The sequence below is a fragment of the Aquimarina algiphila genome (genome assembly GCF_947494415.1).
In the GTDB taxonomy this organism is placed as follows: Bacteria; Bacteroidota; Bacteroidia; order Flavobacteriales; family Flavobacteriaceae; genus Aquimarina; species Aquimarina algiphila.
Window position 1 is genome coordinate 57,672 of the sequence record NZ_CANLVC010000012.1, and the last position, 105,616, is coordinate 163,287.

Annotated in this window: 85 protein-coding genes and 1 tRNA gene (1 of these 86 running past the window's edge); 48 read left to right on the top strand and 38 right to left on the bottom strand. The window is 32.8% G+C overall.

The window, feature by feature from the left end; translation table 11 throughout:
* The 4 genes from PQF96_RS26535 to PQF96_RS26550 all read right to left on the bottom strand — a co-directional run.
* Positions 1–83, bottom strand: the 5' portion of a protein-coding gene (locus tag PQF96_RS26535) for a collagen-like triple helix repeat-containing protein (RefSeq protein WP_271769958.1). The gene continues 529 nt to the left of window position 1, outside the view; only the first 83 of its 612 coding nucleotides appear in the window; the start codon lies at positions 81–83; its stop codon lies off the left edge, out of view.
* Between the two features lie 351 nt (positions 84–434).
* Entirely contained in the window at positions 435–1,826 is a 1,392-nt protein-coding gene (locus tag PQF96_RS26540; RefSeq protein ID WP_271769960.1) for a tetratricopeptide repeat protein, read from the bottom strand.
* A 149-nt stretch (positions 1,827–1,975) separates the two neighbouring features.
* Complete coding sequence (locus tag PQF96_RS26545; RefSeq protein WP_271769962.1) at positions 1,976–3,601, bottom strand: fibronectin type III domain-containing protein; 1,626 nt, start codon at positions 3,599–3,601, stop codon at positions 1,976–1,978.
* Positions 3,602–3,755: 154 nt separating this feature from the next.
* A complete protein-coding gene (locus tag PQF96_RS26550; RefSeq protein WP_271769964.1) occupies positions 3,756–5,030 on the bottom strand; it encodes a helix-turn-helix domain-containing protein in 1,275 nt (424 codons plus the stop codon).
* Positions 5,031–5,217: 187 nt separating this feature from the next.
* Between PQF96_RS26550 and PQF96_RS26555 the strand changes: the two genes are divergently transcribed.
* Positions 5,218–6,969 carry an AraC family transcriptional regulator gene (locus PQF96_RS26555; protein WP_271769966.1) on the top strand — a complete coding sequence of 584 codons (1,752 nt, stop codon included), beginning with the start codon at positions 5,218–5,220 and terminating at the stop codon, positions 6,967–6,969.
* 119 nt (positions 6,970–7,088) lie between these two features.
* Positions 7,089–7,289 carry a hypothetical protein gene (locus PQF96_RS26560; RefSeq protein ID WP_271769968.1) on the top strand — a complete coding sequence of 67 codons (201 nt, stop codon included), beginning with the start codon at positions 7,089–7,091 and terminating at the stop codon, positions 7,287–7,289.
* Positions 7,290–7,379: 90 nt separating this feature from the next.
* Here PQF96_RS26560 and PQF96_RS26565 read toward each other — a convergent pair whose 3' ends face one another.
* Both PQF96_RS26565 and PQF96_RS26570 read right to left on the bottom strand, forming a co-directional pair.
* A complete protein-coding gene (locus PQF96_RS26565; protein WP_271769970.1) occupies positions 7,380–7,550 on the bottom strand; it encodes a hypothetical protein in 171 nt (56 codons plus the stop codon).
* A 109-nt stretch (positions 7,551–7,659) separates the two neighbouring features.
* Positions 7,660–10,512, bottom strand: coding sequence for a VPS10 domain-containing protein (locus tag PQF96_RS26570; RefSeq protein ID WP_271769971.1), 2,853 nt, complete (start codon positions 10,510–10,512; stop codon positions 7,660–7,662).
* A gap of 137 nt (positions 10,513–10,649) precedes the next feature.
* On the opposite strand from PQF96_RS26570, the gene PQF96_RS26575 reads away from it, so the two are divergent.
* The gene (locus PQF96_RS26575) at positions 10,650–11,945 is read left to right on the top strand and encodes an aminopeptidase P family protein (RefSeq protein ID WP_271769973.1); all 1,296 of its coding nucleotides are present in this window, start codon (positions 10,650–10,652) and stop codon (positions 11,943–11,945) included.
* A gap of 65 nt (positions 11,946–12,010) precedes the next feature.
* On the opposite strand, the gene PQF96_RS26580 is transcribed toward PQF96_RS26575, so the two are convergent.
* A complete protein-coding gene (locus PQF96_RS26580; protein WP_271769975.1) occupies positions 12,011–12,514 on the bottom strand; it encodes a DinB family protein in 504 nt (167 codons plus the stop codon).
* A gap of 334 nt (positions 12,515–12,848) precedes the next feature.
* Between PQF96_RS26580 and PQF96_RS26585 the strand changes: the two genes are divergently transcribed.
* Together PQF96_RS26585 and PQF96_RS26590 are read left to right on the top strand one after the other, a co-directional pair.
* A complete protein-coding gene (locus tag PQF96_RS26585) occupies positions 12,849–14,342 on the top strand; it encodes a serine hydrolase domain-containing protein (protein WP_271769976.1) in 1,494 nt (497 codons plus the stop codon).
* 114 nt (positions 14,343–14,456) lie between these two features.
* The gene (locus tag PQF96_RS26590) at positions 14,457–14,840 is read left to right on the top strand and encodes a VOC family protein (RefSeq protein WP_143916191.1); all 384 of its coding nucleotides are present in this window, start codon (positions 14,457–14,459) and stop codon (positions 14,838–14,840) included.
* Here the strand turns inward: PQF96_RS26590 and PQF96_RS26595 are convergent.
* A complete protein-coding gene (locus PQF96_RS26595; RefSeq protein WP_271769978.1) occupies positions 14,837–16,216 on the bottom strand; it encodes a cytochrome-c peroxidase in 1,380 nt (459 codons plus the stop codon). The two genes, PQF96_RS26590 and PQF96_RS26595, sit on opposite strands and share 4 nt — an antisense overlap.
* Before the next feature lie 380 nt (positions 16,217–16,596).
* A complete protein-coding gene (gene brnQ, locus PQF96_RS26600; RefSeq protein ID WP_271769980.1) occupies positions 16,597–17,883 on the bottom strand; it encodes a branched-chain amino acid transport system II carrier protein in 1,287 nt (428 codons plus the stop codon).
* A 37-nt stretch (positions 17,884–17,920) separates the two neighbouring features.
* Here brnQ and PQF96_RS26605 point away from each other — a divergent pair, with 37 nt between their 5' ends.
* Together PQF96_RS26605 and PQF96_RS26610 are read left to right on the top strand one after the other, a co-directional pair.
* Positions 17,921–18,700, top strand: a complete 780-nt coding sequence (locus PQF96_RS26605) for an alpha/beta fold hydrolase (RefSeq protein ID WP_143916188.1) — start codon at positions 17,921–17,923, stop codon at positions 18,698–18,700.
* 232 nt (positions 18,701–18,932) lie between these two features.
* Positions 18,933–19,208: a hypothetical protein gene (locus PQF96_RS26610; RefSeq protein WP_333968281.1), complete on the top strand. Its 276-nt coding sequence runs from the start codon at positions 18,933–18,935 to the stop codon at positions 19,206–19,208.
* Positions 19,209–19,212: 4 nt separating this feature from the next.
* Here the strand turns inward: PQF96_RS26610 and thiL are convergent, their stop codons facing one another.
* Positions 19,213–20,259, bottom strand: a complete 1,047-nt coding sequence (thiL, locus tag PQF96_RS26615; RefSeq protein WP_109436294.1) for a thiamine-phosphate kinase — start codon at positions 20,257–20,259, stop codon at positions 19,213–19,215.
* Positions 20,260–20,430: 171 nt separating this feature from the next.
* On the opposite strand from thiL, the gene PQF96_RS26620 reads away from it, so the two are divergent.
* From PQF96_RS26620 to PQF96_RS26650, 7 genes are all read left to right on the top strand, one after another.
* Complete coding sequence (locus tag PQF96_RS26620; protein ID WP_109436293.1) at positions 20,431–20,760, top strand: HesB/IscA family protein; 330 nt, start codon at positions 20,431–20,433, stop codon at positions 20,758–20,760.
* 47 nt (positions 20,761–20,807) lie between these two features.
* Positions 20,808–22,253, top strand: a complete 1,446-nt coding sequence (gene sufB, locus PQF96_RS26625; protein WP_109436292.1) for a Fe-S cluster assembly protein SufB — start codon at positions 20,808–20,810, stop codon at positions 22,251–22,253.
* 25 nt (positions 22,254–22,278) lie between these two features.
* On the top strand, positions 22,279–22,683 hold the full coding sequence (locus PQF96_RS26630; protein WP_271769982.1) for a hypothetical protein: 405 nt from the start codon (positions 22,279–22,281) through the stop codon (positions 22,681–22,683).
* Positions 22,684–22,724: 41 nt separating this feature from the next.
* Positions 22,725–23,477, top strand: a complete 753-nt coding sequence (gene sufC, locus PQF96_RS26635) for a Fe-S cluster assembly ATPase SufC (RefSeq protein WP_109436465.1) — start codon at positions 22,725–22,727, stop codon at positions 23,475–23,477.
* A gap of 4 nt (positions 23,478–23,481) precedes the next feature.
* Entirely contained in the window at positions 23,482–24,795 is a 1,314-nt protein-coding gene (sufD, locus tag PQF96_RS26640; RefSeq protein WP_109436464.1) for a Fe-S cluster assembly protein SufD, read from the top strand.
* A gap of 131 nt (positions 24,796–24,926) precedes the next feature.
* A complete protein-coding gene (locus PQF96_RS26645) occupies positions 24,927–25,490 on the top strand; it encodes a DUF2306 domain-containing protein (protein ID WP_271769984.1) in 564 nt (187 codons plus the stop codon).
* Positions 25,487–26,470, top strand: coding sequence for a YARHG domain-containing protein (locus PQF96_RS26650; RefSeq protein ID WP_271769986.1), 984 nt, complete (start codon positions 25,487–25,489; stop codon positions 26,468–26,470). The genes PQF96_RS26645 and PQF96_RS26650 overlap by 4 nt, the downstream gene beginning before the upstream one ends.
* A 52-nt stretch (positions 26,471–26,522) precedes the next feature.
* Here the strand turns inward: PQF96_RS26650 and PQF96_RS26655 are convergent, their stop codons facing one another.
* On the bottom strand, positions 26,523–27,875 hold the full coding sequence (locus tag PQF96_RS26655) for a serine hydrolase domain-containing protein (RefSeq protein ID WP_271769988.1): 1,353 nt from the start codon (positions 27,873–27,875) through the stop codon (positions 26,523–26,525).
* A gap of 96 nt (positions 27,876–27,971) precedes the next feature.
* On the opposite strand from PQF96_RS26655, the gene PQF96_RS26660 reads away from it, so the two are divergent.
* From PQF96_RS26660 to PQF96_RS26700, 9 genes are all read left to right on the top strand, one after another.
* Positions 27,972–29,186 carry an aminotransferase class V-fold PLP-dependent enzyme gene (locus tag PQF96_RS26660; protein WP_271769990.1) on the top strand — a complete coding sequence of 405 codons (1,215 nt, stop codon included), beginning with the start codon at positions 27,972–27,974 and terminating at the stop codon, positions 29,184–29,186.
* 119 nt (positions 29,187–29,305) lie between these two features.
* On the top strand, positions 29,306–30,424 hold the full coding sequence (locus PQF96_RS26665; RefSeq protein WP_271769992.1) for a hypothetical protein: 1,119 nt from the start codon (positions 29,306–29,308) through the stop codon (positions 30,422–30,424).
* 195 nt (positions 30,425–30,619) lie between these two features.
* On the top strand, positions 30,620–31,633 hold the full coding sequence (locus tag PQF96_RS26670) for a zinc metalloprotease (protein ID WP_333968284.1): 1,014 nt from the start codon (positions 30,620–30,622) through the stop codon (positions 31,631–31,633).
* Between the two features lie 39 nt (positions 31,634–31,672).
* Positions 31,673–32,386 (top strand): DUF4377 domain-containing protein, encoded by a 714-nt coding sequence (locus tag PQF96_RS26675; RefSeq protein ID WP_271769994.1) that lies wholly within the window; start codon positions 31,673–31,675, stop codon positions 32,384–32,386.
* A gap of 39 nt (positions 32,387–32,425) precedes the next feature.
* Positions 32,426–32,848, top strand: a complete 423-nt coding sequence (locus PQF96_RS26680) for a SufE family protein (RefSeq protein ID WP_109436288.1) — start codon at positions 32,426–32,428, stop codon at positions 32,846–32,848.
* Positions 32,849–32,898: 50 nt separating this feature from the next.
* The gene (locus PQF96_RS26685; protein WP_109436460.1) at positions 32,899–33,225 is read left to right on the top strand and encodes an SUF system Fe-S cluster assembly protein; all 327 of its coding nucleotides are present in this window, start codon (positions 32,899–32,901) and stop codon (positions 33,223–33,225) included.
* A gap of 32 nt (positions 33,226–33,257) precedes the next feature.
* Entirely contained in the window at positions 33,258–33,695 is a 438-nt protein-coding gene (locus PQF96_RS26690) for a PaaI family thioesterase (RefSeq protein ID WP_109436287.1), read from the top strand.
* A 28-nt stretch (positions 33,696–33,723) separates the two neighbouring features.
* Positions 33,724–34,236, top strand: coding sequence for a DUF2480 family protein (locus PQF96_RS26695; protein ID WP_271769996.1), 513 nt, complete (start codon positions 33,724–33,726; stop codon positions 34,234–34,236).
* A gap of 188 nt (positions 34,237–34,424) precedes the next feature.
* The gene (locus tag PQF96_RS26700) at positions 34,425–35,378 is read left to right on the top strand and encodes a DUF3078 domain-containing protein (protein ID WP_271769998.1); all 954 of its coding nucleotides are present in this window, start codon (positions 34,425–34,427) and stop codon (positions 35,376–35,378) included.
* Between the two features lie 65 nt (positions 35,379–35,443).
* On the opposite strand, the gene PQF96_RS26705 is transcribed toward PQF96_RS26700, so the two are convergent.
* Both PQF96_RS26705 and PQF96_RS26710 read right to left on the bottom strand, forming a co-directional pair.
* Complete coding sequence (locus PQF96_RS26705; protein WP_271770000.1) at positions 35,444–35,878, bottom strand: GNAT family N-acetyltransferase; 435 nt, start codon at positions 35,876–35,878, stop codon at positions 35,444–35,446.
* Between the two features lie 104 nt (positions 35,879–35,982).
* Positions 35,983–39,252: a S41 family peptidase gene (locus PQF96_RS26710; protein WP_271770002.1), complete on the bottom strand. Its 3,270-nt coding sequence runs from the start codon at positions 39,250–39,252 to the stop codon at positions 35,983–35,985.
* 285 nt (positions 39,253–39,537) lie between these two features.
* On the opposite strand from PQF96_RS26710, the gene PQF96_RS26715 reads away from it, so the two are divergent.
* Positions 39,538–40,647: a DUF3078 domain-containing protein gene (locus tag PQF96_RS26715; RefSeq protein WP_235010953.1), complete on the top strand. Its 1,110-nt coding sequence runs from the start codon at positions 39,538–39,540 to the stop codon at positions 40,645–40,647.
* Between the two features lie 72 nt (positions 40,648–40,719).
* Here the strand turns inward: PQF96_RS26715 and hflX are convergent, their stop codons facing one another.
* Positions 40,720–41,928: a GTPase HflX gene (gene hflX / locus PQF96_RS26720; RefSeq protein WP_109436282.1), complete on the bottom strand. Its 1,209-nt coding sequence runs from the start codon at positions 41,926–41,928 to the stop codon at positions 40,720–40,722.
* 122 nt (positions 41,929–42,050) lie between these two features.
* Here hflX and PQF96_RS26725 point away from each other — a divergent pair, with 122 nt between their 5' ends.
* Positions 42,051–43,022, top strand: a complete 972-nt coding sequence (locus PQF96_RS26725; protein WP_109436281.1) for an endonuclease/exonuclease/phosphatase family protein — start codon at positions 42,051–42,053, stop codon at positions 43,020–43,022.
* Between the two features lie 201 nt (positions 43,023–43,223).
* On the opposite strand, the gene PQF96_RS26730 is transcribed toward PQF96_RS26725, so the two are convergent.
* Together PQF96_RS26730 and PQF96_RS26735 are read right to left on the bottom strand one after the other, a co-directional pair.
* On the bottom strand, positions 43,224–45,098 hold the full coding sequence (locus PQF96_RS26730) for an expansin EXLX1 family cellulose-binding protein (RefSeq protein ID WP_271770004.1): 1,875 nt from the start codon (positions 45,096–45,098) through the stop codon (positions 43,224–43,226).
* A 141-nt stretch (positions 45,099–45,239) separates the two neighbouring features.
* Positions 45,240–45,965, bottom strand: coding sequence for a hypothetical protein (locus PQF96_RS26735; RefSeq protein ID WP_271770006.1), 726 nt, complete (start codon positions 45,963–45,965; stop codon positions 45,240–45,242).
* A gap of 371 nt (positions 45,966–46,336) precedes the next feature.
* On the opposite strand from PQF96_RS26735, the gene PQF96_RS26740 reads away from it, so the two are divergent.
* Complete coding sequence (locus tag PQF96_RS26740) at positions 46,337–50,947, top strand: T9SS type A sorting domain-containing protein (protein WP_271770007.1); 4,611 nt, start codon at positions 46,337–46,339, stop codon at positions 50,945–50,947.
* 125 nt (positions 50,948–51,072) lie between these two features.
* Here the strand turns inward: PQF96_RS26740 and PQF96_RS26745 are convergent, their stop codons facing one another.
* The 5 genes from PQF96_RS26745 to PQF96_RS26765 all read right to left on the bottom strand — a co-directional run bounded on the left by PQF96_RS26745 (position 51,073) and on the right by PQF96_RS26765 (position 58,496).
* A complete protein-coding gene (locus PQF96_RS26745; protein ID WP_271770009.1) occupies positions 51,073–51,795 on the bottom strand; it encodes a suppressor of fused domain protein in 723 nt (240 codons plus the stop codon).
* 2 nt (positions 51,796–51,797) lie between these two features.
* Positions 51,798–52,304 carry an ankyrin repeat domain-containing protein gene (locus tag PQF96_RS26750; RefSeq protein ID WP_109436270.1) on the bottom strand — a complete coding sequence of 169 codons (507 nt, stop codon included), beginning with the start codon at positions 52,302–52,304 and terminating at the stop codon, positions 51,798–51,800.
* Between the two features lie 12 nt (positions 52,305–52,316).
* Positions 52,317–54,074 (bottom strand): hypothetical protein, encoded by a 1,758-nt coding sequence (locus PQF96_RS26755; protein WP_271770012.1) that lies wholly within the window; start codon positions 54,072–54,074, stop codon positions 52,317–52,319.
* A gap of 44 nt (positions 54,075–54,118) precedes the next feature.
* A complete protein-coding gene (locus PQF96_RS26760; RefSeq protein ID WP_271770014.1) occupies positions 54,119–55,522 on the bottom strand; it encodes a DUF5689 domain-containing protein in 1,404 nt (467 codons plus the stop codon).
* A gap of 88 nt (positions 55,523–55,610) precedes the next feature.
* The gene (locus PQF96_RS26765) at positions 55,611–58,496 is read right to left on the bottom strand and encodes a TonB-dependent receptor (RefSeq protein ID WP_271770016.1); all 2,886 of its coding nucleotides are present in this window, start codon (positions 58,494–58,496) and stop codon (positions 55,611–55,613) included.
* 107 nt (positions 58,497–58,603) lie between these two features.
* On the opposite strand from PQF96_RS26765, the gene PQF96_RS26770 reads away from it, so the two are divergent.
* Positions 58,604–59,662, top strand: a complete 1,059-nt coding sequence (locus tag PQF96_RS26770) for an endonuclease/exonuclease/phosphatase family protein (RefSeq protein ID WP_271770018.1) — start codon at positions 58,604–58,606, stop codon at positions 59,660–59,662.
* A gap of 31 nt (positions 59,663–59,693) precedes the next feature.
* Here PQF96_RS26770 and PQF96_RS26775 read toward each other — a convergent pair whose 3' ends face one another.
* The 3 genes from PQF96_RS26775 to PQF96_RS26785 all read right to left on the bottom strand — a co-directional run bounded on the left by PQF96_RS26775 (position 59,694) and on the right by PQF96_RS26785 (position 62,485).
* Positions 59,694–59,933 carry a hypothetical protein gene (locus PQF96_RS26775; RefSeq protein WP_109436265.1) on the bottom strand — a complete coding sequence of 80 codons (240 nt, stop codon included), beginning with the start codon at positions 59,931–59,933 and terminating at the stop codon, positions 59,694–59,696.
* 140 nt (positions 59,934–60,073) lie between these two features.
* Entirely contained in the window at positions 60,074–60,499 is a 426-nt protein-coding gene (locus PQF96_RS26780) for a hypothetical protein (protein ID WP_109436264.1), read from the bottom strand.
* A 150-nt stretch (positions 60,500–60,649) separates the two neighbouring features.
* Positions 60,650–62,485, bottom strand: coding sequence for a cation:proton antiporter (locus PQF96_RS26785; protein WP_109436263.1), 1,836 nt, complete (start codon positions 62,483–62,485; stop codon positions 60,650–60,652).
* Between the two features lie 135 nt (positions 62,486–62,620).
* Between PQF96_RS26785 and PQF96_RS26790 the strand changes: the two genes are divergently transcribed.
* The 7 genes from PQF96_RS26790 to PQF96_RS26820 all read left to right on the top strand — a co-directional run bounded on the left by PQF96_RS26790 (position 62,621) and on the right by PQF96_RS26820 (position 72,311).
* Positions 62,621–63,478: a universal stress protein gene (locus PQF96_RS26790; RefSeq protein ID WP_271770020.1), complete on the top strand. Its 858-nt coding sequence runs from the start codon at positions 62,621–62,623 to the stop codon at positions 63,476–63,478.
* Complete coding sequence (locus PQF96_RS26795; RefSeq protein ID WP_271770022.1) at positions 63,479–65,743, top strand: SulP family inorganic anion transporter; 2,265 nt, start codon at positions 63,479–63,481, stop codon at positions 65,741–65,743.
* A 42-nt stretch (positions 65,744–65,785) separates the two neighbouring features.
* The gene (locus PQF96_RS26800) at positions 65,786–66,646 is read left to right on the top strand and encodes an MBL fold metallo-hydrolase (RefSeq protein WP_109436261.1); all 861 of its coding nucleotides are present in this window, start codon (positions 65,786–65,788) and stop codon (positions 66,644–66,646) included.
* Between the two features lie 13 nt (positions 66,647–66,659).
* The gene (locus PQF96_RS26805) at positions 66,660–68,336 is read left to right on the top strand and encodes a S8 family serine peptidase (RefSeq protein ID WP_271770025.1); all 1,677 of its coding nucleotides are present in this window, start codon (positions 66,660–66,662) and stop codon (positions 68,334–68,336) included.
* Positions 68,337–68,344: 8 nt separating this feature from the next.
* Positions 68,345–70,177, top strand: a complete 1,833-nt coding sequence (locus tag PQF96_RS26810; protein WP_408629618.1) for a M1 family metallopeptidase — start codon at positions 68,345–68,347, stop codon at positions 70,175–70,177.
* 85 nt (positions 70,178–70,262) lie between these two features.
* Complete coding sequence (rnpA, locus tag PQF96_RS26815) at positions 70,263–70,640, top strand: ribonuclease P protein component (protein ID WP_109436259.1); 378 nt, start codon at positions 70,263–70,265, stop codon at positions 70,638–70,640.
* A 48-nt stretch (positions 70,641–70,688) separates the two neighbouring features.
* On the top strand, positions 70,689–72,311 hold the full coding sequence (locus PQF96_RS26820; RefSeq protein WP_271770027.1) for a S41 family peptidase: 1,623 nt from the start codon (positions 70,689–70,691) through the stop codon (positions 72,309–72,311).
* Positions 72,312–72,320: 9 nt separating this feature from the next.
* Here PQF96_RS26820 and PQF96_RS26825 read toward each other — a convergent pair whose 3' ends face one another.
* The 5 genes from PQF96_RS26825 to PQF96_RS26845 all read right to left on the bottom strand — a co-directional run bounded on the left by PQF96_RS26825 (position 72,321) and on the right by PQF96_RS26845 (position 75,956).
* Positions 72,321–73,268 (bottom strand): bifunctional helix-turn-helix transcriptional regulator/GNAT family N-acetyltransferase, encoded by a 948-nt coding sequence (locus tag PQF96_RS26825; RefSeq protein WP_271770029.1) that lies wholly within the window; start codon positions 73,266–73,268, stop codon positions 72,321–72,323.
* A gap of 78 nt (positions 73,269–73,346) precedes the next feature.
* Entirely contained in the window at positions 73,347–73,790 is a 444-nt protein-coding gene (locus PQF96_RS26830; protein WP_200825110.1) for a GNAT family N-acetyltransferase, read from the bottom strand.
* A 6-nt stretch (positions 73,791–73,796) separates the two neighbouring features.
* The gene (locus PQF96_RS26835; RefSeq protein WP_271770031.1) at positions 73,797–74,714 is read right to left on the bottom strand and encodes a cation diffusion facilitator family transporter; all 918 of its coding nucleotides are present in this window, start codon (positions 74,712–74,714) and stop codon (positions 73,797–73,799) included.
* A gap of 3 nt (positions 74,715–74,717) precedes the next feature.
* Positions 74,718–75,152: a ribose 5-phosphate isomerase B gene (gene rpiB / locus PQF96_RS26840; protein ID WP_143918214.1), complete on the bottom strand. Its 435-nt coding sequence runs from the start codon at positions 75,150–75,152 to the stop codon at positions 74,718–74,720.
* A gap of 564 nt (positions 75,153–75,716) precedes the next feature.
* The gene (locus tag PQF96_RS26845; protein WP_109436254.1) at positions 75,717–75,956 is read right to left on the bottom strand and encodes a hypothetical protein; all 240 of its coding nucleotides are present in this window, start codon (positions 75,954–75,956) and stop codon (positions 75,717–75,719) included.
* Between the two features lie 532 nt (positions 75,957–76,488).
* On the opposite strand from PQF96_RS26845, the gene rnr reads away from it, so the two are divergent.
* The 3 genes from rnr (at position 76,489) to PQF96_RS26860 (ending at position 80,159) form a co-directional block, all read left to right on the top strand.
* Positions 76,489–78,687: a ribonuclease R gene (rnr, locus tag PQF96_RS26850; RefSeq protein ID WP_271770033.1), complete on the top strand. Its 2,199-nt coding sequence runs from the start codon at positions 76,489–76,491 to the stop codon at positions 78,685–78,687.
* A gap of 64 nt (positions 78,688–78,751) precedes the next feature.
* Positions 78,752–79,426, top strand: a complete 675-nt coding sequence (locus tag PQF96_RS26855) for a head GIN domain-containing protein (RefSeq protein ID WP_271770035.1) — start codon at positions 78,752–78,754, stop codon at positions 79,424–79,426.
* A 37-nt stretch (positions 79,427–79,463) separates the two neighbouring features.
* Positions 79,464–80,159, top strand: coding sequence for a LysE family translocator (locus PQF96_RS26860; RefSeq protein ID WP_109436250.1), 696 nt, complete (start codon positions 79,464–79,466; stop codon positions 80,157–80,159).
* Positions 80,160–80,191: 32 nt separating this feature from the next.
* Here PQF96_RS26860 and PQF96_RS26865 read toward each other — a convergent pair.
* Both PQF96_RS26865 and folB read right to left on the bottom strand, forming a co-directional pair.
* Positions 80,192–80,262: transfer RNA gene (locus PQF96_RS26865), tRNA-Cys, on the bottom strand.
* Between the two features lie 97 nt (positions 80,263–80,359).
* Positions 80,360–80,716 (bottom strand): dihydroneopterin aldolase, encoded by a 357-nt coding sequence (gene folB, locus PQF96_RS26870; RefSeq protein ID WP_109436455.1) that lies wholly within the window; start codon positions 80,714–80,716, stop codon positions 80,360–80,362.
* A 162-nt stretch (positions 80,717–80,878) separates the two neighbouring features.
* Between folB and PQF96_RS26875 the strand changes: the two genes are divergently transcribed.
* Entirely contained in the window at positions 80,879–82,927 is a 2,049-nt protein-coding gene (locus PQF96_RS26875; RefSeq protein WP_271770037.1) for a glutamine--tRNA ligase/YqeY domain fusion protein, read from the top strand.
* A 68-nt stretch (positions 82,928–82,995) separates the two neighbouring features.
* Here the strand turns inward: PQF96_RS26875 and PQF96_RS26880 are convergent, their stop codons facing one another.
* The 7 genes from PQF96_RS26880 to PQF96_RS26910 all read right to left on the bottom strand — a co-directional run bounded on the left by PQF96_RS26880 (position 82,996) and on the right by PQF96_RS26910 (position 90,035).
* Positions 82,996–83,505 carry a hypothetical protein gene (locus tag PQF96_RS26880; RefSeq protein WP_109436248.1) on the bottom strand — a complete coding sequence of 170 codons (510 nt, stop codon included), beginning with the start codon at positions 83,503–83,505 and terminating at the stop codon, positions 82,996–82,998.
* Between the two features lie 188 nt (positions 83,506–83,693).
* On the bottom strand, positions 83,694–83,897 hold the full coding sequence (locus PQF96_RS26885; protein WP_271770039.1) for a T9SS type A sorting domain-containing protein: 204 nt from the start codon (positions 83,895–83,897) through the stop codon (positions 83,694–83,696).
* 47 nt (positions 83,898–83,944) lie between these two features.
* Positions 83,945–85,618, bottom strand: coding sequence for a carbohydrate binding domain-containing protein (locus PQF96_RS26890; RefSeq protein WP_271770041.1), 1,674 nt, complete (start codon positions 85,616–85,618; stop codon positions 83,945–83,947).
* A gap of 461 nt (positions 85,619–86,079) precedes the next feature.
* Positions 86,080–87,024, bottom strand: a complete 945-nt coding sequence (locus tag PQF96_RS26895) for an SPFH domain-containing protein (protein ID WP_109436246.1) — start codon at positions 87,022–87,024, stop codon at positions 86,080–86,082.
* 68 nt (positions 87,025–87,092) lie between these two features.
* Positions 87,093–87,260, bottom strand: coding sequence for a DUF4177 domain-containing protein (locus PQF96_RS26900; RefSeq protein WP_109436245.1), 168 nt, complete (start codon positions 87,258–87,260; stop codon positions 87,093–87,095).
* A gap of 130 nt (positions 87,261–87,390) precedes the next feature.
* Entirely contained in the window at positions 87,391–88,902 is a 1,512-nt protein-coding gene (gltX, locus tag PQF96_RS26905; protein ID WP_271770043.1) for a glutamate--tRNA ligase, read from the bottom strand.
* A gap of 86 nt (positions 88,903–88,988) precedes the next feature.
* Entirely contained in the window at positions 88,989–90,035 is a 1,047-nt protein-coding gene (locus tag PQF96_RS26910; protein WP_271770045.1) for an alkane 1-monooxygenase, read from the bottom strand.
* Between the two features lie 101 nt (positions 90,036–90,136).
* Here PQF96_RS26910 and PQF96_RS26915 point away from each other — a divergent pair, with 101 nt between their 5' ends.
* The 10 genes from PQF96_RS26915 to PQF96_RS26960 form a co-directional block, all read left to right on the top strand.
* A complete protein-coding gene (locus PQF96_RS26915; RefSeq protein ID WP_271770047.1) occupies positions 90,137–93,541 on the top strand; it encodes a DUF4175 family protein in 3,405 nt (1,134 codons plus the stop codon).
* A complete protein-coding gene (ybeY, locus tag PQF96_RS26920; protein WP_109436241.1) occupies positions 93,534–93,953 on the top strand; it encodes an rRNA maturation RNase YbeY in 420 nt (139 codons plus the stop codon). The genes PQF96_RS26915 and ybeY overlap by 8 nt, the downstream gene beginning before the upstream one ends.
* 96 nt (positions 93,954–94,049) lie before the next feature.
* Complete coding sequence (gene mnmG, locus PQF96_RS26925; protein WP_271770049.1) at positions 94,050–95,921, top strand: tRNA uridine-5-carboxymethylaminomethyl(34) synthesis enzyme MnmG; 1,872 nt, start codon at positions 94,050–94,052, stop codon at positions 95,919–95,921.
* Positions 95,921–96,400, top strand: a complete 480-nt coding sequence (locus PQF96_RS26930) for a hypothetical protein (protein WP_271770051.1) — start codon at positions 95,921–95,923, stop codon at positions 96,398–96,400. The genes mnmG and PQF96_RS26930 overlap by 1 nt, the downstream gene beginning before the upstream one ends.
* Positions 96,401–96,451: 51 nt before the next feature.
* Positions 96,452–96,916, top strand: coding sequence for a hypothetical protein (locus tag PQF96_RS26935; RefSeq protein WP_271770053.1), 465 nt, complete (start codon positions 96,452–96,454; stop codon positions 96,914–96,916).
* Positions 96,917–96,964: 48 nt separating this feature from the next.
* Positions 96,965–97,816, top strand: a complete 852-nt coding sequence (locus tag PQF96_RS26940) for a class I SAM-dependent methyltransferase (RefSeq protein WP_271770055.1) — start codon at positions 96,965–96,967, stop codon at positions 97,814–97,816.
* 229 nt (positions 97,817–98,045) lie between these two features.
* Positions 98,046–98,618, top strand: a complete 573-nt coding sequence (locus PQF96_RS26945) for an OmpH family outer membrane protein (RefSeq protein WP_271770057.1) — start codon at positions 98,046–98,048, stop codon at positions 98,616–98,618.
* 301 nt (positions 98,619–98,919) lie between these two features.
* A complete protein-coding gene (locus PQF96_RS26950; protein ID WP_271770059.1) occupies positions 98,920–101,007 on the top strand; it encodes a T9SS type B sorting domain-containing protein in 2,088 nt (695 codons plus the stop codon).
* 541 nt (positions 101,008–101,548) lie between these two features.
* On the top strand, positions 101,549–103,603 hold the full coding sequence (locus tag PQF96_RS26955) for a T9SS type B sorting domain-containing protein (protein WP_271770061.1): 2,055 nt from the start codon (positions 101,549–101,551) through the stop codon (positions 103,601–103,603).
* Between the two features lie 4 nt (positions 103,604–103,607).
* Positions 103,608–105,616, top strand: a 2,009-nt coding sequence (locus PQF96_RS26960; RefSeq protein ID WP_271770063.1) for a PorP/SprF family type IX secretion system membrane protein, incomplete at its 3' end; no start/stop codon positions are given.

A 105,616-nucleotide genomic window follows, 5' to 3' on the forward strand; every position in this document is an offset into this window, starting at 1 on the left:
TCTTCACCATCAGAACAAGAAAATATAGATACAGATAGTACAAGTATCAAACTCAATTTCACTAAATCTTTCATTGCTTTCATTTTTTGTTGTTTTTTAAAAGTTTAGAGTACAAACCTAGTGGGAGTGAGGATGTTGAATATCCGAAAAGATTGAATTTCAAAGAATTCGGACATATTTAGGGGGATTTACCAAGGAATATGAAAGTAAAACTCTAATACCAATTTTTAATACGCCAAAAAACGTTTAGTATCTACTTGAGAAAATGAAATATCTAGATTTAAGTAAAACTCTGATTTGCACTTTTAAACTGGAAAAGTTATCCTTTTTTGGCAATAATAATCAGGTCTTTTGTGGTAGTGTCTTTGTATTGAGGATGTGTTTTTCGTCTTTTATCCATAACTCTTGCAGCTTTCTATATCAATACTACGTTTTTATTTTTTCCTCCTCCCTAACACCCAAATTCCGATACCTAAAACTCCTATTGTCAATACTACGAAAACCCAATATTCTATTGTTTTTTCATTTTCCTTTTGGCCTTCACTATCAGTTTTCTGAGTTATATTTTCTTCTTTATCTGGTTTTTTATCAAACAAGCTATCAATATCTTTTTTATAGGTACTGTCCAGTAAAATATTTTGTTTCGGAACAGGTCTATAATCTATAATTTTTCCAATTGTAGTATCTCTGGCATATTTTCTATCGAGATGCATTTGTCCACCTTTTCCATGTTGAATTCTTACTCCTAGTTTAGGTTCTTTATAGTATTTTGTTGTAAACTCTTGTTCTGGATCCATTCCTGATCGTATCCATCTCATTTCATCATCACGTATTTTTTGATAAAACCTGTTTCCTTCGTTAATTTCTTCTATTAACAATTCTTCTAATTCATATAGTGTAAACTTTTTTCCACGCCGTTTTGTATACTGATGAAAAAGAGTAAATACGATTTTTTTCTTATACACTTCTTTTACAATATCATCTTCGATATTATAAGATGCTTTAAAATATGCTCGTGCAGCAAGTTGTCTTGCTCCTCCTTTCCTTCCTGTGCCCATTAATAGGTCTCCTAATACTTCTAATAAAACAGGAGAATCATAATTTCCAAATTTCATCATCCCCATAATACCGATAATGGCCTTTTCTAGCTCTGCATAAGGTAAGTTTCTTATTGGACCGAAAATACCATTTTCTACTTCATCTTTTTGGGACTTACTTGTTGATGTATTCTTTTTTTCCTCATACTTGTTTACAAGAAATGCATAAAAATTTTGTTCATGTTCTGGTTCGGGAAGGCAATCAAGACACCTTCTAAATTTTGAAGAAAGTGGTAGCGGAATCTTGCCATTTTTCATTTTACTGAGCACATACTCTGCAACGTGTCGTTGATATATTTCTCTACCAAAATGTGCCTCAGGGTTAATTTCTACCGCTTTATCGATGTATTCAATTCCTTTTTTAAATTGCCCATCATGCAGATAAAATGTACCCAAATTAGCATACGTCTTATACTCTCCTGGTTTAATCGCCTCTTTTTTAAGGATAATTTTGATAGCTTTTTTATCAGCTCCTATTTTTGAATATGAAACGGCGAGATCATCCAATAACGGAAGACTGTCTGGAAATTTTTGTAGTTTTTCTTCTCGATCTTTTATTCTCCAATAATGAAACTCTGGTGAATGTCTTAAGAATTTTCCCGAAATCAATTCGATCACACTAGGAAATTTTTGCCTTTCCATTTCAATAGTATCATAATCCCAAAAGCATGGAAAAACGGTAAAAAAACTTGCAAAAAAAACTATGGTTGTGAGTCTAGTACGTTTCATTTCTTAAATATAATTTTTATTTACCATATCATTATCAAAAAAAGGATCCTCATTACTGTTGTTAGGTTAGTTAATGAGGATCCCGGGTAATGAAAAGCAATTGGACAAAAAAATCTAATCATTACGTTACTATTGTTATGTAGATATATCTATTCTAATTTTACAATCCAGTAATCCCATTTGCCTTTCCCAGCTCCGCTAATATCTCCTCCAGGACCCCAGACATAACCTGCCACTATATAACCATCATTGGTTTGTTGAATAGCATTTGCATAATCTGGTTCTGGGCCTCCAAAGCTAATTTCCCATGACAATCCACCAAGAGGATTTAATTTTACCACCCAATAATCTGCATATCCTCCATTATTGGTACTCACATCAAAATCACTTGCTCCTGAGTTACCGGCAAAAATATAACCTTGATCTGTAGTCTGCTGAATCGAACGCGCAGCATCACTTTCTGAACTACCAAGGTTAACTTCCCACACTATTGCTCCCGAAGTATCTAATTTTACAATCCAACTATCTTTTTTTCCGTTGTTGTCACTTACATCAAAATCTGAGGATTCAGAATATCCAGCAACAATATAACCTTGATCTGTAGTTTGGTGAATATCATAGGCCAAATCATCAAGTGAGCCTCCAAGATTGGTTTCCCAAATCAAATTTCCTAAAGCATCTAACTTTACAATCCAATAATCTTTTTCCCCATAGTTACCTCCCACATCATCACCTAAAGATTCTGAATATCCTCCAACGATATATCCCCCATCACTAGTTTGCTCAACTGATTGTGCAATATCAAACTCACTACCGCCAAGATTGGTTTCCCATATTAAGGCTCCTTCAGCATCTAACTTTATTACCCAATAATCAATACCTCCATTATTACCTCCTACATCACCGTTTGAAGAACTGGTAAAACCAGCAACAATATACCCACCATCCAAAGTTTGATCTACAGAAGTTGCTTCCTCATTTCCACTTCCGCCATAGTTAGTTTCCCAAACCAAATTTCCAGACCCATCTAATTTTACAATCCAAAAATCAGCAAAAGAAGTATCTCCACTAATGTCTTGATCATTAGAGTCAGTAAACCCAACTACTATATATCCTCCATCTGTTGTTTGTTGTATACTATTTCCTGCTTCATCACTATTCCCTCCAATGTTAGTTTCCCATATCATATCTCCAGAATTGTTCAGTTTAATAACCCAATAATCTCCTCCTATATAACCATCTGCATCGTTATTACCCCCTACATCCCCATCATCAGAATTAGCTGTACCTGCGACTATATATCCACCATCTACTGTTAATTGTATAGCATTAGCCACATCAATTTGAGAGCCACCAAAGGATTTTTCCCATGCTATTGATACTTCTTCACTGATGATAACCTCACCTTCTTCTGTGGTAAAATCAAATGTATTCTCAGATGTATTTCCATTACCATCAGAAGCAGTTACTTTACCATTATAGTTAGTTTGGGCGATAAGACCTTCTAAAAGGAATTCTGTTGTTTCTAGATTTGTCTGTACTTCATTATCGCCCAGAATCACCGTATACGTTACTTTATCTTCATCAGGATCAACCGCAGCATCCCAACTCAATAATGCATTATTCTCGGTAATCTGAGTGATCTGTATTGTAAAATCTCCTGGTTTTTGATTTTGAGGTGTTGGTGTTGCCGTAAGATTTTCATCATCATTATTACACCCCAAAATCAAAATACATATGAAGATTAAATTTGGTAAAAAATATTTCTTTTTCATCAGTCTATATGTTTTTCTATTTATTTTGGATATACTCAACACCTTATATAAATCACGCTACGAGTCCATCATCTATATAAGGTGTGATAAAAGTAATTGAGAAGAAATAGGTCAATGTCCGGAAAGTTTGAATTTCAAAGAATTCGGACTTATTTTAAGGGGTTTTCCGGTATTCTTTTGGTGAAATACCCGTTAGCTTTTTAAAAGCACTATAAAAAGTAGATTTAGAATTAAACCCAGACTCTAATGCAATAGCGATAATAGTATAGTTTGTAAATTCTGGATTTCTAAGTTTTGATTTTGCATCTTCTATTCTAAATCCATTTACATAATCTGTAAAATTGCGACCGGTGACTTTATTTACTAACTGCGACAAATAGTTACCACTAATATTGAGTTGGGTAGACATACTATCTAATCCCAGATTAGCATCTCTGTATATTTTGGCTTCTTTCATTAAAAATTCAAGCTCTTTAAAATACACATTATCATCAGTAATATGACATGCATTTTTTGTCTGTAACTGTTTTAGCTTATTCTCGGTTAATCTGGCAATTAATTGAAATAAGAAGATATGATTTCCAGTAAAAAAATCTTTTTGTGAATGCTCAGAATCTAAAACTCCAACTACCTCATCGTCAACAAAAATAGGAATAGAGAGTTCTGACATTCTATTGGCATCATCTATAATATACTCTGCATCATTGGTAACATCAGATATATATTCGAATCTGCCTGTTTGCGCTACTCTACCTACAATACCTTTTCCTAACGGAATTTGAATTGGGCTTATCACTTTTCGTTCTCCATTATTCTTATGTCCAAATGCCGCTTTTTGGATTAACATTTTCTTTTCTGTATCCAACATATAGATTACACAATCCTCGAGCTGAAGTTGTGAAATGCAATTTTCTACAATATCCCAAAGTACATCTTCGAGTTTGTTTTTCTCGAATAGTGATGTTGCAAAATAACTAAGTACTGCAATTGTTTCTGGCGTTGTATTTTGTATCCTATGTTCTTCTTTATCAGAAAACAATTGACTCAAACCGGGGATATTAAAATTGGAAAATGTATTTCTTAGTCCACTTTTCTTATCCTTGTTGATCTCTGGCTCTTGTACTTCGACGCTTACTGTGCTAAAAATATGATCATAAACCGTTGTCACTGTTTTTTGAAACAATGTTGGGATGCTATAAAAACCTGAAAAGTTCTTTATAGTAATCAAAAGAAAATACCCTACTGTTAGAAGTAATGCAATGTTTAATACAATCAAAGAAGTAAACATATGAGTCATCTCAAACGAGGTGATATTAATCTTTAGTATTTTGAAAACTACTACACACGCAAAAAGAAATACAAATCCATATAGTAGTATACCAGATCTTTTTACGGCTATTTTATTCCCTATGTTTTTCTTGATATTCATCACAATTGATTTTTTTGTCTCAATCAAATATAGAATGACTACACTGCTAAAAACAAACGGAATTTCTCGAAATTCTAAGAATTTCGAGATTGATTTTTGAAAATAAATATTTGAATGTCAAGTATTTATGTTGATCTTGTAGTAAATCCCAATAACGACAGAAAATAGTATCTTTATAGTGATATAAATGGACAAAAACCCCTTGAAACTAAAAAAGACATATCTCTTTTTTACTTCCTTATGGATAAGGATGGTATGCATGTTTATGATTTTTGGTGCGCAAATCACTACGGCACAAGACAAAGATTTTGTTATCCCTGATTCTCTTAAAGGATTGGATTATGATGCAGTCTATAGAAAATATAGAAAAACCATAAGGGATACAACATTCTCTAAAGTTTATTTACAAACTTGTATTAAAAAAGCTATTGCTGAGAATAACAAGATAAAATTAGCGAAAGCGTATACAATGTTGTCATATTATACAATAGAAGAATCAGAAAAGCTAAAAATGCTTGATTATGCTATCACGATCAGTACAGATTTGGAAGATAAAACCTATCCTTTTATGGCATATTCATTTAAAGGGGGCTATTACTTAAGAAAGTCTAAGTATAGTATGGCTTTAGACACCTATCTAAAATTATTATCAGTAGCAGAAAAAACAAAGAATATCGAGTTTATTGCTATTACTAAGCATAATATTGCTTGTATCAAAACCGAAATCGGGAAACATCAGGAAGCCTTACCTCTTTTTAAAGAAAACTTTACCCATATTACTAATAATCATAGTGCTGATACTACTCGGTATTTGAACTCTATCATTAAGTTAGCAGAATCCTATAGATATAATAACTCTCTAGATTCTGCATCGATGTACAATTCTAAAGCAATCCCACGAGCATTAAAAACCAAACGCTATTATAATCGATACTACGGGAGAATTCTCGTCAATGAAGGAATTAATTTATTTTTCAAAGAAAAATTTGATCGCGCATCAGATAGTATTGTTAAAGGTATTTCTGTATTAAACAAAAATAATTCACAACATAAAAAAGCATACATTTTAGGAGAGTTTTATCTTGGGAAACTCCAACTATTACAACAAAATGTAATATCTGCTAAAAAACATTTCCTTATAGTAGATTCTATTATACGAATAGAAAAAATTACTCTTCCCGAAGTTAGGGAAAGCTATGAGTTTATGATTAATTTTTATAAGGCCAATGAGAAAAAAGAACGACAACTAGAATCCATTAATAAACTGCTCCAATTTGACAGTATCATTAATAAAGAAGCTTCCTTTGTCTCTTCTCGTTTATTTAAGGAATTTGATACTCCGTTATTGCTTAATGAAAAAGAGACACTGATCGAAGAATTAAAAGGCAATAATAAAAACCTAAACCTTCTGGTGGTTTTTCTCTCATCACTTACAATGATCACAGTAGTTTTTCTATACCTTCAATACAAAAAAAGGAAAACGTATCAGCAAAAATTTGAGCAACTTATCGATAAAGGAAAATCTATACCTAATGAAACACTACAGGAAAAACCAAAAGATAATATTGGAGTAGCAGATGATATTGTAGAAGAAATCTTAAATAAGCTTGCTCTATTTGAAACCAACAAACACTTCTTAAAAAAGAATATTAGTACGACCTCTTTGGCCAAAGATATCAAAACCAATACTAAATATTTATCCAAAGTAATCAACCATCATAAACATAAGAATTTTGCCAATTATATTAATGACCTTAGAATAGACCATGCGGTAACCCAACTTAAAGAAAATAAAACCCTTAAAAACTATACCATACAGGGCATTGCTGAAGAGATGGGATTTAATACTGCTGAGTCTTTTTCATCAGCTTTTAAAAAGAGTACAGGTATCAAAACTTCCTATTTTATTAAACGATTACATAGTCTAAACACTCAGTAGTTTTATCGAAATTCCGTGAATTTCGTCTAATAACCCCCTCATTTCTAGGCTATATCATCATTTTTACCCTATCTTTATTCTTGGAATACAAGAAAAGTAAAACTTAAAAATCAATGATTATGAAAAAAGCAACGGGAAAAAAGTTAACGCTTGAGAAATTAAATATTACAAAACTGGAGCAAATGACATCTATTAAAGGTGGACATGAAAAAACCAGAGAACCTGGAGATGGTCAAATTTTTTATTATCTACACACATATGTTCCTGGTGGTTGTCCTACCAAAACTCATACAGCTGGTAATACAATTCTAGGAAGATAATCAAATAAACAAAAAAATAAAAACCCTCAAATTATGCATAGGGAAAGCATAATTTGAGGGTTTTTGTTTTTAAGATTCCTTATTCTTAAGTCAATCGCAAGGAATTGTGTTTCGTAAACACGCACCCCACGCGGTACATTGTCTATATCCCGGAGGACAATCTCCCCAAGGACCATCAGGAGCATCTCCTCCATTAATATTTTTTTGGTGCTGTTTCTCTATTATCAAAGCACCTTCTACATTTTTAATATTTGTTAGCATACTATTTAATTTGGTTAATATATATCCTAAAACTATTAAGATTTACATTATCTATACTTCTCTTTAACAAAAGTTTACCCTATTATACTAACTAATTTTGATACCTACATTAATTCATCTCAAGACCAACTTTCTCAGTTTTCTTACCATCACTAATTACAATTTCGTAGCTTCCGATAGGTAAGTAGTATTTTCCATTCTTTCTTTTTACTACTTTATCATCAGGAAATTCTTTTTCGAGAATGTTTTTTGCTTTTTCTGTAATCGTTACATCATACTTTGTATAGTTTAGTCCTTTGTCTCCATCTACAGAAAACTGTTGAAGTATTTTTCCCGAGGCTGTAGTAATCTTAATTGTAAACTTCCCGGGAGCTGATGCATAAAATGTGATGGGTAATGATGGTTCTCTAGGTTCCATCCACTTGCTCCAGGAAACGCCCCATCGTTCTGACCATTTCATCCCCTCATTTTCAAAAACATGAAGTCCTTTATTTATAATCGTATCATCAAGTAATTGTATTGGCTCTATGTTGGTCTTGTAGATACTTCTACCGTGTGTCCCTAAAAGTAGATCTTTAGCATCTTCCTGGATAACAATATCATGCACTGCTACATTCGGGATTCCTTCAGAAAATGCTTGCCATGTTTTTCCTTTATCCAAAGTTACATAAGCACCATTGTCTGTTCCTAAATACAATACGTTTTCATTTTCAGGATCTTCCTTAATTACATTGATAGCCGATGCAGGTAAATTACTCCCTATCGCTGTCCAGATTTGTCCGTAGTTTTCACTTACATATACGTAAGGTGTAAAGTCATCCCATCGATACCCATTAAGCGTCACATATACCCTTTCTTTTTTATGAGAAGAAGCAAGTATTCTGGATACCCACAAATCTTTAGGTAACGTATTGGAGATTTTATTCCAACTTCCGCCAGAGTTTTTGGTTACATAAACCAATCCATCATCACTACCCGTATAGATTAATCCAAACTGAAAAGGAGATTCAGAAATAGTAGTTAATGTACCATAGGCTACATTTCCTTTTTTGCCTCCACCGGTTAGATCATTGGATATAGCAGTCCAGTCATCACCCTGATTCATAGATCGCATTAATTTATTTCCTCCTAAATACAGGATATCCTGATTGTGCGGAGATAATAAAATTGGTGTTTGCCAATTGAATCGATATGGTGATTCTCCTAACTCATGCTTTGGTTGGATATAGGTCTGCTTTTCCTTTGCTCTATCCAATCTAAAATAGTTTCCAAACTGAAATCCGGTATATACGATATTAGCATTCCGATTATCAATCTGGACCTGCATACCATCACCTCCCATAATACTTTCCCAGGGATAATGACCACTTTGGTGCCAAGAAACATCTTCTCTGGCATTATGCGCTCCTACCCAAACTCCGTTATCCTGTAGACCTCCATATACATTATAAGGTTTTTCATTATCTACATTAATATAGTAAAACTGTCCTACACTTGGCTGATTGGCTTTAATCCAATGCTCACCATCATCATAAGATATATTTACTCCCCCGTCATTACCATTGATCAAATGCATTGGGTTTTTAGGATTAATCCATAGGGAATGATGATCTGCATGAACATTTCTACCACTAATACTGGTAAAGGTCTTTCCTGCATCTTTAGACTTTAGGATAGGTACTCCAGATATATAAATATGATCTTTATTTGCTGGGTTTACCTGTATCTGAGCAAAATAATATCCATAGCTATAAAAAATATCATCTAGAAAATCCTCATGAGTTTTCTTCCAGGATTTACCTGCATCATCACTACGATATACTTCTGCTCCAACAACCGGCGTATCAAATAACATGGCATTTGCATCTTCAAGATATTTGGCAAGATCTATAGGTTGTACTGTGCCTCCACGGACCAGTTGTTTTAGATTATCAGCTCTGTATTTTTCCTGAAAACCATTTGTTTTTAGAAATGCATTTAGCTTTTTATCTTCTAGTTTTAAAAAAGCATCTTTTGAGATGGTTTTAAAATCTTCTTTAGTCAATCCTTCACCATCTTTTTTAGTATCGCTTTTATCTCTTCTAAACTGGCTATCATGTACAACATACACTGTGTTTTCATCAAAAACAGCAAGCCCAATTCTACCTACACCTTCTCCCGTAGGAAAACCACTCCCTTCTACAGAAATCTTGGTCCAGGTGTTCCCGGCATCTGTACTTTTATATACTCCAGATCCCGGTCCATTCCCCTCAAAATTCCATGCTTTACGGTCCTTATCCCATGCTGCTGCATACATAACATTAAAATTATTAGGAGCAGATGCCAGGTCGATAATACCCGTTTCATTATTAATAAATAAAGTTTTATTCCAAGTGGTTCCTCCGTCTTTAGTTTTATATACTCCACGTTCTTCATTAACAGAATATAAATGTCCTGTAACTCCCACAACAACCTCATCGGGATTATTAGGGTTAATAACAATTCTACCGATATGATGTGAATCGGGTAGTCCAACATTTTTCCAGGTTTTACCTTTATCAGTAGATTTTAAAATTCCTGTCCCGGCATAGGATGATCTCGATGAGTTATTCTCACCTGTTCCTACCCAGATGATATTGTTTTTCCAATCTACTGCAATATCGCCTACGTTAATGGTTTCTGCAGTATCCAAAACCGGCTCAAATGTGGTTCCGTTATTTACAGTATACCATAATCCTCCTGAAGCATATCCTACATAAAATTCTGCAGTATTTTCTGGGTTGACATCGACATCGACTACACGTCCACTCATTACGGTAGGGCCAATATTTTTAAAAGGAACATGTCGAACTAATGAAGAAGTTTCCATTTGCTTTTTGGCAGACAATCCTTTTTGTACGGCCTCTGCAGGTGTTGGAGATTGCTGAGCAAAAACTATGGTTGACAGCAATACGAATACTAATGACGATGTGAATATTTTCATTTTGATGGATATTTAGTGGGCTGAAAGTAGATATTGTGAAAATAACCTCAAAATTTTTAGATATTGTTTAACAATACATCCTTTTTGCTTTAGTATTTTTGGAAATCCGTAATGAGCATTTAATAAATTAGTATCAGATGAAATACCACCAAATAGATAGTAATCTTTTCATAAAGAATAGAAAGAACTTTACAGCGCAAATGAAACCTAATAGCATTGCCGTATTTAACAGTAATGATATCTATCCAATTAGTGCAGATAGCACTATGCCTTTTGAGCAACACAGGGATATCTTCTATTTAAGTGGTGTAGATCAGGAAGAAAGTGTTTTACTTCTTTTTCCTGATGCTCCGTTAGCAAAACATCGTGAGATCCTATTTTTAAAAGAAACCAGCGAGCATATTGCCATTTGGGAAGGTGAAAAACTCACCAAAGAACATGCTCTGGAAGTTTCTGGAATTAAAACTGTGTATTGGCTTCAGGATTTGGAAAAGATTTTTTTCGAGGTTATGACGCAATGTGAAACTGTATATGTCAATACGAATGAGCACTACCGATCAAATGTAGAAACCGAAACTCGAGAAGATCGTTTTACCAAATGGTGGAAAGCAAAATATCCCGCACATACGGTTGCCAAAAGCAATCCTATTTTACAACGATTACGTTCTGTAAAAGACGCTATAGAAATTGATCTGATGCAAACGGCATGTAATATTACTGAAAAAGGGTTTAGAAGACTTTTGGGATTTGTAAAACCCGGCGTTTGGGAATATAATATCGAAGCCGAATTACTACACGAATTTATCAATAACAGGTCCAAAGGATTTGCATATACTCCCATAATAGCAAGTGGAACTAATGCTAATGTTCTTCATTATATAGAAAACAATCAGCAGTGTAAGGCAGGAGATTTGATTTTGATGGATGTTGCTGCAGAATATGCTAACTATTCTAGTGACTTATCCCGTACAATTCCTGTGTCTGGAACCTATACCAAACGACAAAGAGCCGTGTACGATGCCGTACTGCGTGTTAAAAATGAAGCGACTAAAATGTTAGTACCAGGAACTATCTGGGCAGATTATCATGTAGAAGTAGGTAAGATTATGACTTCAGAATTATTAGGGCTGGGGTTATTAGATAAGGCCGATGTACAAAAAGAAGATCCTGAATGGCCTGCCTATAAAAAATATCTAATGCACGGTACTTCTCATCATATCGGATTAGATACTCATGACTACGGTATTTTAACCGAACCGATGCAAGCAAATATGGTATTTACAGTAGAACCAGGGATTTATATTCCTGATGAAGGTTTTGGAATACGACTAGAAGATGATGTTGTTATACAGGAAAAAGGAGACCCTTTTAATCTTATGGCCAATATCCCTATAGAAGCAGAAGAAATTGAAGAGCTTATGAACAAGTCCTAGGCTTAATGTATCATAAAAATTGATACTATCTTTAAAAAAAGAAAAGGCAATGACCACCTACTTATTTACCGATACTTAGGTGGCTCTATTCCTTTCATTCGTAAATACGTGACCATTTGTCCACGATGATGTGCATTATGATTCAATACATCTATAATTTTATCTGTTAACTTAGAGGTTTCTTCTGCTTTAAGAACAAAGTCAATAAATGCATTAAACTGTTCATTTGCATAAGTAATCAATTCTTTTTTACTTAAACCATCCTCATCACCAGGGTTCCATTTAATAGGAGTTCCCTTCATTACTTCAAGATTCCATTCTATGGAGTATATAATATGAGAAGCCAAAGCAGTATATGATCTAACATCTTTATTTGGTTTATATCCATATTCACTTTCTGGCATGGCTTCAATGACTTGTATGGTATATATTTTGGTATTCTTTAAACGTTCCTCCAGATAATTGTAATTTTTAATCAAATGATTATTTTCTTCATCTGTTATAAATCCCATAACAGTAAACAAGGCTGTACTTAAAAAGGTTAATATTAGTATTGCTTTAGTTTTCATAATAAAGAATATTTTTAATTCATAATATCGTCTTAATAACGAACTACTAGATTAAAGAATAATTAAAAATTTCACTATTTCAAATGTCTTATACCATAGAACTAATTCATTCTTTTTCAATTATTTAAATCTTAAATTATGTTTTATTCAAACCTCACCTACTTTTGTCTTAAGATTTGTTTGGTATGATATTAACCATATGTCTTATGCATCCTTTATTTTAGATATTGAATGGAACAATATTTGATGCTTTATATAGTCTAAAGGAAAATATTTTCATCCTTTCATTAGTTGAATACAAAAAAGATCATAAAACCATCAAAATCTTTAACTTATGATAATCTTAAAACCAATCTCTAATTTTAAAATCATATGTCTCCTTTTAGTATTTCCGTTCTTCGGTTATACCCAACAAGTAGCTAAAATTGATTATAAAGATGATTCTAACTTTCCCAAAGGAAAAATGGGACAAGTAATTCAAGAAGTGATAGATGTATTTAATGCAAATAATGCTCAGAAAATAAGTCAATTTATTACAAAACATCGCAGTGAAGATATCCTGAAGAAATTCTCTATGGAAGATATTCAGGAATATTTATTAGACAATTATAGAAAAACAGGAGGAGTTAATTTTCATAGTATAAGAACGTATACCCCTTCTCGCCCTGATAAAACAGTAGTCATTGTTAAAGGTAATAATTTTGATTCCTGGTATGCAATCACTTTAAGTTTTTTGAATACCACAGATTACATAGTTGATAGTCTTTGGTTTTCATCTGCAAATATACCTTCTAATGTAAAAGAATCTCAAATTTCTGAAACTGAACTTATCAATAAAACTTCTGCCTTACTTGATAAGATTTCTAAAAAAGATGTCTTCTCGGGTACTGTATTAATTGCTAAAGGAAGTGAAGTCTTATTTGAAAAAGCATATGGTGAAGCTTCTAAAAGATTTCATGTGCCAAATACAATAAATACCAAGTTTAATTTGGGGTCTATGAACAAAATGTTTACTACTACTGCGATTATGCAACTTGTAGAAAAACAAAAGGTAAAATTAAGTGATCCTATAAGCAAATATATTGATGAGAGCTGGCTTCCCAAACAAATTACAGATAAGGTCACTATCCACCACCTTCTATCTCACACTAGTGGATTAGGGAGTTATTTTAATAAAACATATTGGAATTCGTCTCGAGAATTATATAGAACGATTGAAGAATTTAAACCATTGGTCAAAGGAGAAACACTTGCTTTTACCCCCGGAGAAAAATTTAGATATAGCAATACCGGAATGTTACTTTTGGGAATAATTATCCAAAAATCATCAAGTCAGGACTATTTTGAGTATATCCAGAACAATATCTTTACCCCTTCTGGAATGATTAATTCTGACTCTTATGAAATGGATCAGCCTGTAGAAAACTTAGCTATAGGGTATATTCCTGTATCAAATAACGCATTAGGATGGAGGAATAATATATTCAAACATGTAATTAAAGGAGGGCCTGCCGGCGGAGGCTTTTCAACCGTAAGAGATTTACATAAGTTTGCATTGGCTTTAGTTGATAAAAAATTAGTTTCAGAATCTTCCTTAGAATTACTTTGGACTGATCATGCAAAATCAAGATACGGATATGGTTTTGAAGTAAAAACCAGTACTGCAGGAAAAGTAGTCGGTCATGATGGTGGTTTTCCTGGTCTTAATGCCCAACTTGATATTTTTTTAGATAACGGGTATATAGTCACGGTAATGTCTAATTATGATCGAGGTGCAAGTCCCGTATCAAAAAAGATTAATACATGGATTGAAAGATTAAAAAAGTAGTATCTCTACATATACTTATATAATTTAAGAACTCTTTTACTATATATTTTTACTCTTTTGTAGAATATTTCTATCAGTTCTTTCGTTGAGTATACAAACCCTCTTTTTTATTGTATGCAACGAATGAAAATTACTGCTGGCCACCAGCAAGCTATGCCGTATTTGGTAGTTGAAAAAGCCGAAGATTTTATTGATTTTATCAGAAAGATCTTTCAGGCTCAAGAGATGGTTAGAACTCTTGATGTTGATAATAGAATACAGCATTCTGAAATCAAAATAGGAGAGAGTACGATCCTTCTTACCGAAGCATCAAAACATTATCCCGCGCACCCAGGATCAATGTATGTATATGTAAAAGATACCGACCAGACGTATTTTGAAGCTATAGACGCAGGTGCAAAATCTCTAATGCCTCCTATGGATGAGGATTATGGTGCACGTGGTGCTGGCTTTAAAGATCCTTTTGGAAACGTCTGGTGGATCGCTACACTTAATTAATTACATCCCAAATCTACTTTGGATTCGGCATCATTATTTGGAATACAGAATCCTGATTGTACTAGATTAGGAACATACCTAGCCAGATTTGGATCTCTTAATCCATTCTCGATAAATAAGGTAAGATTATTGATCTGATTTTCTGTAAGTTCTTGTACGTTTACAAACTGTTTGGCCAATCTTTCTACAGGTACTTCAGGGTTTTGAGGAGTTCCGTTAATTTTATATTCAATGACATCTCTAACCGAAGTAAATGTTCCTCCATGACCAAAAAATCCATTATCGATTAAGTTATAAAGTGTTGGTGTTTTAAACTTATAATTGTCTTTTGTTTTCTTAGTAAATCCTCCTCTTCCTTTTTTTACATTCTCAAAACCTGGGGTATCCAAAACAATTGCTTTAGAAGAATTATCAAAATCATCCATTCCAAAAGCATAGAATTTTTTGTCATTTAATGCTGGACCTGTATGGCATTTAAAACATTTTCCTTTACCAAAAAACACTCTTGCTCCCTTTTTCTCCTTCTTAGTAAGTGCTTCAAAGTCTCCTTTTAACCATTTTTGCCATGGAGATTGATTGGGTAAGACCGTTCTTTCATAAACGGCAATAGCTAATGCAGCATTTTCTTTGGTATATCTTTCACTTTTTGGTACATCAGGAAAAGCTTTATTAAACAGTTTTTTGTAATTAAAATCTTTTACAAAATCTTTATCAATTAATAACCTATGTACATCTTGTCCCTTTATCGCCTGAATTTCTACTCCTTGAAATCCTAAAAAATTCTCAGGAATATTTGTCCAATTGGCTTCTGTGCCAGCATTTGTTCCTGTTCCTCCAAATTGTCCATTCCAAAGCATTACATCCTGATAAGCAACATTTAATATCGTTGGGGACCTAATGGGTTGTATATCAACAAGGTTTAATGGAATACTGGGATCTATAATTCTGCCATTGCCATTGATCCCAAATCCCGAACCAGCTTCTCCTATACCTTGTCTAATTGCTGCACTAAATCCTGCAGCTGCATGATGGCAGGAAGCACAAGAATACATCGCTTTATTAGACGCTACCTTAGGATTTCCTCCTGTTGCTGTTTCATGAAAAAGAAGTTTTCCCAATTCAACTTTCTTTGCTGTAATTAAATTTAACGGATCTTGAGGAATATTAACATAATCATCACTATCCGGCAGAATAAAAAAAGAAACTCCAATACCTTCGGTTACACTATCCAATCTTTGTAATAATTTTTGATCTTGTTCTGTCGGGTTTGAAGTATTTGAATACGTTTTTGAGACGTCAGAATCTATCTCAACATAATCATCATTATTACAAGATATTAAGACAAGAATCAGGATAAGAAAATAGTTTTTTTTCATGGAAATAAATTTAAATTAAACACTAAATTTTTCACTGAAAGGACTATTTGCAAAACCAACGGTTGAACAATTTTTTGACTGATAACATGTTAAATATATATTAAAAAATCGACAAAATACACACTTAAAGGGCAACCCGTATATATTTTGTGTAAAAACGGTTGTGCTCCCGGTATCAACTGAAAAATAATTTATTTGATGTTTTGTATAAAATTGATGTATCAAAACTCAGCTAAAAAACATATTTAACCTTATCATATCAAGATTTTTTAAACAAATTAATGTTCTTCGTGAGAAAAATATCAAAAACCATTATGCTTCATTCAAAGCATTTTTACTTGTAAGAAATAGATTACTATAAATTAGAATGTTGTCACTTTTTATAAGGTCACCTTGTTTTTTTTAGGTACAAATACATTCATGATTACCAAAGTAATTAGTGCCGGCAGGAGCCAAGCCAAACTATAAATCCCTAAAGGAAGGGTTTTTAAAATCGGAGTAACAATATCACTCAATCCTATAGAGCCCAGAAAATCTGGAATGCTAAACAAAATGGTTACGATTACTACTGTTCTAAAAACTAATGAAGATGTAAATCTATCTGGCAAAACATTTAATACTATTAGAATTATCGTGATAGGATATATAAACATGAGAGCAGGCACAGCTACATTAATAATATAATGTACGTCAAACTGCCCCATAAGCACCCCAAGAATACAGCCTATAATTGCAGTAATTAAATATATTTTTTGAGAGCCTCCAAATAGTCCTTTCATAAAATCCGCAGTACCTGTTACAATACCCACTGCCGTAGTAAAACATGCCAGTCCTACCAAAATACTTAGAAAGATTTCACCAACACTTCCAAGGGTTTTGAGGCTTAAGCCTGATAATAAATCTGTTCTTGTGATATTTTCATCAAAATCAGATCCAAATAACGCTCCGCTATAAATCATTCCTGCATAAATGATAAAAAGACCGATCCCTGCCAAAATACCAGATCGTATAATAAGACCTCGGTTTTTTTCAAAGTTATTTTCTCCTTTAATCTTTAGTGAAACAATAATCACTCCACCTACTACAACTGCACCTATAGCATCAAAAGTCTGATACCCCTCAAGTAATCCACTGACTATAGGGGTTTGAAATTCTGAAGGACCAATCTCTGGGGTTAGTACAGAAAAAATACCTATACAGATAATACTTAACACAACAATAAAGATAATAGGAGAAAGAAATTTACCTAGTATACTTAAAATCTTAGAGCGATTAAGTACAAAAAGCAAGACTAATGCAAAGTATATTGTACTAGTCATCCAGGCACTGGTTCCAAAAAAAGGTTGAATTGCCATTTCATGAGTTACCGAGGCCGTTCTGGGAGAAGGTAACGCGATCGAAATCAAATATACTAACACACAATATATAAGACTAAACGTAGGTGATACTTTCTTAGCAAAATCCAACATTGTTCCCTGAAGTCTTGCATGTGCAAAAATTCCTAGTAACGGAATGATCACAGCAGAAATAACAAACCCCATAATGACCATTAGCCATGCATCACCAGCCTTAAATCCCAGAAGTGGAGGGAGCATTAGATTACCGGCACCAAAAAACATCGAAAATAATGCAAATCCTGCAACGAAAGTTTCTTTATTAAATCTCATTTAATTACGTTTATGTGCCTAAAAATAAACTTTCATAATGATATTAGCATATAAAGGAATTAAAATAAATTATTCTGTCTTTGGAAAAGGTACTCCTGTGGTTTTTCTACATGGTTTCTTAGAGAATTCTACCATGTGGAAAGAAACTACTATTCACTTATCCAAAAGTTATTATTGCATCACTATTGACCTATTAGGTCATGGCGATACCGAATGTTTAGGATATATTCATACTATGGAAGACATGGCACAAGCAGTCAAAGCAGTTTTGGATTCTTTGAATATTGTAAAAGCAATTTTTATAGGGCATTCTATGGGAGGCTATGTCGCATTAGCATCTGTTGATCTCTTTCCTGATGTAGTTTCTGGATTAGTCTTGCTTAACTCGACATCATTTCCTGACAGCCCAGAAAGAAAAACAAATCGAAGCAGAGCTATTGATATTGTAAAAAATAATCCAAATGCATTTACCAGTATGGCAATTGCAAATCTTTTTGCAGAAGAAAATAGATTGGTATTTGCAGAAAAAATCAAATCAATTAAAAACCAAGCTTCCAGAATGCCATTGCAAGGAATCATTTCGGCTTTAGAAGGGATGAAGATTCGAAAAAATCGCACTTCTGTTTTATCAAATTTTAATAAGCCCAAAGTAATACTTGCAGGTATTAAAGACCCAGTTTTACCCTACTCACAAAATCTTAAAGAAGCAGAACAATTTAAAATCGATCTTGTGCCTTTTAATGGTGGACATATGTCTTACCTAGAAAATGAAGAAGAATATATCAATACGCTTCTTAAATTCTTAAGTTTGTTTTAACGTATACGTTTAGAAGGAATTTCCTAAAAGTATTCGGGGAATATAGCAAAAATACCAGATGAAATACACTTTTACAGGTCAAAAATCACTGTAAAAGCCTTGGTTTAGTTAAAAATCAATGTTTTAAGGCAAGTTTTTCTTACAAAAAGACTATTAATACGAAAAAAAATATTATTATTGTATTGATAATGAACCTCTAATCTATTTCTATGAATTTTTAACCCCCCTAAAAATGATGAAAAAATCTACCCCAACCCCCACATTTTCCTTTTCTAAAATCTATTGTTCTTTATTTGGTCATGATTATGTACTTTCAAAAAATGTAACACATCATATCAAAGAATATACCTGTTCCCATTGTAATGAACAAGCAACTACAAATAGTAGAGGAAGATTAGAAGTAATGACTCCTAAATTAAAAGAAATTAACAACGCTTTGGCTTCTGTACATGCTAAAAAACTAGCAAGAACTAATACTACAGATACTTCGTTTCAGGCAGCTTCATAATATGCTATCCTTCTATCGGATTCCATCCCTGAGCTTTTATTTCTATTTTTTCATTAGCTCTGGTTACTAATCCTATTCCACTTTTCTCATCTGTTATGTGACCAATAACTGTAAGACTAGGGTTTGCTTTAATTTTGGGGAAATCTTGTTGTTTTATCGTAAAAAGCAATTCATAATCTTCTCCTCCATTTAATGCCACTGTCGTGCTATTTAGTTGAAATTCCTCACAGGTAGAAATTACCGTAGGGTCTAATGGTATTTTTTCCTCATAGAGATTTACTCCAACCTTAGACTGTGTGCATAAATGTATAACTTCAGACGATAGTCCATCGCTTATATCAATCATACTCGTTGGTTTTACATCCAATGCGCTAAGAAGTTCTGAAATATCTTTACGTGCTTCTGGTTTAAGTTGTCTCTCGATGAGATATGTATATTGATCCAGATCTGGTTGCGAATTAGGATTAACTTCATATACTTTTTTCTCTCTTTCCAATACTTGAAGTCCCAAATATGCAGCTCCTAAATCACCTGTAACTACTAAAAGATCATTTTCCTGAGCTCCACTACGATACACCAATTCTTTTTCTTCAGCATATCCAACTGCTGTAATACTAATTAACAACCCTGTTGTCGACGAAGTCGTATCTCCTCCAACCACATCAATATTATAAATTTTTGCAGCAGTTTCAATTCCCGCATATAATTCTTCTAAAGCTTCCAAAGGAAATCTATTAGAAACTGCAATAGAAACCGTAATCTGAGTTGCAACTGCATTCATCGCATACACATCAGAAAGATTTACAACTACAGCTTTATACCCTAAATGTTTTAAAGGAACATATGATAAATCAAAATGTACTCCTTCAATTAATAAATCTGTCGTTAAAACGCATTTTTTATTATCAAAATCCAAAACCGCAGCATCATCACCAATACCAAGAGAGGTTGTTTTTTGCTTAATCGTAAAGTTCTTGGTCAGGTGGTTAATAAGTCCAAATTCTCCTAATTCAGATAACTGCGTCCTTGATGTATTTTTATCTTCAATCATTTTGCAAAGATAATCTATCGCTATTAATTGGCATTATTTTCAAGTATCATAATCTTCTACTATAGCTTTTACTTATTGTAATATTGTTAGATAAATGTTAGGTTTCGTGTATAAAATCTACTTAAGTAGTATATTTGCATTCAATTTAGAATTAATCTATTATACAGTAATATGATCAAAGTATCTGATATAGCAAAAAATAAGGTCATCGAATTGATGAATGATGATGGATATGATGCTTCGACCGATTATGTTCGCGTAGGTGTAAAAAGCGGCGGGTGTTCTGGATTATCTTATGATTTAAAATTTGATAAAAGCCAGGAAGAAGGAGATAAAGTTTTTGAAGACAACAATATAAAAATCATTGTTGATAAAAAAAGTTTCCTTTACCTTATCGGAACAACTCTAGAATATTCTGGAGGCCTTAATGGTACCGGTTTTGTATTTAACAACCCCAATGCCAGTAGAACCTGCGGTTGCGGAGAAAGTTTTTCATTATAGTTTTTAAACTTTAAAACAAGATCCTGAATAAACTCAGGACACAAAAGATGGCGTATACTGAAGACGACTTAAAAAAAGAATTAGAAACCAAAGAATATGAGTATGGATTCTACACTGATATAGAATCTGATACTTTTCCTGTGGGTCTTAATGAAGATATAGTTCGTGCAATCTCTAAGAAAAAAGAAGAGCCCGAATGGATGACCGAATGGCGACTTGAAGCTTTTCGTGTATGGGAGAAAATGGAAGAGCCCGAATGGGCAAATGTTAGATATGAAAAACCAGATTTTCAAAGTATTTCATATTATTCTGCTCCAAATAAAAAACCAAAATACAATAGTATTGATGAAGTAGATCCAGAGTTATTAGAGACCTTTAAAAAACTTGGTATTTCTTTAGATGAGCAAAAGAAACTTGCCGGCGTTGCTGTAGATATCGTAATGGATTCGGTATCTGTTGCAACTACTTTTAAAGAAACTCTTGCCGAGAAAGGAATTATATTCTGCTCTATTTCTGAAGCTATACAAGAACATCCAGAATTAGTTAAAAAATATATTGGTTCTGTAGTTCCTCAAAAAGATAATTTTTATGCTGCCCTAAACTCTGCTGTTTTTAGTGATGGTTCTTTCTGTTATATCCCAAAGGGAGTTCGTTGTCCTATGGAGTTATCGACTTATTTCAGAATTAATCAAGCAGGAACGGGTCAGTTTGAACGCACCCTTGTTGTTGCAGATCAAGGGAGTTATGTAAGTTATCTGGAAGGCTGTACAGCTCCATCTCGTGATGAAAATCAGTTACACGCTGCCGTAGTAGAATTAATCGCATTAGATGATGCAGAAATAAAATATTCTACCGTGCAGAATTGGTATCCTGGTAATGCAGATGGAAAAGGAGGAGTTTATAATTTTGTAACCAAAAGAGGGATTTGTGAAACTAATGCAAAAATCTCCTGGACACAAGTTGAAACAGGATCTGCAGTAACCTGGAAATATCCTTCTTGTGTATTAAAAGGAAATAATTCTGTTGGAGAATTTTATTCTATAGCAGTAACAAACAATTATCAACAAGCAGATACTGGTACAAAAATGATTCATCTTGGTAAAAACACCAAAAGTACTATCATTTCTAAAGGTATTTCTGCAGGAAAATCGCAAAATAGTTATCGAGGACTAGTGCAAATTAATAGCAGAGCGACCAATGCACGTAATTTTTCACAATGTGATTCATTATTGATGGGCAATGAATGTGGCGCACATACGTTTCCTTATATAGAAGCAAAAAATAAAACTGCTCAAATAGAACATGAAGCTACTACTAGTAAGATAGGTGAAGATCAAATTTTTTACTGCAATCAACGAGGAATTGATACTGAGAAAGCAATCGCTTTAATAGTTAATGGTTTTAGTAAAGAGGTATTGAATAAATTACCTATGGAATTTGCTGTAGAGGCTCAAAAACTTCTGGAAATTTCTCTAGAGGGTTCTGTAGGATAATTGTGAAACCATCAAATCTGCATTAATGAAAAAATTATTTATTCTATTTACTCTAAGCCTTGCCCTTTTTTCTTGTAAATCTAAAAATGAAGAACCCACTTTAATACGAGGTGAGTTTATTCTTATTGATGATGCTGCCGTCATTATGGGTAATGGCTTTATTTATGGTGTAATAATTAATGATATTACACATGAACTGGCCAAAAAAGTCGCTCCACTACAAAGAGAAGAATATGATATGGTTCCTGTAGTGATTAAAGGACTTATAAAACCTAATGAAGGAAATGGATTAGAAGAATGGAAAGAGATAGTAGAAATAACTGAAATCATAGGAGTAAGTGCACCAACCTCTGAGTTGCCAACGAAGATTAAGTCTTCTCCGCAAGACCACACTTCTTCCTCTGATGCAGATCAAGAAAAAGAAAATTAAATAAATTGCCAAAAGCACCTAAATATTCAAATTAAGAGATGATGCTGAAAATTAAAGATTTACACGCAAGTGTCGAAGGAAAAGAAATTTTAAAAGGTCTTAACCTGGATGTAAAAGCAGGAGAGATACATGCTATTATGGGACCTAATGGTGCGGGAAAAAGTACCTTGGCTAATATCGTTGCAGGGAAAGAAGAATATGAAGTTACCGGAGGAGAAATCCTTCTAGAAGGAGAGGATATAGATGAATTAGCAGCAGAAGAACGAGCACATAATGGTGTTTTTCTATCTTTTCAATACCCTGTAGAAATCCCTGGAGTTACCGTTACTAATTTCATGAAAACCGCTATTAATGAAACTAGAAAAGCACAAGGACTGGAAGAAATGCCAGCAAAAGATATGCTTAAAAAAATTCGGGAAAAATCTGAATTATTAGAGATCGACCGTAAGTTTTTATCTCGTTCACTTAATGAAGGGTTCTCTGGTGGAGAAAAAAAGAGAAATGAGATCTTTCAAATGGCTATGATGGAACCTAAGTTAGCTATCCTTGACGAAACAGATTCTGGACTTGATATCGATGCATTGCGTATCGTAGCAAATGGAGTTAACAAACTAAAAAGCCCAGAGAATGCTATTGTTGTTATTACACACTATCAACGTTTACTAGACTATATCGTTCCTGATTTTGTTCATGTATTATATGATGGAAAAATCGTAAAATCTGGCACCAAAGAATTAGCTCTGGAATTAGAAGAAAAAGGATACGACTGGATTAAGGAAGAAATAAATGCATAAGGCTATGGAGTTAAAAGAAAAATTAGTGTCTTCCTTTTTAGCTTTTGAAAACACAGTAGATGTCGATGCTCCTATACATGATATTAGAAGCCAGGCTATCAAAGTTTTTGAAGAAAAAGGGTTTCCTACCAAAAAAGAGGAAGCTTGGAAATACACTTCGTTAAATTCTATTTTAAAACATGATTATAGTATTTTTCCAAAGGAAGAAAATGCCTTAGATTTTAAGGATATAAAAAAGTACTTTATTCACGATATAGATACCTACAAGATTGTATTTATAGATGGTAAATATTCTTCTCATTTATCAGAAACTACTCATGAAAAAATTGATGTATGTTTGATGTCTTCGGCATTAACACATGAGAAATATAAGCCTATTGTTGACAATTACTTCAACAAAATAGCTCGCCAAGATGGACTTACTTCTTTAAACACTGCGTTTTCAAGAGAAGGAGCTTATATCTACATCCCTAAAAACAAATTAGCAGACAAACCTATACAGATTATACATTTCTCTACAGGAAAAGAATCTGCACAAATGCTGCAACCACGTAATCTTATTATTGTTGAAGAAAACTCTCATGTACAGATTATTGAGCGTCATCAAAGCTTAACAGATAATCCAGTACTTACAAATTCTGTAACCGAGATTTTTGTAGATAAAAGAGCTGTGGTTGATTATTATAAAATCCAGAATGATAATCAAAATGCATCTTTAATCGACAATACCTATATCGATCAGCAATCACAAAGTCTTGCGTCGGTGCATACTTTTGCTTTCGGAGGAAATATAACAAGGAATAACCTTAATTTCTATCAAAAAGGAGAAGGTATTGATTCTGTGCTTAATGGTATAACCATTGTTGAGGGTAAACAACATGTAGATCATAATACATTGGTTCATCATACCCAACCTAATTGTGAGAGTCATCAAGATTATAAAGGTATTTTTGATGAAAAAGCTACAGGTGTTTTTAACGGAAAAATCATCGTAAACAAAGAGGCTCAAAAAACAAATGCTTTTCAGTCAAACAATAATATCTTGTTAAGTGATAAAGCTACAATCAATTCTAAGCCTCAATTAGAAATTTTTGCAGATGATGTAAAATGTTCTCATGGATGTACTATTGGTCAGTTAGACGATAATGCATTGTTTTATATGAGATCTAGAGGTATCGGAGAAAAAGAAGCAAAAGCCTTACTCATGTATGCTTTTGCAAATAATGTTTTAGAAAGTGTAAAAATACCTCAGCTCAAAAGTAGAATTAACAAGCTAATTGCCAATAAATTAAACGTTAATATCGGTTTTGATTTGTAAAAATAACTAAAGTACTATCTATCTTATACTAAACCTCTTCATATATTTGTTGAGGTTTTTTTAGTTCTATGAAGAAAATAAACGCATACCATTTAATCCTTTTTTCAATATATGCGTTTTTTTGTGTTTTGATGCTTCAAATTACCTTGCAATATTTTCCAATCAATTTTGATGTTGCCTTTTTGCGTATCAAACAACAATATATTCATTTAACTCATTATAAAATTGCTTTTTATATTCATGTTACTTTTTCTATTTTTTCACTCTTTGCAGGGTTTACGCAATTTTCAAAAAAAATAAGAACAAAACTCCCAAAAATTCATAAGTCTATAGGTTGGATATATTTGGTATCTGTTCTGATATTTGCCGCTCCATCAGGATTGATACTAGGATATTATGCAAATGGTGGGTTTTGGTCTCAATTGGCGTTTTGTATATTAGCAATCGGTTGGTTTTGGTTTAGTTTACAGGCTTTTTTATCAATAAAACAAAAAAATTATAGAAAACATCAAATTTTTATGATTAGAAGTTTTGCCTTAACACTATCTGCAATAACTTTACGATCATGGAAATATATAATAGTTTTGGCTTTTCAACCAAGACCTATGGATGTATATCAAATTGTAGCATGGTTAGGCTGGGTATTAAATCTACTTGTTGCCGAAATTATAATATTAAAACATATCAAAAAATGAAAAATATATTCATTGTTTTATTCGTAGTTGCTTTCGTTTCCTGTAAACAAGAGGTGAAAAATAAAAAGATAGAAACTGCTCCAATTTCAGAAACTGAAATATCAAAAAATGAAAAAAGAGAGTCATCTAAATCAAATACAGAAAAAAGTAAATCAGAATCCTCGCAAACTAATGTTAAAAAAGAACCTATAATAAAACAATTTAAAAAGAGAGTTTTTGAAGAAGAATCTGATCATAAAAACTTAATCAGTTATTATGTTGGGGATTTTTCTGCAGCACAATTTAATGAGAATAATCCTTCTTATACTAATAGAATTAATATATCTATTAATCATATTAAAGATGATTCTATTTATGGGCATTCAGTTGTTGCGGGAAATATTAGACCTTTTAAAGGAAGATTTGACCCAAAAACTCTTTATGCTGAAGTTTCAGAACCCGGAGATGATAAATATGATGGTGTTTTTGAGTTTACCTTTTATCCTAAGAAGAAAACCCTCGAAGGAATTTGGATCGCTAATAATGAGAATTTAGCAGTTCCTAAAAGAGAATATAATCTTCAAATGAAAGATTTTAAATATACCCCTAAATTAAACTTGTTTTTTGGTCTTGAGGAAGATGACGACGATTACAATCTAGCTTTAAGTCGTTCTCAAGATCAGGAAACTGGAGAATTAGAAGCTATAAGTGTTAAAGTGATTAGAGAACTAAATGCTTCTACTCAAAAATTAACCAATCAAGACATAGAAAACCTTAATAAAGGAGAGTTAGAAGTACTGCGTAATCTTATCTACGCAAGGCATGGATATTCTTTTAAAAATCGAAAAATGAGATACTTTTTCGATTACTATATTGATTGGTATATTCCAGTTTCTACCGATATTAGAAATAAATTAACCGCTTTAGAAAAGAAAAATATCGATTTGATTAAGCGATATGAGCAACATGCAGAACGGTATTATGATTATTTTGGCAGGTAAGTTATAACAAAAGACTACATCTAAATAGATGTAGTCTTTTGTTATCAATATTTTATTCTACCGCATCTACCATATCCTTTAAAAAAGTATTAAAATCTACTCCGGCATCTCCAATAAGTCCAAATCGTACAATTACCAGGTCTTTGGAGGGAATAATAAATACCCGTTGTCCCTGGTATCCATTAGCAGAAAACATATCTCTAGGTGCATCTGGATAAAATCCACCAGCATTTAACCAAAAATGACCTCCATAATCCCCTTCGGATGTTGGACTTGGAGTAGTTACATAATCAACCCAGGATGGATCAAAAATCTTAGTTCCATTCCAATTTCCCTTATGAAGGTACAACAATCCAAACTTAGCCCAATCCCTTATTGTTGCCCAAGCATAAGAAGACGCTACAAAATTACCCGTCATATCCGTTTCTATAAGCATAGAATGCATTCCTATTTTATCAATAAACTCACGATAAGGGAAATCCAGATATTCTTGATGTGTCTTAAACTGTTTCCTAAGAATTCCTGATAACAAATTAGAAGTCCCAGAGGAATAATACCAGTTTTCATTGGGTTTGTATACTGCCTTTTTATGAATCTGAGCAACAGTCATGTCTCTATCCAGATATAACATTTTTGTAATGTCTGAGATAGAACCATAGTCTTCGTCCCATTCTAGACCGCTATTCATTTGTAGCAAATTATTTATGGTGATCTCTTTTCTTTCGTCATTTTGCCACTCGGTTACAGGAGCTTTGTCATTGATATCTATTTTACCTTGTGCTTGTAAAACTCCATACATTGTACTAAGCACACTTTTGGTCATAGACCAACCCAACACCATCGAATTTTTATCAAAACCATCTATATAACGCTCAGCAATGATTTTATCTTTATAAAGCACAAGAACTGCCCTCGTTTTTTTTATATTTTCTCCTTTCGTATCAAAAACTGATACTACGGTTCGCTGTACTTTATCATAATCTATGTTTTCAAATACAGTATCCTTTTGTGGCAGGTCTCCGTAAGGATATTCCAGGTTCGTTTTTACAACAGTTCTATTTGGGGTTAAAAATGGTTCATTTTCATCAAATTCGTCATCAATTAAAACACTCCCCAATCCCTCGCGATAAATTGCTTTTCGTTCTTTAAACCCATATACATTCGCTATGGCATACTTCTTATCTATATCAACCTCATCAGTCGCCAATCTTACATTAGGTACATCATGATCTGTTTTGTCAGTGTATTCAAGACTTCTATGTCCCAGAAAAATAGATGAGCTCATATTTTTTGCAGAAAATCCAGAAATGATTTCAAGCTTAGGATAATTCAGAATAACTACACCACAAATCCCTACAAATACAATAAGAAATACTATCCTAATAATTTTTTTAAATCGCTTCATATATAAAAGGGTTAAATCCATCTAAAAATAAACAATCCTACTTAGAAAACGCATATATAATAATTGGTATTAGTATTTTTGCAAAAACAAATTGCTATGCTAGATGTACAGAAGATACGACAAGATTTTCCAATACTTTCCAGACAGGTAAATGGAAAGCCTTTGGTGTATTTTGATAACGCTGCCACTTCTCAAACACCACAAGTGGTTATCGATGCTATTGTTGATTATTATAGCAACTATAATGCTAATATTCACCGTGGAGTTCATACTTTATCCCAGGAAGCGACAGATGCTTATGAGATTGCTCGTAAAAAAATACAAACACATTTTAATGCAAAACATACTCATGAGATTATTCTAACTTCTGGTACAACACACAGTATCAACATTATAGCAACTGGTTTTACTAATCTTCTTTCTAAAGGAGACGAAATTATTGTATCTGCTTTAGAACATCACTCTAATATTGTACCCTGGCAAATGCTTTGTGAACGAACCGGCGCTGTTCTTAAAGTAATTCCTATGAATGAAGAAGGAGAATTAGTAATGGATGTATACAATCAATTGATTTCTGACAAAACCAAACTTGTTTTCACTAATCATATTTCTAACGCTTTAGGAACAATAAATCCTATTGAAGAAATCATTAAAAAAGCACATGACGTAGGTGCGGCTGTATTGATCGATGGAGCACAATCTTGTCCCCATATCAAACCAGATGTTCTAGCGCTGGATGTAGATTTTTATGTTGCTTCTGCTCATAAACTTTGTGGACCAACCGGTGTAGGTTTATTATATGGAAAAGAAGAGTGGCTCAACAAGCTCCCTCCTTATCAAGGAGGCGGTGAGATGATAGACCAGGTGACCTTCGAGAAGACTACATACGCAGGACTTCCTCATAAATTTGAAGCTGGAACTCCAAATATCTGTGGCGGAATTGCATTTGGTGTAGCACTAGATTATATGAATAGTATTGGGTTTGAAAATATTGCAGCCTATGAAGAAGAATTATTGCACTACGGAACTCAAAAATTATTAGAAATCCAAGGATTAAAAATCTATGGAACATCCAAAAATAAAACATCTGTAATCTCTTTTAATCTAGAAAATATTCATCCTTATGATGTTGGTTCTATAGTTGACAAATTAGGAATTGCTGTTCGTACAGGACATCACTGTGCGCAACCTATTATGGATTTTTACAAAATCCCAGGAACAATAAGAGCCTCATTTTCATTCTATAACACCAAAGAAGAAATTGATGCTTTGGTAGAAGCTGTCAAGAAAGCCCAAATAATGCTTTCTTAAAAACAGCCTTGTTTAAAAATATAGAGGGTCTTGGGAATCAAATGTTATCTCGCTAAAAAAACAATAAACTATAGCTGTACTACGTTTTAAATTCTATAATTTAACCTACCCCAATGCCTATGAAACCTAATTTTCTTTTTCTAAAGTACTGTGTGTTTTTATTTTCAATAGTTCTTTTAGCCTCATGTAGTAGTGATGATTCTACAGAGACAGCAACTATTATTAACCCTCTTGATAATCCTTTTGATGGAATTCCTGCAGGAAACCCAAACGGAAATTCTCCTATCCCAGCTGAAGCATCCTTAGAAGATGTCTCTAATCCCACTACTATAGTTGGTGATGGTACTCCCGAAAGCTGTACAGGTCAGGTTTTTATTGATGCTGTGACCAAAGGAGGAAAAATCGTTTTTAATTGTGGCCCTGACCCTGTTACTATAACATTAAATCAACCTGCTAAAGTGTTTAACAATACAAGTCAAGAGATTGTTATTGATGGAGGAGGCTTAATTACTCTAAGTGGGAATAATCAGACTAGAATTCTGTACATGAATACTTGTGATCAAAATCAGGTATGGACTACAGATCACTGTCAAAATCAGGATCATCCCAGACTTACGGTTCAGAACATCACATTTGCCAATGGAAATTCTACCAATGAAACAGAATATGATGGAGGAGGTGCTATCTGGGTTCGTGGAGGGCGTTTTAAAGCTGTAAACTGTAGGTTCTTTAATAACACTTGTGCTTCTGTTGGACCAGATGTAGGAGGAGGAGCAATTAGAGTCTTTAGCCAATATAATAACCTACCTGTATTTATTGTTAACAGTACTTTTGGCGGAAAAGAAGGTTTTGGAAACTCTGGATCAAATGGCGGTGCAATTAGTAGTATTGGTGTCTCATGGACTATCATCAATAGTCTTTTTTCTCATAATTCTGCTATTGGAAATGGAGGAAACCCTAGCCAATCCGGAACACCCGGAGGAGGAAGTGGAGGAGCAATATACAATGATGGAAATACCATGACTCTCACGCTTCTTGGTTCTCATATAGAGGCAAATCAAGTTAATGATTTTGGTGCCGCTATATTTTTTGTTTCCAATGATCATTCTGGTAATGTTATCATCAATGAATCTACTATTCAAAATAATATTGGAGGTTCTTGGTATCCCTCTTATCCAGGAATTTCTGCACATGCAGATACCGATATAAGTGTTACAAATTCTACTATCACAGAATAAGAACACTATTCTTATACAATCTATTATACCATAAGGCAACATTAAATAATGTTGCCTTTATAATTTAACATTTTTGAATTACCATACTGTTAAACACCTATAATTTTTGTTAAAGATTAAAACAAACTATGTTTTTTTCTCGTTTTATGAGTAAATTGATGTAATGCCTTATAGTATTCTGATAAACAAATAATTATGATGCATAAAGTTCAAAATATAGTAGTTCTAATGATGCTTTTTATTCTTTTTGAGAGTTGTATAAATTCTAAGAAAGAAAACAAAGAAGAAGATCATCAAGAAAAAATAGAAACTCCTGATCAAACCCAAAATGAAACCATTACGAGATGCAGTACAATGGAGGTACTCGAGAAACATATGGTTAGAACTCCTGGGTTACGATCTAAAATGGAAGCTATTGAAAAACAATGCGAAGCCTTTATTAAACTTCGAAAGACAGGTCGAGTCAACGTTACTGATACAATAGCTATACCAGCTATAGTTCATGTTATTTACAATACAGAAGATGAAAATATAAGCGAAGAACAGATTCGCTCTCAAATCGATGTACTTAACAAGGATTTTACCAAAACCAATACCGATATATCGCAAGTACCAGAAGAATTTGCAGAAATAGCCTCTACAGTTAATATTCATTTTTCATTAGATAGTATTATAAGAGTCTCTTCAACAAGGCCTTCATGGGGTACCGATGATCAAATGAAATTTTCTTCAAATGGTGGTTCTGATGTAATCACTCCAGAAACACATCTTAATATATGGGTCTGTGCTATTGGAGGAGGTATATTGGGATATGCACAATTCCCCGGGGATAGTGCATCAACCGATGGTATTGTAATTTCGCCACAATTTTTTGGAACTAAAGGGTTTGTTTCACCTCCTTTTGACCAGGGAAGAACAACAACTCATGAAGTAGGACACTGGCTTAATTTAAGGCATATCTGGGGAGACGGAAACTGTACTCAAGATGACTTTGTTGAAGATACTCCTGCATCCGATGGCCCAAATTTTGGATGTCCGGTATATCCATCTGTCCGTTGTAACTCAAATGATATCACGATGAATTATATGGACTATACAGATGATGCGTGTATGTATATGTTTACAGAAGGTCAAAAAGATAGAATGAGAGCCGTTTTTGCAGAAGGAGGACCAAGAGAAAGTTTTGTAAAACCCTCTGTTGTTAATTAAATATCTAATTTGGTATTTTTAAATAAAAAAAGAATTTATATGAGTAAGTTCATGTTCTTTTTAAGCACCTTTTTTTTGTTTTCTTCATGCCAGGAAACGAAACGGGTATATATTGGCAGTACTTTGGTTGACTGTATAGGGGTAGCACCTCAAAAATGCATGTTATATAAAGAAAGTCTTGCCGATGAGTGGACTTATTTTTATGATGCTATTGATGGTTTTAAATATGAAGAAGGATATGATTATGAAATCGAAGTAAAAGTATCTAAAATAGAAAAACCTCCTGTCGATGGTTCTTCATTACAGTATACTTTTGTTAAAATGATATCAAAAGAAAAAAATCCAACTATAGCCCATAACGTGCCGGTAAAAACTATACCAAATCAAGGTGTTATCATTACAAACATTGAATATCAAGCACACTCAAGAGGTTCATTTTTTCAAGTCAAAATTAATAAAGATCGCATTGAGAAAACTTCAGATAGAACCTTAAAAAATAGTGCTTCAAAAAATTGCTCAAAAGAAGATTGGAATACTATTCTTTCCCTTCTGGAAACTATAAATATCGATCAGATTAATACGTTAAGCTCACCAACGGAAAAACGATTTGTAGATGGTGCACTACAAGCTCAACTAAAGATTATCTCTTCAACCAGGGCATATACTTCTAATAGCTTTGATCATGGCAGTCCTCCCAAAGAAATACAACAATTAGTTAATACTATACTATCATTGGCAGAAAGTATTGAATAGCAACAATTCTTGTCGTACTTTTGTTGAAAATTTGCAAGAATGACGATACAAGAAATTCAGGAAGAGATTGTGGATGAGTTCGGTATGTTTGAGGACTGGATGCAACGATATGAATACATGATCGAGCTGGGAAAATCACTTCCTCTTATTGAGGAAAAATACAAAACCGAAAATAATATCATTAAAGGATGTCAAAGTAAAGTATGGGTACATGCCGAAATGAAAGATGATAAAGTCGAATTCACTGCTGATAGTGATGCTATCATAACCAAAGGTATTATCGCCATACTAATTCGTGTTTTTTCTGGTCAGCATCCCTCTGCTATTATTAATGCAGATACAGATTTTATTGACGAAATTGGCTTAAAAGAACATTTGTCGCCAACACGAGCAAACGGTTTGGTAAGTATGATTAAGCAATTAAAAATGTATGCTATTGCATATCAAACACAACTAAATTAATCCTTTTTTGTCAGGCTTAGCCTGTCGAAGTCGACTAAAAAATAATGAAAATGAGCGAAATCACTATAGATACTAATGAACTAGGAGAAAAAATTGTAAGAGTACTAAAAACAATTTATGATCCAGAAATTCCTGTTGACATATATGAATTAGGACTAATTTATGATGTCTTTGTTAATGAAGATCATGATGTAAAAATCCTTATGACGCTTACATCTCCCAACTGTCCGGTTGCAGAATCTCTTCCTCAGGAAATACAGGAGAAAGTAAAATCTCTAGATGCGGTCAATGATGTAGAAATGGAATTAACTTTTGATCCACCGTGGTCTCAAGATCTTATGAGTGAAGAAGCAAAATTAGAATTAGGAATGCTTTGATTTGATTTTACGTAACTTTCTAAAATAGGAAAATGAGTCCTGAACACTATAATAAATTAGAAAGAATGTATCTACAAGCTAACATTAACACCGAATTGTATGATACTACCAAAGTCAAAATTTCTGAAGAAATAGCTCAAATAGAACTAGAAATTTCAGAACAATACTTCCATGCTCTGGGAGCTATACATGGATCTGTCTATTTTAAATTACTTGATGATGCTGCTTTTTTTGCTGTAAATTCGATTGTAACAGATGTTTTTGTTCTTACGACTTCGTTTAACATTAATTTGGTGAGACCTGTCAACAAAGGAATTATTACAGCTATAGGAAAAGTAAAATTTAAGTCTAGAGGTCTATTTGTTGCAGAATCTATATTATACAATGAAGATGGAAAAGAAATTGCATTTGGAACTGGAAATTTTGCAAAAAGCAAAATAGAATTATCAGAAAAAATAGGATATCAATAGCCCTATAAAAGAACAAAAAAATAATGCGATGGCTGAAGAGAAGATTGTAAATAGAGTTGCCAATAACAAAAACCTAATCACCTTTGATTTAGAAGATTACTATCCTGAAGGTAATCGAATACTTTTTGATATTAAAGATTGGCTTTTTGAAGGTCTACTTTTAAGAGAAAAAGAGTTTAGAAAACATATTGCAGAACATGATTGGAGTCAATACCAAGATACTTATGTTGCACTCTCATGTTCTACAGATGCAATTATACCTGGTTGGGCTTATCTGCTTTTGACTAGTGCTGTACTACCTTTTGCAAAAAAAGTTGTTGTTGGGTCTTTAGAGAATCTTGAAACCATACTTTATAATGAAATTATAAATACTCTTGATTTTTCAGAATATCAAGATAAACTTCTTATCATAAAAGGCTGTGCCAATAAACCTGTTCCTCAAGGCGCATATATTTCTTTAATACAAAAATTACAGCCTATTGCTAAAAGCATAATGTATGGAGAAGCATGTTCATCTGTTCCTCTCTACAAAAGGAAATAAGTCTTTTTATCTGTTAATTTAGTCTTTTATCGAAAAGTACTGGTAAGATATCTTTAACTCATGGCAAAAATCGTTACTTAAAATATATTTGCCAACATAAATTTTTATCCAGATTATTTATTTTGGTTAAGCCACCCCTCTTGACTAAAGTGATCATCTGATCAAAAATCTTAAAACTATCTTATCACATGAAAAAAACATTTTTAACAGTCGTACTATGTATTAGTGCTACAATGCTATTTGCACAAGAGGAAGAAAAAAAAGACGATGCTCCAAAAGATGGCTGGACCAAAAGCGGAAACATTAGTTTTTTGTTTAATCAATCTGCTTTTAATGCAGAATGGCTTGGAGGAGGTACCTCTAACATTGCAGGAAATTTATCTTTGTCCTATGATTTTAATTATCGTAAAGGAGACCTAACCTGGGATAATAAGGTCCTTGCAGATTATGGTCTAACAAAAATAAAAGACCAGGAATTTACCCGTAAAACCAATGATCGATTCGAATTTAACTCTTTGGTAGGTAAACAAATTAAAGAATCATTATGGTATTACTCTTTTTTCTTAAACTTTAGAACACAATTTGCTCCTGGATATGTATTTGGAGAAGAACCTGTACTGGATGCAACTACCGGAGATGTTATTGGTACAAGAGAAACCAGAACAGAAACAACACATATTTTCTCTCCTGCTTATTTACAATTAGGCCCTGGTATGTTATGGAAAAAAAGTGACAACCTAAAGGTAAATATCGCTCCTGCAACAGCTAGATTCATTTTTGTTGATGGGGATTTTACTGATGTAGGGAATGATCAAGCAGCAATTGATGCATTTAATGATGCCGGAGGATATTTTGGAGTTGACGCCAATGACTCTTTTCGTTTTGAGTTTGGAGCTGCACTTAATGGGTATGCTAAATTTGAAATTATGAAAAATGTATCAATGGAGAATATTTTAAATCTATATTCTAATTATCTTGAAGATCCACAAAATGTTGATATTGATTATACTGCAAATATTGTAATGACGATCAACAAGTATTTGTCGACAAACTTAACTTTTCAAGCCATCTATGATGATAATGCCATTGGAGCATTTCAGATTAGAGAGGTATTCGGACTGGGTGTAAATTACGGTTTCTAAAAATAAGAAACGATACAAATAAAAAAGTGCTTTTCTAGTATACTAGAAAAGCGCTTTTTCTTTATTCAAAAGGATAATTTCATATGGAACTCATACTCATCTTCCCCAATTATTTTAAACCCATTTCGTTCATATAAATATTTTGCTGGATTTTGTTTTAATACTTTTAATGTTAGATTCTTATGAGAAGTTTCAGCCTTTATGGCCAAATCTTTAATTAAGCGCTTTGCTATTCCTTGACCTTGATATTTAGGTAACACCTGTATTTGTAATATTTCTATTGTTTTTTCCGTTTCTATACACTTCAATAAACCAGCCATCTCAGTTGATTTTAAAATCAGGTAAGCACTATCGTAATGAAAGTTTATTCTAGATAAATGTTCTTCGTCAGACAAATAGATTCCGGCTTTTTCTAAATGTTCTACCATGGTCAATTTTCTCAAGTGAAGAAGAAAGTTTTTATCTTTCTCTTTTGCTTTTACTAATTTTAATTCTTTCATAAAAGATCGTATTACCAAACGAATATACTTCTATTCCTTAAAAAGCAAGAGCGAGGATAACAAAAGTACCTCGCTCCATTTCAATATATTATTTGTTTAGCGGTTTATTTTGAACGATCCTCTGCAGCAGGGATTCTTCTTTTAGGCTTTTTATCATTTTCTTTTAGCGTTTTCATAACCTCTCCTATTGCACTATCAAGCTGCACATCCATACCCTGAGCATCTTTACCTGGATCTTCTGGAATATGAATATCTGGTTCTACACCATGTCCTTCTGCAAACCATGTACCATCGGGATTATACATTCTAAAAGTTGGTACGGTGACATAGCCTCCGTCGATTAATTCTGGTGCTCCCGAAATCCCGATCAACCCTCCCCAGGTTCTTGTGCCAATAAGTGGTCCTATTTTTCTTTTCTTGAAATAATCAGGAAAAGCATCTCCTCCACTACCACTCCATCCATTGATAAGCATTGCTTTAGGTCCATAATGTCCTCTTGGGGGCCATGCCCAATCATTACCTTCTCTTACCTTATAATAGCTTAGTAATGGCCTGTTTAAAAGCTCTACAAATCGATCAGGAATTTGACCTCCATTATTAAATCTTTCATCGATAATTAATCCATCTTTATGATGTTGTGCATAGAACATTCTAACCAATTCTTCTTGTCCGTCTATTCCTGTACTAGGAACATAAATATAGCCTATTCGTCCTCCTGATTTTTCCTCAACATATTTTCGTTTTTTCTCGATCCAGGCAAGGTTTCTAAGCCTTGCTTCGCTTTTTATAGGACGAACAAGATAACGCTTAGCATTCTTGCCATCTGGTGTTTTACTAACCTCAATCTCTACGGTTTCATCTGCTTTTCCTTCTAATGCAACAAAAGGATCTGCATAATCTGTTAGTGCTATTCCGTTAACACGTAACACATAATCACCTTCCTCTACTATAACTCCAGGTTTTTTAAGTGGAGATTTTACCTCTGTATCCCAGGGAGCAGGTTCAATGATCTTTTTTATTCTGTATTTACCCTGATCCATTTCCCAGTCAACACCCAGATATCCAGTAGTTTTATTTGGGCTTCTTTTTACATCTCCACCACCTCTGTATGTATGGGAAGCATTCAATTCTGCAATTAGCGCGCCTGTTATTTTATTCAGATCATTTCGACTTGCTGCATATTCAATCAAAGGTTCATACTTTCTTTTCATCGCATTCCAATCCAGTCCGTGTAAGTTTTTATCGTAGAAAAAATCTCTTTCCAATCGCCATATATCTGTAAAGATTTGTTTCCATTCTTCTTTTGGGTTTACCGTCATTTCCATCTTAGAGGTATCTATTTTGTCCTCTAGTGACTGATCTTTAGCTACCTCTATGACACCCATTTTTCCTTCACTGGATACTAATATGTTATTTCTATCAAACGAGAGTTCGTAATCTTCTACATTCTCCATAATGGTCTTCTCCTCATCCTCTTTAAAATCATAATACTTTAATACAGATTTTTCTTCTTTAGATCCAGTTCGGGGATGTTTTAAGAAAATGATTTTATCTTCTGCCGCACTTATTCTTCCCGTATTTCCTAATTCTACCGGTAAGATTATCATTCTTGATTCTATTCCTTCAAAATCTATAACTACTGGTTTTTTATCTTTATCATCATCCTTCTCTTCTGTCTTCTTCTTTTTATCCTTGTTTCCTTCTTTTTTATTTTCTTCTTCCTGTATGGCAACCTCATCATTTTTAAGTTCGATAGGGTGTATCGCATCTTTGGTAAGTGGTATAATTCCTATTTTGGTTGCATTAGGATAGGTCCAGCTATTATCAAAATCACTATATACAGGGTCAAATACACGGTCTGTTGTACAATAGATATAGTTGTCGTCTGCAGAAAAAACAGGATTACTATCGTTATAAAAAGCAGAAGTTATAACATGTTTTTCCTTTTTTTCTACAGCATATATAACAATATGCTGATTTCCGTTTTCATGAGAATTTGCATAAGTCACGTATTGACTATCACTGGACCAGCTTACTGAGAATTCTGACAACCCTCCTTGAAATAATTGATTTTCCTGATCTATAGCCTCAATTGTTTTATTAGTAACGTTGGCTAACTTTATATGCATTTCCTGATCTATAAAAATCAGTTTTTTGCTATCTGGAGACCAGAATAACTGGTACCTAAAACCAGGACCTTGAGTGGCTATTTGTTTTTCTGAATTAGTTTTTAGGTCTCTGATCATTAACTCATATTCACCTGTTTTATCACTCCAATATGCAATGTATCTTCCGTCTGGAGACCAACTAGGATATCGCTCTGCAACACCACTGGTGCGTGTTAGGTTTTTGGTAACTCCATCTTTTCTTGGCACCGAAAAGATATCACCTCTAGCAGCTACAACGATCCTGTTACCATCAGGAGCAATTCGTATATTTTGTATGTATTTTTCTGCTTTTTTTACCTGAGGTTTTAATGCTGTAAAATCTCCAATAGCACTTATTGATATTTCTTTTGTCGCTTTTGTTGTTACGTCGAGAAGAAATAATTTACCTCCGGCTTCAAAAACGATTTCGGTTTTTCCTATTGAAGGTCTCTCGATATCAAATTCATCAAAAAAAGTGACTTGCTCATGTTGTTTTGATTGTAGATTATATTTCCAAATATTGAACTTTTTAGAAGCATCCTTATCCGAAAGATAATAGAGATCATCATTATTCCACATTGGTAATTCATCATTACTATCATTCTTAGTAATGTTTTCAGAAGTCAACGTTTTAAGATTAAAAAGATAAATATCAGAAGCCATTCCTCCTCGATATCGTTTCCAATTTCTGCTAAGCCTGGACTTATCAGTCATAGCAACAAGTTCTCCATTGGTATGTATATCCAATTCTTCAACTTTGCTTATAGGCATTGATATTGGTAATCCTCCTTGAATTGATATCTTGAATGCTTTAGCAAATCGCTGTTTTCCACTCTTCATTCTCGAAGTGTATATTAAAAACTTACCATCTTTGGTCCAACCTTTAATGTTGTCTGGCATTCCGTGAGTAGTTACTCGTTTTGGAATGCCTCCTGTGACAGGAATGGTATAGATGTCGGTATTACCATCATAGTTGGCGTTAAATGCAATAGTTTTACCGTCTGGAGAAAATTTCCCCATAGTTTCTCTTCCTTCTTTTGTAGTTAAGCGATGAGCTGTACCTCCTTGCTTAGTAACAATCCATAGATCATCAGCATATGTAAAACATATATGAATCCCAGATACATCTGGGTATTGTATCATTTTTGCAGGTAGCTGGCTATAGTTTACGTTTGAGAATAAGCATAATATGATAAATAATGCAATACTCTTCATGAGATTTTTCATAATATGAACGTTTTTGTGATTGATATGTGTTATTTGTTTAGACCTATAATTACTTAAAATGTTACATCAAATGAACTGATTATTAACTTGTTCTATTTGCCTGTCACAAGATCAAAAATATCCCAAAACATCTTCTCATTTTATAATATTTTGACACATTAACCTACCGTTAACGTTAATAGAGTGTACAATTACCAAATAATAAGGGGTTGATTTGTTAATGTTAATAGATAAGTGAACCAAGATAAATATTCTGGTATGACGTTAACATAAAAGCAATTTTCTATGGATTTTTTAATGAATATTTTTGATTTGAAAAAGCTTGGGACATACCGTATATTTGCACCAGCCCCTGCAATAGAAGAGCAAATGAGAGGATTTTTTTTAACTGTTTCAATTCTTTTTTTAATAACAGATACTTCTGGCCAGGAAAAAGAAAAAACAAAACGTCTGGACTCCATCCAGGTGGACTTAAAACGATCTCTGGATAGTATTTTAAAAAACACCACAAACGACCTGAATATCATTGTTTTAAAGCAAAAACTAAAAGAAATTACTCCTAAAAAACCAAAAGAAGAACATATTGGATGGAAAAATAAGGCAAACTTCTCTTTACTTTTTAATCAATCTGCCTTTAATTTTGATTGGCAGGGAGGAGGAACATCTAATATCGCTGGAAATGTTGCCTTAACCTATGAATTCAATTATAAGAAAAATAGCTTGACCTGGGACAACAAAATGATTTCGGACTATGGTCTTACTTTTTTAAGAGGAGAAGATTTTCCTAGAAAAACGAATGATAGGATAGAATTTAACTCAAGGCTTGGACAAAGAATTGGAAAAGGCTTTTGGAATTATTCGTTGTTTATTAATTTCAGATCTCAATTTGATAAAGGATATCGATTTACAAAAGATCCTGATACCGATGAAACTATTCGTATCGAAGAAACCCACTTCTTTTCTCCAGCATTTATACAAGTTGGTCCCGGTATATTATGGAAAAAAAGTGATAATCTAAATGTAAATATTGCTCCCGTGACATCTCGTATGATATTTGTGGATAAAGAATTTACTAATGTTGAAGGGTACGAAGATGGGGATTATTTTGGTGTTGATGGAGGTGAAAGTTCTCGTTTTGAATTTGGTGGTTCTTTAGCCGCTTATGCCAAATTTAAAATGTTGAAAAACGTAACTATGGAACAGCTTCTCAATCTCTACTCTAATTATATAGAAGATCCAGAAAACGTTGATTTGGATTATACTTTAAATCTTAATTTACAAGTCAATAAATACATCACCGGAAGTTTTGTCTTTCAATCCATTTATGATGATAATGCGGCCAGTGGATTTCAGATTCGAGAAGTAATTGGATTAGGTCTTAAATATGAATTTTAGACGTGTGCCATTTACATTTTGAATGTACCGAATAAAATACTCTTTCACAGTACGTTCAAAATATAACTGATATTATTCTTCCATAATCTCTGGATACAAAAAGTTATTATACGGGAAACGGGTGACATGAATATCTCTTACTTCTTTATATACCCGATTTCTAAAATCATCTATATTTTCTTTATGTATTGCAGAAATAAATAAAGCATTATCTCCTATTCTACTCATCCAAGTTTGTTTCCATTCTTCCAAAGTATAATGTGCTTTGGTTCTTTCGGTAGTTAGGTCATCATCATCTATCGTTTGATGTTGATAAGAATCGATTTTATTAAAAACCATGATAGTGGCCTTATCTCTGCAATCAATCTCACCAAGTATCTTATTCACAGATTCTATATGGTCTTCAAATTGAGGGTGAGAGATATCTACTACATGAAGTAATAAATCGGCTTCTCTAACTTCGTCTAAGGTACTTTTAAAACTTTCCACAAGTTGGGTTGGTAGCTTTCTTATAAACCCAACAGTATCACTAAGTAAAAATGGAAGGTTCCCGATAACTACTTTTCTAACCGTAGTATCTAATGTGGCAAACAATTTATTTTCTGCAAATACTTTACTTTTGGCTATAACATTCATCAAAGTAGATTTACCAACGTTGGTATATCCTACTAAAGCAACTCGAACCAATTTACCACGGTTTCCTCTTTGTGTAGCCATCTGTTTATCAATAGTTACTAATTTCTTTTTAAGTAAAGAAATTCTATCTCTAACAATCCTTCTATCAGTTTCTATTTCTGTTTCTCCAGGACCACGCATTCCAATACCTCCTCGTTGTCTTTCTAAGTGAGTCCATAGACCCGTAAGCCTGGGAAGTAAATATTGATATTGTGCCAACTCAACCTGAGTTCTTGCATAGCTTGTCTGTGCACGTTGTGCAAAAATATCAAGAATCAAGTTTGTTCGATCAATGATTTTGGCTTTCAGAATACGCTCTATATTGCGTAATTGACCTGGCGATAATTCATCATCAAAAACTACAGTTCCAATTTCATGCTGCTCAACATAAGCCTTTACATCTTCCATTTTACCACTACCTATAAAGGTTTTGGAATTGGGCATATCCATTTTTTGGGTAAATCGTTTTACCACTTCACCTCCGGCAGTATAGGTAAGAAATTCTAATTCATCCAAAAATTCTTCAAGCTTTTCCTCATCTTGGTTTTTGGTTACAATTCCTATTAAAACCGTTTTTTCGTATGCTATTTCCTTCCTTTCTAACATTAGCTACCTTATCTTCTATATCTTAATTTATTATATTGTGCTTTTAATCAAGTGTACAAAAGTACAATAATAATATACTCAGAAGTCTACAATCCAAAAGGTTTCTTAGAAAATTAAATCCTATGGCCAATACATATTATTTCAATAAAAAATCTACAAATCATTATACCGTAGCATTTTATAATCTTGAAAACTTATTTGATACTAAAGATGATCCACATACTCTGGATGAAGATTTCTTGCCAGATTCTGAAAAACAGTGGAATCGAAGTCGATATGAAAAAAAAATATTTAAACTTGGAACTGCTATTTCCAACATCGGATTTTCTAAAACGAGAAAAGCTCCTATCCTTGTTGGCGTAGCCGAAGTTGAAAATAAAAGTGTTCTCGAAGACCTGGTTAACTCTAAACATTTAAAAGGAAAAAACTACGGTATTGTTCATTATGATTCTCCCGATGAACGAGGTATTGATGTAGGTTTACTATATCAAAAACAATATTTTGAAGTTACTAATTCTGAAAGTGTTCAGGTTTTGGTTGACAATGAAAATGGGATGAGAGATTATACTCGAGATATTTTATGGATTACAGGAAATTTAAATAATGAACAGATTCATGTTTTAATAAATCATTGGCCCTCGCGAAGAGATGGTGCCGAAACTACTGCTTATAAACGAATCGTTGCTGCCGAAAGAAATCGTGAAATTATTGATCAGATCACTGCTGAGGATCCTAATGCAAAAATCATTATTATGGGAGATTTTAATGATGACCCATCTAGTCAAAGTGTAAAAAATCACTTGGTACAACATGATCTTTTTAATCCCATGGAGCAACTCCTTACTCGATATAGCGGTAGTACCAATTATAGGAATCAGTGGAATTTATTTGATCAAATTATTTTCAGTCATAATTTCCATAAATATGAAAAAGGAAAACACAGCTTCTCTGATGCAGCCATATTCGATGATGATTTTCTAAAAATCTATAAAGGCCGATATAAAGGAAACCCTTTTAGAACTTATATTGGACGAAAATACATAGGTGGATATAGTGATCATTTTCCTGTGTATATAAAACTAAGGCTCAACTAAAATTATAAAACAGGGGATTTTAACCCGCTGAAAATAGCCGAAAAAGAGTGTTAATATCATTCTAAATTATAATAGCCAAATTGTTTAAAAACGAGACACCTTGATCAAAATTGATCAAGGTGTCTTGATTATATAAAAAGGATTCTGTACTCCTTTCTACAAAATAATTTCATTGGTTTAAAACAAAATGTTTTTTTAGCATCAATTTCTAATTATTCTCAATGTCTTTTCTCTTTGCTCATAATTAATTTTAACAAAATACATCCCAGACTCAAGATTGGCCGTATTTAATTCTACCTCTTTTGAGTTGGATTGAACTTGAATAGTTTTTAATACTACTCCAGAAATGTTTATTAAACTAACGCTAGTACCTGTCAATATATCCTCTCCTTTAATGACTAGTTTATCCTGAACGGGATTATTAAATGTTTCTACACTAAAGGCTGTCAATGGTAGTGTGCCCTCACAATTAGGAGCAGCGGTCTCTTTACTAAAATAAATAGTAAAACCTCCTGTTTTAGAAACTAACACAAAATTACCTGTATCTACCGTTGTCCAATACGCACCATCCAATCCTGTAAATCCAGAATCTGTAATTGTAATTGATGGTTTCGTAGTATTAAAGTTTTGTGTGATTTTTGGTAAGAGATTAATATACCAATCGGGAATACCGTTATTGGTACCTAAAGAAAACTGGTATAATCCGTTATTCGCAAGATCCCAATTTATAGTAAAATTAGTAGCGTTATCTAGATTTGGGCCTCCATTACCTATAACATATATATTCTCGAATGCAGAATTAATAGCCGGTAACGCCTCAGTAGTTGGTGTTCCAAAAGCACAACTCACACCACCATTGCCATCGGTAACATTAATCGTTGTGGTCTTTGTTCCAGTTTTACTTCCATCACTTACTGTTAATATTACAGTATACTTTCCAACAGTAATATATTCATGTACTACAGTTATACCTGATCCGGTATTTCCATCTCCAAAATCCCAAGTATAGGTTAATGTATCTCCATTTGCATCTGAAGATGCAGAAGCATCAAAACTTACTGTCACAGGTGCAATGCCTAAAGTTGGTGTAGCTGTAAAATCAGCCACTGGTGCTATATTGTTATCAGATACTACAATATCTTGAGTAACAGGAACAGAAGTATTTGTACCATCACTCACCGTTAGGCTTACTGTATATGTTTTGATCTCTGTAAATGTTACTTTTGGAGTAGCTAATGTTGATGTTTCACCATTCCCGAAATCCCAGGCATAGGTAATTGAATCTCCATTTGGATCTGAAGAAGAAGTGCCATCAAAAGACACCTCTAATGGAGCAACACCCATTTCTGGAGTAGCTGTAAATGAAGCTATTGGTTCTTGTGATGGTTCTCCGCCACAATTTGGTGGTGTGCTAAATTGCATTTTGGTATCAAAATCTGTATTTGTATTGATCACAATATCTTTCAATATTAATTCTTCTCCTACAGACGATGTGATTCGTAACTGCATTGGAGATTCAATACCTGCTGGTTCTATAAAAAAGTTAAATAACTTACGTTCTACATTAACCCATGCATTATCTTTAAGATATTCCATTTTTGATACTGCATGTTTGAGATCACGAAACTGAATTGCAGTCCAATATTTTGTAGATCCTGATTTAAAATTAACTTTAATTGTTTTACTAGCTGCTAATGGACATGGAACGAATTTCCAGGTAATAGGTACTCGTCCATCTATTGGATTTGCAACTTCAGAAAATGCCTGCTGTGTTAAATCTACATCACCTGGTTTACATTCTGGACAACGATCTACAACTTTTACAATAGTTTTGCCGAGAGAACCGGTTATCTCTAGACAAGCTCCACAAGCATTACTACCATCATAATCTGTATTGTTTAATGCACAATGCATAAAATCATCTGCTGCTACTGGAAGCGAGCAATTTCCTCCTTCGCTTCCTGCTACACCTCCATAAAAAGTAGCTTCTCCAGATTTTATACTGTCATTACATTGCGCCACGCAATTTACATAGCATGATACATATGCTATAATAATTAAAAATTTAAGTTTCATAGTTAAGGTTTTAAAAGTGGGTTAATATCCTCTTAGGTTATTATAAAATATCCTATACCTTATACAACTATAAAACTGTATTCATATTTTACTTTAAGAATTCAATCCATACAATTAAACAATAATATATATTATCCTTGCTCAAAAATTTAACCTTCCTTCGCCTATGATTCCGGTAGAAAAAGTATCCCAGCAAAGATCACAAGTATTGTCCAACCAAACCTCGGCCTCTGAGACTATATCAGAAGCTCCTACAGCAAATTGTACCTGATCTGAGTCCAATATTATCAAATAGTATCTTTTTAGGTACCACCCATCTTGACCTTGTAGTTGAATAAATGCATTTCTTAATTCAACCCACGCTACATCTTCTTTAGGTAAATTAGTTTTTATAAGATAATAATCCCATCCGCCTTCTCGATCATCTCCTTCGTTATCCAAAATAACATTGATGTCGTAGTACTCTCCTTTATTGGTATTAAAACCTACATGAGCTTTCACTTTGCCACCAGTATCATTATCTTTTTTTGTCCCGGTATAGTTCCATATCCTGTACAACAATTCTGTACCCGAACCTTTATTATCACTCTTATTATTGGTTAAATACACCGCTACGGCTTCATTAAATTTTGTAGACGCTTGTTCCTCGCTTACATCTCCATCAAAGCTCATATGTAATAACGGACTTATTGTTTCTAATTCAGCTTCATCTATAATTTTATCACTGTTTCCTGTTGTGCTCATAAAACCTGCCTGGTCATTTGTATTTATAAACTCTGTAACCCCGTCGGGTTGTTCGCATGATACAATAAGCAAAACACCTAAACTAATCCAAACCATCTTTTTAAAACCCCCAAGCTTTTTCATTTATTCTGTGTATTTAATTCATAATATTTTCTGGATATGAATTAGTGTAAAACATGTTCCCCAACACGATAACTAAACTCCATACAAAAATCTACCTTATAAATATAAATTATTGATAATCAAATACAAAGGGTATAAAATCCTATTTCACCAGGGTGGTTTTACCCTTTTTAAAAACGTCTTTTTCGCCCTTTACTTTTTATTCTTCATTTGGCTTAATGTCTTCTATATGTTTAAATCTCTAGGTTTCAGATAAATTCAATAACAGAAAAATTACTTGTTAAAGTTTTTTTAACATAGTAAGAATGATCAAATCGATCTAATGCCATACCTTGCGTAACGCAAAAAATCACACAAACAAACTAATAGTCATGAAATTAAAATTACTTTTAATTCCATTTGTCATCTCTTGTTTTTTAGGGGCTCAAAATGGATTTACGCAGTCTGTATTTATTAATGAAATTCACTACGATAATGCAAGTACAGACGTAGAAGAAGCAATAGAAATCGCAGGGGTTGCAGGAACAGATCTTTCTGGTTGGAGCATTGTTTTGTATAATGGATCAAACAATTCTGTTTACAATACAATATCAATTTCTGGAATACTTCCTGACCAACAAAATGGTTTTGGAACCTTAGTAGAAATTCTTCCTGTGAATGGATTACAAAATGGTTCTCCTGACGGGATCGCCTTAGTAGATAATAATAATGCTGTAATTCAGTTTCTAAGTTATGAAGGCGTTATAACAGCAGTTGACGGTCCTGCAGCTGGGGTAACAAGTACAGATATTGGAGTATCAGAATCTAGTAGTACAAGTGTAGGTGCTTCTTTACAATTATCAGGAGCCGGTACAGTAGCATCAGAATTTATTTGGGAAACTACACCTACAAACACTTATGGAGCAGTAAACACAAATCAAACTTTTGGAACACCAGTTATCGTTCCTGTAATTAATGAGTTTTTATTTAACCATACAGGATCAGATACAGACGAATTTGTAGAGATATTGGCTGGATCAGAAACTGATCTAAGTGAATATTGGATATTAGAAATTGAAGGAGATAGTAATGCTTCTGGAACTATAGATGAGGTAATACAACTTGGGACTACCGATGTTAATGGATACTTCACTACTCCATTTGGCAGTAATACTTATGAAAACGGAACTGTAGCGCTACTTCTGGTAAAAAACTTCACAGGAAGCTTAGGACAAGATCTTGATACCAATGATGATGGTATTTTGGATATTACACCTTGGGAAGAACGTATAGATGACATCGGAGTTAATGATGGTGGTGCATCAGATCTTAATTATGCTACCGTTACATTATTGCAATCTTTTGATGGAAATTCATTTACTGTTGGTGGGGCTTCAAGGTTTCCAAACGGTCAAGATACCGATGTTGTAACTGAATGGACTAGAAATGATTTTGATGGGAGTGGACTACCTAGTTTTCCAACAGCTATTGCAGAACCGGGAGAAGCCGTTAACACTCCTAATCGCGAAAACGTTGTTATTGACAATGTTGATCCAACCGTATTAGTAATCAACGAAATTGACGCGGATACAGATGGATCTGACGTTCTGGAATTTGTTGAATTGTTTGACGGCGGAGCAGGAAATACTTCTTTGGACGGGCATATATTAGTATTCTTTAACGGTTCTAATAACCAAAGTTATGCTACCTATGACTTAACTGGTTCTACAACCAATGCTAATGGATATTTTGTTATCGGAAATGCTGATGTTGCCAATGTAAGTATAACATTTCCTGGTAATGGATTACAAAATGGAGCTGATGCGGTAGCGTTGTATAAGACAGAAGCTACTAATTTTCCTAACGGAAGTGCCGTAACTACTGAAAACTTAATTGATGCTATTGTATATGACACTAACGATAGTGATGATATAGAATTATTGGTCTTATTAAATACTGGAGAACCTCAGGTAAATGAGGATGAAAAAGGAGATAAGGATTTTCAATCTTTACAACGTTTTCCTAATGGAACGGGAGGATTAAGAAATACAACTTCATATACACAAGCTATTCCTACTCCAGGAGCAGCTAATACAAATGCAACAGAGGTTGTCAATCTTATTATTAACGAATTGGATGCAGATACTCAAGGTTCAGATGCATTGGAGTTTGTAGAATTATATGATGGTGGAACAGGAAATACTTCTCTTGACGGGTATGTATTGGTAAATTATAATGGAAGTAACAATACAAGTTATAATGCTATCGATCTGGATGGATTCTCTACAAATGCCGAAGGATATTTTGTAATTGGAAATGCAGATGTTGCCAATGTTGGACTAGTGGTACCAGGAAATTCTTTCCAAAACGGTGCTGATGCTGTAGTCTTATATTTTGGTGACGCTACCAGCTTTCCTAACGGAACAGCAGTTACCACAGAAAATATCATCGATGCCATTGTGTATGATACAGATGATAATGACGATGCAGAGTTGTTAGTATTACTAAATGCAGATCAACCACAAGTTAATGAGAACGCAAATGGAAGTAAAGATGGTGAATCCCTGCAGAGAGTACCCAACGGACAAGGAGGCGCTCGTAATACAGATTCTTATGTAGCAAAAGCTCCTACACCAGGTACTGATAATGATGGTGTTATTGTAACACCAGGTGAACCTGTAACTATTGCTGAAGCCAGAGCACTGGCAGAAGGCACTCCTGTAACTATTGCCGGAGTATTAACGGTTACCGATAGTTTTAATGGCCCTGCATTTATACAAGATGCTACAGGTGGTATTGCCGTTTTTGATGATCTGGTACAAGCAGACGCTAACATAAAAGTTGGAGATTCTGTTACAATAACAGGGGTCAGAGCTGCTTTTAATGATCAGATTCAGATCAGTTCTGTAGCAGAAGTAGTAAATAACGGTCTTCCGCAGAATCCTATTACCCCTTTAGACATTACGCTTACAGAACTTGCAAACCATCCAGGTGAACTTGTTCGTGTTCTTAATACCACCTTTCCAAATCCAGGTGATCTTTTGTTTGGAAACGCTAACTTCACGCTTACCGATGCTAGCGGAAATGGAGAATTACGTATCGACAATGACGTAGCTTCTGTGGTAGGAAAAGCACAGCCTGCTACTTGTTCAGAAATCACAGGAGTAGTGGGACGTTTTAGAGAATTCTTCCAATTGTTACCAAGGCAAGAATCTGATATTCCTTGTGCAGTAGAATTTATTCCACCTGGAGACACCGTAGGTTTCCCAAAAGAAGACACTTTTGATGTTGTAACATGGAATATCGAGTGGTTTGGTGATGAAAATAACTCACCAGTAGGCCAAAACCCTATGTCTGATGCTATCCAAAGAGATAGTACTGCTACTGTGTTAAGAAAATTAAATGCTGACGTATACGCAGTAGAAGAGATTGCTGATGACGCCTTGTTTGGTGAATTGGTAGCACAATTACCTGGTTATGATTATATTCTGTCTGATGCCGTCTCTGGGCCTGGCTCTGGTAGAGTATCTCAAAAAGTTGGGTTTATTTATAATACTGAAACTGTTTCTGTAGTAAAAACCAGAGCAATGTTTACTTCTATTCATCCATTATATAATGGTGGAGATGACTCTGCTTTGGTCAACTATCCAGATGAAACATCACGTTTTTATGCAAGCGGAAGGTTACCATTCTTAATGACAGCAGATGTTACTATTAATGGAGTAACAGAGCGTATAGATTTAATAGCATTACACGCCAGAGCAAACAATAGTAGTGATCCGCAAAATAGATATGATATGCGTAAGTATGATGTCGAAGTACTAAAAGATTCATTAGATGTAAATTTTGCTAATAATAAAGTTATTCTTCTGGGAGACTATAATGACGACGTAGATGAGACCGTAGCAGATATTCCATCCACTATTTCTAGTTTTCAGGAATACGTTGACGATACTGCTAATTATACCATTGTCTCTTCTGCATTAAGCGAAGCTGGATTTCGTTCTTTTATTTCAAGAGATAATATGATTGATCATATTGCTATCACCAATGAACTCGATGATGCGTATATACAAAATTCTGTAACTGTTCATTATGAAGTATATGATAATGATTATGCGTTTACCACTTCAGACCATTTACCTGTTTCTGCACGATTCTTACTAGAACCTGAATTTGTTGACAATGAATGTTCTGTTGGATCAGTTATCGCATTTGATCAAGGACCAAGAAAAGATGGAAGAAGAATATCTTATTTTAGAAGCAGACCTGAGCGTGTTATAGGAAATCCAAGAGAACGAAGATTTATTAATTTTGTAAGCTTAGGATTTGGTGGATCCATCACCGTAGAATTAAACAATGAGATTTTTGACAACAAAGATACTAATGAATTTGCGGTATTCGAATCTACAGGATTCTTTGATAATATTCCTTGTAACTATTATCCTGAGTCTGCAGAAGTCTTTGCTTCACAAGATGGTGTAAACTTCGTTTCTTTGGGAACGACATGTCAGGACGGAGAATTTGATCTTGCAACTGGTAATTTACGTTCTGCTAAATTTATTAAAGTTGTGGATATTAGTAATCGAGCTATTTTTCCTTGGTTTGCAGATGGATATGATCTAGATGCAATCGTATGTCTTGAAAACGGAGAACGTATTGCTGGTAAAAATGCAGTTGCTTATGCAGATAACCCAACAGCTATGGAAAGTGAAATGTTTAATGAAGAGTTTGGTATAGAAGAAGCAGAAGTAGCTGTCTCTCCTAACCCTGTTCTGGATCAATTATCTATAGAATTTAGTACATCAATTACTAAAGGAGATGTAGATATTATGATTACAGATGTAACCGGTAAAACGGTATATAACCAATCCGTTAGACTTAATAATGGACAGTCTAAAGTCTCTGTAAATATGAGTGATTATCCTAAAGGATTTTATGTGGTACGTGCTTCAAATGTAAACGGAACTCTTAATGTCACTAAAAAGATTATTAAAAAATAATTGAATTCATCTTTTAAAAATTGATGAAATATAAAATAAAAACCCTGCGAAAAAACTTCGCAGGGTTTTTTGTTTATTAAAGTTTTCCACTTTTAATATTGTAAATAAAGATTATAATTAAACTACTAAAACAATCCAAAGATCTTTTTTCTCTTAGCTGTATTAGGTCTATTAAGATCAAGAATGTCGGTTACTTTATGTTTATCAAATCCATCAAACAAACTATCTACTCCTTTTTTCATCTTAAGCGCTACTTCTTCTGTATACAATGGTATTAATGCAAAAAAGTTTACTGTTTTATTCTCTAGTTCCAAAGACATAAACTCCTCTCCTAGTGCAATCGAAGGAAGTAATAGCATGGTATTTAATCCTGTATTTTCTGTAAATGGTGCTGGAGGATCCCCATTAGGTATTGTATGTCCGAAACCTAACCAGGTATCATATTCATGAGGAAATCTTGCTAAAAATTTAAGCCAGTATATCGGCCAATAGTTACTATCATCTTCAAAATCTTCTTGTGATATTTTCCATTCCTCGGGTAAGCATATGCATAATTCTGCATATGCAGCATTGTCTACCCCTTCTGGTGTATTCATTGCTTTATCACTCATCCCCGAAGTAATTAAAGTATGAAATGGTTTTTCTTCTGTAGGTTGTACCCAATGTACATCTATATGAACCTTATCAGAGATAATTTCATGAAAAACCATATGTATCGGTCCGATATACTTTTCTATATGATTTGATATATCTTCAATAGTATCATCATCTCCAAATGCTGGCTCGAATTCTTTAGGGGTTTTATTCTCATATCTGTAGATCGGAGAACCTGATTCTGATTTTTCCATTCTTAGTTAACTTTTAATAATTGAACAAATGTATCACCGAGCATTAACTCTCCCATTTCTCTGGGAGATTTCTCGTTTTTATTTTTAGTGTCTATGTCTGCTCCAGTCTTTAATAGCAATTCTACAATATTATAGTCTCCTTTGGCATTAAAGATAGCTGTCCAAATAGGAGGATTACCATAATTGTCTTTACTATTTATATCAGCTCCGTGCTCTACTAGAGTTGAAGCAATTTCTATATTTTTATTTTGAGCCGCAAAATGTAAAGCTGTATATCCTATTTTATCCTGAAAATTAATATCTGCCTCCTTATCAATCAATAATTTTAAAATCTCAACATTTCCTTTTGCCGCTGCATTAATAAGCAACGTCCTTTTATACGTATCAAAGCAATCTACACCAAACTCGTTTATCAAATTTGTTATTCCTTGAATATCATTATCCTTAATATAATGATCTAAGTATTCAAGTTCTGGTGCAACTTTTATAGGCCTTCCTCCTTTTCCCATTTAACAATTGTGTTATAAATTGTACTTCTCTGCAAATTGTTTAACCTTCTTTTCTGGTCCAAACATAAATTGTGCTGTTTGATCCCCTGTATCTATAAAGACAAATCGTTCTTTATTCCCTGCATCATCCAAAACTTTATTAAGAAGTTGTAATACGACTTCCATATCATACCAATCACCTATATCCTCTGGCGTGGCAATATATATCTTATCATTTGCTATGAGTGTAATTTTATAATCAAGTGCATCATTCACAAAAGGTTTTTCAGACACATCCATCCAAACCATGGCATCTTTAAATTTTCCTCTAGCATTTTTGAAAAAATTGGTAATTAAAACATCATAATCTACAGGAATAAAACCAGTCTCTGTATCAAACCAAAGGAAAATACCTGAATTCATTAGAAAGCTATAAGTATACCCTGGATCCTCCATATAATCTTCAGACTCAGCATACTTTTTTGCTTTATCAAATGTCTTTTTTTCGAATGCATGATCTACAATTCCCATTTTATAAAGATCTTCAGCCATATCTTGCATGGTCACGGTAGTTAAGAAATGTGCTTTTTTGATTCTTTGTGCTAAATTTTTGTTTTTCATTGTCTTATCAAGCACATCCAAATACGAAGAACCTCCAATTTCATATAAGATTCTTGCGATTTCATCAATTTCAAATTTCTTAAAGTCCTCTTTCGCTTCAAAATGTGAAATTATATCCATAACAATATCTTCATCTTTGGTAGCTTCATACATTAAAACTGCATTTTGAAGTACTATGCTAAACTTTTCGGGATCTTTAAGGTATGTATAGAATAAAGGCTTGTGTTTTTCTCCTTCTAATTGAATTAATGTCCCAAAAGCTTGTTCTTCTGATATCCCTTTCTCTAAAAGTTCTCTCGCAAAAGGAACAGCACGATTGTCTCCCGATTCTAAAAGAATAGTTGTTAAATCAATTGCTGGATTTGAAGAAGACCACGAGTCCTTCATCTTATTAAAATTCTCTTGGCTAATGAGTTTTTGTCTATAAATATCAAAACATAAGTCAATTGCTGTTTTTTTGACATTCTCATTTCCATTTTCTACAAACCCTTCAACTCCAGACATAAGCCAATCTTCCTCATTTAGATCAAATTTTCTACTTAGAATCTTATTTTTTAAGTACCCAAGTGTCTTAAAACTAGAACCTTCTTGTCCTAGCCAATATATAAGTCGTTGTATATCTTTTGATTTTCCTGAAAATAAATGTTCCTCAAATTTCTTTACATAACCGGGTAATTTCATAATGCCTGCCAGCTGTATAACAGATTTTTCATCTTCTAGAGTATCAATATTATCCAAAATGATTTTTATAAGTTCAGGTTCTACCATCTTATATTCTGGAGTGTCGTAGGTGGTACCTAATTCATAATAAAGACTTCGTTTTGCTTTTGCATCTCCTTTTTGTAAAATTTCAATTAATTGAGGTATTACTGTTTTATCTCCTTTTTTATATCGCCCAGCAAAGTCTTTCTCAAAAATCTTCTGTTCTTCTTCTTGTTTTTGTTGAATATTTTTAGAAATTCTTAATTTTTCCTTCTCTACTTCTTTAGCATTAGATATAATCTTAATTTCTTTTGTATCTCCTCCATATTTTGCGCGATCTTCATTTTTCTTTTCCTGTTCATATAAAAGCTTCATTTCCTCTTCAAAGGACCGATTCTTTTCTTGTTTTTTACATGATGTGATAGCTAGTACACAAATACTTAAGAACACTAGTTTTCTATAATTCATAATGCTATGGAAGTTTTTAATAAAACTAAACAAAAATATTTTTCTTACTTACCGCTAACCTTAATATTATCAATATGATATCGTGTTGTAGCTCTTGGGTCCCCTCCTATGTATCTAAAACCTATTCTAACGACACCCTCAACACAAGATAGACGTATTGGTCCAGCTGAACCAAAATTGCCAAAAGCATTTAGAGGGCCTCTTGGTACTGTTGCGTCGAGTTTTGTCCATATTGTGGTTACTGGATCCCCTGTAAAATTATTAGTAGCAAAAACCTCCATAATGTTACCATTATCATATCCAGCTTGTATATCAAAATTTAAGAATTCGTTTGTTGATATGTCCAGATTAATATCTGGTGTAATGAGCCATACCTCGTATAGACTTTCTTTGGATCTAAATCCTGTTATCTGTGCATATTGATTGTTATCAAAATCTCCTATTTCATAATCCAACTTTCCATTATTTGTATTGATATTAATCCATCCAGAATTTACCAGATCTTTAATTTTAAGATCTGTAAAATCCTCTTCAAATAACACCGTAGTACTTTCTGAATCAATTGTACATTCTAAAACAGTTGGGTCACACCTCGTTTCTGTATCAAAAACTAATCCCATTGGATTATTAAGTACTAGATTATACCTGTTTCCTAAAAAATTCTTGGTTAAGATTCCTTCAAAACTCCCTTGACCTGATGGTAAGGTAAGACCTTTAAAGTCTGAAAATGTACTCGTGCTCAATACTGTTGTTCTTCCTGTTATACAGCTTTCGACGATACGTTCACCATCAAATTTGTCATTAGTTTCTGCTGCAAACGTAAAGGCATTATCTTTTAGAACGAGGTTTTTGTTAAACTGAATGTTACCAATTTTAATATACAGATTAAGCAATTTATCTGTAAAATCTTCTAAAGTAATTTCTAAAGGTATAATTGTTGCTATTTCTGCAGACCTAATAACAACTTTGTCTATAGAAAATGACGGAATCGCACTAATATCATTTCCTTCTGAAACTCCTAAAGTTGGAATCCCATTTTTGATACCCAGAGATAAACCATCCAATTTAATATAAACTTTACGGCCAAACTCATAGGTTGTAAATAATGGATTATCATCAATTAATACCCGTACGCCAGAAGATGGATTCGTGTGCGTATCCTGAAGTACTAATTCTTTAAAAAAATTACTGGCTTTGTCACTTGACACCACATAGCCTTCTATTATATTGTTTGTGTTTTCAAAAACGACTTTGGCATTTTCTCCTTCTTTTTCTAATTCCTGACCAAGAACTCCTAGTATCGCATCAATGGTAACTATAGTTCCTTCAATTTGGGGTTCATCAACTACCAATTCTGGAGTTTTAAACTCCTCTTCTGATGAACAAGTAGTAAAAATACAAGTCGAAATAAGGACGATAAAAATTTTCTTTATGTTGGTTATATACATTTTTAGATGTTTTTGTTAGCATGAAATTATTATTTACTCAATTATATGGATAGACCTCACAGGTCTTTAAGACCTGTGAGGTCTGGTTTTAAAATCTTACATATACGTTTAAATAGTACGAGGTTCCGTATCCAAAGAAATATTTAGAACCAAAAACGGGTGTATTGCGCTGAGATTCTTCTAGTGCTAATCGATAATTTGCATTTCTGGCTTGTTCAAATCCTCCTGTTCTATATTCCTGATTCAGAATATTATTAATCGATGCAAAAAAACCTATATAATACTTCTTGATTCTCCAGGATTTACCTCCAATCACATTTACTAGGAAGTAATCCTCAAATTGCTCCTGTTCTAAAAGAGTTTGAGCAATAGTTTCATCATAATTATTGAATGGCAAACCATCTGTATCCTGATAAAAATTTGAAGTTCTTGCAAAAGGGCTAATGTTTATATATGCATTAGAAAAATAATTCGTTGTCGCTCCAAACCACCAAAAATCGGGATCACGATATTCAAAACCCAATTGAGCCGCACGCTGTGGGCCTCCTGCAATATGATATCCTTCTAAAAAAGATTTTCCAAAATCCCGTGTTCCCTGAACTTCCAAAAAGGCATCACTCGTGCTGGTTAAAATCAAATCCGGGTTATTAACATATGTATAGCTTCCTAATGCAGCCGCACCTTTAAGTTTTATTGAAGGTGTGATTTGGTATTCGACCCCTAACTCACCTCCTATATGAAGCTTGTCAATATCAGTAAGAATCTCTTGCACAAAACCAACATTAGATCCAGATATCGCTTCAGTAAAAAAGAAAGAAATATTAGTTGCATCCTGTATACCTGTATAATATCCTGTTACTTTGGCTTTGATTTTTGGAGAACGAAATATATAACTTGCATCTGCAGATTGAATTTTTTCACTTTCCTGAGTTCCTCCAATCAATGTTGCTATAGTATTATTATTTTGTCTTGCATTCGCAAACGCATTACGAATTGTGGGCGCTTTATTAAAATATGCACCCTGAAACGTAATGAAATTATGTCCATTGATAGCAAAAGTTCCTCCTCCTTTTACTCCATAATTTGTAAAATCTATGGGTTCACTTTTTCCAAAAGATGCATTTCCCGGAAAATATCCATTTTCAAATATCCCATTTCTTTGATAAGATGTCTTTGAAACTGTACCTCCTAAAAAGAAATCTATTCTATTAAATTTGAATTGCCCTTGAATAAACCCATCAAGTATTGAAGCATCAATCTCATAGTTATAATCATAACGGTCACCGACTCCAACAATACGATTAGGGTTACGCAAATCACTTTGTGCTCTATTTACTAATTCCTGAGAAGTCAATCCGCTTGTTGATAAAGCAAATACATCTACATCCAAAAACCCTACTCCACCTAAAAGATCGGTTACCTCAGCAAAATTTTGACTTTTTAAACTTCTATAATTAATCACAGAGTTTAACGTGATATTTGAGCTGAGTTTACTGTTTACTATAACATTACTACTAAGTTGCATATCTTTGGTTTTATCCTCGTATAAAATATACGTAGCATTACCTCCTTGTTGTGTGTTTTGTTGATTGGTTCGAATTAAATCATCCCAAAGTAACTGACCACGATCAATTAAGTTTTGTTGTGCTAAAAAAGCATTTTGATAATCCAATGGACTAGGGTTTGGATTTTTCAAAAAAGAACTAGGTAAATTATCTGGATGCACTGGATTTGTGTCTGCACTCCTTCCTCCTCCGATATAAGTTTGTTGTCCATTTGGTCCTTGTATTAAATCACTCCCTCCATTATCAATTCTACTGTTTCCTATACTACCTGTTTGAAACGCAATATTTGTATTTATTAAGGTATTCGGAGTGATATTCCAATAATGGTTAAGCATCACAATAGGTTCTTCAATTTTTCGCTCCCTGGAGTTTCTTAATTTTCCATCTTGATATCCCCAATTAGGGTTATATGTATTTCCTTTTAGATTAAATACTTCTTCTGTAATTGCAGTCGATCTCCCTCTGCGATTTGGAGTATAAAACCCAGTTAGATTAAGGCTATGTGTTTTCCCTAGTTTTTTTTCAATTGAAATAAAGAATGAGTTTGCATCATATAATGTACCATCAACAAAACCTTCATTACCAAACCTTCTGGCTAGTGATACAGAAAAAGCCCATCCATTGGTCATCACACCAGAATTATACGTTCCCATTATTCTCCCTAGATACGTACGATTAGAGGAGGCATAAGAGATTCTTCCTCCCTTACGATATTTGGAAGCACGCATAATGATATTGGAAGTTCCTGAAAGACCTCCGAAAGTATAGTCGTTTTCTGAAATCCCTTGAGAAAACTCACGATTACGTTGCACATCATTTAATCCTCCCCAGTTACTCCACTGTGGTCTTCCATTAAAGAGTTTATTCATTTCTATGCCATTGATTAAAACCTTTCCGTTCTCATTTCCTAAACCTCTTGGGCGAAAAAATGTCGAACTAAAATCAAAAGCAGCCGCATTAAGAAATACATCTCTAGTAGACCGAAGTAAAGCTGCTGCATTAAAGGAGATGTCATTGTCTTCATCCAATTCATTATCAGAAAGGCTAATAGTTCCTATTTGCAGTTGCTCATCATTAAAATCATATTGTAAATCTATGTCACCCAGGTCCAGGGCTTTATTTTCATTAATAATAATAGGAAAACGCTTGGTTATAAATCCTTTTTTTGAAATGACAAGTATTTCCTCTCCTAAAGGAAGTACCACATGACCAAAATCAAACTCACCATTAGCATTTGTTAGTATAGAAACATTTGATTCTACAATTTCTATAGATACTTTTTCAAGACCTTTTCCTGATATTGCATCTATGATCTTTCCTTTTAACTCTGTTTGTTGAGCTTGTAAAAAAGAAATGCTACAAAAAATGATCAATACAATCTGTTTTGGATTAAAAAAGTGATACACCATAAATCTTGTTTGTGTTAATTAATGGCAATTATAAAATATCCCAGTTTCATTTTTCGACACTGGAAAAAATAATATTTGCATCTGATTTCTAACTCTAAAACAATTTTATGATCTTAAGAAGCACCACCATATTTTTGATTTTTTTATTATCCTCATCTCTTTTTTCACAGGAAAAGAAGGAGTATAAGATTCATACCATTGCATTTTACAATTTGGAAAATCTTTTTGACCCTGAAGATGACCCAATAACATTTGATGATGATAGAACTCCAAATGGAAAGGACCATTGGACATATCAAATTTATAACCAGAAGGTTAAAAACATGGCAACTACAATTTCTGAGTTGGGTATAACCATAACAAAAAATGCTCCTGCTATTTTGGGTGTCGCCGAAATAGAAAATAGAAAGGTTTTAGAAGACCTTGTTAATGATTCTAGTCTGATAGCTAAAGACTATGGCATTGTTCATTTTGATTCTCCTGACCGAAGGGGTATTGATGTTGCTTTATTATATCAAAAAAGGTTATTTAAACCTAAAAACACTAGTACTCACGAACTCATACTTTATGACACAAACACCAATAAACGAGTATATACAAGGGATCAATTGCTGGTAAGTGGGTATCTTGATGGTGATCTAATTCATATTATTGTAAATCATTGGCCCTCAAGAAGGGGTGGTGAAGCCAGGAGTCAATACAAAAGAAAAAAAGCGGCAGTATTAAATAAAAAAATAATGGATTCATTATTTGCTATTGACCCCTACGCAAAAATTATTACCATGGGTGATCTTAATGATAATCCTAATAATGTAAGTGTTAAAAAGGTTCTAGGAGCAAAACAGCATAAAAAAGAGGTTTTTTTAAAAGAAGTATACAATCCAATGTATGCTATGGCCAAAAAGGGGATGGGTTCTCTAGCCTGGGGAGATCGATGGAATTTATTTGATCAAATTATTGTTTCTGCAAGCCTCTTATTCACAGACTATTCTAGTTATCGATATTATAAAGCGGGTATATTTAATCCAGAATATTTAGTTACTTCTAAAGGTAAGTATAAAGGATATCCATTTCGTAGTTTTGCTGGTGGTTCTTATACAGGTGGATATAGTGACCATTTTCCTGTTTATGTATATCTCATCAAACAAAAAAAGGGATCAAAATGATCCCTTTTTTCTAAAAACATATTTCTTAAATTCAGTTTGCCCCGATTTGAGCACATGCAGCATTAAATTGTTCATCAAAAGTCGAGCCATCTGGAATATCCTGAGCTGCGCCTCCTTCTACACTAAAAGTTCCGTCTCCGTTATCACAAACTTCAATACTTACTGGCCCATTCGAACATGTTCTGCAATTTCCATTTCCATCATCATCACTACCACATGCAGTAAGGCTTAGTACAAGGATACATACTGCAACATACATAAGATTTTTCATAATTTTGGTATTAGGTTAAATTCTGATCACGAATATAGAAGCAAGAATGTTGATTAACAAATATTTAAGTTTAAAAAAAGAGACCCAAAAAGGTCTCTTTTATATATATTATTTAATCTTCTCTACGAAGTAAGTAAGCATTACTCACAATCAGAAAGTTCTATATATCTGCTATATGGAATCCCGGTGTCTTTATCTTCAGTATCTTCATCGCCATCAACAATAAAAGCATTTCCATTTTCACCTCTACATATCGTCTGTGTTATTCCGCTGTTAGTACAACTTAAACATGTTCTCCCAGAAAAGGTACAATCACCTATTCTTTTTAATTCTTCCTCTAAAGCTTCTTTTGCCTCATCATCGGCAAAACAACCATTAATTACTACAGTTTCTAATGCCGTCCTATAAGCATTACAAACATCTGTAGACGTTTGATTTTCGCCATATGCCACTGCAGCCTCTGATAAGGCTACATTTGCTTCGCCACAATCTACATCGTCATCACTCCCACATGCTGCAAATCCAAGGGTAAGGACATATGCAACAGCATACATAAGTTTTCTCATCTTACTTTTTAGTTTTAGGTTAAGTAGCTTCAAAAGTAAGAAAATTAAACCGGATTCTACAAAAAGCCTATATAACAGGGTTTTATAAAGAGATATCTTTCACGTTTTGAAAGACAGTATATTAGAGCGGGATATCAAAAATCAATATTTTTATTTTACTACTTCTATATCAATAGGTTTACCTATATATGCTAAAAAACTACCATCTTCTACTCTCTCTATTTCTTCACTGTGCGATGATATAATTCTAATATTTTTAACGTTATCTTTAATGAATAAAGGGATAATTTCTGGGTCTTCTTTGGTTAGTTCTATGATGACCTTGTAATGATTTTTATCTTTGATTTGTATTTCCTGAATTCCAGGATATTTTTCGGCAAGCTCAATAAGTTTATAATAATCATCTGTATGAGAAAATAATCCCTCCTGAGGGTTATTTTTTGGGTCTTTCATCTCTTCTGTAGTAATTAATCTAAATGATCCATGTTCCCCAAATTGGTCTCTAAATTTATCTATTGCATATTTATTAATATCACTATTTCCGGTAAGTGCCATAAGATATCCTATGTCATTTAATTCGATGTTATCCTTAAGTTGATCTCCATAAATATTTCCTTCCACTGCTTCTAGACCAAGATCTTTTGCTTTCTTTATATTATCCCTATTGCTATCTACCAATACTACATGACGATTATTTTTTTTGATATATACTGCAATAAGTCTAGAAACTTTGGAGGCGCCAATGATTAGAATCCCATCTGATTTTTTAAGAAAAACCCCAACTAATTTAGCAAAAAGACGTGCTGTTGTAGCATTAAGTAAAACGGTTCCAAGTACGATCATAAATACTAAAGGAGTAATATACTCTGCTCCTGGCACACCTACTTTATACAGTTTTAACCCGAATAATGAAGCAATCCCCGCAGCAACAATACCTCTTGGACCTACCCAACTAATAAAAAGTTTCTCTTTGATTTTGAGTCCCGAATTTATTGAACTTAGAAATACTCCCAATGGCCTAACCAGAAAAACGACAATGATAAAAAGTAAACCTGCTTCCCAGTTATATATTAGTTGTAAATCTTCAATATTAATATTTGCAGACAAAAGAATAAATAATATTGAAATTAAAAGAACACTAAGTGATTCTTTAAAATATAAAATCTCATCTATATGAGGAAGATTAATGTTTCCCAGCACCATTCCCATGACTACCACAGAAAGTAGTCCCGATTCGTGAGCAAAAACATCAGACAATACAAATACACCTAATACTGTGGCTAATGTAACTACATTTAACAAATAATGAGGAACAATCTTCCTTTTTAGAGAAAAAGCAAGTCCGTGTGCAAAAGTAAAACCAAAGGTAAAACCAAATAATACTATTTTACCAAATTCTATTAATGCTGTAAACGTAAATTCTTCGCCTCCTCCTACTCTGATAAACTCAAAAACTAAAACTGCTACTAAGGCCCCTATAGGATCAATTAAAATCCCTTCCCATTTCAGTACAGCAGATACATCTTTCTTAAGAGGTATATTTCTTAAAATTGGTGTTATAACAGTAGGACCTGTTACAATAATTAATGAAGAAAATAAGAATGAAATGGGCCACGAAAGTTCAAAAATAAAGTGTGCAGCTAATCCTGCTCCAAAAAATGTAACGACCACAGCAACTGTAATTAATTTTATAATCACTGGCCCTACATTAAAAATTTCACTTCTCCTAAGGGTAAGCCCACCTTCAAAAAGAATAATACTTATAGCGAGAGACACAAAATAAAACAAGCTTTCTCCAGGAAACAAACCTTTAGTACCATTCCAGATTGGTTGTATCAGTTTGGTCCCATCACTTGTATATAACGTGGCAAAAGGACCTACCAAAAGTCCGATTAAAATCAACGGTAAAATTGCTGGGATTTTAAATTTCCAAGCCACCCATTGTGCCAAAATCCCTAAAATAATTATTCCTGCTAGTTCTAACATGATTTGTCTTTACCCAAATATATACAAGAAAGATCATTATTTTTTAAAACACAGTAGAAATAAATGCTATTTTCAGGTTTCAAAAATTAAGTCTATATTCTACCCCACTTAAAATTTAAAAATTTAAAAACGGTCTTGAACGAATTATTCAATCATAAATTTAATACTATTCTTATTGGCGTAGCCTTTTCTCCTAATCTAAAAAACAATATTTTTGAAGCCATGCGGATCGTCGATTTTTTTGATTCAAAATTGATTATAGTCCATGTAGGAGAGAAAACACAAGAAAAAGAAAAAAAAATTAAAGAATTAATTTCAGGGTTTTCTGAAGATGATGAAAAAGTAACTATTATTTGGAAACAAGGTGATCCTGTAACCGTTATTATTGATACTGCCACACAACATAAAGCAAATCTTATTATGCTTGGGGCTATCCCTAGAGAGGATTTTCTTAAATTCTACATAGGATCAATTGCTCGAAAAATTACAAGAAATGCTCATTGCTCTGTACTCTTAATTATAAAACCTTCAGAAGATTTGAGGCCTTGTAATCACATTGTGGTCAATGGTCTTAAGGATAAAAAAACAAAGCAAACCATCATTGATTCTTTTGAAGTTGCACAAAATTTGGGTGCACAAAAACTCACAATCATAGAAGAAATTTCTCATCAAGAAGTTAAAATCGTAGTAGAAGATGACCAATCTTTACTTAAAGACACGCTAATAAAAGAACAATTAGCAAAAAAAGAAGATATTAGAGTACAGCATATTCTTAATGATGTACCTGAAGATATTAAAAGTGGTATTTTAATTAAAACGCAATCCATTTTTGGAAAGAGAGGATATTCTATTGGGCATTATGCAAAAGTCGTTGCGGCAGATTTACTCATTATGAACGCTCCAGATAGAACTACGTTTTTGGACCGTATTTTTATTCATGATATCGAACATATTCTATCAGAATTACCAACAGATGTTCTAATAATGAGATAAATGGAAAAGACGAACACTACAACATCTGGTTTTATATCGCAGTTGCCAAAAAACATCTTTTCTGGTTTTGTGGTTTCATTAATTGCTCTGCCTTTGGGATTAGGTTTGGCATTAGCTTCAGAAGCGCCTCCTATTTCTGGAATAATTGCAGCTGTTGCCGGAGGGATTATTGTAAGTATTTTTGGAGGTTCTAATGTTACCATAACGGGCCCGGGGAATGGATTAGTGGTTGTTTTGCTTGGCGCTATTACCACCCTTGCAAATGGTGATGTCTTTCAAGGGTATCTTTTTACTTTAGCCGCTATTATTTGTTCTGGTGCATTAATGATTATAATAGGTCAATTACGATTAGGCATTTTAAGTGATTATTTTCCTTCTTCTGCTATACAGGGTATGTTAGCAGCCATAGGAATAAGTATTTTCGCAAAACAGTTTCATGTTATGCTTGCTAATACAAGTATAAAAGGTGATACCATTTCCTTATTGGCTAGTATTCCAGATAGTATTTTAGTGCTCTTCAACCCAGAATACCGAGCTGTTGCTATTGCAGCACTGGTTGGAATTATAAGCTTTCTTATAATGGTTTTTTATGGCAAGATCAGGAACAAATATTTTCAATTAGTTCCTGCACCTATGTGGATTGTTCTTTTGGCCATTGGTTTAAGTTATTATTATGAAATTTTTTCTAGTCAGCCTTATCCCATAGATACTTCACTTTTGGTTCAGATGCCTGATGACGTTTTTTCTAATTTTCCTTCTCCTGATTTCTCTTTGCTTTTTGACTTAAAATTTATAAGTGTAGTACTTGCCATTACATTAATATCAAGTATTGAATCATTATTGAGTATAAAAGCTGTAGATAAGTTAGATACGGTAAAAAGAAGATCTAATGTAAATAAAGATCTAACAGCATTAGGGATTGCATCAATTGTTAGTGGTTTTATTGGTGGTCTCAATGTAGTTACAGTAATTGCCAGAAGCTCTGTCAATGTGAACAATGGAGGGACAAACAGAACTTCAAATTTCTTCCATTCTATTTTCCTGATTCTATTTGTCGTTTTGTTTCAGGATCAACTTAGAAGAATCCCACTTACAGCATTAGCAGCAATTTTAGTCTACACAGGTTATAAACTAGCCGCTCCCAGAAACCTGAAAGATGTGGCAAAAATAGGTAAAGAACAGCTTCTTATTTTCTTTGCCACTATTATAGCTACAATAACTACCAATCTAATCACAGGAATTCTAATCGGAATTTTAGCAACTATTATCATACATTTTATTTTAAATAAAAGTGTTATGTTTTTTGCCAGAAACCTTTTTAAGCCTAATGTACTTATGTTTAAAGAAGAAATCAATGGTAATTATTTTGTGAGTGTTAAGAATTTTTCAAACTTTATGAATTATTCACAACTAAAAAGAAGACTTGATACCATCCCTGAGACTCAAGATGCAATTATAGATTTTTCGCTTTGTGATTTTGTAGACTATACAGTACAGGAAAGCTTAATAGGATATCAAGAAACTTTTAAACGAAAAGGAGGGTCTTTTGAAATTACTGGACTTGATATTCACGGCACTTCTTCAGAACATCCTCTCGCAGTAAGAAGTTTAATTCCTTTCTCTAAAAAAATTAAAATCAGCGCAACATCTAATTTTACCAAAAGACAAGTTGATCTACAACATATTGCATCTAATTTTTCTTGGCAGTATGATCCAAAAAAAAATATTGATATTTCTAGTGTACAAGATTTTGTGTTTTTTAAAACCAAAAAAATCAACTATATAAACAATTCTATTTACGACACTCAGTCAATTTTCAAAATTTCAGACATTGAGTTTTCTGAAGGAGAGTTTATCGCCAGAACACTTGTCAGAACAACTGTTTTAACTATAAACTTGAAAGTTGAGATTCCTAAATTTACACTTGACAAAGAAGGTTTGTTAGAATTTGTATATAAATTTGCTGGTTTCAAAGACATTAACATACAGGGGCGTCCTGATTTTTCTAAACGATTTTATCTTTTGGGAGAACATCCCGAGCAAATTAGATCATTTTTTAAAGATGAACTAGTCCTGTTTTTTGAAAGTAACCCGTATTATCATATAGAATGTAACGGTATTTATTTATTAGTAATGCGAAAAGAACGCCTGGCAAGTATTAAAGAGATTAAAGCACTTCTAGACTATGGAACTCGTTTAGAAAAAGTTATATCTAGTATACAATCTAACGAAATAGTGTTAAAAAGTCCAAAAATTAAATCCTGATCCTTATCATTTTTTCTATTTTGCAAAGATTTTTAGTTGATTATGAACTTATACCCAATAAAAGCAGGAAATTTTAAACTTGATGGAGGCGCCATGTTTGGAGTCGTTCCTAAAGTACTATGGAATAAAACAAATCCTGCAGATCAAAATAACCTTATAGATATTGCTGCAAGATGCTTGCTTATAGAAGATGGTGAAAAGTTAACTCTTATTGATTCTGGAATGGGAGATAAGCAATCAGAAAAATTCTTTAGCCATTATTCGCTATGGGGTAATGATAGTCTAGACGCTTCTCTAAAAGAAAAAGGGTTTCACAGAGATGATATTACTGATGTTTTTATCACGCATCTACACTTTGATCATTGTGGCGGTGTGGTACAATGGAATAATGCTCGAACTGGATATGAATTGGCTTTTAAAAATGCTAAAATATGGAGTAACGAAGAGCACTGGCAATGGGCAGTAGAACCCAATGCTAGAGAAAAAGCATCATTCCTTAAAGAAAATATCATCCCAATTCAAGAAAGTGGTCAATTAAACTTTATATCCAGAACAGATACTTCGTTTCAAAAAAACTCTGAATTAGGTTTTGGCGTACTATTTGTTAATGGACATACAGAAAAGCAAATGATCCCACATATAGAGTACAAAGGTAAAACGATTGTGTTTATGGCAGATCTTCTGCCTACAGTCGGTCATATACCCCTACCTTATGTGATGGGATATGATACCAGGCCATTGTTGACCTTAGATGAAAAGAAGCTATTTCTTGAAAATGCCGCAACAAATGGTTGGTATTTATTCCTGGAGCATGATGCTCATAATGAAATAATAACCGTACGACATACAGAAAAAGGTGTACGTCTTAAAGAAGTTTTTACCTGCTATGAAATATTTAATTAAAAGAAAAAATCAAATGATTTTATCATCAAATAAAGTTTTTGTTACTATTGCTTCATCAATGATTCTTGCAAGTTGTGGTAGCCCCTCTATTATTTCTGTTCCTATAGAAAATATTGATTCTATTCCTTTAAAAAACATGGATCTTACTGAAAATCAATTGAAGAATTGGAATTCTTTTGATTTAGTATCTGATACAATTCCGGGAATGAGTGTAAATAAAGCATACACTGAACTTATTCAGAATAAAAAAGGACAAAAGGTAATCGTTGGTGTTATCGATAGTGGTGTTGATATAGAACATGAAGATCTTAAAGAAGTTGTTTGGACCAATCCAAAGGAAATCAAAGGAAACGGAAAAGATGATGATAATAATGGATATGTAGATGATATCCACGGATGGAACTTCTTAGGTGATTCTGAAGATGAAAACCTGGAGTTTGTAAGAATTATGAAAAAGCTTAAACCAAAATATACTGGTAAAACTTTAGCTTCTGTTGCAGAAGCTGATCGAGGTGAATATCAAAATTATATTGAGGCAAAAGCCCAATTCGAAAAGGAATATCAAGAAAATTCGGGACAAAAAATACAATACGAACAAATTCTACAACTTTCAGAAGCTTCTCATAAAGCTATTTCGGCTGCTCTAGGAAAAGAGGATTATTCTAAAGAAGAGCTTTTAAAAACCGAAGCTAAAACAGCAGAAATGCAACAATACGTTGCTTTTTTGGCTCAAATGTTTGGATTCATGGATCCAGGAGATACCATACCAGATTTTATAAAAAGTATTAAAGAAGGTATAGATCATTTTACAGAACAGCTAAATTATAATTTAAACGCAGAGTTTGATGGAAGAACCGTGGTTGGTGATAATGTTGATGATATAACAGATACCAAATATGGTAACAGTAATGTGATGGGGCCTGATCCTAAAAAAGAAGGACTAAAACACGGAACCCATGTGGCAGGTATTATTGCTGCAAAAAGAAATAATGGTAAAGGGATGAATGGCGTAGCTCAAAATGTAGAAATAATGGCTATCAGAGCAGTTCCTAATGGTGATGAGTATGATAAAGATATAGCTCTAGCATTACGATATGCTGTAGATAATGGTGCAAAAGTGATTAATACTAGTTTTGGTAAATACTATAGTACGCATCCAGAATGGGTTAGAGAAGCAATTCGTTATGCTGCATCCAAGGATGTGCTTATTGTTAATGCTGCTGGAAATGAAGGAACAGACTTAGATCAAAAAGCAGTATACCCTAATGATCAAACTGATAATAACACAGAAATAGCGGATAACTTTATTACTATTGGTGCTTTAAATTATGTGTACGGATCAAATCTTGTCGCAGATTTTTCTAATTATGGAAAAAGCAATGTAGATGCATTTGCTCCAGGAGTTAAAATCTGGTCTACTACTCCTAACAATTCTTACGAATATTTACAAGGAACCTCTATGGCTGCTCCTGCTGTCGCTGGTGTTGCAGCATTAATTAGATCATATTTTCCGTCTCTTAAAGCAGCACAAGTAAAACAAATACTTATGGATAGTGGATTAAATACAAAAACCTCTGTGGTCATTGGTGGTGAACAAACCAATGTTGGAAGTTTTTCAAACTTATCCAAGTCTGGTAAAATGGTGAATCTGTATAATGCTTTTATTATGGCAGATAAATTGTCTAAATAATTTTTAGTATGATGTTTAAAAAAATTGCTTTTATCTTTTTTATAGGAATCTACACCATAGTTGCGCAAAACAATACTTCGTATTGGCAACAAGAAGTAGACTATACTATGAAAGTGGACATGAATGTTGAAAACTTTCAATATCAGGGAACACAAGAATTAATCTATTCTAATAATTCTCCAGATACCTTATATCAGGTCTTCTATCATTTGTATTTTAACGCATTTCAACCGGGAAGTGAAATGGATATTAGATCTCTTAATTTTCCTGATCCAGACCCTAGGGTTGGAAATAGAATAAGTAAGCTTAAACCTGATGAAATAGGGTATCTCAAAGTTTCTTCTTTAACACAAAACGGAAAACCTATTACTTATGAAACTTCTGGTACCGTTCTCGAAGTTAAATTAGATAAACCCGTTTTGCCTGGTGAAAAAGCAACTTTTTCAATGAAATTTAATGGTCAAGTTCCTTTACAAATACGTCGTTCTGGTAGAAACAATAAAGAAGGAATTGCATTGTCGATGACCCAATGGTATCCAAAAATGGCAGAATATGATTTCGAGGGTTGGCATGCTCACCCCTATATAGCAAGAGAATTTCATGGTGTTTGGGGCAACTTTGATGTAACGATAAACATTGATAAAAAATATGTTCTAGGAGGTACGGGGTATTTGCAAAACCCACAAGAGATTGGACATGGTTATGAAAAGCCGGGTACTAAAGTTACTAAAAAAGGAAAAAAACTTTCTTGGCATTTTAAAGCTCCAAAAGTTCATGATTTTGCTTGGACCGCTGATCCAGAATATCTGCATGATGTGGTAAAAGTTCCTAATGGACCTACACTTCATTTTTTATACAAGAATAATAAAGAAATTATTGATAAATGGAAAGATCTTCAACCAAAAACGGTTGAACTCATGAATTATTTCAGTGAAAAAATAGGAAAATACCCTTACGAACAATATTCTGTCCTCCAAGGCGGTGACGGTGGTATGGAGTATGCAATGTGTACATTAATTACTGGTGAAAGAAGCTTTGGTAGTTTGGTCGGCGTTACTGCACATGAAATGGCACATTCCTGGTTTCAACATATTCTAGCAACTAACGAATCCAAACATGAATGGATGGATGAGGGATTCACTAGTTATATTTCTACACTTGCTATGAATGAAGTTATGAAGCAAAATAATCCTAATTCATTACGTGGAATTTACAGCGGATATTATCAACTAGCAACTTCTGGTATAGAACAGCCACAAACTACACAAGCTGATCGTTATATGCATAATGCTGCATATGGCGCTTCTGCATATTCTAAAGGAGCTGTTTTCTTATCTCAACTAGGATATATCATAGGAGAAGATAATCTTGCTAAAACAATTAAAAGATATTTTGATGATTGGAAATTTAAACACCCTACTCCTAATGATTTTAAGAGGGTAGCAGAAAAAGTATCAGGAATGCAATTAGATTGGTATTTAACCGATTGGACTCAAACTACCAATACTATTGATTATGGTATTAAAGAAATAACAGAAAATAATAATAGAACTCAGGTCGTTTTAGAACGAATTGGGCAAATGCCTATGCCTTTAGATGTTTATGTAGAATACAAAGACAGTACAATAGAGTCATTTTATATACCTTTAAGAATGATGCGTGCAGAAAAAGCAAATCCAATTTCATCAATGAAACGTACAGTTTTAGCAGATTGGCCATGGACTAATCCAAATTATTACTTGGATCTTTCAAAATCAAAGTCTGAAATCAAATCAATAACTATAGATATTAGTAATACACTAGCTGATATAAACCCTAGTAACAATAGTTTTTCTGAATAATTTATAAAAGAATTTTTATAGAAGAAACCGGCTTTAGAGCCGGTTTTTTTATCAGTATTAGTATAATCACTACATTTAATGCCCCATGAAGGCTACTTTTAATAAAAAAGAGAAATTAAAAAGTAAAAAAGAGATAGAATTGCTTTTTTCTGAAGGAAAATCTATCTCGAAATACCCTATTAGGTTAGTATACAGAAAATCCCTTTTTGAACAGAATGTAACAATAAAAGCAGGCGTATCGGTAAGTAAGAGACATTTTAAAAATGCTGTGGATCGCAATCTTATAAAGCGTTTATTACGCGAAAGTTATAGAAAAAATAAGTATATTGTACCCAACACTACTCATCAATTCACTTTTATGTTTTTATATTCAGGTAAAGAAATACCCGAATATTCATTAGTTGAATTTAAAATAAAAGGAATTTTACAAAAATTTGTTGAACAGGAGATCACATCAAAATAATGATTACCATTATATGGTTTGCAAAACTTATCCATTAAAAAAATACCTATGAAGAAGAGAATCATCTATCCTGCTATTGCTGTCGTTGTTTTACTATCTACGGTTAGTTTTAAATCTGATTTTTTTGAAATTGCAAAACAGATCGAAATTTTCACTACAATGTTTAAAGAATTAAACATGAACTACGTAGATGAAACAAATCCAGCCGAATTAATGGATACAGCTATTAAGGCTATGTTAGACGATCTAGATCCGTATACCAAATATTGGAATGAACAAGACGTCGAGGCTTCAAAAATTCGTAACGCTGGAGAATATACAGGTATTGGAGCTTCTGTAAAGACAATAAAAGATAAAATCATTATTGTAGAGCCATATAAAAATTATCCTGCAGATAAAGCCGGTTTAAAAGCCGGAGATGAAATCACACAAATTGGAGATATCAAGGTAGCAGATTTTAAAGAAGATGCTGGAGAACTTCTAAAAGGAGCTAGTGGTACCAAAGTCGATATCATCTATACCAGACAAGGACAAAGTAAAGCCACCGTGCTTACAAGAGAAGAAATAGAAGTAGATGCTGTTCCTTTTTATACTTTACTTGACGATAATACTGGATATATTGTTTTGTCAAAATTTAATAATAAGGCTTCTAGTGAAACCATTGATGCCCTAAATGATTTAAAGGCAAAAGGAGCAAATAAGGTAGTTCTTGATTTAAGAGGTAACCCTGGTGGTTTATTAAGTGAAGCTATAAATGTTACTAATATCTTTGTTCCTAAAGGAGAACTTATCACTACAACAAAATCAGTAGTAAAAAAGTATAATAAGGAATATTTCACTAAACGAGAACCTGTTGATATTCAGATACCCTTAGTTGTGTTAGTAAATGGTCGTAGTGCTTCTGCCAGTGAAATTGTAGCTGGTAGTATACAGGATTTAGATAGAGGAGTAGTTATTGGTGCCAGAAGTTTTGGAAAAGGATTGGTACAAAGACCAAAAAAATTAACTTATGGTACTCAGTTAAAAATTACTATTTCTCGCTATTATACCCCAAGCGGCAGATGTATTCAGGCTTTGGATTATTGGAATCGAGACAAAAACAACAATGCTGTTCGTATTGACGAGCAAGATTTTAAAGCTTTTAAAACTAAAAATGGAAGAACAGTATATGACGGTGGTGGTATACAACCAGATATAGAATTAGAAACCTCTAAATTCAGTAAAATAACTACTGCTTTATTAAAATCAGACGCTATTTTTGGATATGCAACAAAGTATTATTATGCCCATAAATTAGAAAAATCAAGCGATTTTAAATTTACCGATAGTGATTATGAAGAGTTTAAAAAGTTTGTGAAACAAAGTGATTTTAACTTTGAGACAGAAACCGAAAAAGCGTTTGAAAAAGCACTTAAAATAGCTGAACGCGAAAAATTAGACCAAGGTATAAATACTTCTTATGATGCCTTAATTGCTTCTGTAAATGCTTCTAAACAGACTGCATTAGATAAACACAAAAATGAGATCGTTAATTTACTTACCGATGAGATTATCAAACGTTACTTCTATCGTGAGGGATTATATGATTATTATGTAACCCATAATCCCGAAGTAGCTAAAAGTCAAGAAATCCTTAACAACACTAAGAAATACAACGAAATTTTGAAGTAAGTAGTCTTATCATTTTTTGATAGAATTTTTATTTTTTAAAACATGTAGATCATACCTTCTCTCTGTTACTGGTTTACCAAAGGTTGTTGATTCTATTTCCTTTGTTAACTCAAATCCGTGATTAAGGTATAAAGAAGCTGCAGTCTCTAGTTCATCTGCTGTCAATAAATAACATGATGTATATCCACAGGAGTGGAAAAAATCCATATACAGTTGCATTAATTTTCGACCCAAACCAATACCTCTGTATCTTTTTTCTATATAAAAATAACGCAACTGAGCACTGTTATTTTCTCTTTTCATAAGTAAAAGAAATCCAATTATTTGACCATTATGTTCACAAACCCAAACACGTTCTTTATCCGCGTTATAAGATTGATAAAATTCGTGGATACCACGAGCTACATAAGTTTCAAAAGAAATACCATATTGAAATTCTTCAGCATATAACTTTCCATGTCTATATATAATAAAACCTAAGTCTCCTGGTTTTAAATATGTTCTTATTTTTATATCATCAAGTGCGATCTTTGACTTGTTAGACAATGTTTTTATGGACTCCATATTTTGTAGAAGTGTTTGCGACTCCAAAGGAGATAAATGTGCAAATACTCTTTTTAATTGATGCTCTGAATTGGTATTAAGTTTCAGGAATTCCTTTTCTCCTAACTTGGTTAATTGCAACATAAAAACTCGTTTGTCAGTTAGTGAAACAGTTTTTGAAATTATTTTTTGTTTTTCAAAACGTTTTAAAATACGGCTTAAATACCCTTTATCAATATCCAAAAGTTCAATAATATCTGATGCTGTAAACCCCGGATTATGATAAATTTCAAATATAATCCTAGCCTCAGGCAAAGAATATTTACTGTCTAAAATATGAGTGTCTAAAAGTCCTATTATATTGGTATAAAATCTATTAAAAGCTCTTATTTTACTAATGTATTTTTTATTCATAACAACTATTAGTTGACTTAGTCAACTAATATACAATATTTATACTACATTTTAAAACAGTAGTAAGGTATCTATCAATTAAATTATCATGGCAATATGAGGGATTCCGTCTTCAAGATATTCATCACCTATCTTTTTAAAATTATGAGTTTCATAGAATTTTTTTAAGTAGGTTTGAGCAGATATCTTAATTTGTTTTGTTTTGTAATAGGTTTCTATTGCATTAATACTTGTCTTTATTAAATCATGACCATATCCAAATTGTCTTTCATTTTTGGAAACTACAACTCTTCCTATACTTGCTTTTTCAAAATAATCTCCAGCATCAAATAATCTGGTATATGCAACTATATTTTCATTTTTCCATCCGATAACATGAAGTGCTTTTTGATCTTTATTATCAATATCTTGATATACACAATCTTGTTCTACCACAAAAACTTCTGCGCGCAAGCGCAAAATTTTATACATTTCTATTGTCGATAGCTCATCAAATCGCTTAACTTCAAACTTAATATTCATATCTTCTTAGTCTTGTACAATAATATCTTTATTATCTTCTTTACCATATTCGGGTTGAAGTGTAACATGGTTAATACCAAATTCTTTCTGAAGAACATCTTCAATAGTATGTAATACTTCTCCAAACTCTGAAACCTGTATATCGCTATTAAAATCTATATGAGCTTCTAAATGTGTTTCTTCTTCATTAAGTTGCCATACATGTATATGATGGATACTTTTAATTTTTGGTAATGCATTAATGGTGTTTACGATTTCCTTTACTTCTATAGTATCAGGAGTGTACAACATCAACACTTTGAAAGATCTTTTTAATAAATCATAGCCCACTATAATTAGATAAATTGCAATTGCAAAAGTAAGCACGCTATCTACCCAAAACAGTTGATAATATTTCATTAACAGTCCTCCTATCAAAACCGCTACAGATGCCATTAAATCTGTAATAAGGTGTAAATATGCTGATCGCATATTCATATTTACTTTACTATCTTGTTTTAGAAGTAGCACACTTAATCCATTACCTAAGATTGCTACTACAGAAAGTATAATGACAATATTTGCACTTATTTTGTGAGGGTTTTGTAACCTTTCTATTGCTTCAAAAACAAGTATTATTGCTATAACAACTAATGAAGCAGCATTTATAAATGCTGCCATAATTTCTGCTCTTTTAAAACCAAATGTTCTTTTTATAGACGCTTCCCTCTTTGCTAATCTATTAGCAAAAAAGCTAACGATTAATGAAATTACATCACTAAAATTATGTAGAGCATCTGATAACAGAGAAAGACTTCCTGATAGCAAACCACCTATGACCTGTGCAATGGTAATGCCTATATTTAGAAAAATAGAAAATAATAAACTACGCCCAGTGAGTTCATGATCAGAATGTGAATGATTATGAGCGTGATTTTCTATCATATATTAGATGCACATTGGTATTTTATTTACCCTGTTTAAATGTCTACCCCCTTCAAATTTTGTTTCTAAAAACGTCTTTACTATTTCAATAGCTTGTGGTTGTGATGTAAATCTTGCAGGTATACATACGATATTGGCATTATTGTGTAATCTTGTCAATTCTGTAATCTCCTTTGTCCAACAAAGTCCTGCTCGAACATTAGTATATTTATTAGCTGTCATTGCAACTCCATTTCCACTTCCGCAAATTAAAATTCCTAAATTAACTTTCTCACCATCAACATCCTTTGCTACAGGATGAACAAAATCAGGATAATCTACGCTAGAATTATCATCGGTTCCATAATTTGTAACTTCTATACCTTCAGATTCTAAATATGACGCAATTGCAAATTTATATTCAGTTCCTGCGTGATCGTTTCCAATAGCTATTTTCATTTTTTTGTTGATTTCGTTATTTGAACAAAGATAATTCAATCCAAAAAAAGTAAACTCCAAAAAATCAATAATTTAAATCAATATTACCTCAATGTTAATAACTCATAACCTTATGTTAACATAGGATGTGCATAAATAGTTCTTAAAATTCAGAAACTTTTTTTGGTAATCTAAATTTTTATTAGAATACAAGCAACTCAACAACAAATCAAAATTTTAACTTGTCTTTTTTTAGATAAGTTTTCAGGTATTAACTCAATGTTATGAACTACGGTTTTACCGTAATAATATTAAAAATTTTATGTGTTTATAATCTATTAACAACTGTTAATTAAATTTTACTTTTAGAAGATTTTCAAGCAATTAGTATATTGATATCCTGTTTATATGTTTCTGAAAATTTGATATTACTTAAAAAGCAAATAAAATTTAGAAAAGTTATACCGCTATCCACACTACATAATAATCATCATTATTAATTTTAAATTTTAAAAAAAGAAAAAGATATTTATAATATATGTTGACAACTGTTTTTAATTGTAACATAGACTATAGATTCTAAATTTATACAATTGTGAGATGAGAATTGGTATTAAGATCATTTATGATTTGAAGTACTCTTTGTTTGTCTCTCTTATGGATTTTGAGGTTTATTCCTCCTAAGGCATTGGAGTAGAAAGGAAAAACTCCTATCATTGTTTCGTTTTCAAAAAAATAAGAAATTCCTTCCTGATCAAGAAGGTGTTTTAATACTGTATACTCAAAAGGATAAGTATACGTTTTAACGATAACAAAATCTTTCATTCAATAGTTTTTTCCTTGATTGTAGTCTATTTACAATATACAAAATATGATAGAACTATTAAATTGGTAATAAGATAAATAAGTGATTAAAATAGAATATAGAAAGGTAAAAACTAGTTAATTTGAGTGGCTTCACGATCAATTTTAACTGAGCTATTTATTTCAGATTCATCCAAAGTATCTTTTTTCTGATCAATAGTATTATTTATATATAGGGTAAAAGAGTAAATACCCAATAAAAATATCAGAACAAAAAACACTATAATTTTATGTATTTTTTTGATTTTATTCATATCTAAATAAATACTTAACGAACAAAAGGTAATCCTAGTGTATTAAAATTAAGTAAATTTTAAGAAAAAAAACCGTTTTTGTTTAAAAAATAATAATGTAACCGTTTGATTTAGAGATAATGTAATTTATTGGGTATAAACAGTTATATCCTTTTAAGGATTAATAAAAGTTTAATCCTAAAACTATTAATGTTAAAAGATAAGCTGTACTTTTATCATAAATAATAGAACAGATATTAATGAAAAGAAAGAGTAGAAGAAGAAAGAAGTCCCCAAAAATAGAGAATATTACCCAAGGAATACTCAAAATATTAAAGTCAGAATCCAATAAAAGTTTTAATTATAAGCAAATTGCCGCAAAATTTGGAGTGGATGATGCTAGTAGTAGAAATCAGATTATTAAGAAGTTAACACAGTTAGCTGCAAAAAAACAGATTGAAGAAGTTGAAAGAGGAAAATTTAAAATAACTCCGAATATAAATACATATACTGGTATTCTTGAGATAACTTCAAAAGGTACAGGATATGTTATCGTTAAAGATTTAGAGGATGATATTTTTGTACCTAACAATAATTTGAATAAAGCTTTACATGGTGATGAAGTAGAGGTATATATTTATCGTAGAAAAAGAAGAGGAAAGAGTGAAGGAGAGGTTTCTAGAATTATTTCACGTAAGAAAAATGAATTTGTTGGTGTAATTGAAATTCAGAAAAATTATGCTTTTGTAAATATGCAGGATGCTAAAATGTATACTGATATTTTCATTCCTAAAAACAAAATAGGAAAAGCAGAACATGGAGATAAAGTACTGGTGAGCCTTGAAGATTGGCCTGAAAAAGCTGATTCTCCGTTTGGTAAAGTAGTTAAAGTACTTGGTAAACCAGGAGAACATAACACCGAAATCCATTCTATTTTAGCACAGTATGGATTACCATATGAATTTCCTGAAGAGGTAGAAGAATATGCCAATACATTAGATACTTCTATTCAGGAGTCTGAAGTAAAGAATCGTAGGGATATGCGAAAAATACTCACGTTTACTATCGATCCTAAAGATGCTAAAGATTTTGATGATGCATTATCATTTGAAGTTTTGGATAATGGTAATTATGAGATCGGAATTCATATTGCAGATGTATCTCATTATGTTAAACCAGGAACAATATTAGATGATGAAGCATATGAAAGAGCAACATCTGTATATTTGGTAGATAGAGTAGTACCTATGCTACCAGAAGTTTTATCTAATAATGCGTGTTCACTAAGACCAAATGAAGAGAAATATACATTTTCTGCAGTATTTGAATTAAATGATAAAGCAGAAATTAAAAACCAATGGTTTGGTAGAACTGCGACTTATTCTGATGCTAGATTTGCATATGAAGAAGCGCAGCATATTATTGAAACTGGTAAAAATGTGATTCCAGCAGAAATTTCGCTTACAGGAAAAGAGTATAAGACCGATCAAAAAATAGCCGATGCTGTCTTAAAAATGGATGATCTTGCTAAAATTATGAGAGCAAAACGAATGGGAGCTGGAGCTATTTCTTTTGATAAAGTAGAAGTAAAGTTTACTCTAAATGAAAATAATGAACCTGTAGGAGTGTTTTTTAAGACTTCTAAGGATGCTAATAAACTTATTGAAGAGTTTATGTTACTTGCTAATAAAAAGGTTGCAGAGTTTATAGGAAAACAATCTCCTAAGAAAACATTTATTTATAGAGTGCATGATGAGCCAAATGATGAGAAGTTAGCAGCTTTACAAAATATCATAGGTAGATTTGGATATAAACTTGATCTTAGAGATAGAAAAACAACAACAAAATCATTAAATGGATTATTAAAAGATGTTCAAGGTAAAAAAGAACAAAATTTAGTAGATACATTAGCAATTCGTAGTATGAGTAAAGCAGAATATACTACTCATAATATTGGACATTATGGTTTGGCTTTTGAATATTACTCTCATTTTACATCCCCAATACGAAGGTATCCCGATGTTATGGCACACCGTTTGTTGCAACATTATCTGGATAAAGGAAAATCTGCTTCTGAAGATGAATATGAAGAAAAATGTAATCATAGCAGTAGCATGGAAAACCTTGCAGCCAGTGCAGAACGTGATTCTATCAAGTTTATGCAGATAAAGTTTATGAAAGATCATGAAGATGAACAGTTTTTAGGAGTAATTTCTGGAGTAACCGAATGGGGTATTTATGTAGAAATAATTTCTAATAAATGCGAAGGTATGATCCGCCTTAAGGATATGAGTGGTGATCACTATGTTTTTGATCAGGACGAATATGCAGTGATTGGAGAACATACTAAAAAAGTATATCAATTAGGAGATGAGGTATATGTGAAAGTAAAAAACGCTGATCTTATAAAAAGACACTTGGATTTTACATTGTTAGGAAGTAAAGAAGATGTAGAATAATTTAGGGATAAGTGTCGTTTTTTATAGAAATAAAAATATAATATAAATCTTAAAAAATAGGGCGATGAAAAAATTAGCATTTCTGTTAGTTATGTTGTTAGTAACGTTAGGACAGGCACAAGATATCATAACAAAAAATGTAGGAGACTTTAATGAATTAAAAGTTTTTGATAAGATACAACTCACCTTAATTGAAGGAAAAGAAAACAAGATTGAAATAACTGGTATTAAAAGAAGAGATGTAGATATTGTTCAAAATGGTAATCTTCTTAAAGTTAGAATGCGATTGGATAATTTGTGGGATAATAATAATACTAAAGTAACTGTATATTATACGCAGATTAATAAAATAGATGTTAACGAAGGATCGAGAGTAGAAGTCGATGGTTTAATTACTGCAGAAACTTTAGATCTTAGAGCGCAAGAAGGAGCTAGTATGATGGCAAAAATAGATGCTGGTTTCATATACGCCAAGGCAATTACAGGTGGTGAAATAGAACTTAGGGGTAATGCAAAAGAGCAAGAGGTAAGTATTACTTCAGGAGGGCAATACTATGGAAGAGATCTTAGAACAAATGATACTCAGGTAAAAATTAGTGCTGGAGGAATAGCAGAAGTAAATGCTAAAAATTATATAAAAGCCAATACTAATGCTGGTGGAAGGATAAGGATTTTTGGAAATCCAAAACAAATGGATACTCAAAAACTTTTAGGTGGAAAAATTGTTGAAGTTAACTAAGTAGTTTTTAACTTTGTAGTAAATACGCTTAGACCCTATGCTTCAAGATGCTCAAGCAGCAATACCATTAGGTTTTTTATTAGCCTTTTTAATAGGGCCTGTTTTTTTTGTACTACTAGAAACCGCAGCTATAAAGGGATTTAGAGCGGCATTGGCTGTAGACTTTGGTGTTATCTTTGCTGATATTGTATTTATTCTTATTGCATATTTTAGTACTAATCAAATTTTAGAAAAAATAAAAGATGATCCTGCCTTATTTATCTTTGGTGGAATGTTGTTATCAACTTATGGAGTAATTTCTTTTATTCAGGAACGAAAAAATTATAATAAAGTTAGAGATACATCTGTAGAAATTATCAATAAGCATAATTATATTATGCTGTTTATAAAAGGGTTTCTTCTTAACTTTATTAATATCGGAGTGTTAGGTTTTTGGTTAAGTGTTATCATTGTGATCGGACCACAATTGGATATGAATACTAATAGGATTTTATATTTCTTTGCAATGGTATTGGGAACTTATCTTTTTATTGATTTTTTTAAAATGTTGCTTGCTAAGAGATTAAAAAGAAAATTAACCCCAAAAAGAACATATACTATCAAGAGAATCATTAGTATAATCATGATCGTATTTGGTGTATTTCTTATTTTAAAAGGTGTCCTTCCTGATACAATGGAGAAACGAATACAGGATGAAATCGAAAAAATAACTCCAGAAAGTAGATTTAAATAAAAAAACCTATACAGCTGTATAGGTTTTTTTTGAGGTGTCGAGCGGATTCGAACCGCTGTAGATGGTGTTGCAGACCACTGCCTAGCCACTCGGCCACGACACCCAATTTTTGCTTGGAAGGCAAATGTAAAAAAATTTATGATTACTTCTTAAATGATTTTACATTAAAACGATATTCGTATAAATTTAACATATTAAAGTTAACGATTTTTACTTCTGGTAATGGTTACCATCTCTACATTACCGCCAATTGGTGGGTTAATTTTAGAAACATCAACAATTGCTTTGTCAACTAATGGTAATTCATCAAATATTCTAACCAAAATTCGTTCGGCTGCATGTTCTAGTAATTTAGAACGAATAGCCATTTCTTCCTTTACAATATGATTAAGATGAACATAATCTACAGTTTCTGATAAACGATCAGATAATGCAGATTTTGATAAATTAGCTTTAATTTTTAGATCTACTCTATAATCAGATCCTATTTTTTTTTCTTCCACAAGGCATCCATGATAAGCATATACCTTGATATTTTTTAGTTTTATTAATCCCACTGGGTTTTTATACAAAGGTAAAAAGAATCTTCATTAATAGAAGGGTAGAATACCCCCTTTTCAAATCAATTATGATATAAACAGAATAATTGTATTAAAGATTTTCATAGAATAGCTGAAGAACATTAGAATTTGTAGTTTTGTGTTTTATTAGAATTACAAATGTCAGAAGAGAAAAAACCGCTTAATTTTATTGAGCATATTATAGAGGAAGATCTTACTACAGGAATGAGTAAAGAAAATTTACGTTTTCGTTTTCCTCCAGAACCTAATGGGTATTTACACATTGGTCATACTAAAGCAATAGGTATAAGTTTTGGACTTGGACTTAAATATAATGCCCCTGTAAACTTACGTTTTGATGATACTAATCCAGCCAAAGAAGAGCAGGAATATGTAGATGCTATCAAAGAGGATATTAGTTGGTTAGGATATCAATGGGATAAAGAATGTTACTCATCTGATTATTTTCAACAATTATATGATTGGACAATTTTATTGATAAAAGAAGGAAAAGCCTATGTAGATTCTCAATCTGCAGAAACTATTGCTTCTCAAAAAGGAACCACAACAGAAGCTGGTACCAATAGTCCATATAGAGATCGTTCTGTTGAGGAAAACTTAGACCTTTTTCAAAAGATGAAAGAAGGTAAATTTGATGAAGGTGAGCATGTGGTAAGGGCCAAAATCGATATGGCTGATCCCAATATGTTGATGAGAGATCCTTTAATGTATAGAATTCTTAAAAAATCTCATCATAGAACAGGTGACGATTGGTGTATTTATCCTATGTATGATTGGACACATGGTGAAAGTGATTATATAGAAAATATTTCGCATTCATTATGCTCTCTTGAATTTAAACCGCATAGAAAGCTATATGATTGGTTTTTGGATCAGGTATATGATGAGAATATAAGACCAAAACAGAGAGAATTTGCAAGACTTAATTTGAGCTATACTATTATGAGTAAACGTAAGCTGCTTAGATTGGTTGAGGAAAGAGTTGTATCTGGATGGGATGATCCTAGAATGCCAACAATTTCGGCATTACGAAGGCGTGGATATACTCCAGCATCAATCCGAAAGTTTGTGGAAACTGTAGGGGTAGCAAAGCGAGAAAATGTAATAGATGTATCCTTATTAGAGTTTTGTGTAAGAGAAGATCTCAACAAAACAGCAAAACGTGTAATGGCTGTTTTAGATCCAGTAAAATTGGTGATTACAAATTATCCGAAAGGAGAAGAAGAATGGTTAGACGCAGAGAACAATCCTGAAGATGAGGCTGCAGGTTCTAGAAAAGTACCTTTTTCTAGAGAATTATTTATCGAAAGAGAGGATTTTAAAGAAGAAGCAGGACGAAAATTCTTTAGACTAACGTTAGGAAAAGAAGTACGACTTAAGAATGCATACATTATAAAAGGAGAAGGTGTAGTTAAGGATGATGAAGGAAATATTACAGAAATTCATTGTACATATGATCCAAAAAGTAAGTCGGGTAGTGGTACCGAGGAGTCTAAGCGTAATGTAAAAGGCACATTACATTGGGTTTCTATACAACATGCTATTCCTGCAGAAATTAGAATTTATGATCGATTATTTAATGATGAAGCACCTGATGGACATAAGGATAAAGACTTTATGGAATTTTTAAATCCAGATTCTCTAAAAGTAATCACTGGACATTTAGAACCAAGTCTTGCAGAAGCAAATCACTTAGACCAGTTCCAATTTCAGAGATTAGGATATTTTAATGTTGATAATGATAGTAAATCAAATACTTTAGTTTTTAATAAAACTGTTGGCTTACGAGATACCTGGGCGAAGACTAAACCTGCATCTACACAACAGAACACGCAGAATAATTCTCAAAATAAGCAAAGAGAGGTACCTGCAATTGAAGAAATAAAAAGAGCGGGTAAGAAGTATACTAATCTACCAGAAGATAAAAGAGCGGCTCTTAAAAAGAGAATTGAAGAAGCTGCAAAATCGGTAACACTAGAGGAACTAGTCCCGCTTTATGAAACTGCTGTGAAAAAGGCTGGGACTCGTATAGCAGTTATGATTGCGTTACATATAGTTTTAGAAAATAATGAACTTGAGCCTGATCAATTGGCTAAAGATTTTATTATTAAAGCTATAGATGATAAAAATGAACTTTTGCAAATAGAAAGTCAACAATTAGCTACCAAATATAAAATACAGCCCTAATAAAATACCCCTTATTAAATAATCTATTTAATAAGGGGTATTTTATGAATTAAGAAGTAATCGCTGGATTAATTATCTGCGATATGTTCATCTAATGGAATTTCAATATCGGTTTTAAATCTCGGAAACAATTTTTTGGTTTCAGGATCATCCAGAAGCTTGTTAGATTCTACAAAATACCATTGTGATTTCTTTTTATCATAAAACCCAAATAATGAACTTTTTAAGGTTACAAACCTTCCATTAAAATCCATTTTAATAGTATTTTTTACCAAACATCTATATTCGTTATTTTCTTTTTTGATATCAGTTATTTCATCTGCTTCAGAACTAACTATTTTTATTTTTTGAGCATCCATGGTTTTAAAAATTTCATCCATAGTTTCCATAAGATTTTCCTGGCCATACGTTTTTAGAATCTTTGGATGAGTATGTTTTAGGATGTTACTTAAATTGCGATCAAGTGAAGCCTGGGAGGTAGCTTTTGCATCTCTTAAAGCAAATTCCTTTAAGGTATCTATGTTTTGAGAAAAAACACTTCCTGTAACAAAAAGGAAAATAATAATATAATGTTTCATCTGTTCTTTTTTATAGTTATACTTCAAAATTAATAATATACTTATTTTGCTTATTATAAGGTGTTTATATAAGTATATTAGATATATTTTGTTAACAAAGGTACTATTCTTTTAAGTATTAAAAACTTAAGGTACACTAATTTTAGAACGAATGGACTTATAAATTGTTATTTTATAGTTAGTTTTTTTTAATTTTTATAGGTACCATTTTGGAAGACAACAAGATATATTCTGCTTGATAGAATACTACCTGTATTCAGGGTCATTTCTTGATTTTGAATCTGGTCTGTATATTGAAGTTTACCCTGAATATCATAAATATTTATATAGGTAGGGTCATCCAATCCTTTGGTTATAAAACTTGCTTCTAATCCAGCTGGATTTGGATACATTTTTACATCAATAATATCCTCTACTATTTGGATATCTGTGGGAGTTTCTAGAGCAATATTACAGTATTTGTTTGTGTAATAATTTGATCATTGTATCCCCCAATAGGTCGAATATCAGCAACAACTTGATATGATCCTTTTGGTAATTGATTATTTAAAGATATAGTGACTTGATTTTGACCATACCCTTCTAGAAGGACTAGATCTGTAACAAAAACTTCTGTTGCTGTATCATTTAAGATCCGAAATTTGAATTCTCTGTTTTGATTAGCTTTATAAAGATATGAAATGGTAATTTCTTTTTTTTGATTATCTAATACGGGATCTTTAAGAAATTGTAAGCTTTCTTCAAATACTTCTACGATTTCTGTTGTATTTACTGTGTTTTCAATTAGTTTAAAGTTGTCTGCAAAAGCTTCGTCAACGTCTGACGGAGCATAGAAAAAAAATTTTAAGTTAGTTTTGTTTCCTGTATTAAATTCTAATGAGCTTTTGGTATATTCTGTATTAGTTAGATTTTTACTAGCAATGGCTACATTACTAGCCGCATTTTCTTTAATTCCAAAGTTTATAGATCCGCTAATTACTTTAGCTTGAGCCGTAAGGGTATAATTGGTATTTGGTTTTAGAGAAACTACACGTTCATAAGCGCCAGTACCTTTGATATGCGCAGCGTATTTTCCTTCAAATGTATTTGTGCTAACAACTTCTCTAATTGCTTCACTCCAACCACTCCATTCAATTAAATTACCTTTTTCAAAACCCCCGTTATTTTCTATGATATTATTTGAAGGCAAGGGTTCTGCTTGATCTATAGGAAATAATCGATATGAACGTATCCAATCATAATATGAAGTATTGATAGAATTATCTGCTAGTTGTGTATCAGAAGGATATGGTTGAGCAAAAGTATAGGTTTCAGTAACCATATTAATGCCCATTGGCTCAGAAAATGGTGTGTCTACCACGTCTGTTCTTGCAATGACAGTCCCGGCGTATGCACTATCTACATAGAAGTCAAATGTTTTAGCATCTTTCCAATAACAGCCATAAGTATGAAAATCTTCCCATGATTCTCCACCTACAAGATTTGCATTAGCTTGCATACCATTTCCTTCTATGGCATTGTTTCCTGCAGAATAAAATTCTTCAGGAGCTCCATTACAGTCTACATAACGATAGTGTGTATTAAAATTCATTTTGGTTCTAAATCCTGAAGCCCAGGGTTGATTGAAATCACCTCCAACGCTTTCGATAATATCTAATTCCTGGCTCCATTTATCCTTTTCGCAATCTGGAGTAAGTTTGGTAGATTCTAGAATATTTTTTTTGTCATTAGACATCCAAAAAGTGGTAGACATAGGAATTTTTGAGGCTTTAAACTTACATTCATAATAACCGAAATGTGCAGTTTGTTGCAGAGATTGAACAGCACCTCCTGCGATAGTATATTGTCCATCTTGTACTGTTAGTTTTTTGTTTCTGATTTGCATATTCCCATCTTGTAGTGAAATTGTTGAAGGATCAAATTTTGCTGGAATTCGTCCTTGCCATCCCTCGAATGAATCCCTCCATTTAGACATATTTAGGGTGTTACCATTAAATTCGTCAGAATATTGATCAAACAATACCCATCGATAACCACTAGGTGGGATAGGAGGTTGAGCAAATGACAAGAAATGTATAAATAGAAGTGTTATTACTAAAGTAATTTTTTTCAAAACGGGATGTTTTATGTTATAAATTAAAATTACTGATAATATGATATTTGTTCTATTTCTGATGTTTTGTAATGTAGAATGAATTATCTATTATGTATAACAAATGTGTAATTTATAATATTGATGGTGTTTATCTATTCTATAAGAAATGATGATAAAGGATAAACGTGTTAAATAATTTGTCATTTATTGATATAGAATTGTGTTAATTTTTATATATAAGAAATTATTATAAACATTGTATTTTTAATAAATGATAACTATTAAAAATGAGTTTATATAAAAGGATATAAAAGCAAATAAAACAATAGTAATATAAGATTACTGTTTTATTGTAGAAACATTCTTAGAACGCTTTATTTTGAGTTTTTTACAGAATATACTAAAATTTTAAGTTTCTAGATAAAAAATAACCCGATCATATTTTTTGATCGGGTTATAAGATTCAATTTGTATTTCAATTATTCGTTATCAGGTTTTTTCCTAATACCTTTTTTTGCATTTTGTTTTTTCATCTCTTCACCAATTTGATTTGATGCTGTGAATGATGCAATCATATTATTTAACATATCACTACCTGCCTGTGGAGAATTTGGAAGAAGAATTAAATTACTGTTTGTTTCTTCACCTATTGATTGTAATGTATCATAATGTTGTGTTACTACAATTAAAGCAGATGCTTCTTGGGAATTGATACCCACATTATTTAAAACATCAACACTTTCTTCTAAACCACGAGCTATTTCTCTTCTTTGGTCTGCAATACCTTGACCTTGTAATCTTTTACTTTCTGCTTCTGCTCGTGCCTTGGCAACAATTTTGATTCTTTCTGCTTCTGCTTCATATTCTGCGGCTACTTTCTCTCTTTCGGCAGCGTTAATTCTGTTCATAGCTTCTTTTACCTGTAGATCAGGGTCTATATCGGTTACTAGAGTTTTTATGATGTCATAACCATAATTAACCATAGCTTCATTTAGTTCTTGTTTTACTGCAATTGCAATATCATCTTTGCGTTCAAAAACATCATCAAGTTTCATTTTAGGTACTTCTGCACGTACAACATCAAATACGTAGGAAGTAATTTGATCATGTGGGTTTTCTAATTTATAAAATGCATCGTAAACCTTTTCTTTGATTACCTGAAATTGTACAGAAATTTTAAGACGAACAAATACATCATCTTTGGTTTTGGTTTCTACTAATACATCTAGTTGTTGAATTTTAAGATTAATACGCCCCGCAATACGATCAAAGACTGGGATTTTAAAATGTAATCCTGAGTTTCTAAAACTCAAGAATTTACCAAATCTCTCTACAACTGCTGAAGTTTGCTGTTTCACGGTAAAAATACCGGATATCAGAATGATAAATCCGAAAATCACCAATGGAATTAAATATAGACTCATTATTTTATGTTTAAGTGTTAAAAGTTAATTGCTAATCAAGTTACTAATAAATAATAGATGAATGTTTTTTATTTTGATATAGTTATCATGGCTGTATATAAATTAGCAACATATGTTATATCAATGATTTCCCAACCTTCTTTAGAAGATTTATTTAAAGCATCTTCGACTTTTTTTCTTAATTTCTCTATTGACCAGGTTTCAGATACCTTAATTACTTTAAATTGTTTCCCCATAGTTTATAAATTAAAATAGTGCTTATTAATGTGTAGCTTTTTTTATGAATATGTTACACCCTGTATAACGAAAAACACCATTATTACTAATTGTAATAATGGTGTTTTTTTAAATTTTTTATATAGATTTTTAATTTATTTCTATAGCATTTTCAATACGTTTGATAGTTTCTGTTTTACCAATAAGTGCAGCAATCTGAAATAAGTCTGGCCCTTGTAGTGAACCGACTAGTGCAATTCGTAAAGGCATCATAATCTTTCCAAAACCTATTTCTTTGCCTGTAATCCATCCTTTTACAATAGAAGAAATATTATTTTCAGAAAAATCTGTAATATCATTAAGGATTCTTGTTAGCTCGTGCATAAGGATAGGAGTGTCTTCTTTCCAAGCTTTTTTAACGGCTTTTTCATCATATTCACTTGGAGACAAAAAGTAAAATTGAGTCAAACTCCATAAATCATTGATAAATGTAGCACGTTCTTTTACAGTGGTAATGATAGTATTTAAATCTAATGCTGTGGTTATATTTTTATCAGAGAGCAGAGTTTCAAATTGTTTGGATAGTATGGTGTTATCCATTTTTTGTAAATGTTGTTGTTGGAACCATTTTGTTTTTTCTGGATCAAATTTGGCTCCTGCTTTATTCACACGTTTTAAATCAAACTTTTCAACTAGTTCTTCTAAAGAAAATAGTTCTTGCTCTGTTCCTGGATTCCAACCTAAAAAGGCTAACATGTTTACTACAGCTTCCGGTAAATATCCATCTTCTTTGTATCCTGAAGAAACATCTTGTGTTTTTGGATCTTCCCATTGCAATGGAAATACTGGGAAACCTAATTTGTCTCCATCTCGTTTACTCAGCTTTCCTTTACCTATGGGTTTTAGTATTAAAGGTAGATGAGCAAATTTTGGAGCATTCCACCCAAGAGCTCTATATAATAATACATGCAATGCCATAGAGGGTAGCCATTCTTCACCACGTATAACATGACTGATTTTCATTAAATGATCATCAACGATATTAGCAAGGTGATAGGTGGGCATGCCGTCACTTTTAAAAAGTATTTTATCGTCAAGGATATTTGTGTCAATTTTTATGTCGCCACGGATCTCATCGGTAAGATGAAGTGTCTCATCTTGTGGTGATTTAAATCTTATAACAAAAGGATTACCAGAATTTAGTTTCGAATTAACTTCATCAGGTGTAAGAGACAATGAATTGTTTAGTTTTTCTCGATTATGCCAGTTATAGATAAATGTTTTTCCTTTGGCTTCATGATCTTTTCTATGAGCGTCTAAAGTTTCGGTAGTGTCAAAAGCATAATATGCAGATCCATTTTTTATTAATTCATCTGCGTATTGTCTATATAAATCTTTGCGCTCACTTTGTTTATAAGGCCCAAACCCTCCGTCTTTTCCTGGTCCTTCATCAAATGGAATATTACACCAATCAAGTGCATTTTTAATATATTCTTCTGCACCAGGAACATATCGGTTTTGATCTGTATCTTCAATTCTAAGTATAAATGTTCCTTTATTTTGTTTTGCAAAAAGGTAGTTAAACAGTGCGGTTCTTACACCTCCTATATGTAAGGGTCCGGTTGGACTTGGTGCAAAACGTACCCTAATATCTTGTGTCATGATGATGTGTTTTAAAACTACAAAGATACGATCTTAAATAGGCTATTAAAATGAATTTTGTGATAAGTAGATATTTGTTTTATTGCTTACTTTCTAATAGTTTTCATTTCACGTGGAACACGTTTATTCATAATCAAAAACCATATAGGAGGGAGTAGTGACAAAACCATAGATGTGGGATATCCAAAAGGTAATTGTGGACTTTGATTATGATGATCTAGGGTTTGATATTTTTTGGATGCTCTGTGATGGTGATCACTATGACGTGTAAGTTCATATAACATAATTCTACCTAAAGTATGATTAGAGTTCCATGAGTGAATTTCTCTAACTCTCTCATAACGACCAGAAGATGTTTTAATCCGTTTTAAACCATAGTGTTCTATATAGTTGATAGTTTCTAAAAGCAGAAACCCAACAATCCCACTTAGTATTGCAATTTGTAAACCAAAGCTTTTGAAAAAATAAAATATAAGTGCAAGATAGATAGAAGTTATAATTAGATACCAAAACATATCATTTTTGGTAGAAAAGAAAGATCGTTTATTTTTTTTCAATTGATCTAATTGTATCTTCCAGGCTCCAATATATTGACCAATTGCAGATGTTATCCAAAATAGATAAACAGGGTGATTATATTTTGCGGTGGCAGGATCATCTATTGTTGCCACTTTTTGATGATGACCAAAATTATGTTCTATATAAAAATGCATATATAGAGAAGGTAATAAAAGGGCTTTACCGAGAAAACGTTCCTTGGTAAATCGATGTCCTAATTCATGTCCTACATTTATACCATTTGTACCAAAAACTATTCCGGTAGAAATAATTATTCCTGTGATTTCATAAGTTTCAAATGACGTTTTTGATGTTACATATAACGTGATTCCTAAAATAGAATAAACGATGGGAAGATTAAGATAAAGCATCCAATCAAAAATCTTTTTTTTGAGAGTGGATGTTTTAGTTTTTTGATCTAAGTTTTTAGTGGATGAATGCGTAAATAATTCTAGTAAGGGGATAAATCCAAAGGCATAGATAGGAGTTAAATAAGTATAAATACCTTGTAGCCAAAGACCAAGTATTGCCATAAGTGGTATGGTATAGGCACACATGTATTTAAGATCCTTCATAACAACTTATATTCTAGGAGGTTGAATTATCATAAATATAACAATTCTATTGAAAATAAAATTGTAGATTTAGAGGTTAATGCATAATGAAGGCTTAAAATATGGAGAATTTTCAATTCATAAGAGAAAAATTAGAAAGGTTTATAAAGAAATATTATGTTAATGAACTGATACGAGGTATTATCCTTTTTTTCTCAATAGGTGTTCTTTATTTTTTAATGACTCTATTGATAGAGAATTTTTTATGGTTAAGCAGTTTGGGCAGGACCATATTATTTTGGCTATTTGTAGGGGTAGAGCTTAGCTTATTTATTAGGTTTATACTTGTACCATTGGCTAGATTATTTAGATTGACTAAAGGTATAGATTATGAAAAAGCATCGGGAATAATAGGTGATCATTTTCCAGAGGTTAGTGATAGACTTCTTAATCTTCTTCAGCTTAGTGAGAATGAATCTTCATCGTCGTTACTGTTGGCGAGTATTGAACAAAAATCTAGTGAATTAAGACCAATTCCATTTAAATTGGCTATTAATTTTAAGAAAAACATCAAATACTTGAGATATGCTGCCATACCGGTAGTGATTTTTTTAATATTATTTGTTTTTAATAAAACTAGCTGGATTTCAGATAGTTACGATAGAGTGGTAAATTATCAAGTTGCGTATGAGCCGCCAGCTCCTTTTAGATTTTTTATTGTAAATAATGACTTAAATGCTTTCGAAAACAAGGATTTTGTTGTTAGAGTAAGAACAACAGGAGATGTTATTCCTGATAATGCTACAATCACATATAATGATGAAGTATATTTTCTTAAAAATACTGGTGTAGGTGAATTTGAATATACTTTCATTCAGCCTAAGCAATCTTTAGAATTTGTGATAAGTGCTAATGATGTAAATTCAATTCCATATAATCTTTCTGTTGTTCCTATTCCTGCGTTATTGAATTTTGAAATGAAATTAGATTATCCTGGATATACAAGAAAAAAAGATGAAGTTCTAAAAAGCTCTGGTAATGCAACTATACCAGAAGGAACCAAAGTGGATTGGATTGTACATACTAGAAACACCAACAGGGTAGAGTTAAAAACTAAAGATTCTATAGTTTCTCTTTTGAAGGAAGGGACTAGTTTTTCTTATCAAAAAAGAATATATGCTAACTTGGATTATGAGATCACTACCTCAAATCAAAACGTGGAACATTATGATAATTTGGCTTTCAATCTTAATGTGGTAAAAGATCAATATCCTGAGTTGAATTTAAAATCAGAAAAAGATACTGTAGATAATCAAACGATCTATTTTTTTGGTAGAATAAGTGATGATTACGGTTTAAGTAAACTGAGAATGGTATACTATGATGCAGAAAATGCTACTGATAAAAAAATTAAAAATTTAGATATTAACCAATCGGTTTTTGATGAATTTATATACGCTTTTCCAGCTGAGATTGATTTGAAAGAAGGAGTCAATTATGAGTTTTATTTTGAAGTTTTTGATAATGATGCTATACATAATTATAAAAGCACAAAAAGCCAGGTATTTAATTTTAGACAACTCACAAAAGATGAAAAGGAAAACTCACTTTTACAAAAACAAAATGAAGCGATTTCTGGATTAAATAAATCTCTCGACAAGTTTAAAGAACAAGAAAAGGTGTTAAAAAGTCTTAGTAAAACTCAGAAAGAAAAGAAAAGATTAGATTTTAATGATAAGAAAAAACTTGAGGATTTTCTAAAAAGACAAAAACAACAGGAGAAGATGATGCAGGATTTTTCTAAGAAACTCAAAGATAACCTTGAACAGTTTGAGAAAAAAGAAGAGGAAGAACCTTTCAAGGATGCGCTTAAGGAAAGACTAGAACGTAATGAAGAAAAGCTTAAAAAGAATGAAAAACTTCTGGAAGAAATAGAGAGGCTAGCAGATAAAATTCAGAAGGAGGAATTGACAAAAAAATTAGAGGAACTTGGAAAGGAAAATAAAAATCTAAAGAAAAATTTGGAGCAGCTTTTAGAGTTAACAAAGCGATATTACGTAATAGAAAAGCATGAAAAATTGACTAATGAATTGAACGAGTTGTCTAAAAAGCAGGAAGAATTATCAGAAAAAAAGGATGAAGAAAATACAAAGGAAAAACAAGAAGAAATAAATAAAGAGTTTGAGGAATTCCAAAAACAGATGGATGAACTAAGAAAGGAAAATGAAGGATTAAAGAAACCAATGAATCTAGATCAGAAGAAAGAGGATGAAAATGATATAAAAGAAGAACAACAAAAAGCGAGCGATAATCTAGAGAAACAAAATAAACCTGAAGCTAAGAATAATCAGAAAAGTGCTGCTCAGAAAATGAAGCAAATGAGTAATGGGATGAAAATGCAGATGAATATGGCGGGAGGAGAGCAACAACAGGAAGATATGGAAATGCTTAGACAAATCTTAGATAATCTTGTTGATTTCTCTATTGCACAGGAAGGGTTGATGAAGGAATTTAAAGGGATAAATATGGATAACCCTAGTTATTCTACAAAGCTAAGAAGACAAAGTGTTTTGAGAGAAAACTTTATTCATGTTGATGATAGTCTTTATGCCTTGGCTTTACGTACACCACAGATCACAGAAAGCGTAACCCAAAAGCTTACAGACATAGAATTTAATATAGATAAATCGTTGGAGCGTTTAGCAGAAAATCAAGTTGTACAAGGTTCCGCTAATCAGCAGTACACGGTAACAGGGTCTAATGATTTAGCTTATTTATTAAGTAGAACTTTGGACCAGATGCAGAACAGTATGTCTGCTTCAGGAAGTAAAGGTAAAAGTGGTAAGAACGAATTTCAGTTACCAGATATTATAAAAAAGCAACAAGAGCTTAATGAGAAAATGGGTGAAGGAACTGAGAAAGGTAAGAAGGAAGGTGAAAAGAAGGGTGAGGAAAAAGGTGAAGGAAAAAAGGGTGAAGGAAAAGAAGGAAAGGGAGAAAATGGAGAACAAAACAAGGGAGAAGGAAACGGTAATAAACAAGGAGAAAACGGAAAAAAGAAGAATGGTAATGGTGAGAATGGAGAGGGAGAATCTGAACAATTAAGAGAGGATTTGAATGGAGAATTATATGAGATTTATAAACAACAACAAGAATTAAGAAATGCTTTGCAGGATAAAATTAAGGAGGAAGGAATAGGAGATAAGAAAGGAAGTGCCTTACTTAAGAAAATGGAGCAGGTCGAACAGGAGTTATTAGAGAAAGGTTTTAATGAAAAAACCCTTGGAAAAATGTTGGATCTTAAACATGAATTATTAAAGTTAGAAGATGCTACATTAGAACAGGGAGAAGAAGAAAAGAGAGAAAGTAAAACGAATCAGGTTCAGTTTGGTAACCAAGAAGCTAGTCAATTAGAGAAGGCTAAACAATATTTTAATACTACTGAAATATTAAATAGACAAGTATTACCTTTGCGGCAAAATTATAAACAGAAGGTACAAGAGTATTTTAATAAAGACAATGATTAATTTCTTTTACGAAACAGACTTTAAACTTAATTACCAAGAAACTCTTTCCTTATGGATTGGTCAGGTGATTTCATCCGAAAATAAATCAGAAGGTGAGATTAATTTTATCTTATGTGATGATGAATATCTACTAAAAATTAATCAGGATTTTTTAAACCATGACACCTATACTGATATTATTAGTTTTGATAATAGAATGGGTAATCAGTTGAACGGAGATATTTTTGTTTCTGTAGAAAGGGTAAAGGAGAATGCTGTTGATTTTGGTGTTTCTTTTGATGAAGAAATGAGACGTGTATTAATTCATGGGGTTTTACATTTTTGCGGATATAAGGATAAAACAGAGGAAGAGAAAGCTGTTATGAGACAAAAAGAAAATGAAAAACTATTAATGTTCCACGTGGAACATTAATAGTTTTTGAATAATATTTTAAGAAATGTTCCACGTGGAACATTCGATTTAAATAAGTAAAAATTGTGTTCCACGTGGAACAAATGAATAGAAATTATGTTTGATAAGGAGTATGATGTTATAGTGGTTGGAGCGGGTCATGCAGGAAGTGAAGCTGCGGCGTCAGCCGCAAATTTAGGTTGTAGTACATTGTTAATTACAATGAATTTACAGAATATTGCGCAGATGAGTTGTAACCCTGCTATGGGAGGAATTGCAAAAGGACAAATTGTAAGAGAGATTGACGCGCTTGGTGGATATAGCGGAATCATAAGTGATCGTACAGCGATCCAGTTTAAGATGTTGAACAAATCAAAAGGACCTGCAATGTGGAGTCCAAGGGTACAAAGTGATAGAATGCGCTTTGCTGAAGATTGGAGATTGATGTTAGAGCAGACGCCTAATTTAGATTTTTATCAGGAAATGGTTAGCGGTCTTTTGGTAGAAAATGGTGAGATAAAAGGAGTGAGAACTTCTCTCGGAATTGAAGTAAAAGCAAAGACTGTTGTCCTTACTAATGGAACCTTTTTGAATGGATTAATTCATATTGGTGAAAAACAATTTGGAGGAGGTAGAGCAGGTGAAAGAGCAGCGACTGGAATAACAGAACAATTGATTGATTTAGGTTTTGATTCTGGAAGAATGAAAACAGGTACACCTCCAAGAGTCGATGGAAGATCTTTGGATTATTCCAAAATGATAGAACAGCCTGGAGATGATAATCCGGAAAAATTTAGTTATACAGATTTAACTAGGCCATTAACAGAGCAGAGATCATGTCATATGACATATACTTCTTTAGAAGTTCATGATTTGCTTAGAGAAGGTTTTGATCGATCTCCAATGTTTAATGGGAGAATAAAAAGTATAGGCCCGAGATATTGCCCCTCTATAGAGGATAAAATTAATCGTTTTGCAGATAAAGATAGACATCAATTATTTGTAGAACCAGAAGGTTGGAATACAGTTGAAGTATATGTAAATGGATTTTCAACTTCTTTGCCAGAGGATGTTCAGTTCAAAGCTTTAAAATCTGTAGTTGGTTTTGAAAATGTAAAGTTTTTTAGACCTGGTTATGCTATAGAGTATGATTATTTTCCACCAACACAGTTAACGCATACGTTGGAGACAAAATTAGTTTCTGGGTTATTTTTTGCAGGACAAATAAATGGAACCACTGGATATGAAGAGGCAGCTTCTCAAGGATTAATGGCAGGGATAAACGCAGCACTAAAAGTTAAAGAGGAAGAATCTTTTATTTTAAAAAGAAGTGAAGCTTATATTGGTGTTTTGATAGATGATTTAATTACTAAAGGAACAGAAGAACCATATCGAATGTTTACTTCTCGTGCAGAATATAGAACGCTTCTGAGACAAGATAATGCTGATTTTAGACTAACACCAAAATCTCATCAAATAGGTTTGGCTTCAGATTCAAGAATGAGGAGAATGGAGGAAAAGGAGAAAAAAGCACATGATTTTGTTCAGTTTTTTAAAGATACTAGTGTTTCTCCAGAAGTAGCAAATCCGGTTTTAGAAGAAAAGAAATCCTCTCCGATACATCAGAGTGGAAAATTGTTTAAGTTGTTTTCTAGACCACAAATTACTTTAGAAGATATTAAACATTTTGATACGATAACAAAGTATATTAAAGAGAATGATTTGGATAAAGAGATTCTGGAACAAACAGAAATTCAGGTTAAGTATTCTGGGTATATCGAGAAAGAAAAAAATAATGCAGATAAACTTAATCGTTTAGAAGATTTAAAAATCCCAAAGGACTTTGATTATTCTAAACTAAAATCTTTGTCTTTCGAAGCAAAAGAAAAAATGTCAAGGATAAAACCTGCAACGGTTTCTCAAGCATCTCGAATAAGTGGAGTTTCTCCAAGTGATATTTCTGTGCTTTTAGTTTATATGGGTAGATAATGAAGAGTGTATTTTGTAAACAAGAAAAACCTATAAAAGGAAGAATTCTTTCTGTCTTAGTTTTGCTGGTTTCTATTGCATTTCTTTTCTATACAGAAGAATCAATTTTATCTAGATTAGTCTTTTTCTTTTTTTCATTAATTGTGTTTGGATATTCTGTTTCTTATAAAATTAATAAGGATTTTAATAATCAAAAACTTTTCTCAGTTTTTGGTTTTCCTGTTTTAAAAACAAAACTCAATTTGGATTTTCCAGATTATATTTCTGTTTTCTCTGCCTCTTTTAGTTTGGATAATGAATGGGGTACGGTTAGTGCAATTGGAACGAAAGAAAGGCATAGTAAAATTGTAGTTCGTTTTTTCACCAAAAACAAAAATTTTACTCTTTATAAAACAGAAAGATATGAGAAGGCTTTAAAGGTGGCTCATGAGTTAAGTGAACTTTTGGAAGTAGAAATATATGATACGATTAAAAAATAGTTCCACGTGGAACATTTTTATGACAACGTATACAACAAAGAAAAATAGATAATGAATAGTATAATTTGCAAAGAGCCCAAAACAATACCTAATAAATTGTTTTCGATCTTTATAATGATTTTTGCTATTCTTTCTTTTTGGTTTGAAAAATCTTCTTTACTTACAACTGTTTTATTTTTCTGTATGGGATTGATTTGGTTGGGATATACAAAAGCATTTAAGATTACTAAAGATTTCATGAATGAAGAGTTATATCTGTTTTTTGGATTGATTATTTGGAAATCTAAACTAGAGTTAAAATTTCCAGATTACATTTCTGTTTTTAATGCCTCATTTGTTCATCGTGAAGAAATAGATGGAGATGAAACTAGATTTAAAAAATGGGTTGTCAGATTTTTTAAAGACAATACTCACTTTACAGTTTTGAAATTAGATGACTATAACAAAGCTTTAAAAATCGCTAATGATTTAGGAGAGCTTTTACAAGTTGAAGTTTATGATACGTCAAAAGAGTAAATTTTAAACAAAACTAGAATTGATTTTAAATTTTCATTATTATTATAAATGAATAAACAAAAAGTGTTAGATTTTTTTATCGAGTGTAAGGATCACACAGTTTCTGGAGAAAAATTCCAATTACTTTATGATCGAGAATATGATATGTTGATTACATCTCCAAAACCAAATGAAAATAATTTACATAAATATTATGAAAGTGAAGATTACATTTCTCATACAGATGCTAAACGATCTCTCTTTGAGAGATTATATCATATTGTTAAAACCTATTCTCTAAACAAAAAAGTAAACCTTATTAATAAGCTAAGTAAAGAATCTGGAATGCTTTTGGATATTGGAGCAGGAACAGGAGATTTTTTAAATACAGCTAAAAAAAAGAACTGGAAGGTTGAGGGAGTAGAACCAAATGATCAAGCAAAGAAGTTAGCAAGAAAAAAGGGAATTGAATTAAGATCAAATACTACAAACTTAGAACCACAGAGTTTTGATGTAATTACTATGTGGCATGTTCTTGAACACATACCTGATCTAAAAGCTCAAATTATAGAATTAAAGCGTCTTCTAAAACCTAATGGTGTTATTCTAATTGCTGTCCCTAATTTCAAATCGTACGATGCAACCTATTATAAATCATTTTGGGCTGCCTATGATGTGCCAAGACATCTTTGGCATTTTTCTAAAACAGCAATACAGAAACTTTTTGAAGAGAACGATTTAATGCTTGAAAAAACACTGCCAATGAAATTTGACTCTTTTTATGTTGCGCTGCTATCAGAAAAATATAAAAATGGTAAAATGAATTTTTTCAAAGCCTTTTGGTTGGGATTACGTTCAAACGGTAAAGGAAATCGATCAGGCGAATATTCTTCTCATATTTATGTGCTAAAAAATATGTAATTTCTATTTTAAGTGTTTTTTCTGCTTTTTTGAGACAAACAACATGTATTTGTATTGTTTTTTTTCAAAAACGCTTTAAAACGTCTTATTTTTGATGGTTTTTAATAGATTTTCTGGATTGAAATCATACACACTATTGTTTTTTCTTATATAGTATTTTTTTGAGGAGATATAATGAATAACATCACTCGAACTTTGATATTTTTGCTCAGAACTAAATTTTTGAAAAATGAAAAAATTTTTATGGATTGCGGGGGCGGTATTAATTTTTGCTTCTTGTAATCAACAAATAGAGAAAACAGGTTTTGTTAATAACACTAAAGTTGTTTCTGATTTTAAAGAAATGAAAGTAGCTCAGGAAAAATGGACAAAACGTAATAATGAAGTTCGAGCAGAACTTGAGGAAAAAGCTAAACAGTTTCAGATTGAAGTACAAGGATACCAGATGATCCAGAAATCTATGACCAAGGCTAATAGAGAGAAAAAAGAGCAAGAACTAATGGCTAAACAACAAGGCCTGCAACAAGAACAACAAGCCAAAATGCAGCAGATCCAACAAGGTAGTCAGGTTGAAATAGATTCTATCATTAATAAAGTGATGGATTATGTAGAAGAGTATGGTAAGAAAAATGGATATACCTATATTTATGGAAATACAGATGCTAGCAAGGTTATTCTTTATGGTAAAGAAGAATTAGATCTTACAGATAAGATTCTTGAGGAATTAAATGGTGGAGAAAGTGTAGAAGATAAAGATAAAGATAGTACTGCTGTAGAAACAAAAACTGAGACTAAAGAGTAGTCTCAATAGAATATTATAATGTAACCCTCACTGAAATCTCAGTGAGGGTTTTTTGTTTCTTATTATATATAATTCATCTTTTTATATATTTTATTTACGGTTTTTTAATTTTTATGTCTATTAATTATACTGTTTTATCGATATTTATCTTTCCTGTATCTTTCCTGTTTTTAATTCTTTATAAATGTTTAAACACCTGATAATCAATTAGTTAGGTATTTTGTTAAATAACAAAACATTAACAAAGCGCCCTGCCCTAAAAGCACTCTAGAGTTTAAATTTGTAGGAATAACCTTCTAATATGAAATACTCTAAAAACCTAATGGTATTTATTATCATGACCTGCTTTATATCTTCTTCATTTAAAGTTATGTCTCAAGAAAAAATCGAGAAACCTATTTTTATAGGTACCGATGGAACACCTATTTCTATTCAAAAGCTTTGTATTACAGATAGACAACCAGATCGCGGTGCAATTGCAAAAGCGGGAATGTTTTTTACTGTTGGTACAGAGTTCGTATTAGAACTATCAGATGGAGATGGTGTTTTTTCTGATCCTCCTCAAGTATTGTCAAGATTTACCACACCTATTGATATTCCTCTTGAAGGTGATATAGAATTCCCTTTATTTTCTATTCCAATAGACTTGGGTGGTGAAAACTATAGTTTGAGAGTGAGTGTACCCGCGGATAATATAATAGGAACTGTACAAGAAAATATTGTTATTTATTTTTTTGACACACCTAACAGTGTTGTGGTGAACAAAATAGATTCTAATGTACTATGTGATGGAGGATCTATTGGTTTACAAGCTATACCTAATGATTTACCTAAATATATTTGGTATTTTAATGCGAATCCAGATAGTGATAATATTGATAATGCAGATATTATCCCAGGAGAATCTGGACCAATATTGGATAACATAACAGAAGAAGGTTTATATTTTGTACGTATCGATTTTGGTAGTTGTACAAGTTCTTTTGCCTTTAATTCGGGTAGCAGTATAAGGGTTTTTGATTTTGATACAACTGAGATAAAAATTAAAGGACCTGCTTTGCAGGAATTTTGTCCAAGTGCTCCCAGGATGTTAGAAGTGAATATAGATGATCCTAATTTTATATATAAATGGTTTAAAGATGGGGTTTTGATTCCTGATGAAGATAGTTATATATTAAGTTTGCCACAAAGTAATTTTGGAGGAGTGTATACAGTAGAAGTAATAGGTTCTGATGTTTGTTCTATAACTACAGAACCTGTAGAGGTGGTTAATTTAGGTTCAGATATTTTGACTCAACCACCACCTTTGATCATGTTATTACCCACGCAACCAATATTAACCTTATCAATAACAACTAATGCACCTTCTATCGGTAGTACTATAGAATGGTTTAGAATGGTTGGTGCAGGAAGGGTTCCGATTACAGCAAAGCTTCCAATTACTGATCCCGGAGCTTTGTCTATTGATGTGAGTGATCCTGGAGTCTATTTTGCAGAGGTATTTGCAAACGATTTTTGTGGAGACATACTTACAGCAACTACAGAAGTTTTTGAACCTGTTGGTTTTCGAACAGAAATTTCGACCTTGTTGGATTGTGATGATAATACAGGAATATTAAGTTTAGAAAACTTGTTTGGTATAACTACTACAGGATTAGAAGTTCCTATTACTATACAACAATATCCTTTTTTTGATTTTGAGTGGTTTTTAGACGTCCAGAGCACGGGAATTACAGAAACGACGTTAAGTGTTAATCAAGACAATATAGGAGAGATATACGCACTAGAAGCTACTCTAACAGGGACTTCTTTTGATACAGCAAGATCAAATGAATTGATAGTAGAATTTTTATCCGAAGTTGTTGAAATTACACCTTCAATGTCATTTCTTCCTCCCGGAAGTACAATTACTTTAAGCGCCCCACAAAGTACCTCTTATATTTACGAGTGGTTTATTGTTATTGATGGAGAAAATCAAATAGTTGTTAATGGCGACAATATTGTAAGTGGACAGGGGACAAATTCTATAGAAATTAACGCTACAGGAGAGTATTTTGTAAGAATAACACTGTCGGATTGTGTAATAGACTCTGGACCAATAATAATTTCTAATGAGAGAGGAACGTCTGAAATTATACCCAACATAGTGACTCCTAATGGGGATGGCATTAATGATAATTGGTTATTACCAAGCTCACTTTTTAACCAACAAGATGTTGAAGTTATTATTTATAATTTAAAAGGACAAGTTGATTTTACTTCAAAAAATTATCAGAATAACTGGCCATCAGAAAACTCGAGTTCTTTAGGTCAGAATCCTATTTATTATTTCATGATTACAAAAAATAAAACTGTAGTCAGAAAAGGATCGATAACCGTAATGAGATAAAATTTTATATGTGAAATTATGGGGATATAAAGTGTTAAAATGATATTGTTTTTCCTTGAATTATAAATCTTTTTTTAAGGGAATATGACGTCTTTTTAACAAATCAACTTCAATAGTTTTTTTACACTTCATCGAAAAAAGTTGCCTTTTTCGGTGTATTTTATTTGTGTAAAATGTATCAAAACAACGGGAATTTGTCTCATTATTTTTGAATTTTTGCTGTTTTTTAACCGCAAAAGAGGGGATATTTTAACCTTTTCTATTGCTGCATAACGATTTTTTATATTGACCCAATGCTTTGATTAACAATTTTTTATGTATATTGAAGTGTCTTTTAAGATGATGTTAACTTTGGGTAATATTAAGCAATAATCTAAAGGTCAGAAAATTATTACAAAAAAAAATGAAATTTTAGTTTGATATAAACATTTAATTTATAATTTTATGTCTTGGTAAAAAATATATTAACAATATTATTAACAAGCGCCCCAAATCGCAAAGTTAATATTGCATATTCACCTTAAATTATAAGTGTGATGTCATGAAAAAAAAACTTAACCTAATATCAGTAATTGCTATTGTGACCAGCTTTCTATTTTCTTCACTGAAAGCTGACGCTCAGGATATCTCTGCACCCTTATTTTCAATTAGTGGAGCTACGGCAAATATACTTTGTGTTAATCAAAATACACCCAATCGAGAAGCGGTGGCGCAAGCCAATATTTTATTTAATGCCGGGACCGAATTTGTGTTAGAATTATCTGATGAAGATGGTGTTTTTGCAGACCCAGCTGCAGTTTTGGCTAGATTCACAACCCCTATTGGTATTCCTCCTGGTGGAGATATTGAATTTCCTTCATTTCCAATTCCAACAGAATCTAGAGGAGAGAATTATAGTTTAAGAATTAGCGTACCGGCAACAGGTACATTGAGTGCGGTTAGAGAAAATATTCCTATTTATTATTTTGATTTTTCTGTAGGAGTTACCTTGACTGGCTCTAATATTGAAGCTAATACGGTTGCTTTGTGTGATGGCGAATCTGCTACTCTAACTACATTACCAAATGATTTTCCAGAATATATTTGGACGTTTAATGGTTCTGTCATTGCTGGAGAATCAGGGCCAAATTTAGAAAACGTAACCCAAACAGGTACCTATATGGTGCAAGTAAATTTTGGAAGTTGTAATCCTGCTTTTAATTTTGATACTGCCACTGTAGAAGTTATAGATTTTAATACTACAACGGTTAGAATTAATGAAACTTCGCCGCAAGAATTCTGCCCTAGTGATGTTAAGGTATTAAGTACAAGTGTAACTGATCCCGGATTTACCTATGAATGGTTTAAAGACGGCGTTTTGATTCCTAATAGTGATAATTTTTTATTGAATTTGCCGCAGAGTAATTTTGCAGGTATATATACAGTTAATGTGATTGGTACAGAAACGTGTTCGGTAACTACAGATCCTGTCGAAGTAATTAATTTAGGTTCGGATATTTTGACCCAACCACCTCCCTTGATCATGTTATTGCCCACGCAACCTACGCTAACGTTGTCGATTACAACTAATGCTCCAGACGCAGGTAGTACAGTCCAATGGTTTAGGAATGGAATTGTTTTTCAACCCACGCTTCCGATTACAGATCCGGGAGCTTTGTCTATTGATGTAACTAATCCAGGAGTTTATGTTGCTAGCTTATTTGCAAATGATGTTTGTATGGATACTTTGGATGCCACCACCGAGGTTTTCGAACCAGTTGGTTTTCGAACTCAGATTTCAACTTTGTTAGATTGTGATGCAGACACGGGTACTTTAGGATTAGAAAATTTATTTGGTATTACTGCTACAGGATTAGAAGTTCCTATTACTACAGAACAATATGCTCTATTTGACTTTGAATGGTTCTTAGGAACTCAATCAACAGGAGTAACTGAAACAACGCTAACAGTAGACCAAGATAACATAGGAGAAGTATATGCATTAGAAGCAACATTAAGAGGTACTTCTTTTGATACAGCTCGATCAAATGAACTAACAGTAGAATTCTTGTCAGATGTAGTTGTAATTGATGCTTCACCGGCATTTATTCCTTTTGGTGAAACAACCACATTGAGTGTGCAGCAAAGTAATAACTATATGTATGAATGGTTTAGAGTTGTGGATGGAGAAAATCAATCAATAACAGATGGTACTACAAGTGACGGGACTATAACTGGACAAGGAACCAGTGAAATAGTAACAGATATCAGAGGACAATATTTTGTGAGAATTACATTGTTAGATTGTGTTATAGATTCTGAGATAATTACAATTTCTGATGTAGCGGGTAGTTCTGAGATCATACCCAATATAGTTACCCCAAACAGTGATGGTATTAACGACAATTGGTTATTACCAAGTTCACTTTTTAATCAACAAGATGTAGAAGTTATTATTTATAGTTCTAGAGGAGAGGTTGATTTTAATTCGGTAAGTTATCAGAATAACTGGCCGGCAGAAAATTCAAAATCCTCAGGTCAAGATCCTATTTATTATTATATAATAACAAAAAATAATTCCGTAGTCAGAAAAGGATCAATAACGGTAATGAGATAGTTTTATGGTCAGAAAATTACTTTTAATAATTATATGTATATCCTTTAATCTTCTTAAAGGACAGGATGAAAATACTATTACCTACGGTGTACTTCCTACAGATATTCCTACCAATAATCTCGTGAAATATAATCGATTTTATTTTAACCCTACCTTTTCTTTGGTGCGTGAAAATAAAAAATCAATAAATATATATAACAAGACACAGTGGGCATCATTTAATGATAACCCACAAACATATCTTATCAATTATACGGCAAACTTTGATGAAAGAATAGGAGTTTCTATTGGATTACATCAGCAAAATGAAGGTATTTATAGATACTTTGGAGGTATTGCCAACTTTGCATATAATGTAGAGTTAGATAGAGATATGAATCTTACTTTTGGTATGAATCTCGGTTTTTCTCAAAGCGGGATTAAATCTAATATTGATTCTGCTACCAGTACAATATTAAATAATGGTGTCCAAGTGAGTGATCCTGTCATTCTTAATTTTGAAAACAGCTCTGTTTTTCAATTGACTCCAGGTGTTAACTTTAATTACTTAGACTTTGATGTTGGAGTTTCTGCAGCGAATCTTGTTGCATACAATCTTACATCTAGTGAACTACTTACAGACAATATGGCTATTAGAGGTCATGTTATGTATACAAGACCTTTAGAAAGAAGATCAGATAAGCTTATAAGAGGGATGGGGTATGTTAATATGCTGTCTGATACGGGTGGAGATTCGAATTTAAGGTATGGAGGTAATGTGATTGTAGAATTACCGGCACTAGGATGGGCTCAAGCGGGATATAATAGTTTTTATGGGGCCTCAGTTGGAATTGGAGGTAATATCACTTCGAATGTTTCTGTAGGATATACTTATGAAACAGGTTTTGGTGACACCAGTAATTTTGGAGCTACTCATGAAGTAGGTCTGGCTTATAATTTTGAAAGAGAAAAACCAAGAAGAAGAAATAGTCGATCTAAAACAGGTACTCAAAAAGCATATGAAGCAAGAGATTCTGAGATAAGAAGATTGAAAAAAGAAATTTTAGAACAAAATAAATTAATAAGAGAACTACAAGAGCAAAAAGGCGATTCTCGAAGCCAGGAGCAAAAGGCGATGAATGAACTTGAAAGATCGATCGCAGAAGCTCGGGAAAAAGAAGCTGAAGCAGCAAGACAATTAGAATTACAGAGAGAAGAAGAGGTAAAATTACTTAATAAGAAGAAGGCAGAAGAAGAGGAGCGTCTAGCAGCAGAAAGAAGATTAGAAAGAGAAGAGGCACAACAGAAAGCCGAGGAAGAACGATTAGCGGCACAAAGAGAAGTAGAACGTGAAGTTTCTGCCGAAAGAGCAGAAGAAGAAAGAATAGCAGCAGAAGAAGCTGCAAGAGAAGCAGAAGCTGCTAAACAACAAGAAGAAGAAGAACGTCTTGCTGCAGCGAAGCAGTTAGAAATAGAAGAGGCAGAACAGAAAGCCGAGGAAGAGCGATTGGCTGCACAAAGAGAAATTGAACGCGTAGAAGAAGAACGGAAAGCCGAGGAAGAGCGATTAGCGGCACAAAGAGAAATTGAACGTGTAGAAGCAGAACAGAAAGCTGAAGAAGAGCGATTAGCTGCACAAAGAGAAATTGAACGTGTAGAAGCAGAACAGAAAGCCGAAGAAGAGCGATTAGCTGCACAAAAAGAAATTGAGCGTGTGGTGGCAGAGGAAAAAGAGGAGGAAGAGCGATTAGCTGCACAAAGAGAAATTGAACGTGTAGAAGCAGTGCGATTAGCAGAAGAGAAGCGATTAGCAGAAGAGAAGCGATTGGCAGATGAAGCAGCAGCAGAGGCGGCACGATTAGCAGAAGAGAAGCGATTAGCTGATGAAGCAGCAGCAGAGGCAGCACGATTAGCAGAAGAGAAGCGATTGGCAGATGAAGCAGCGGCAGAGGCAGCGCGATTAGCAGAAGAGAAGCGATTAGCTGATGAAGCAGCAGCAGAGGCAGCACGATTAGCAGAAGAGAAGCGATTGGC

Excerpts from the sequence above, each read along its gene's own strand:
- PQF96_RS26540 (WP_271769960.1), bottom strand. The coding sequence starts at position 1,826 with ATGAAACGTACTAGACTCACAACCATAGTTTTTTTTGCAAGTTTTTTT.
- PQF96_RS26545 (WP_271769962.1), bottom strand. The coding sequence starts at position 3,601 with ATGAAAAAGAAATATTTTTTACCAAATTTAATCTTCATATGTATTTTG.
- PQF96_RS26550 (WP_271769964.1), bottom strand. The coding sequence starts at position 5,030 with ATGAATATCAAGAAAAACATAGGGAATAAAATAGCCGTAAAAAGATCT.
- PQF96_RS26555 (WP_271769966.1), top strand. The coding sequence starts at position 5,218 with ATGGACAAAAACCCCTTGAAACTAAAAAAGACATATCTCTTTTTTACT.
- PQF96_RS26560 (WP_271769968.1), top strand. The coding sequence starts at position 7,089 with ATGAAAAAAGCAACGGGAAAAAAGTTAACGCTTGAGAAATTAAATATT.
- PQF96_RS26565 (WP_271769970.1), bottom strand. The coding sequence starts at position 7,550 with ATGCTAACAAATATTAAAAATGTAGAAGGTGCTTTGATAATAGAGAAA.
- PQF96_RS26570 (WP_271769971.1), bottom strand. The coding sequence starts at position 10,512 with ATGAAAATATTCACATCGTCATTAGTATTCGTATTGCTGTCAACCATA.
- PQF96_RS26575 (WP_271769973.1), top strand. The coding sequence starts at position 10,650 with ATGAAATACCACCAAATAGATAGTAATCTTTTCATAAAGAATAGAAAG.
- PQF96_RS26580 (WP_271769975.1), bottom strand. The coding sequence starts at position 12,514 with ATGAAAACTAAAGCAATACTAATATTAACCTTTTTAAGTACAGCCTTG.
- PQF96_RS26585 (WP_271769976.1), top strand. The coding sequence starts at position 12,849 with ATGATAATCTTAAAACCAATCTCTAATTTTAAAATCATATGTCTCCTT.
- PQF96_RS26590 (WP_143916191.1), top strand. The coding sequence starts at position 14,457 with ATGCAACGAATGAAAATTACTGCTGGCCACCAGCAAGCTATGCCGTAT.
- PQF96_RS26595 (WP_271769978.1), bottom strand. The coding sequence starts at position 16,216 with ATGAAAAAAAACTATTTTCTTATCCTGATTCTTGTCTTAATATCTTGT.
- brnQ (WP_271769980.1), bottom strand. The coding sequence starts at position 17,883 with ATGAGATTTAATAAAGAAACTTTCGTTGCAGGATTTGCATTATTTTCG.
- PQF96_RS26605 (WP_143916188.1), top strand. The coding sequence starts at position 17,921 with ATGATATTAGCATATAAAGGAATTAAAATAAATTATTCTGTCTTTGGA.
- PQF96_RS26610 (WP_333968281.1), top strand. The coding sequence starts at position 18,933 with ATGATGAAAAAATCTACCCCAACCCCCACATTTTCCTTTTCTAAAATC.
- thiL (WP_109436294.1), bottom strand. The coding sequence starts at position 20,259 with ATGATTGAAGATAAAAATACATCAAGGACGCAGTTATCTGAATTAGGA.
- PQF96_RS26620 (WP_109436293.1), top strand. The coding sequence starts at position 20,431 with ATGATCAAAGTATCTGATATAGCAAAAAATAAGGTCATCGAATTGATG.
- sufB (WP_109436292.1), top strand. The coding sequence starts at position 20,808 with ATGGCGTATACTGAAGACGACTTAAAAAAAGAATTAGAAACCAAAGAA.
- PQF96_RS26630 (WP_271769982.1), top strand. The coding sequence starts at position 22,279 with ATGAAAAAATTATTTATTCTATTTACTCTAAGCCTTGCCCTTTTTTCT.
- sufC (WP_109436465.1), top strand. The coding sequence starts at position 22,725 with ATGCTGAAAATTAAAGATTTACACGCAAGTGTCGAAGGAAAAGAAATT.
- sufD (WP_109436464.1), top strand. The coding sequence starts at position 23,482 with ATGGAGTTAAAAGAAAAATTAGTGTCTTCCTTTTTAGCTTTTGAAAAC.
- PQF96_RS26645 (WP_271769984.1), top strand. The coding sequence starts at position 24,927 with ATGCTTCAAATTACCTTGCAATATTTTCCAATCAATTTTGATGTTGCC.
- PQF96_RS26650 (WP_271769986.1), top strand. The coding sequence starts at position 25,487 with ATGAAAAATATATTCATTGTTTTATTCGTAGTTGCTTTCGTTTCCTGT.
- PQF96_RS26655 (WP_271769988.1), bottom strand. The coding sequence starts at position 27,875 with ATGAAGCGATTTAAAAAAATTATTAGGATAGTATTTCTTATTGTATTT.
- PQF96_RS26660 (WP_271769990.1), top strand. The coding sequence starts at position 27,972 with ATGCTAGATGTACAGAAGATACGACAAGATTTTCCAATACTTTCCAGA.
- PQF96_RS26665 (WP_271769992.1), top strand. The coding sequence starts at position 29,306 with ATGAAACCTAATTTTCTTTTTCTAAAGTACTGTGTGTTTTTATTTTCA.
- PQF96_RS26670 (WP_333968284.1), top strand. The coding sequence starts at position 30,620 with ATGATGCATAAAGTTCAAAATATAGTAGTTCTAATGATGCTTTTTATT.
- PQF96_RS26675 (WP_271769994.1), top strand. The coding sequence starts at position 31,673 with ATGAGTAAGTTCATGTTCTTTTTAAGCACCTTTTTTTTGTTTTCTTCA.
- PQF96_RS26680 (WP_109436288.1), top strand. The coding sequence starts at position 32,426 with ATGACGATACAAGAAATTCAGGAAGAGATTGTGGATGAGTTCGGTATG.
- PQF96_RS26685 (WP_109436460.1), top strand. The coding sequence starts at position 32,899 with ATGAGCGAAATCACTATAGATACTAATGAACTAGGAGAAAAAATTGTA.
- PQF96_RS26690 (WP_109436287.1), top strand. The coding sequence starts at position 33,258 with ATGAGTCCTGAACACTATAATAAATTAGAAAGAATGTATCTACAAGCT.
- PQF96_RS26695 (WP_271769996.1), top strand. The coding sequence starts at position 33,724 with ATGGCTGAAGAGAAGATTGTAAATAGAGTTGCCAATAACAAAAACCTA.
- PQF96_RS26700 (WP_271769998.1), top strand. The coding sequence starts at position 34,425 with ATGAAAAAAACATTTTTAACAGTCGTACTATGTATTAGTGCTACAATG.
- PQF96_RS26705 (WP_271770000.1), bottom strand. The coding sequence starts at position 35,878 with ATGAAAGAATTAAAATTAGTAAAAGCAAAAGAGAAAGATAAAAACTTT.
- PQF96_RS26710 (WP_271770002.1), bottom strand. The coding sequence starts at position 39,252 with ATGAAAAATCTCATGAAGAGTATTGCATTATTTATCATATTATGCTTA.
- PQF96_RS26715 (WP_235010953.1), top strand. The coding sequence starts at position 39,538 with ATGGATTTTTTAATGAATATTTTTGATTTGAAAAAGCTTGGGACATAC.
- hflX (WP_109436282.1), bottom strand. The coding sequence starts at position 41,928 with ATGTTAGAAAGGAAGGAAATAGCATACGAAAAAACGGTTTTAATAGGA.
- PQF96_RS26725 (WP_109436281.1), top strand. The coding sequence starts at position 42,051 with ATGGCCAATACATATTATTTCAATAAAAAATCTACAAATCATTATACC.
- PQF96_RS26730 (WP_271770004.1), bottom strand. The coding sequence starts at position 45,098 with ATGAAACTTAAATTTTTAATTATTATAGCATATGTATCATGCTATGTA.
- PQF96_RS26735 (WP_271770006.1), bottom strand. The coding sequence starts at position 45,965 with ATGAAAAAGCTTGGGGGTTTTAAAAAGATGGTTTGGATTAGTTTAGGT.
- PQF96_RS26740 (WP_271770007.1), top strand. The coding sequence starts at position 46,337 with ATGAAATTAAAATTACTTTTAATTCCATTTGTCATCTCTTGTTTTTTA.
- PQF96_RS26745 (WP_271770009.1), bottom strand. The coding sequence starts at position 51,795 with ATGGAAAAATCAGAATCAGGTTCTCCGATCTACAGATATGAGAATAAA.
- PQF96_RS26750 (WP_109436270.1), bottom strand. The coding sequence starts at position 52,304 with ATGGGAAAAGGAGGAAGGCCTATAAAAGTTGCACCAGAACTTGAATAC.
- PQF96_RS26755 (WP_271770012.1), bottom strand. The coding sequence starts at position 54,074 with ATGAATTATAGAAAACTAGTGTTCTTAAGTATTTGTGTACTAGCTATC.
- PQF96_RS26760 (WP_271770014.1), bottom strand. The coding sequence starts at position 55,522 with ATGTATATAACCAACATAAAGAAAATTTTTATCGTCCTTATTTCGACT.
- PQF96_RS26765 (WP_271770016.1), bottom strand. The coding sequence starts at position 58,496 with ATGGTGTATCACTTTTTTAATCCAAAACAGATTGTATTGATCATTTTT.
- PQF96_RS26770 (WP_271770018.1), top strand. The coding sequence starts at position 58,604 with ATGATCTTAAGAAGCACCACCATATTTTTGATTTTTTTATTATCCTCA.
- PQF96_RS26775 (WP_109436265.1), bottom strand. The coding sequence starts at position 59,933 with ATGAAAAATCTTATGTATGTTGCAGTATGTATCCTTGTACTAAGCCTT.
- PQF96_RS26780 (WP_109436264.1), bottom strand. The coding sequence starts at position 60,499 with ATGAGAAAACTTATGTATGCTGTTGCATATGTCCTTACCCTTGGATTT.
- PQF96_RS26785 (WP_109436263.1), bottom strand. The coding sequence starts at position 62,485 with ATGTTAGAACTAGCAGGAATAATTATTTTAGGGATTTTGGCACAATGG.
- PQF96_RS26795 (WP_271770022.1), top strand. The coding sequence starts at position 63,479 with ATGGAAAAGACGAACACTACAACATCTGGTTTTATATCGCAGTTGCCA.
- PQF96_RS26800 (WP_109436261.1), top strand. The coding sequence starts at position 65,786 with ATGAACTTATACCCAATAAAAGCAGGAAATTTTAAACTTGATGGAGGC.
- PQF96_RS26805 (WP_271770025.1), top strand. The coding sequence starts at position 66,660 with ATGATTTTATCATCAAATAAAGTTTTTGTTACTATTGCTTCATCAATG.
- PQF96_RS26810 (WP_408629618.1), top strand. The coding sequence starts at position 68,345 with ATGATGTTTAAAAAAATTGCTTTTATCTTTTTTATAGGAATCTACACC.
- rnpA (WP_109436259.1), top strand. The coding sequence starts at position 70,263 with ATGAAGGCTACTTTTAATAAAAAAGAGAAATTAAAAAGTAAAAAAGAG.
- PQF96_RS26820 (WP_271770027.1), top strand. The coding sequence starts at position 70,689 with ATGAAGAAGAGAATCATCTATCCTGCTATTGCTGTCGTTGTTTTACTA.
- PQF96_RS26825 (WP_271770029.1), bottom strand. The coding sequence starts at position 73,268 with ATGAATAAAAAATACATTAGTAAAATAAGAGCTTTTAATAGATTTTAT.
- PQF96_RS26830 (WP_200825110.1), bottom strand. The coding sequence starts at position 73,790 with ATGAATATTAAGTTTGAAGTTAAGCGATTTGATGAGCTATCGACAATA.
- PQF96_RS26835 (WP_271770031.1), bottom strand. The coding sequence starts at position 74,714 with ATGATAGAAAATCACGCTCATAATCATTCACATTCTGATCATGAACTC.
- rpiB (WP_143918214.1), bottom strand. The coding sequence starts at position 75,152 with ATGAAAATAGCTATTGGAAACGATCACGCAGGAACTGAATATAAATTT.
- PQF96_RS26845 (WP_109436254.1), bottom strand. The coding sequence starts at position 75,956 with ATGAAAGATTTTGTTATCGTTAAAACGTATACTTATCCTTTTGAGTAT.
- rnr (WP_271770033.1), top strand. The coding sequence starts at position 76,489 with ATGAAAAGAAAGAGTAGAAGAAGAAAGAAGTCCCCAAAAATAGAGAAT.
- PQF96_RS26855 (WP_271770035.1), top strand. The coding sequence starts at position 78,752 with ATGAAAAAATTAGCATTTCTGTTAGTTATGTTGTTAGTAACGTTAGGA.
- PQF96_RS26860 (WP_109436250.1), top strand. The coding sequence starts at position 79,464 with ATGCTTCAAGATGCTCAAGCAGCAATACCATTAGGTTTTTTATTAGCC.
- PQF96_RS26875 (WP_271770037.1), top strand. The coding sequence starts at position 80,879 with ATGTCAGAAGAGAAAAAACCGCTTAATTTTATTGAGCATATTATAGAG.
- PQF96_RS26880 (WP_109436248.1), bottom strand. The coding sequence starts at position 83,505 with ATGAAACATTATATTATTATTTTCCTTTTTGTTACAGGAAGTGTTTTT.
- PQF96_RS26885 (WP_271770039.1), bottom strand. The coding sequence starts at position 83,897 with ATGTATCCAAATCCAGCTGGATTAGAAGCAAGTTTTATAACCAAAGGA.
- PQF96_RS26895 (WP_109436246.1), bottom strand. The coding sequence starts at position 87,024 with ATGAGTCTATATTTAATTCCATTGGTGATTTTCGGATTTATCATTCTG.
- PQF96_RS26900 (WP_109436245.1), bottom strand. The coding sequence starts at position 87,260 with ATGGGGAAACAATTTAAAGTAATTAAGGTATCTGAAACCTGGTCAATA.
- gltX (WP_271770043.1), bottom strand. The coding sequence starts at position 88,902 with ATGACACAAGATATTAGGGTACGTTTTGCACCAAGTCCAACCGGACCC.
- PQF96_RS26910 (WP_271770045.1), bottom strand. The coding sequence starts at position 90,035 with ATGAAGGATCTTAAATACATGTGTGCCTATACCATACCACTTATGGCA.
- PQF96_RS26915 (WP_271770047.1), top strand. The coding sequence starts at position 90,137 with ATGGAGAATTTTCAATTCATAAGAGAAAAATTAGAAAGGTTTATAAAG.
- ybeY (WP_109436241.1), top strand. The coding sequence starts at position 93,534 with ATGATTAATTTCTTTTACGAAACAGACTTTAAACTTAATTACCAAGAA.
- mnmG (WP_271770049.1), top strand. The coding sequence starts at position 94,050 with ATGTTTGATAAGGAGTATGATGTTATAGTGGTTGGAGCGGGTCATGCA.
- PQF96_RS26930 (WP_271770051.1), top strand. The coding sequence starts at position 95,921 with ATGAAGAGTGTATTTTGTAAACAAGAAAAACCTATAAAAGGAAGAATT.
- PQF96_RS26935 (WP_271770053.1), top strand. The coding sequence starts at position 96,452 with ATGAATAGTATAATTTGCAAAGAGCCCAAAACAATACCTAATAAATTG.
- PQF96_RS26940 (WP_271770055.1), top strand. The coding sequence starts at position 96,965 with ATGAATAAACAAAAAGTGTTAGATTTTTTTATCGAGTGTAAGGATCAC.
- PQF96_RS26945 (WP_271770057.1), top strand. The coding sequence starts at position 98,046 with ATGAAAAAATTTTTATGGATTGCGGGGGCGGTATTAATTTTTGCTTCT.
- PQF96_RS26950 (WP_271770059.1), top strand. The coding sequence starts at position 98,920 with ATGAAATACTCTAAAAACCTAATGGTATTTATTATCATGACCTGCTTT.
- PQF96_RS26955 (WP_271770061.1), top strand. The coding sequence starts at position 101,549 with ATGAAAAAAAAACTTAACCTAATATCAGTAATTGCTATTGTGACCAGC.